The sequence below is a fragment of the Maribellus mangrovi genome (assembly GCF_037646455.1).
Lineage (GTDB): Bacteria > Bacteroidota > Bacteroidia > Bacteroidales > Prolixibacteraceae > Draconibacterium > Draconibacterium mangrovi_A.
Genome location: NZ_JBBIXN010000009.1, coordinates 1 through 84,656, shown reverse-complemented (window position 1 = coordinate 84,656; position 84,656 = coordinate 1). Strand labels below are relative to the sequence as shown.

General features: G+C 42.6%; 53 protein-coding genes and 1 pseudogene. 30 read left to right on the top strand and 24 right to left on the bottom strand.

Annotated elements, in window-relative coordinates; genetic code table 11:
- Positions 1-327 precede the first annotated feature (327 nt).
- The 9 genes from WFY05_RS21715 to uvrA all read left to right on the top strand — a co-directional run bounded on the left by WFY05_RS21715 (position 328) and on the right by uvrA (position 14,858).
- Positions 328-1,554 (top strand): ROK family transcriptional regulator, encoded by a 1,227-nt coding sequence (locus WFY05_RS21715; RefSeq protein WP_340115045.1) that lies wholly within the window; start codon positions 328-330, stop codon positions 1,552-1,554.
- Positions 1,555-1,583: 29 nt separating this feature from the next.
- Entirely contained in the window at positions 1,584-4,886 is a 3,303-nt protein-coding gene (locus tag WFY05_RS21710) for a SusC/RagA family TonB-linked outer membrane protein (protein WP_340115044.1), read from the top strand.
- Between the two features lie 14 nt (positions 4,887-4,900).
- Positions 4,901-6,895, top strand: a complete 1,995-nt coding sequence (locus tag WFY05_RS21705; protein ID WP_340115043.1) for a SusD/RagB family nutrient-binding outer membrane lipoprotein — start codon at positions 4,901-4,903, stop codon at positions 6,893-6,895.
- A 28-nt stretch (positions 6,896-6,923) separates the two neighbouring features.
- Positions 6,924-7,259 (top strand): SdrD B-like domain-containing protein, encoded by a 336-nt coding sequence (locus tag WFY05_RS21700; protein WP_340115042.1) that lies wholly within the window; start codon positions 6,924-6,926, stop codon positions 7,257-7,259.
- A 159-nt stretch (positions 7,260-7,418) separates the two neighbouring features.
- Positions 7,419-8,546, top strand: coding sequence for an alpha/beta fold hydrolase (locus WFY05_RS21695; protein ID WP_340115041.1), 1,128 nt, complete (start codon positions 7,419-7,421; stop codon positions 8,544-8,546).
- A 170-nt stretch (positions 8,547-8,716) separates the two neighbouring features.
- Positions 8,717-9,484 carry a hypothetical protein gene (locus tag WFY05_RS21690; RefSeq protein WP_340115040.1) on the top strand — a complete coding sequence of 256 codons (768 nt, stop codon included), beginning with the start codon at positions 8,717-8,719 and terminating at the stop codon, positions 9,482-9,484.
- Positions 9,485-9,493: 9 nt separating this feature from the next.
- The gene (locus WFY05_RS21685; protein WP_340115039.1) at positions 9,494-10,777 is read left to right on the top strand and encodes an LVIVD repeat-containing protein; all 1,284 of its coding nucleotides are present in this window, start codon (positions 9,494-9,496) and stop codon (positions 10,775-10,777) included.
- 213 nt (positions 10,778-10,990) lie between these two features.
- Positions 10,991-11,905 (top strand): lytic transglycosylase domain-containing protein, encoded by a 915-nt coding sequence (locus tag WFY05_RS21680; RefSeq protein ID WP_340115038.1) that lies wholly within the window; start codon positions 10,991-10,993, stop codon positions 11,903-11,905.
- 85 nt (positions 11,906-11,990) lie between these two features.
- The gene (gene uvrA / locus WFY05_RS21675) at positions 11,991-14,858 is read left to right on the top strand and encodes an excinuclease ABC subunit UvrA (RefSeq protein WP_437127415.1); all 2,868 of its coding nucleotides are present in this window, start codon (positions 11,991-11,993) and stop codon (positions 14,856-14,858) included.
- A gap of 12 nt (positions 14,859-14,870) precedes the next feature.
- On the opposite strand, the gene cfa is transcribed toward uvrA, so the two are convergent.
- From cfa to WFY05_RS21630, 9 genes and pseudogenes are all read right to left on the bottom strand, one after another.
- The gene (gene cfa / locus WFY05_RS21670) at positions 14,871-15,983 is read right to left on the bottom strand and encodes a cyclopropane fatty acyl phospholipid synthase (RefSeq protein ID WP_340115036.1); all 1,113 of its coding nucleotides are present in this window, start codon (positions 15,981-15,983) and stop codon (positions 14,871-14,873) included.
- 140 nt (positions 15,984-16,123) lie between these two features.
- Positions 16,124-17,449 carry a sulfatase family protein gene (locus WFY05_RS21665; protein WP_340115035.1) on the bottom strand — a complete coding sequence of 442 codons (1,326 nt, stop codon included), beginning with the start codon at positions 17,447-17,449 and terminating at the stop codon, positions 16,124-16,126.
- Between the two features lie 148 nt (positions 17,450-17,597).
- Positions 17,598-20,903, bottom strand: coding sequence for an alpha-L-arabinofuranosidase family protein (locus WFY05_RS21660; RefSeq protein WP_340115034.1), 3,306 nt, complete (start codon positions 20,901-20,903; stop codon positions 17,598-17,600).
- Positions 20,904-21,130: 227 nt separating this feature from the next.
- Positions 21,131-22,315 carry an alpha/beta hydrolase-fold protein gene (locus WFY05_RS21655; RefSeq protein WP_340115033.1) on the bottom strand — a complete coding sequence of 395 codons (1,185 nt, stop codon included), beginning with the start codon at positions 22,313-22,315 and terminating at the stop codon, positions 21,131-21,133.
- 385 nt (positions 22,316-22,700) lie between these two features.
- Entirely contained in the window at positions 22,701-24,086 is a 1,386-nt protein-coding gene (locus WFY05_RS21650) for a LamG-like jellyroll fold domain-containing protein (protein WP_340115032.1), read from the bottom strand.
- A 248-nt stretch (positions 24,087-24,334) separates the two neighbouring features.
- Positions 24,335-25,120, bottom strand: a complete 786-nt coding sequence (locus WFY05_RS21645) for a T9SS type A sorting domain-containing protein (RefSeq protein WP_340115031.1) — start codon at positions 25,118-25,120, stop codon at positions 24,335-24,337.
- A gap of 183 nt (positions 25,121-25,303) precedes the next feature.
- A complete protein-coding gene (locus WFY05_RS21640; RefSeq protein WP_340115046.1) occupies positions 25,304-26,542 on the bottom strand; it encodes an APC family permease in 1,239 nt (412 codons plus the stop codon).
- Between the two features lie 132 nt (positions 26,543-26,674).
- Entirely contained in the window at positions 26,675-28,582 is a 1,908-nt protein-coding gene (locus WFY05_RS21635; protein WP_340115030.1) for a CocE/NonD family hydrolase, read from the bottom strand.
- Positions 28,583-28,726: 144 nt separating this feature from the next.
- Positions 28,727-30,241, bottom strand: a pseudogene (locus tag WFY05_RS21630) (cryptochrome/photolyase family protein).
- Positions 30,242-30,385: 144 nt separating this feature from the next.
- On the opposite strand from WFY05_RS21630, the gene WFY05_RS21625 reads away from it, so the two are divergent.
- The 8 genes from WFY05_RS21625 to WFY05_RS21590 all read left to right on the top strand — a co-directional run bounded on the left by WFY05_RS21625 (position 30,386) and on the right by WFY05_RS21590 (position 41,985).
- Positions 30,386-32,050, top strand: coding sequence for a nucleoside kinase (locus WFY05_RS21625; protein ID WP_340115029.1), 1,665 nt, complete (start codon positions 30,386-30,388; stop codon positions 32,048-32,050).
- Positions 32,051-32,409: 359 nt separating this feature from the next.
- Entirely contained in the window at positions 32,410-33,948 is a 1,539-nt protein-coding gene (locus WFY05_RS21620; protein ID WP_340115028.1) for a radical SAM protein, read from the top strand.
- Positions 33,949-34,313: 365 nt separating this feature from the next.
- Positions 34,314-35,387 (top strand): efflux RND transporter periplasmic adaptor subunit, encoded by a 1,074-nt coding sequence (locus tag WFY05_RS21615; protein ID WP_340115027.1) that lies wholly within the window; start codon positions 34,314-34,316, stop codon positions 35,385-35,387.
- A complete protein-coding gene (locus WFY05_RS21610; protein ID WP_340115026.1) occupies positions 35,387-38,437 on the top strand; it encodes an efflux RND transporter permease subunit in 3,051 nt (1,016 codons plus the stop codon). Before WFY05_RS21615 ends, WFY05_RS21610 begins: the two co-directional genes overlap by 1 nt.
- A gap of 41 nt (positions 38,438-38,478) precedes the next feature.
- A complete protein-coding gene (locus WFY05_RS21605) occupies positions 38,479-39,879 on the top strand; it encodes a TolC family protein (RefSeq protein ID WP_340115025.1) in 1,401 nt (466 codons plus the stop codon).
- Between the two features lie 22 nt (positions 39,880-39,901).
- Entirely contained in the window at positions 39,902-40,963 is a 1,062-nt protein-coding gene (locus WFY05_RS21600) for a sensor histidine kinase (RefSeq protein WP_340115023.1), read from the top strand.
- Positions 40,964-40,997: 34 nt separating this feature from the next.
- Positions 40,998-41,768 carry a LytR/AlgR family response regulator transcription factor gene (locus WFY05_RS21595; protein WP_340115022.1) on the top strand — a complete coding sequence of 257 codons (771 nt, stop codon included), beginning with the start codon at positions 40,998-41,000 and terminating at the stop codon, positions 41,766-41,768.
- 40 nt (positions 41,769-41,808) lie between these two features.
- Complete coding sequence (locus tag WFY05_RS21590; RefSeq protein WP_340115020.1) at positions 41,809-41,985, top strand: hypothetical protein; 177 nt, start codon at positions 41,809-41,811, stop codon at positions 41,983-41,985.
- 4 nt (positions 41,986-41,989) lie between these two features.
- On the opposite strand, the gene WFY05_RS21585 is transcribed toward WFY05_RS21590, so the two are convergent.
- The 4 genes from WFY05_RS21585 to WFY05_RS21570 form a co-directional block, all read right to left on the bottom strand.
- Entirely contained in the window at positions 41,990-42,427 is a 438-nt protein-coding gene (locus tag WFY05_RS21585) for a nuclear transport factor 2 family protein (RefSeq protein WP_340115019.1), read from the bottom strand.
- Positions 42,428-42,520: 93 nt separating this feature from the next.
- Positions 42,521-42,937, bottom strand: a complete 417-nt coding sequence (locus WFY05_RS21580; protein ID WP_340115018.1) for a hypothetical protein — start codon at positions 42,935-42,937, stop codon at positions 42,521-42,523.
- A gap of 113 nt (positions 42,938-43,050) precedes the next feature.
- Positions 43,051-43,512, bottom strand: coding sequence for an SgcJ/EcaC family oxidoreductase (locus WFY05_RS21575; RefSeq protein WP_340115017.1), 462 nt, complete (start codon positions 43,510-43,512; stop codon positions 43,051-43,053).
- 78 nt (positions 43,513-43,590) lie between these two features.
- Positions 43,591-44,421 carry a helix-turn-helix domain-containing protein gene (locus tag WFY05_RS21570; protein ID WP_340115016.1) on the bottom strand — a complete coding sequence of 277 codons (831 nt, stop codon included), beginning with the start codon at positions 44,419-44,421 and terminating at the stop codon, positions 43,591-43,593.
- A 227-nt stretch (positions 44,422-44,648) separates the two neighbouring features.
- Here WFY05_RS21570 and pta point away from each other — a divergent pair, with 227 nt between their 5' ends.
- The 3 genes from pta (at position 44,649) to WFY05_RS21555 (ending at position 49,109) form a co-directional block, all read left to right on the top strand.
- Positions 44,649-46,748 (top strand): phosphate acetyltransferase, encoded by a 2,100-nt coding sequence (gene pta / locus WFY05_RS21565; protein ID WP_340115015.1) that lies wholly within the window; start codon positions 44,649-44,651, stop codon positions 46,746-46,748.
- A gap of 63 nt (positions 46,749-46,811) precedes the next feature.
- Positions 46,812-48,008 (top strand): acetate/propionate family kinase, encoded by a 1,197-nt coding sequence (locus tag WFY05_RS21560; protein WP_340115014.1) that lies wholly within the window; start codon positions 46,812-46,814, stop codon positions 48,006-48,008.
- Positions 48,009-48,107: 99 nt separating this feature from the next.
- Positions 48,108-49,109, top strand: coding sequence for an adenosine kinase (locus WFY05_RS21555; RefSeq protein ID WP_340115013.1), 1,002 nt, complete (start codon positions 48,108-48,110; stop codon positions 49,107-49,109).
- Between the two features lie 125 nt (positions 49,110-49,234).
- Here WFY05_RS21555 and WFY05_RS21550 read toward each other — a convergent pair whose 3' ends face one another.
- Positions 49,235-49,849, bottom strand: a complete 615-nt coding sequence (locus WFY05_RS21550) for a deoxynucleoside kinase (protein ID WP_340115012.1) — start codon at positions 49,847-49,849, stop codon at positions 49,235-49,237.
- 37 nt (positions 49,850-49,886) lie between these two features.
- Positions 49,887-51,407 carry a GH3 auxin-responsive promoter family protein gene (locus WFY05_RS21545; protein ID WP_496196619.1) on the bottom strand — a complete coding sequence of 507 codons (1,521 nt, stop codon included), beginning with the start codon at positions 51,405-51,407 and terminating at the stop codon, positions 49,887-49,889.
- Between the two features lie 214 nt (positions 51,408-51,621).
- Here WFY05_RS21545 and WFY05_RS21540 point away from each other — a divergent pair, with 214 nt between their 5' ends.
- Positions 51,622-52,146, top strand: a complete 525-nt coding sequence (locus tag WFY05_RS21540) for a CvpA family protein (RefSeq protein ID WP_340115010.1) — start codon at positions 51,622-51,624, stop codon at positions 52,144-52,146.
- Positions 52,109-53,218 carry a DUF3667 domain-containing protein gene (locus tag WFY05_RS21535; RefSeq protein ID WP_340115009.1) on the top strand — a complete coding sequence of 370 codons (1,110 nt, stop codon included), beginning with the start codon at positions 52,109-52,111 and terminating at the stop codon, positions 53,216-53,218. The genes WFY05_RS21540 and WFY05_RS21535 overlap by 38 nt, the downstream gene beginning before the upstream one ends.
- Positions 53,219-53,223: 5 nt before the next feature.
- On the opposite strand, the gene fmt is transcribed toward WFY05_RS21535, so the two are convergent.
- Both fmt and WFY05_RS21525 read right to left on the bottom strand, forming a co-directional pair.
- Positions 53,224-54,195, bottom strand: a complete 972-nt coding sequence (gene fmt, locus WFY05_RS21530) for a methionyl-tRNA formyltransferase (RefSeq protein ID WP_340115008.1) — start codon at positions 54,193-54,195, stop codon at positions 53,224-53,226.
- The gene (locus tag WFY05_RS21525) at positions 54,192-54,395 is read right to left on the bottom strand and encodes a C1orf53 family protein (protein ID WP_340115007.1); all 204 of its coding nucleotides are present in this window, start codon (positions 54,393-54,395) and stop codon (positions 54,192-54,194) included. Before WFY05_RS21525 ends, fmt begins: the two co-directional genes overlap by 4 nt.
- 175 nt (positions 54,396-54,570) lie before the next feature.
- Here WFY05_RS21525 and WFY05_RS21520 point away from each other — a divergent pair, with 175 nt between their 5' ends.
- Positions 54,571-54,966 (top strand): hypothetical protein, encoded by a 396-nt coding sequence (locus tag WFY05_RS21520; protein ID WP_340115006.1) that lies wholly within the window; start codon positions 54,571-54,573, stop codon positions 54,964-54,966.
- A 56-nt stretch (positions 54,967-55,022) separates the two neighbouring features.
- Positions 55,023-56,345 (top strand): sugar porter family MFS transporter, encoded by a 1,323-nt coding sequence (locus tag WFY05_RS21515; RefSeq protein ID WP_340115005.1) that lies wholly within the window; start codon positions 55,023-55,025, stop codon positions 56,343-56,345.
- Positions 56,346-56,353: 8 nt separating this feature from the next.
- On the opposite strand, the gene WFY05_RS21510 is transcribed toward WFY05_RS21515, so the two are convergent.
- From WFY05_RS21510 to WFY05_RS21485, 6 genes are all read right to left on the bottom strand, one after another.
- On the bottom strand, positions 56,354-56,998 hold the full coding sequence (locus WFY05_RS21510; protein ID WP_340115004.1) for an MOSC domain-containing protein: 645 nt from the start codon (positions 56,996-56,998) through the stop codon (positions 56,354-56,356).
- Positions 56,999-57,051: 53 nt separating this feature from the next.
- Positions 57,052-57,783, bottom strand: a complete 732-nt coding sequence (locus WFY05_RS21505; RefSeq protein WP_340115003.1) for a TerB family tellurite resistance protein — start codon at positions 57,781-57,783, stop codon at positions 57,052-57,054.
- Positions 57,767-58,366, bottom strand: coding sequence for a dephospho-CoA kinase (gene coaE / locus WFY05_RS21500; protein ID WP_340115002.1), 600 nt, complete (start codon positions 58,364-58,366; stop codon positions 57,767-57,769). The genes WFY05_RS21505 and coaE overlap by 17 nt, the downstream gene beginning before the upstream one ends.
- Before the next feature lie 3 nt (positions 58,367-58,369).
- Complete coding sequence (locus WFY05_RS21495) at positions 58,370-59,359, bottom strand: CdaR family protein (RefSeq protein ID WP_340115001.1); 990 nt, start codon at positions 59,357-59,359, stop codon at positions 58,370-58,372.
- A 118-nt stretch (positions 59,360-59,477) separates the two neighbouring features.
- Positions 59,478-60,389 carry a DUF4249 domain-containing protein gene (locus WFY05_RS21490; RefSeq protein ID WP_340115000.1) on the bottom strand — a complete coding sequence of 304 codons (912 nt, stop codon included), beginning with the start codon at positions 60,387-60,389 and terminating at the stop codon, positions 59,478-59,480.
- 4 nt (positions 60,390-60,393) lie between these two features.
- Positions 60,394-62,742 carry a TonB-dependent receptor gene (locus WFY05_RS21485; RefSeq protein WP_340114999.1) on the bottom strand — a complete coding sequence of 783 codons (2,349 nt, stop codon included), beginning with the start codon at positions 62,740-62,742 and terminating at the stop codon, positions 60,394-60,396.
- A 432-nt stretch (positions 62,743-63,174) separates the two neighbouring features.
- Here WFY05_RS21485 and WFY05_RS21480 point away from each other — a divergent pair, with 432 nt between their 5' ends.
- The gene (locus WFY05_RS21480; RefSeq protein WP_340114998.1) at positions 63,175-64,749 is read left to right on the top strand and encodes an arylsulfatase; all 1,575 of its coding nucleotides are present in this window, start codon (positions 63,175-63,177) and stop codon (positions 64,747-64,749) included.
- Positions 64,750-65,071: 322 nt separating this feature from the next.
- Here WFY05_RS21480 and WFY05_RS21475 read toward each other — a convergent pair whose 3' ends face one another.
- A complete protein-coding gene (locus WFY05_RS21475; protein WP_340114997.1) occupies positions 65,072-65,821 on the bottom strand; it encodes a DUF6261 family protein in 750 nt (249 codons plus the stop codon).
- A gap of 650 nt (positions 65,822-66,471) precedes the next feature.
- On the opposite strand from WFY05_RS21475, the gene WFY05_RS21470 reads away from it, so the two are divergent.
- From WFY05_RS21470 to WFY05_RS21450, 5 genes are all read left to right on the top strand, one after another.
- Positions 66,472-67,053: an outer membrane beta-barrel protein gene (locus tag WFY05_RS21470; RefSeq protein ID WP_340114996.1), complete on the top strand. Its 582-nt coding sequence runs from the start codon at positions 66,472-66,474 to the stop codon at positions 67,051-67,053.
- Between the two features lie 107 nt (positions 67,054-67,160).
- Positions 67,161-68,105: a tetratricopeptide repeat protein gene (locus WFY05_RS21465; protein WP_340114995.1), complete on the top strand. Its 945-nt coding sequence runs from the start codon at positions 67,161-67,163 to the stop codon at positions 68,103-68,105.
- Positions 68,106-68,110: 5 nt separating this feature from the next.
- Entirely contained in the window at positions 68,111-68,944 is an 834-nt protein-coding gene (locus WFY05_RS21460; RefSeq protein WP_340114994.1) for a helix-turn-helix transcriptional regulator, read from the top strand.
- 233 nt (positions 68,945-69,177) lie between these two features.
- Positions 69,178-69,876 (top strand): hypothetical protein, encoded by a 699-nt coding sequence (locus tag WFY05_RS21455; RefSeq protein ID WP_340114993.1) that lies wholly within the window; start codon positions 69,178-69,180, stop codon positions 69,874-69,876.
- Between the two features lie 542 nt (positions 69,877-70,418).
- On the top strand, positions 70,419-84,566 hold the full coding sequence (locus WFY05_RS21450; protein ID WP_340114992.1) for a CLIPPER-2 domain-containing protein: 14,148 nt from the start codon (positions 70,419-70,421) through the stop codon (positions 84,564-84,566).
- Positions 84,567-84,656 lie beyond the last annotated feature (90 nt).

Here is an 84,656-nt window from a genome sequence, read left to right as displayed (position 1 = left end):
AAAGCCAAAACTCAACCTGGAAGAAATTGTCGAAGAAAGACGTGTTTGCTCTTTCTCTTAGATCGAACTCACGTTAAGTTAGTAGAAAGTATGCCCACAAGTTTATAAAAAAACTAATCGTAAAAAAATGTCTAAAACTTGTTGAATATATTGTCATTTCAACAATTATTTTGGATTTACTGGTGTTCCAAACGTTTTTAATAAGCAAAAGTTGCTAATTAATTTTTCCTGAATAAAATTCTTTTTAAAAAATTTTAAGAAATACTTGACATTCTCTTAAAAGTTTACGTAAATTGCATCACGAAAACTAACGTAACTGTACTTGCTATGATTCTCATTCAGGATATTGAGCATGTAGAATTAACCGGTAACATCTTAAAAAATTACCGTAGAAAAAAACGAATTCTCAATTTGCTCTATCATAATGATACACTTTCGGCAACCGAGATCGGTAAAAAGATCGGGGTTAGTGTTCCAACTTCAATTTCCTTATTAAAAGAACTCAGTGATGAAGCGCTTGTTGAAACGCGTGGTATAGGTCCTTCAAAAGGAGGAAGGCGACCAACTGTTTTTGGCTTGAAGGGAGATTCCATTTTTGTGGTGTCGTGCGAGTTGGGCCGATATACCGGGAAAGTAGGCGTATATGATGGTTACAACCAATTGGCAGCTCCTGTGGTAAAGTTCCGAACCGATATTGATGACGAGGAACTTATTGAGAAGATTTATAATGAAGTAGCTGCAATTGTGCGTGAAAAACGCATTAATCCCAAGAGTATATATGGTGTAGGAATTGCCATGCCGGGATTGGTCGACGAGACCGAAGGTATCAATCACACGATAAAGGCCGAAAAGCTACAGAATGTTGCCCGGCGGATGCGTACAAAATTTAAGAAGTTGGTGTACGTCAACAACGACGCCAGGATGCAGGCTTACGGCGAGTTTATTTTTGGTGCGGCCAAAGGCCACCAGAATGCCATTGTGGTAAACTGGAACTGGGGACTCGGTCTCGGGATGATCCTCGACGGAAAGTTGTACAGTGGAGCCACCGGTTTTGCAGGTGAGTTTTCGCATGTAAAGTTCGAAGATGACGGTGATTTATGTATTTGCGGAAAAAGAGGCTGCCTGGAAACGGTTTCATCCGTATATGTTTTGATCCGTCGTGCACAGGAAGCCATAAAAAAAGGAACGGTATCGCAGTTAACCGTCAATTTTAAAGGACGTGAAGACGAAATTACCGTCGAAGATATTATTCAGGCTGCGCGCATGGGCGATGAGTTTTCGATTAATCTGTTCGGATCAGTCGGATCAGCAGTGGGAAAAGCGTTGGCCAATGCCATTCAACTATTAAATCCTGACATTATTATTTTGGGAGGAATAGTGTCGGGAGCTAAACAATATGTTCTAAACCCAATTCAACAATCCATTGATACCCATTGTCTGGAAAAGATTTCAGGCGATGTTCAACTGGTTATATCCGAGAATTGGGAACAATCGGGTCTTATGGGTACAACAGCCATGTTGTTTCAGAAACTCTTTAGTAATATGTATAATTAATCTAGTTCAAATCGTTTAAATTAAAATCTATGCGAAAGATTTTTTTGATTTTGGGAATGTGCTTTGTACTACTAGGTAGTGCATACGCACAGAAAACAGTATCGGGGACGGTGACAGGTGATGATGGCCTGGGAATTCCCGGTGTATCAATCTTGGAACAAGGTACCGCCAATGGTACCGTGACCGACATTGATGGAAAATATACCATTTCGGTACAAGACGATGCTGTTCTTATCTTTTCGTTTGTTGGTATGGAAAAAGTAGAAGAGGTTGTAGGAGACCGCTCGACTGTTGACGTACAAATGACAACAAGCACAGTAGGACTTAACGAAGTTGTTGTAACGGCGTTAGGTATTCAAAAGGAAGCAAAAGCATTGGGTTACTCTGTTTCGAAAGTAGACAATGAGAGGATCCTTGCCAGTGGTACTCCTGTAAACGCTCTGCAGTCGCTATATGGTAGTGCAGCAGGGGTTTCGGTAGCATCAACAGCTACAGGTCCTTCCGGAGGTATGAAAATTAACATCCGTAACGCGGTATCTTTTGATGCCAACTCAACCACTCGTCCATTAATCGTGGTTGATGGTGTTCCTATTCATGATGAAAACACGGGAATGAATTACAATACCCGTACAGGTAGGGATAATGGTACCGGTATTAACGACATTAACCCGGACGACATCGCCTCTTTTGAAATTCTTAAAGGTGCAAAAGCTTCTGTACTTTATGGGAGTGAAGGTGCAAACGGTGTTATCCTTATTACCACAAAAAGTGGTTCAAGAAGCGGTGGTTTAGGAATCTCGGCTTCATTTACCACATCGTGGGATAACATTGCTTTTATGCCGGAGCTTCAAGACCAGTATGGTACAGGTAGAAGTCCAAGTACTTCTCAAACTGATGCTCAGGGATTCTACCTTGATGAAAATGGTCAGCGTACACTTGATTACAGCGGTAGTGCATTTGGTCCTAAATTCGACCCCAGTGTTCAATTGAACTGGTGGGATGGATCAACCCGTCCTTGGGTGGCACAGAGTGAATCAATTTACGATCAGTTATTCGAGCAGGGACGTCAGAATACAACCAACATTGCACTAAGCTCCGGTAACGACAAAGGATCGATTCGATTCTCATATACCAACATGCAGTTGGATCCGGTTTACCCAGGTTCTGAATACGATAAAAATACATTCAGTATCAGTACCATGTATAAACTGAATGATTACATTACCGTGAAATATACCGGTAACTACTATGTAACTAAAAACCTGAACTCGGCTTACGCAGGTTCGTTTGATGCACAGGGTGCACGTGCAAGCCTTGGAGCCTATTCAGCTGATATCGATGTTGATTTATTAAATCAATACATGGTAACGGAAGACGGCTATAACTATTTTGCCAATCCGAATCTTACCAACTTTGTATCGACAGGTCGTCAATCAATTGTTGGTACACTTTGGGACTGGACGCAAAACGAATCGAATTTCGATCGTATTCACAACATTCAGTCGCTTACAGTCGATCTGAAACTGAACAACATTTTCAGTGCAACTATTATGGGTGGACTGGATAACACGAACGAAAGAAATGTATATAAAGGAAAACTGCAGGATCCGAGTTTGATCGGACCTAACAGTGGTGCCGTTTTTACCGACCAGGCAAGGATTATTCGTAAAACGTACGGTCAGGGAATGATCAATTTCGATACCGACATCAACGATATTAATCTTTCTGGTTTTGTTGGAGGTGTGATTCGTCAGAATTACCTCGAAATGAAAGGAGCCACACAAATTGGTGGTATGGTTATTCCTAACTTCTTCTCCTTCTCGAACCTGCCTTCTGGCGTTCAGCCGGTTTATATGTACGACAATGGTGAAGATATTCTTTACAGTGTACTCGGATCTGTTCAATTGGCCTGGAGAGACCAGGTATACATTGAAGCGCAGGCCCGTAACGACTGGTCTTCGATCCTTCCACCTGAAAACAACAGCTACTTCTATCCCGGTGTTAGTGCATCGTGGATTGCATCAAGCACGCTTGACCTGCCGGAAGTTGTTGAATTCCTGAAACTGCGAGCTTCGTGGGCCGATGTAGGTCGTCCCGGACCACGCTACTTTAGTAACGTAAACCTTGGAGTATCTGCTTCGGGTGGTGGTTACATTGTGTCTCCTCCAAGCGATCTTCCTCCAATGGATGATGATTTTATCCCGAACCTGAAACCTGAAAGAAAGCGGGAATATGAATTTGGTTTGGAAGGCTACCTGTTCACAAATCAACGACTTGGAGTTGATTTCTCGATCTACCATTCAAATACCTACGACCAGATTATGTCAGTTACAGCGCCTCCGGGACTTGGTGTAAACAACATCAGAATGAATGCCGGTGACGTAGCCAATACAGGTTGGGAACTTGCCCTGAAAACAAAACCTGTTCATGGCAGAGATTTTAAATGGAACCTGGATATGACTTTCGCCGGAAGTAAAACCAAGGTGAAAGAACTTGACGGTAACCTGTCAGCATTGACACTATGGAGCACCAACGGTTTGAATGCCGTTGCCGAAGTTGGTGGCGAATATGGTTTGATTTATCAGCAACAAGGCTGGCAACATTACATCAATCCATCGGATGAAAACGATCCAAACAATGGAAAACGCATTGTTCAGGATAACGGTACGCGCTACAAATATTCATCAACCAGTAGCAAAATGGTTGGAAAATTGTTACCTGATGTAACAGGTGGTTTATTCACTTCATTCCAGTATAAAAACTTCAACCTGAAGGTAAATATGGACTACTCGTTTGGTGCATTCTTTATCTCTGAAGGAGAAACTTATATGATGGCTGCCGGTGTTCTTAAGGAGTCATTGGATTTCAGGGATGCAGAATCAGGAGGTATCGCTTATTATTTAAATGAGTCCGGTCAAAAGGTAGCAGGTAATCATCCTTCGGGAGGCGATACTTATCACGATGGTGTATTGCTCGACGGTGTATTTGCCAATGGAAATCCAAATGATCAGGTAGTGTCGGCCGAAGATTACTATTATCAATCTTACTTCTCGAATGGTTTTTATCCGGAAGACAGATTGTTTAAAAGCGATTATATTGCACTTCGTAACGTAGCTCTTGATTATACCGTACCATATACCATATCGAAGAAAGTTGGATTGAACAATTTGACCCTTTCGGTTTTTGCTAATAACATAGCGTATTTGTACAAAGATGCACCGAATACTTATCCGGAATCATCAAATGGTACCAGTTGGAATAACAGTAACTACGGAACTACTGCATTACCATCGCAGCGTTCAATGGGGTTAGCAATTAAAGTTAAACTATAAAAAAGGAATACACGATGAAAAATATAATTTCTAAATCAATTCTCGCACTTCTGGTTTTACTGGGGTCGTTTGGCTGTCAGGACAAGTTGGAAGAGTTGTACCAGGATCCGGATGGGTTCTCGAAGGCACAGGCCGACAAAGCCGGTGTTAGTGTTATTGCGGGTTATTTTACTTCGCAATGTACACGAGGATTTTTGTTAAGAGGCGAATATGGTGCTTCGTATCACCAAATGCGAAGCGGATCCAGAATCATGGGAACCGGTGTTCAAATCTACTATACAACAAATGCGTATGGATTTTCATACAGCTTAGTAGATGTTGAAAGCGACTGGGGATCGAATGGATTTAACCGTACCGTTTTCAATAAGATCAACAGCGACTGGATTAAACAGGTACTTTGGGCACAGAAAGAGTTCAATAAAACTCCGGAGGAAGAACGTACTACAATGGATGTTTTATTCATGCGTTTACTTCACGTGCTAAAAGCAGTTGGATACCAACGTGCTATCGACCTTTACGATGAAGTTCCTTATTTCGAAACCGGTTCAGCCGGAGCACTGGAAGGCGATAAAGCCAACTACATTGGTCAGGAAGAGATTTATCCGAAGATCATTGAAGAAATGAAGGAAATTGATGATTACCTCGCCGGTCTCGAGCTTACTGATTCTGAACAGGCCATTTTCACACAACAGGATGTGATTTTCCAGGGTGATATCATGCAGTGGAGAAAATATGTTAACTCGTTGCGTGTTCGTTGGGCACTTACGGTTAGTGAAATGGAACCTGGCATGACTCAAACTGTACTCTCTGAAACAAGCGGAAAACCGTTGTTCGACATGTACGACGATGTTGCAGGTTTGGCCGATATTGCAATCGTAGAGCCATATCGTTTGCAAGTTGAATTGGGTATCACCCGTGCATTCCGCGAACGTGCTGACGAATGTCGTGCTCCTAAACTTTTCTTGCATGATGTGATGCATTGTGTTCCTGAAGAAAAGAGCGTTGAAGTAAATGGTGAAATGCTGTATTATTTCGATGGTGATAATTCAGAAGAAGGTTTAATGAACGGTACCGTTGATCCAAGAGTGGCTTACCTGTTCTCGAAAGATGTAATGGGAAGATATGTTGGTGCAGAAACCGGATGGGACGATAACACCGATCCTAACAGTTACTTTAACAAGGCGATGAGAGGATATTATATCAACGATCCGATCATGACCGACATTAACGTAACTTCAATTACATTTGGTGCGCAGGGTAACGAACAAACCATTAACCTGAATGATGAAGCATCAGCAGACCTTTCAAAAAGGGAGGAATTCCTGCTTAATGCATTCCGTACACGTTGTGGACAATACTTAGACAATAACTGGGTTATTGGAACTGATCGTAACATGATTTCTGAATATAACGTACGTCCGCAGTACAACTTCGATATACGGTATCCCACTTTGCATTCTGTTGAAACTGAATTGAATTTGGCAGAGGCAGCTGTAAGAGGATTTGGTACCGTTAATGGAACAGCACGCGAACACTACAAGCGTGCAATCGAAATGTCGTGCGAATACTGGTACCATATCAATGTGGATAACAAGTATTCAAAGCAAACTACACCTTCTTTCCCAAGTAATATGGATGATTCAAGGATTGACAGAGACAGACCGACCATGATGTACGATGCAAGTACTTATGCTGAATTTGAAGCTCAACGTTTTGACGGATTGTCTGATCAGGAAAAAGTGGAAGCTATTTTCTACCAGTTGCAGTTGCACTACAATTTCTTCAACTTTGAAACGCCGTACACTGCTGCCCGTCGTTTGATCAAATATCTTGGCGACAATCCCGGATCACCGTTTGAATTATTCAAGTGGAAAGAAAGAATGACTTACAACCCAAGTATCCAGGCATCCGATCCTGAAAACTGGGCAAAAATCAGTCAGCACAACGATCCGGACCTTCCAATTTGGTTCACAGGACGTACAGAAAAATGGAAAAACGTTTTAGAGTAAAATCTTAACCTTTAATAATTTGAAAAACATGAAAAAGATATTATTCATAACCTTGGTTGTTTTTGCTGCATTTGCCTGCAGTAAAGATGAAGGGACTATCATTGGAATGGCGAGTGCCGACGGTGGTAATGTTTTATCGGGAATTACGGTAAAACTATATGATGAGGATGCCAGTATGCTTACGCAAACAACTACCGATAACGCCGGTAATTTCACTTTCTCCGGCTTAGAATCGGGTAATTATTACGTTGGAGCAACTATTACGGTTAACGGAGAAGTTTGGGATACAGGCAATACTCCGCAAATGGTTTTCGTTAGTGATGACATTGAAAAAGAGGTAACACTTACACTCAATAAGAAGTAGTTATTAGTTTGGTTAGATTAAACCGCTGTTCGCTCGTCAACTGACGGGCGGGTGGCGGTTTTTTTATGGTATAACATTGTTCTTCAGCACAAAGTTGTAAAATTCAGTGCCTTGTACTTGGTAGATGTGAATTTGTAACGTATCTTTTTTTCAAAAACCATGTCAACCATTCTCAAGTACTTTGGACTGATTCTGAAATGGATTTTCATTATTGTGCTGCTGTTATTTGCTATCGCAACATTGTTGGGAAAATCCTATCTGCAAACGCTTTTACTTTTACTTATTGTGTTTGCATTTTTCTGGTGGCCGGCCGCAATTGCAAAAAAATGGAACAAAACAAAAGCTCTGGTTATTCGAATTGCATTTATAATCATTTTGTTGCTGATCAATTTTATTGCCTTTAAACCTGATCCCAAAACCAGTATTTATACCTCGGAAAGCGGAAAAGGTGAACTTTACCGGATTTATGATGAATTGCAAACAAAATGGCCCGACGATACCGAGGATATTTACATCAACATCGAATACGGAAAGGTTCATGTTCTGGCCTGCGGTGAGAAAACAAATCCGCCAATAGTGCTTCTTCATGCTGCGTCGATGGGTGCTCACTCATGGGCCGAAAACCTTCCGCCACTTTTACCTCATTTTCGGATTTATTCCATCGATAATGTCGGCGAAGGAAATAAAAGTGAATTGGCGGATGCCACACGTTATCCCGAAAACGAAAAAGAGATCGCCGATCTTTATGTCCACATTTTAGATGAACTCGGTGTAGAAAGTGCTGCCGTACTCGGAGCTTCAAACGGCGGATTTATTGCGCAGTGTCTGACATATTTCTATCCTCAAAAAGTAGAAAAACTGGCTTTATTTGGTCCGATGGGAATTACTCAATTAAGCGGAGCCAGTTATTTTATGTTGTCGCTAGCCACCATGTATCCTTTCGGATTTATTCGGGACTGGGTTGAAAACTGGGCCTTTGGAGCTGATCAAAACGTTCATCAAAAGTATGGCGAATGGTTCAGTTGCATTCTCACATCAACCATTCCATCGGTTGCCCAGCCAGTGCCAATGACCAATGTGCAAAAACAAAACATGGATTTGCCGGTATTACTTTTTCTGGGTACGAACGATCCCATTGTGGGCAATGCCGACCGGGCTAAAGAACTGGCCGGCGACTATCCAAATATTCAAATTGAAATTCTGGAATCGGGACATCTGATTGCAGTGGAACATGCCAACACCATCAATAATGTACTTGCCGATTTTCTGCTTGGTTTCGAAAATTAGTATTTCATCGAATTTTTAACAGGCTTAAAATCAGACTCATAATTAGCTTCTGAAATTTTATTGTTAAAAAAACAGTCAGGCACGCAACCTACCCATAAAACTTTCCATCTAAAGGACAGTGGAAGAATTAAGCTTCCATGCATTACTACTACAAACTAAAATTCAAACAAATGAAACGATTGTGTCTGTTGTTACTTGGGCTGGTTTTTCTGTTGCCGGCCATTGCTCAATCCGAAAAAGGGTACATTCATTTAAAGAACGGTTCGGTGATTAAAGGAAAATACCTGTATTCTGCCGATGGTGAAAAGCTCAGTGTTGAGTCCGGCGGAAGTCTTTGGATCTTCGATGCCGGCGAAGTGGACAGTATTACCCGGCATCGGAGTGGAAAAGAAACTCAGCTTTCAGAGAATGAAACCTCAAAACTGTTTTACCGTTCCGAGCTGGGTGTTTTGGCCGGAAATTCCGACAACAGCCAATCGGCTCCTTTCAGCATTACCGGTTCGGTTAATTACCAGATAAATGCGCAGTTTTCTGCCGGGCTTGGTCTGGGTGTCGAATTCTTAAAAGAATCGTATATGCCTGTGTTTGCCAACCTGGAATACAAGTTCCGAAAAGCACCGTCGGTACCCTATGTTTTTCTGAAAGCCGGTTACCAGGTGCCGCTCGAAGAATCGAATGCCGTGTATTACGACGTAGTTCCTTTGTGGATGAGTTACTGGCCGTGGCCTGATGTAAGCGGTGATGAACCGCTGGATGTAAAAGGTGGATTTCTGATCAATCCGGGAGTCGGCTATCAGCAGATGTTCTCTTCAAATTTTGGAATGACTTTCGCCGTTGGGTACCAATATCACCGGCTGAATTATGCCGGTCAGGACGACTATGAACTTGACATTGATTACAACAGGGTAACCGTAAAAGTGGGTATCATCTTTAAATAATCTAGAACTATGAAAACAATACAAAAAATACTTATCCTTCTCGTTATTGCACTTGCAGGCTTTTCATGCATGGACGAATATACCGAGGAATTTACAGCCAATAAACCCGTTTATCTTTCTTATGAAGATTTACGAACTTCCGTAAAATACTCCGATGCCCGCGAACTTGTTAATCCGGGGAAGATCTATTTTAAGGATGATTTTATTTTCATTAACGAGGAATTCGAAGGCGTGCACATCATCAACAACGCAAATCCGGAAGATCCGCAAAACGTCGGGTTTATTGATATTCCGGGAAACGTGGATATTGCAATAAAAAACAACACACTTTATGCCGATAGTTATGTCGATTTGGTGGCTATTGATATCAGCGATATCAATAATCCGGTGGAGTTGAATCGTGCCGAAGATGTATTTGCTTATACCTTGCCTCCTTATGACGAAAATCACCGGGTGGCCGATATCGATGAGGAAAAGGGTGTAGTTACCGGCTGGGAGATCACTCGGGTACGGCAGGAAATGGAGTACCATTATTATCCAGTTTACCGATGGGGATATTACGAAGATTTGGCCATGTCGGATGCAGCGATGAGCAATGGCGGATCGGCCCAGGGATCGACCTATGGGACTGGCGGTTCAATGGCACGCTTTGGTTTGTACGACGATTACTTGTATGCAGTAGATCAGGTCAATCTAAACATATTCGAGATAAAAACAGATACACAACTCGATAATATCGGGAAACAAAATGTGGGATGGAACGTGGAGACCATGTTCATCTACGACGATCATATGTTTTTAGGAACGCAAAGCGGTATGCGGGTGTTTAGCCTCGAGGTGGCTACTGTCCCTTCGTATGTCAGCGATTTCTGGCACGTTACCAGTTGCGATCCTGTTGTAGTAGCCGATGGTTATGCCTATGTAACCCTGCGCGGCGGAACCTCGTGCGGCAGCACGGTTAATCGCCTCGATGTACTCCAACTCTCTGACAATTATGTGGACAATACACTGGTTGCTTCATATCCGCTAAATGGTCCTTACGGCCTTGGGATCGATGATGATATTCTGTTTATCTGCGATGGCGATGCCGGGCTCAAAGTTTACGACGTGACCGACAAAACACAGATCGATAATCATATGATAGCAGTTTTTCCGGGAATCAATACCTACGATGTGATTCCTGTAAATGGTTTCCTGTTTATGATTGGCGACGACGGTTTTTACCTCTACGATTATTCCGATCTGCAAAACATCCGTAAGATTGGAGAAATACCGGTGTTCAGAGAAGATTAAACAATGTTCAATAGTAGTCATACTCTTACTTTTGGTAAGAGTGTGACTTTCTTATTTCTACTTACAAATTCCTGCAGATTTAATCAATATTAAAATAAATGCAGGCTCGGCAAACAGTCGGGCCTTTTTCATTGTTAACCTACTGTAAAAATGTATTTTTGCTGATTATTTCAGAATAAGCATTTTTTAAAATTGAAATTAAATCGTACGAAGATGAAAGGCAGAAAGGGTTGGAGAGTATTAATGACGATACTTGCAGTATTTAATGTGGGTGCACTAATTCTGATTTTGGGCGCAGCGAGTCCTGATGGACCAAAGAAAGATAAGGTGGAAGTGCCGCGTTACAAAAGTGTGGAACTGCCCGCGAAAGTCAGTTTCGCAGGCGAGTCGATGCCGCTCGACCGCTTTTATGTGAAGGAAGCTCTCGATCGTGAACTGCTTTCCAATGCTTATTTTCATTCGCAAACCATTCGTTACATCAAAATGGCACCCCGGTATTTTGCCATCATCGAACCTATTTTGAAAGAGCACGGGATTCCTGATGATTTTAAGTACCTGGCTGTTGCCGAAAGTGGATTAAATCCGCGCGCCATTTCACCGGCCAGAGCTGTTGGTTTCTGGCAACTAATGGAAGGTACGGCCAAAGATTACGGTCTGGAGATCAACAGCGAAGTGGACGAGCGCTACCACATTGAAAAGGCTACGCATGTGGCTTGCGAATACATTAAAGATGCTCATGTAAAGTTTGGAAACTGGACCATGGTGGCAGCAGCTTATAATCGTGGAATGAATGGCGTTCAACGTCAAATGAACCGGCAGGAAGAGGAAGATTATTACGACCTGCTCATTACCACCGAAACCGCCCGCTACGTCTACCGTATCGTGGCATTGAAACTGATCCTGGAAAATCCCGAGAAATACAACTTTTACATTTCTGAGGATGAAAAGTATCCGACCATTCCAACCAGGGAAGTTGAGATTACCGGATCAGTGGATAATTTTGCTGATTACGCCGATGAACTGGGATTGAGCTATAAGCTTTTTAAAGATTTTAATCCGTGGTTGCGCGAAAATAAATTGACCTATTCGGGCCGAAAAAGATACTGGGTGCAAGTCCCGGAATTATAGATTGTTATATGAACCGTCATGCTGAACATGTTTCAGCATCTAATGTAGATTCCGAAACAAGTTCGGAATGACGCAGCTGATATTAATGGCAAAAAAAGCAAATACAAATATCGACGAACAACTGGAACTGGAGTCGGAAGAAAAGATTGTGGTTCACGGTGCGCGTGTTCATAATCTGAAGAACATCGATGTTGAGATTCCGCGAAACAAACTCACTGTTATTACAGGTTTGAGTGGCAGCGGAAAATCTTCATTGGCTTTTGATACTATTTATGCTGAAGGGCAACGGCGCTACATCGAAACTTTTTCGGCGTATGCGCGCTCATTCCTTGGCAACATGGAACGCCCCGACGTAGATAAAATCACCGGGTTGAGTCCTGTTATCTCCATTGAGCAAAAAGTAACGACACGAAATCCTCGATCCACTGTTGGTACCGTGACTGAAATATACGACTTCCTGCGTTTGTTGTATGCACGCGCCGGCGAAGCGTATTCGTACAACACCGGCGAAAAAATGGTGAAATACACCGAAGAAAAGATCATTCAGCTCATCAAATCCGATTTTGCAGGGAAGCGAATCAATATTCTGGCGCCCGTTGTTAAAGGGCGAAAAGGACATTACCGCGAGTTGTTTGAATCGATTTTAAGGAAGGGCTTTCTCACTGCCCGGGTTGATGGTGAGCTCACCGAGTTGCGGCATAATTTTAAAGTCGATCGTTACAAGAATCACTTTATTGAAATACTGATCGATAAACTTGTGGTGGATGAGGCTGATGACAAACGCCTGAAAGAAAGCATTCAAACAGCCATGAAGCACGGCCACGGAATTCTGATGATCCTCGATCACGATACACAGCAAGCCAAATATTACAGCCGGCTGTTGATGTGCCCGACTACCGGAATTTCGTATAACGAACCGGCACCGCATAATTTTTCATTCAATTCGCCACAGGGAGCCTGCCCAAAATGCAATGGGCTGGGCCGTATCACCGAGATCGATATGGATAAGGTGATCCCTGACAGAAACCTGAGTATTGGCAAAGGTGCAATCGCACCATTGGGGCCGTATAAGAATTCGCTTATTTTCTGGCAGATTGAGGCACTGGGCGAGAAATACGATTTCGACCTGAAAACGCCTGTTAAGGACATTTCTGACGAAGGAATCGATGCGGTACTTTTTGGAAGTAACGAACGCATTCAGCTTAAAAATACACCGCTGGGTAACAGCATGAATTACATGATGAGCTACGACGGTGTGATCAAATACATCGATAACCAGCGCGAAGAAAGTACTTCGAAAAAGGCACAAAAATGGGCGAATCAGTTTGTCAAGAAAATTGAATGCCCCGAGTGCCATGGTCAGCGACTGAAAAAGGAATCCTTGCATTTTAAGGTCGACGGGAAAAACATTTCCGAACTCTCAAAAATGGACCTGGATGAACTGGGTGAATGGCTTGAAGGTCTCGAAGAAAGAATCAGTGAACGACAGCGAAAAATTGGTACGGAGGTGATCAAAGAGATACGCGACCGGCTCGGATTTATGCTGGGCGTTGGACTGAATTACCTGGCTCTCGACCGTACGGCACAAAGTCTTTCAGGAGGAGAATCGCAGCGTATCCGGCTGGCCACGCAAATTGGTTCGCAACTGGTAAATGTACTTTACATTCTCGACGAGCCTAGCATCGGCCTTCATCACCGAGATAATCTAAAGCTGATTCAGGCCCTTGAGCAGCTTCGCGATTCAGGAAATTCAGTGATTGTTGTGGAGCATGATAAAGATACCATGCTGCATGCCGATCACCTGATCGACATGGGACCGCACGCCGGACGCCACGGGGGAGAAGTGGTATACGAAGGAGCACCAAAGGAAGTGCTTAAAGCCAAAACCCTGACATCGGACTACCTGAACGAAAATCGGGCAATTGAGGTGCCTAAAGTGCGCAGGAACGGAAATTCCGATTTGTTAAAAATAAAGGGTTGTGCCGGTAATAATTTGCAGGATGTGGATGTTGAAATCCCGCTTGGAAAATTCATTTGTGTTACCGGCGTTTCAGGCAGTGGAAAATCGACATTGATCAATGAAACTTTGCAGCCGATTCTAAGTCAGCATTTCTATAAAAGTGTGAAAGATCCGCTGCCGTATAAAAAGGTGGAAGGACTGAAACACATCGATAAAGTGATCCGAGTGGATCAGTCGCCGATTGGTCGCACACCGCGCTCGAACCCGGTGACATATACCAATGTGTTTGGCGATATCCGCAACCTGTTTGCGCAGTTGCCCGAAGCAAAAGTAAGGGGCTACAAACCGGGGCGCTTTTCGTTCAATGTTAAAGGAGGTCGCTGCGAAGAATGCCAGGGTGGGGGACTTAAGCTCATCGAAATGAACTTTCTGCCCGATGTGTATGTGCATTGCGATAAATGCGATGGCAAACGATATAATCGCGAAACGCTGGAAGTGCGTTATAAAGGAAAATCCATCAGCGATGTGCTGGACATGACCATTAACCAGGGTGTTGAGTTTTTTGAAAATATCCCGTCGATTGCGGTCAAACTGCAAACGCTTAAAGAAGTGGGACTGGGTTACATTACGCTTGGGCAGTCATCCACAACTTTGTCGGGCGGCGAATCGCAGCGTGTGAAACTGGCTTCGGAACTGGCCAAACGCGACACCGGGAAAACCTTGTATATTCTGGATGAACCAACCACCGGCCTGCATTTCGAAGACATTCGTGTGCTGCTCGAGGTGCTGAATAAACTGGTGGAGAAGGGAAATACTGTCATCGTGATCGAGCACAACCTCGATGTGATAAAAGTAGCCGACCACATTATCGATTTGGGGCCCGAAGGAGGAAAACACGGCGGTAAAATTCTTTGCACCGGAACACCCGAGGAAGTGGCGCTCAATAAGAAATCTTATACTGCTACGTTCCTGAAGGAGGAGTTGGGGATTTAGTTTTGGATTGTTTTAAGCTAACCGGTACTGCTTGTAGTCTCCTACTTTATTAGGCTTTGTAAAGACATATTGCCACAAATCAATCATGTTCGCATGAAAAGCACCTTTACAACTTAGAAGGTAGTAATCCATCATGCGCTTAAACATTTCCGGATCGTCGAATAGATTCTTAATCGTATGCCAATTTCTGTTCAGATTCTTACTCCAGTGCATTAATGTGGTTTCATAATAACTTCCAAAAGCTTCGAAATCCCTGATTTCAAAAAGACTTTTTACCGATTTCTCAATTTGTTTTTTCGAAGGGAGTACACCGTGTGGAAAGATGTATTTATCCAACCATGGATCTCCCTTATTAACAGAATATTTTCCACCTATGGTATGCGTTAAGAAAATTCCATTATCATGGAGCAGATCATTAACTTGTCTCATAAAACTTCTAAAGTTTTTGGGGCCAACTGCTTCAAGGAAGCCTACATTGTAGATTTTATCGAATTTTCCCTTTACATCCCTGTAATCAGCACGAATGAATTTGACTTTTTTACCGGCGTTATTTTCATTCGCATATTTAATCATCTCCGTAGAATCTGAGACTCCAGTAACTTCCACATTAAACATTTCAGAAAGAATTCTGGCAGTACCACCCCATCCGCAACCGATATCAAGCACCTTTTCTCCCGGATGTAAATCGAGTTTGTGACCAACAATTTTTATTTTATTGAGTTGAGCTTGTTTTAAATCGTTAGTATGCTTGAAGTAAGCACACGAATAAATCATATTCGGATCAAGAAATGATTTAAACAATTGGTTGCCGGCGTTATAATGTGTTTCTGAAAGCAGAGGTGCGTTTTTTCGGTCCTGCAAATTGAAAACCACAGATTTTGCCCACAATATGGCCTTTGTAAAGGCTCCGAATAAATTGTTTTTATGTGTTTCTGCTTTAATCAGCTTTGCAATAAGAACATCGAGATGAGGTGAATCCCATTTCTTTTTCATATAAGATTCACCCAGTCCCAGGGAACCTTTGGTGATCATGTTTTTATAGGTTGAACTATCATGTATAACGATATCACTGCCAATGGCTATATCACTTCTTTCACAAAGCCTTTTGATAATTTGTTTCCACATAATTGCAACTTTTAAAAGCTGGATTCCAGAGTTCTATTAAAGTTACGTTTTTTCTGTGAATTGGCCGGACTATGGTTATGCGGTTATCAGCCTGACCATGAATTGATTGTTTTTTGTAATCAGCCGATTATAGTCATTTCTTACTCATTCCAATAACCAAAATGCTTTTTCATTTCAGTTTCCAACTGAATTTTAATCTGAAGCGCTTCGGCATCGAGTGAATTGATGTTTATTGGATGCTTTTCAAGTTTATCCGTTGTGAGATGATAGAAGTTACTGTCGCGGTATAATTTATAATCCAGCGACCGTACAAATTGATTCCGGTATTGATTCACATTTTTACCCCACTGAGGATCGTAATGCACAAAGGCAGTTTCGCGCGGTTCATATTTGTCACCAACCAGTAAGGGATAAAAACTTTTTCCATCGTTTTCTTTGGCTTCGGTTCCTGCTAGTTCCGTGAGGGTGGGGAAGAAGTCGCTGAACTCGATTAGTTCTTCAAAAACACGGCTCTTTTTTATTTGCTCCGGCCAGTGTACGATTAGAGGTACATGTGTGCCGGCATCGATTGTATTGCCTTTGCCACCTTGAATGGAAAAACCTTCAACCATCCGCGAATGAATGGTTTTGTGGGTGCCGTTATCACCTGTGAAAATTACCACCGTGTTTTCATCCAGGTTCAGCTCTTTCAGCTTACCTGTGATTTTCCCGACAATTTTATCGGTGTAAGCCACCATGTCTTTAAAATAAGCGGTGTCGTTTTTATACCTTTTTTCCCGGTTGGCCCAGTCTTTTGAATCAGGCGTTGGCACAAAAGGATCGTGTACCATTACCATCGGGTAATACACAAAGAAAGGTTGATCTTTTTTCCGTTCGATAAAATTAAGTACAAAGTCGGCAAATATATCCGGGCCATATTGGTCCGCGTTTCTATCCAGTACTTTTCCGTTTTGTTCGATCAAAGGATCGGCATAACGTTCGCCTTCATTTCTACCTTTTGTAAGTTGCCAAAGGCAATATTCTTCAAACCCGAATTTATTGGGCCGGGTGTTGTCGTTCCAGTCTTCCATCTTGTCTTTATAAGCCAGCCCGTTCAGTTGCCATTTCCCGGCGATACAGGTGGCGTAGCCTGCATCTTGCATCACATTCCCGAAGGTATATTCAGAAAGGTTCAGATGCCCGAAATAATCATAGTTTCTATAGTTGTATTTTCCGGTCATGATTTTCACACGTGAAGGTGTACACAACGGCTGCGAAACACAGTTTTGGAACCGGATGCCCTGCGAAGCCAGTTGGTCGATCTGAGGTGTTGAATAGGAGGCTGAACCATAAGCCCCGATACATTCGTAACCCATATCATCGGCCATGATCAATATCACATTGGGCTGTTTTTTGTCCGTGTTCGATGTGCAGGAAAACAGAGTAGGAACAAATGCCAGAAGAAATATTTTAAAAATGATTTTCATGAAATTCATTCTTTATTTTCTGCTTACCCAACTTTAATTTCGTGTTTATCGAATTAAGATGAAAGCTGAGATAATCATGTTCAACAGACATTAAATCCAGAGGACTTCTTCTTAAAGTTAGTAAAGAATCCCCTGACTAAGAAATGCATTACTGAACTAAAATTACTTTGCCCGCAGTTTTTGTATTCTCGCTTAAAACTGAAATAATGTAAGTTCCCGGGGGTAAATTACCTCTGTCAATTGTCAAACGATCTCCACTCACATTTTCAATTGTTTTTTGAACCTGTCCATTTAAATTCATCACGGTAACAGTATGTAATTTGCTGCCATCTCTAAATCTGATATTGATATTATCCGCTGTTGGGTTTGGAGCAACTTCGATCAATTTCTTTTTATCCTTAATGTCTTCGTCTATCAAAATATCTGATGCCGACAATGCTATATCATCAGCACTAAAACGCATCAAACTAAAGGAATAAGCAGGCATTTGATACACAAAATTATCGGAAACTGTTATTGTACTTTTTACCGGTGCAATTACATTTGGATTCTCCATTGAATTTCGGGCTCCCGAAGCACCAGTCAGCACTGTTAAATCAGCAGTGGCGGTAAAAGGGAATGTATTATCAAAATTAATGGTGGCATCAAGCGCTGTATTCGACGAGTTAACTACCTTCAAAATGTACTCATTTGTTTCGTTGTCGCGCACAAGCGAAGCTGTTGCCGGTCCATCCGGAGGCGCGAGTTCAAATATTAATTCGTCATCAATATAAAATTCGCTAAGCGATTCAGTAATCTTTATTTTTATAGTATACCACTGATTATTATTAATACTACCCGGTTTTGTCATTATCTGGCTTTTAGAGCCTCCTCTGGCCACTTCGATGGCATGTTGGGTATTGTTCCACCCACCAATGTTAAACCAGTAGTAGTTGCCGCTACTCTTATAAGCAAAAGGAATTAAAAAACCTTCAGAGCCTCCGGTTTTCATAACTTTAAGCTGTATGGTATACACCGTTGTATCAATTGTTGTAGAAGCGATACTCAGGGCAGGTCGGTTTGAGCTGGATTGTACGTATGTTCCGTTTGATGACGAAAATGTTCCATCTATCACACTCCAGTCATCCGAACCGGAGCTGAAGTCTTCATCCAGCCACACCTTATCTCCGCTGGTGACTGTGATATCATCAAAAACGGCCCGTGTATCCCAGGTTCCCACACCAATTTTTCCATCGTAGCTTGCCACTCCTTCAAACGACGGGCTATAACTTACGTAGCTGTTAAAATATTCGTCGCCTGTATTCTGGCCATACATTTGCTGAACATAGTAGTTCGTGGTTTTCGCAACCGAAGTATTATCGAACAGGATCATATCGGGATGCCAGTGATAAATAATATCCTCCTGGTAATTTAACAGGGGGGCATAGCAGGTAAACTCAATAACATCGGCATTGCGTTCTACCCCTGTCAAATAGGCTGCTTCACTAATGGCATTGTACAATCTGTCGTCTTGCGATGCATATTCGCCAATAAAAACTTTTGGGCCATTTCTGTCAAAATTATCGTAGCGATGGTTGTTTTCTAAAAACCACTGTGGAGAATTGTAATAATGCTCATCAACAGCGAATACTTCCTGTTCTCTGCTAAATTGCCAAAGGCTGTTGTAACCCGATCCTCCGGAACCTGGTCCTGAAGTTCCGATGATCTTTATTTCGGGACAATATTTTGATAAGGTATCCTGAAACATTTTAAATCGCGTACGGAATTCAGGGATATCATCTTCTTCGTTTCCTAAACAAATGTATTCAAGATTAAAAGGTTCCGGGTGTCCCATTTCAGCTCTTACGCTGCCCCATTCTGTCGATACATCGCCGTTTGCAAATTCAACCAGGTCAACAGCATCCTGAATCCACGGGCCCATTTTTTCAATCGGTTCTACTTCCCTGTCTCTAAACTGGCATGAGATACCAACCGGCAATACCGGCAGTGGTTTGGCTCCAATATCTTCGCAGTATAAAAAATACTCGTAAAAACCTAAACCATAAGTTTGATGGTAGTTCCACAGGTTCCAGTTCGGATTTCGTTCTGCCACATCTCCAACCGTCTCTTTCCAGCGGTATGCATTCTCAAGACCACTTCCGTGAGAAACACAACCTCCGGGAAATCGTAAGAAACTTGGATTTAAATCAGCAATTGTCTGTGCCAGGTCTTTTCGTAATCCGTTATCACGGTTTTTAAAAGTTTCCTCCGGAAAAAGTGAAATCATATCGGCATGAACAATACCGGGTTGATCGAACAACAAACTAAGGTAAGCTTGCTTTGATGTAACACCGGGAGTTAGTTCGAGCTCAAACTTTTGCCAATCGGTAGTAATACTTTCTATGGTATCGGCGGCTAACAAAGTGCCGTTCGCATCACGCAGGCTAACTTTAACAATTCCTGCATATCCGGCTTCGCATTTTAGATAAGTTGAAAATTTATAATTTTTACCGTTTTCAACTGCCATGTCAAAATATCCGGTATTCACAACACCGGCATATCCCTGTTCGGCAGGAAAAACCTCATCCTCATCCCGGGGAGTGTCGATTTCAAACAATAACTCATCATCCATATAAAACCGGCACACAGTTTTGGTTACCTCTAATTTAAAAGTATACCAAACATCGTTGCTAATCGATCCGTATTTGCTGGCAACCGAACTTTTTGTGCCGGAAGTACATTTTTCTATGGCATGTTGCGAATTTCCCCAGCCACCAATATTGACCCAATAATAATTGTCATCATCCAGGTAAGCAAAAGGGAATAAAAATCCTTCATCACCACCTGTTTTCATTGCTTTTACCGTGTAGGTATAAACCGATGTATCAATTTCTGTTAAAGCAACACTCCATGCAGGTGTACTTCTACTCGATTGAATGTAAGTTTCATTCGAAACTGTGAAATTACCTCCACGGACATCCCAGTTCGATGCATCGCTAAAACTTTCATCAATCCAGACACGATTGCCACTTACAACCTTTACATCATCAAAAACCACTTGTGTGGCCCACGAACCAACACCGATTTTCCCTTTAAAAGGATAACTTACAGTGTTGTCAGAAGAATTAAGGGTATCGGAAATAACTAGTTTCAGGTAGTTGGTATTATTGGCATTCAGAGGATTATCGTTAATAACGCTGTAAGAAGAAAACCTATTTTCGCTGTGGGCAAGCGACCAGTGAGCCAGTGGCCCTTCCGAAGTATATCCAGGAACAGCAAAATATTCAAAAGATCGGTTTTGCACCATTTCGGCATATAATCCACCATCGGCGCCGTAATTGATATCTTCAAAAAAAGCACCGAATAAGTTTTGACTCATTTCTGTACTTTTATCTAGTTTATTTTTTATTGTAACCTGGCTATGTGCACTAATGCCTGTAAAAAACACAATAAGCAGGATAAGATTCTTTTTCATAATAATTTAGGTTAATTTGCAAACGCAATAAATATATCACAAAAATTATTTTTTAGTAATTTAACTCCAAAATTTCCTGATAATAATTGATATTGATAATATTCAGGTGATTACACATGGATTTCTGCCAAGAGCATTCACTGTTTAATTTATCCAGGAGCTAAACAAATAAAATTTTAACTCCCGGTTATTACCATGAAATGGGGTTGAAAGCGGTAACTCTCCGGTTAGTTTTCATGCAAGGTCTTCAACAGGCTTTTAATTTCTGCATTTTCGGGATCAAGTTTGAGTGCCTTTTTATAATGCTGAATCGCTTCATCGTTTCTTCCTGCTAACATACAGGCTTGTGCCAGGTATTCGAAAGCACGCGAAGATTGCGGATACAGGGTGGTGTTGTGGCTAAAAAATTCAATCGACTTATCGTAATCATTCAAATCGAAAAGAAAGTATTTACCAAACATTTCGATTAAGCGCTCGCTCGGCTTAAATGCAATACCGTATTTTTTCGACTGTTTTTCGTAAAAGGAGTCAATAAGCGAGAGATCAAGATTGAAATCAGGATCATCAAGAATATAAAAACCATCGAACGCAAAAGTCAGTCCCTTGTAAAAACTTGGATAGGGAACCGTTAAATGGTTGTTGATTTCGAAGTATTCGTGCTTCACATTTGGTATTTGTTTTTGTTTAAGCACCTTAAAAAACGCATACTGCGAAAGGCGAAAAGGGCTTTTGTCCGGTTTGTTGTATGGTGCATTATGTGCCGATGAAACGTACAGTCGGTGGTTTAGGTCGGCGGCGGTATAATTGGAATTTTTAAGCAGGTGCTCGCACAAATTGCTGTCCCAGGTTAAAGCCGGATCCATGGCGAAAAAAGTGTTGAACAATTCGTTCCGCGTTAAATAGGCATAAACACTTAGTAGCCCGCCCAGCGAATGACCCGAAAAAATCCGGTAAGGGCCGGTTCGGTAATTGCCTTCAATTTCAGGAATAAGTTCTTTTTCGATAAAGTCGAGCAGTTTTTCACCGCCTCCGCTTACTTTTGCTGCATTGCTTTCAAAACCATTAAGGTCGAGCGTACTGTGAGTGGGAGTTAGATCGTGGTTACGATCTTTATGAAAAATGGATACTACAATGAGTTCGGGGATCAGGTACTGAGAACTCATAAAGTCGGTGGTACCTGAAGCGAGCGCAAAATGTTCATTGCCATCGGTAATGTACAAAACAGGGTAACGCTGATTGCTGTTATTGTAATTTACAGGCAGATGGACCCAATATTCTTTGTCAGCCCCAATAATCTCAGAATGGATGATGTGTTTTTCGTCACTTGTAATTTTGTGGGGTGCCTGGGCAGCCACATTTCGGGTTAAGAACATTGCTATTAAAATAGGCAGAAAGAGCGGTAAGTTTTTCATTTTAGGTTCGATTGCAGTTTTTGTTCACTAAAATTAGCGAAGTTTTACTAAATACCCTGTAAGGCCGGGCCAGTTATTATTGTGATTTACAAAGGCACTGAAGTGCCACCAATATTTCAAATTTAAACTGTTATTCAACGATCGCCCGATACAGTTCTTCTTAAAAGTCTTCGTTAGTCATTTGCCTTGCCAACTCTTCAGAACGCTGTTTGTAGTCCAGATTTTGGATTATTTTGGTAATCACGAAGATAAAAATAATAATATCGACCATGGTAGTCTACGATAGAAACGTCGACAAGCTGCTTAGAAACAGGATATTAGCATTCTATTCCGATGGATTAGATGAATTTACCAAGATTGCAGACTGACTCAGAAGGTCATACATTCATTCACTCGATTCAATTTGCAATTTTAAGGCATTGATTGCCACCATTGTACATTTTTGCATGAGCATTGCCCTATTAAATGCATTTGGATTTGTTTCGAATAGGTGAGCATTTGTAAACAGATTATGATGTGAGTTGAGTAAAAATGAATAGACATTTTCACCTTCATTATTCAAAATGAAAATGTTCATTCCATATACTTTCAAAGTATCAGGTTGTTGGGATGCAAAAAGAACTTCCATTACAACGTTGTAGTTTGCATCACTTTCCAGATCGCTGATTCCGGCTGCCAGGTTTTTCATATCACCATTAAAAAAATCAAACTGATTATTACCTGTTAATTCCCCGGGATCAAGTTCAACTTCACTAGGTCTTACATTCAATTCAAGGTCATTTCTTAGAGGTTCATAAAAAATTGTTTTATACGGAGCTGACCAAATTTTGGTATCAATAATTCGAACAATGGTTGGGTAGACCATAAATTTCGCCTTTTTATAATTCTTGATAAAGTTCTCTGCCAGTTCACTTTCGGGTCGAAATCCGGGATTCTGATCTGGAAGTTTTGCAAGAACCTCAAAGTATGTTTTCTTAGTTCTTTTGGGATCTTGGTGGTAGTTATTTGCTGAACTGGAGATGGTGGCAGAATCCAGAATTCCTTCGTAAATATTAAACTCATCGATGGCTCCATTCCAGGTTGGATCTGCCGTAAATCCCGACTTACATAAATAGGCCAGTTCATTGCTCAGACTGAGAATAACGTTAAATGGACGGCTGTAATTTGGTCGTACACCTCTTAATACACCATCGATGTATAACTTAAGCAAGTGGTTGTCAAAGGTAGTCACCAAATGATGAAAGTGATCGTCAACTAAGGCCCAGTCACCAATAGCTGTATGCGAAATAAAGGGAGTGCTGATATTCGTACATGAAATGGAAGTAAGGCTTTGCCCATTATTATCGACCGACTGGAACAAATAATCGGCCCCAAATGCGCCTGTGTTTCTGCCAAAGTAAGAGATCATAGTAAAAGGAGGATTTCCTCTTGGAGCAATAATAAAAGCTTCCAGTGAAATTGAAGAGTATTGATTGATTAAAATCTCGTACGACGGAAGTTCAATATACTGTCCTTGTTTGTAAGTTAAAAATAGTCCATCGATAATTTGACCACCTCCTTTTATAACACCGTCTGCCTCTCCAACTACATCGGCGGCCGTACCATCATCAAAAGTATACGAATGTTTTAGTACAGGTTTCTGTGCCTCGACTTGAAAAGAGGTAAAAAGAAGTATTCCGAAAATGAAAAAGAGCCAAACACAGGTTGAATTGAATTTAGTGCATGTAAAAACGAAAATTCCTGATCGCGTAAATGGATTTTTGGTTTTCATAGTTGTGGAATTTAGATTGAACCTAGATTTCCGGAATATTATGTGATACTTATGGAATTCTGCTTCATCTGAAAGAGTAGTTTAGGGTGATGTACGATTTTTCCCGGTAAAGGTTAATATAAATCAGTTGAAATGTGCCTGGTCGATTAGAAAGGTAAGTTCAAAAATCTGTTAAACAGAAATATACAAGCTAAGTTGTCCGGAATGATAGGCCACGGGTAAAGAGGATTAAAAGCTAAAAAATCTATTTATTCCTTCTCGACAATGAGTTTATAATTGAAAAACTTTTTGTCGGATTTAATACTGAGCAGATACATGTTGGCAGGTAATCCTGAGAGATCAAGCGCTTTCTGGCCCGGCAAAACCGTCTCTACCTGTTCTCTGTAAAAAGTTTTTCCTGCCAGATCGAAAACTGTCAACTCAACATTTTTTAGTTCCTGTTGAAATTTCAGTTGGACATTACCTCCCGAAGGATTAGGAAATACACCTATTCCGTTCTTGTCTTCGAGCGAAGTAACCAGTGTTGCAGTTGGTTGCCAATTGACACTGACAGATGAATAATTGGAGTTTCCGGCGGGATTCGACTGTTGGACACTTTCCCCTTTTGTAAAGGAGAATCCGGTCGTTTTATGTTGTGCGGTCTTATCCCGGCCCCAACCCATTTCTATATAGACGGTATAGTCTCCGTCGGGTACCACCTCGTGAGAAACATTGGTTCCGTCCCATTCTATGGATAAAGTGTCATAGGTCGATAAGGTTGCTCCGGTAACTGCGTCTACAAGGTTTTTGCCTGATATCGCTGTCCAGGACGTGAGGTGATCGTCATCATGTCCATATTTGGCATTGGTTTTCACAAATACTGAAGGATTTGCATTGTTCTGAATCCAAATTGCAGCTACGTGTTTATTTCCCCAAGTGCCTGAAGGGGCATTGGTGAGGCACGAAAAACGAAGTGTTCCGGTGGTTTGCGCGCTAGCCGGGAAGATCCATCCCACAAGTAGCAGACTAAATATGCATGTTTTTAAAGTTTTCATGACTTGGATTTTGTAGTGAACATTAAATTCCATACTAGAATTATAAGCACAATTAGAACAGCCGAAAGCATATTTAGTTCAGGATTCTTCACCTCCTAATCTGCCTTAGTTTATTGTTCTTCATCCACCTCAGTCTCTACCCTTTATAAATATCAAAAGGGGTTCTAGCCCTTAAACTGGTTCTCACCGAATCTTTTTTAAGAGGTAAGGCCGCAAGATGAAAATGGCGGCGGTAACCACCAGCAATCCCGCAATAACAAATGGTATTTGATGCATTTGCTCGATAATATCTGCCGCAATGGCTAGTCCGCAGCCAATTGCTCCCACCAGGCTAATCCATTTGAAACTTACTTTTTGCTGAAAAGCAATCAGGTTGACAGTTCCAAAAGCAAACAGGAAAATAATGCTTGCTGCATCGACCAGACTGCCCAGGCTTCCAAGAATGGCGAGCAATGAAGCTAGTCCTGCGATAGACAGCAAAGCATAATACGGGATATCGGCTTTGTTTTCTTTGACGAAGAGGTGGGGCAGGTCTTTTTTCTCGGCCACGCTTTCCATTAACCTGGCAGTGGAGAACAGGGTCGCGTTGATAGCTGAACCCGTAGAGAAAGCCGCTGCAATTGTGACTACGATCAGTCCGAAAGTGCCCAGTGCTTTTTTGCCTGCAATGGAAAGGGCCACTTCTTTTTGTTCGATCAGGGTTTCGGCGCCTACCAGCATAGTGGTTCCAAAAGTAACCAGCAGGTATATGACGATAACCGCAATCACAGCCCATAAGGTAGCACCCGGCAGTGTTTTGTTGGGCTTTTTCAGGTCGTCGTAGTCGTAGGAGAGCAGCTGAAATCCTTCGTAGGCCATAAAAATGGTGGCGGCACCAATAATGGCCGCGTGCCAGGGTTTCGGACTGATTCCGCTGGTCATTTGCTCCGGCGCCCAGCTAATTATGCCAATAAGGGCAAGTCCCAAAAGGACGAGCAGCTTTCCGTAAACCGTTATAATCTCTACACGAGCTGCATTACCTACGCCCTTTAAATTAACCAACGTGAGGATGGCAATAACAGCAAAAGCCAGGACGCGCGGAAGCCAGCTTCCCAGGTCGAAGACATGCGCCACATAATGTCCGAAGGTGAAGGCATACACGGAAAGCGTTAGGATGTAACCCAGGATGAGCACCCATGACAGGCTCCCTGCCATTCCTTCGTGACTGATCTTTCGCAGGTAGGTGAATACACCGCCACCCTCATTGTATTTAAGCGCCAGCTGACTGTAACTGTGGGCCGAAATCAAAGCGATAGCGCCAGCAATTACAAAGCTCAGCCAGGCCCATTGTCCGGCCGATTCGATGATGACGCCGAGCACAGAAAAAATTCCACCACCGACCATGCCACCCACGGCCATCGACCAGGTAGCATTAAAATTCATTTTTTTGTTAGGCATTTCTTGCGGTTTTGTCTCAGTTAGTTTTTTATGTTGGATCGATTGTAATTCTTCGGGAACACTCAGAAAATGAGAAACGTTATTGTTGGTTTAATGCAAAAATAGTTATTCTTCAGCCTATTCCTGAGAATCAATGACATCAAGAATAATGCGTGAGGGATTATTTGGGCCGTGATGTATTCTGTTGGTGGCCAACTCCCATTCTGTTTCATCATAATTATTTCCACCGGTGTTCAAATTTCTTTCAAATCGGGGGAAGTTGCTACTCGAGATTTCAAGCCTGATTCTGTGTCCTTTTTTAAAAGCATTACTGGTAATTAATGGGCCAATCTCAACCTTATAGACTTGTCCTTCTTTCATAAATGTTGGTTCAGTGTATCCTTGTCGCCAACGAACCCGTTGGATACTTTCTGCAACGTTGAATGCTTTCCCGTTCGGATGTACATCTACCAATTTAGCTGTTAGATCGGTGTCTTCAACATCACTCGACAAATAGATGATGACCTTGGCAAAACCTGTTACCTGGATGTCCTTTTCCAATACAGGGGTTGAGAAAACCAAAACATCTTCCCGCAATTCTATTCCTGACTGATCGAACGATCCGGATCTCATTTCGGGTATCATTCCCCAGTCATTGTCGCCAAGAGAAGGAACCGGATTTTCAGGATCATAAATAAATTCATCAAAAGTATTTTTTTCTGGTGATTTTTTTTGAAGGACCCCATCACCGTATTTGGTATTGGCCCGGGATTTTGAATTCAAATAGAAGGTCAGTTCTTTGGCTTTTTCAGGAGGCCATTCGTTATAATTTTCCCACTTATTCTTTCCCATCGTGAAAACAGTAACTTTAGGCCGGTCAACAACATCGTTCTGAACATCTTTAAGCCAGTAATCAAACCACTTAACATAAAGGTTGTAGTAATCGAACCAGGCATCACCCAAAAACCTGTCGCCATAAAAATAATGCTCATTTTCGGCAGTTTGCTGACAATGGTTAGTGGCTGAAATGATCAGAAATTGATTATCTGCAGTTTCTTTGTCGTAAGCGTTCGATTGCATATAATGATATAGTTCTATCGAACTTGGGCCAAATGAAATATCATAAAAAGCATCAATGTGCAAAGCCGGAACACCGAAGGAATCACGTTCAGTTGCAAATTCAGTTTTTTTCCATCGGGGATCATTCGGAAGTTGCTGAATAAATTGTTTGTAATCGCTTTTTAAACCACCCAGTTCATCAACCTGATCAACAAGTGGGAGGTGCCTCAAGGCTTTTGCCCAGTTAACATCAGGTTTCTCTGCCCACAAGGGATAAAATTTACTCAAACGCAAACGATCCTCGCGCGAAAGATCACCTTTAAAAACGGGGAATTCGTTAAATCCATACTGATAATACCATCGTACCCAGGGCATTTGAACAACACCACCTCGGTACAACATACCTTGTGGAGAATATTCTCCAAACTCGCCGATACCGGCTCCAGCACATATAGGAATCATAGCAGCATGACCTGGATGATCCATGGTGGATAAGCCCAACTGGTGCTCTGCGGAGGAAGAACATCCCCAAGTTCCAACTTTACCGTTACTCCATGGCTGGTTAACTATCCATTCAATTACATCGTATCCATCTTTTTTGGCTCCTGCTAAAAAAGTGTAGTCTCCTTCAGACCAATAACGGCCTCTTTCGTTGTTGAGCATAACGACATAGCCGTTCCTCAGAAATATGGCTATTTCATTGGCAAACCATCTGAACTCACTGTTGGGAATAAAATAGGGTGAACGGATTAAAACTGTAGGAAGATTTTCACGTGGGATATCCTTTGGGAAATATATTCGCCCATTTAAATCCACTCCATCTCTCATCGGAATCTCAACCATCTCAATTTTGTCGACAATTTGGTTATAGGCGAGGGCTTCGTTGTATGTTAGTTCGCAGCCTTTACATTGAGCATAACCATTATGTGTAGCTATATTCAGAAGCAGTATTAGCAGATAAAAATAAAGTTGTTTGGTATGATTCATTAATTTTAACGGATACATAAATATTCTTCTTTTTTACATTTTAATATAACAAGAAAATGGCGTAAGCACAATTTATCACAGATAAATCCGGAAGTTGCGGATTTAAAAAACTTAGAATATCTTTTCATTATGGGGCTTGAACCCTTAATTCTCTCCGTCTAACTTATTGAGAAACTCTTTTGCATTTTGCAGGTGTGTAATTCGCTTTTCTTCGGACATTCGATTATAGGTATGGTACATCATCGACAGGCGCGGATTGCTCTTGAAAAAATCCCGGTGTTGATCTATAAAACGCCAGAACAGCCCGTCCCAGACTGCTTCCCAGTCGCCTCCGCTGTAATCGCTCATTTTTCGGATATAATTCGAGCCGCCGATATAAGGTTTGGTAGCAAACAGACCGCCGTCGGCAAACTGACTCATGCCATACACGTTGGGCACCATCACCCAGTCGTAGGCATCGATAAACAGCTCCATAAACCAACGGTACACCTCGTCGGGATCGAATTCGCAAAGCAGCATAAAATTACCGAGGATCATCAGCCGTTCGATGTGATGGCAATAGCCGGTTTTCAAAACCTCACGAATGGTTTGATCGACGGGATCGATACCTGTAGTGGCGCTGTAAAAACTTTGCGGTATTTTTCGGTCGAAACCCCAGAAATTAAGTGTGCGCGAACGACTTCCTCTGCTTTCGTACATACCTCGGATAAATTCGCGCCAGCCCATGATCTGCCTCACAAATCCTTCTGTCGAATTAATTGGGATGTTTTCTTTTTCGGCAAAGGCAAGGCTCTGCTCCAATAACTTTCCGGGTAAAAGCAACCCCACATTTAACAGTGGTGAGAGCACACTGTGGTGCAGAAAGGGTTCATTGCGTACAATGGCATCTTCGTAGGCTCCGAAATCGTAGAAACGGTATTCAAGAAATTGTTGGAACCACGTTTGTGCCGATTTAAAATCCATGGGGTATAACGGATTTTTACTCAACTCTCCAGGGTTGTTGTTAAAATTTTTTTCTACGTATTGAACGGCTTCTTCCCACAGGGGCGAGGATAAGGGAAAATGAATGGCCGGCGGCGTTTTTTCCCTGGGATATTTTTTTCGGTTTTCGGTGTCAGAGGTCCATTTACCACCTGCAGGATTACCGCTTTCATCGAGCAAAACCTTGCGTTTTTTTCGTTGCTACTTATAAAAAGTGGTTTGAAAATACGATGTTTTCTCCGGCCTGAAAAATGCAGCATTGTCTTTACGCGTGTTAAGGAACAGCGGACTTTCATAAACATTTAACGCCATTTCTTTTTTTCGGATCCGTCGTTCAAGCCAGTCGTCTATCGGATCGATTACATGGAATCCATTTACGCCTCCTTTTTTCAGTTTTTTGACCAAAATCCGCACATCAGATAAATCTCTGGTTGAATCAATATAATTCACTTTGATCCCTTTCCCTTCAAGATAATTCTTGTAAAAACGCATGGTCGCACGGTGAAATGCGAGTTTCTGCTTGTGAAAGGCATATTGCCGGAAGAACAGGTATTCTTCAACCATGTATATCTCGTGGCCATTTTCCAAAAGTGGACTTTCGAAAAAAAGCTGGTGCGGAAAAACCAGGTTAACCGTGTTTTCAGTGCCTTTATTTTTAAATGAGCTCTTTGAAGTCATCGTTGCTTTTTGAAACAATTCTATCTCAATTTTGCTCAACGAATGTTTATTTTGTGCTGCGCCTGCTCCCTTTTATCCCTAACTTGATAACTTCTTGTCAACTTGCAACTTTTACTTACATTTAATCCTGAAAACAGACAAAACATGAAGGAAGTAGAAATATTTTGCAAGAATACAGGTTCTTACCACAGTTTCCCAATGGGCACTTCGTTGCTCGAAATCAGTAGTAGTCTGAATATTAAAGACGATCATTCTGTATGTGGAGCTATCGTAAATAATCAGGTAAAGGAACTCACATTCTGCGTGGTAAAACCAAAGCAAATCGAGTTTATCGATGTGTCAAATACCGATGGGATCCGCCTTTATATCCGAAGTTTGATTTTTTTGTTATATGCCGCCATAAAAGAAGTTTTTCCGCATGTCGACTTCAGGGTTCAGAATGGAATCTCGAATGGTTATTTTTGCGAGTTGAATGGATTAGAGCGTGAGATCAGCGAATCGGATGTCTTCTCGATTAAACAGGAAATGCAGTCGATGATCGATGCTGACCTGCCATTTGTGAAAAAAGATCTGCTGACCCCCGAGGCAGTTGATTTGTTAATGAAACAGGGGCTGGTGGAAAAAGCACAGTTGATCGAGCAGCAGGGACAGCTTTATACACACCTTTATTTTTTGAACGACCTTGCCGATTACCTCTTTGGGCATTTGCTACCATCTACCGGATACATTCGCAATTTTGGTTTGATCCCTTATTACGATGGATTGTTGTTGATCGTTCCGCGAAGAAAGAACTTTTTAAAACTCCGAAAAGTAAGTTATCACGATAAGCTGTTCGAGATTTTTCAGGAACAGAAAGATTGGGCCGGAATCATCGATGTTTCCACGGTGGGGAGTTTAAACGATCGCACACTCAATGGCAGAGGAGGGGAAGTGATCAAAATATCGGAGGCCTTGCATGAGAAAAAGATCGCCGAAATTGCCAATATGATTTCCTCGCGTAATGGCGATGTTAAGGTGGTTCTTATTGCAGGGCCATCGGCATCGGGTAAGACAACTTTTAGCAAACGACTGGGCGTGCAACTGGCCGTAAACGGTTTGCGCCCACACCATGTTTCGCTCGACGATTATTTTGTGGATCGTGAACATACACCGCGCGACGAACATGGCGAGTACGATTTTGAAGCCCTCGAGGCCATAGATATTGCGTTTTTTAACCGGCAAATGATTGATGTTTTCGAAGGGAAAAGGGTGAGCTTGCCCCGTTTTGATTTTCGCCAGGGGAAAAGAACGAACAACGGCGATACGCTGCAACTTACTCCCGGCGATATTCTTATCGTTGAAGGCATCCATGGCATGAATCCCGATTTACTGACCCGGATTGAAGAACGAAACACCTTTAAAATATTTATCTCGGCACTTACACAAATTTCGATGGATGAACACACCCACATTTCTACCGCCGATAACCGTTTGTTGCGCCGTACCATCCGCGATGCCAAATACCGTGGTTATCACGCGGCTGATACCATAAAACGATGGCCATCGGTGCGAAAAGGCGAAGAACGCAATATTTTTCCCTACCAGGAAAATGCAGATGTGATGTTTAATTCGGCCACACTTTATGAGTTGGGTGTACTAAAAAAATATGCCGAGCCACTCTTAAAAATGGTACTCGAAAATCAGAAGGAATATTCTGAAGCTACACGTTTGCTTGAATTTCTATCGTATTTCAAACAAATTAACGACGACGAAATTCCTCCTACATCATTACTGCGCGAGTTCCTGGGCGGTAGTAGCTTTGTGTATTAGTAAGCTTGGATCTTAGGAATACTTTTTAGTTACTTTTTCACAATTCCAGTTCTGTCCCAATAAGTTTGAAGTAAACTGTATTTGCACAGGTTTAAATTGGATAATAAAACTTAGTAGTTCTTATTTGCTGTTTTTCAGCGTGTTGTGTTTGGTGTATTTTATTCGTAACTTTCATTGTTTCAAAACCGAATATAAAACTTTACAGTACCTAAAATCGTATTATGTTTTGATCCTGATATCAGGGAAGCACCAATCAATTAGAAAATTTTTGAAAACAGTAGTGAGTGATCCTCATTATTGAGTTTCTTTGGTAACCATTATTTCCTAAAATAGTCGTTCTAAAATTGAAAAACTTCAACATGAAGAAATTAAGCATCAGTATTATTGATCTTATTCATAATAGTAACTCACATTCGCTGTATCGGAAAATAATGTTTCCCAATTACATCAGCATCATGCCACAGATAATTGGTGTCTGGTGTCGTCAACTCGGTCATGTTGTACACTATTCATTTTATACAGGAACACAGCCAATCAAACAACTTTGGGATGAAAAGAGCGATATTGTTTTTATAAGTTCGTTTACTTTTACCGCACAGTATGCCTACGCGCTAAGTAATTTTTTCAGAAGCAAAGGAAAGGTAACTGTACTTGGAGGTCCTCATGCACGTTGTTATCCGGAGGATGCATGTAAATATTTCGATTATGTTTTAGGCTTAGTGGACCGAGAACTGCTAAAAGACTTGTTGCATGGCTACGAACCCCAAAAAGAAATGGGCGTTCACCTTTCTGCAAAAACACAGCCCAAATCTATTCCCGGAGCCAGAGACAGGTGGGAGTTTATTGAAACAGCCCACAAAAAACAACGCCTAATCAAATTTGTGCAAATGATTGCCAGCCTGGGATGTCCTTATAGTTGCGATTTTTGCATCGATTCAAAAATTCCATATCAGTTGCTCGATTTAGATGTTTTAAAGGACGATCTTCGTTTTTTGACTACAAGAATTAAACGTCCGAAAGTAAGTTGGTACGATCCAAATTTTGGGGTACGTTTTGATACCATTATGGAAAGCATAGAACAGGCCGTTAAACCGGGTAGTATCGATTTCGTGGCTGAATGTAATTTATCAACTTTATCGGAACAAAATGTGCGCAGATTGCACGAAAATAGTTTTCAAATGGTGATGCCCGGAATTGAATCCTGGTTCGAATATGGTAACAAATCGAAAACAGGCAACAGCACAGGATTAGAAAAAGTGCAACAAGTTGCACATCATGTAAATGCGATTCAGAAATATATTCCCCACGTACAAACCAATTTTTTACTCGGACTTGATTCCGAAATTGGCGATGAGCCATTTCAATTAACGCGGAAGTTTGTCGATTTGGCCCCTGTAGCTTATCCGTCATTTGCACTGCTTTCGGTTTACGGTAAAGCTGCCGCTGAAAATGTTAAGTATGAAAATGAGAACAGGATTATTCCTTTCCCATTTCATTTTATGATGTCGGTCCATACCCTCAATATTGTGCCTAAGAATTATTCGTGGGAAGAGTTTTATCGACAATACATCGACTTGCTGAAACATTGTTTTTCTCCATCCACCATTCAAAACAGGTTTAAAAGTAACACAGAACCCAATTCGAAATGGTTGATCCTTTTACTGTCGCTCTCTATTGGTGGGCGGGGAAAGATCAAACTCCTTGAATCGTTATTTGACCGTTTGAAAAAGGATAATGAGTTTCAGGCTTTTGTAAGGAAAGATTCAAATAAGATTCCCCGCTTTATGACCGAGAAAATTAAAAATGACCTCGGAGAATTATGGGATTGGCTGCCCGATAAAACTTTTCAGTACGAAACCAACGTGCATAAAAACCAATCATTGGAAGTATTAGAGTAACCGTATTTAAAGTACTTATGACTCAGTACTAAGCATACTCGTATTGTTCCCATTAAAAACCTTAGGTGAATTTAGAAACGAGACGTATTCAATTCGCTATACTGTTTGTTAATTGTGATAGTCAGAACATCAGAATAATAATGATTTAGCGGGAATTTGGGTTTTCGATTCATTTACGCGCCATAAAAGCAATATCAACTCTACACTTTTTTCAAACTTTTCGGAAAATTCCATATGTGTTCTGAAAATGTTTTCACTTCACGTTCGAAATCTGTCACTTCGCGCAATTTTATTCATACGGTAAATAAGACCCTTCTACTTTTGGTTGCAATTTGAAAAATTGGAAACAATCAAAAAATTATACAATGAGATTTAGAAACATTATTCTCGTATTTACCGTTGCGGCTTTAGCCCTTTCGGGCTGCAAAAACTCAACGGGCGAAGCGGCTCAGGCCAAAACAATTAAAAACGTAAAAGTAGAAACAGCCAGCAATGCTGCGGTTCAGAATTCGATGACCCTGAATGGAAAGATCAAGGAGAAAAGCCTTACTTCCATTTCTTTCCGCGTTGGAGGGCCACTGAAAAAACTGAATGTAAAACCCGGAGATTATGTGCGAGCCGGACAATTGATCGCTGAGATGGACAAACGCGATTACGAACTGCAGGTTGAAACCACCAAAGCACAGTTCGAACAAGTAGAAGGTGAATACAAACGCTATAAGCAACTGATCGATCAAAACAAAATTCCCGAAAACACTTTCGAGAAGATCAAGTCGGGCTATCTGATGGCTAAAACCGCTTACGAGAATGCACAAAATCAATTGCGAGATACGGAGTTAAAAGCTCCTTTTTCGGGTTATATCTACGAGAAATTTGTAGAGAATTTTCAAACTGTTGGTGCCGGAACTCCGATAGTATCGATCATCGATAATTCGCACCTCGAGGTTGTTGTCTCTGTTTCGGAGAGCCAGCTTAACCGCGTAAAAAGCGACAAGAAAAGTTACCTGAATGTTGCCAACGCCGGAATCAGTAAAATGCCGGTAAAACTGTTGAGTGTAAGCGGAAAAGCTATGAACGATGGTTTGTACGAGGTAAAATTCTCGTTCGAAAATAAAGACAATTCGAAAGTAGCTCCGGGCATGACAGCCGAAGTGACCATTTACAGCCAAGCCGAAAAAAATCGATTATCGGTACCACAAACAGCAATTTTCCACGAAAAAACCAGTACTTACGTATGGGTGTACAATCCCTCGACAAGCAAGGTTGAAAAACGCGAAGTTAGAATTTCGCTCGACGGAACAAAAGGTCGCGTGAACCTCGTGTCGGGCATCCAAAACGGAGAGAAGATTGTCACGGCCGGCGTGCATTACCTTGTCGACGGGCAAAAGGTAAAACCACTTCCTGAACCTTCGGTAACTAATGTTGGAGGGCTGCTGTAATGCTTGAAAAGCTTCTGAATCAAAAAGCCATGATCTCAACCATACTTTTTGCAGTATTGGTTGGTGGTATCATTGCCTACAATAACATCGGGAAGCTCGAAGATGCCGAGATCCCGATCAAGGCAGCAACGGTTGTAACGGTTTACCCGGGAGCAACAGCTCACGAGGTGGAACTGGAAGTAACCGACATGCTCGAGAAAGCAATTCAAAAACTGGAGAACGTAGATAAGATTCAATCCGTTTCAAGTCCGGGTTTATCACTGATCACGGTTTATATACAGCCGACCGTTAAAACACCGCAACTTCCTCAGTTGTGGGATCACCTGCGCAGAAAGGTGAACGATGCAAAAGGTGCTTTGCCCTCCGGAGCGAGGGAGCCAATTGTTAATGACGATTTTGCTGATGTTTACGGGATTCTCTATGCCGTTACAGCCGAAGGCTTTTCGCATGAAGAACTGGTAAAATATACCGAATACATCGAGCGCGAATTACTGGCAGTGAACGGTGTGCGTCGTTCGCAGATCTTTGGAGAACACACACAAACCATAGATGTGGTTTTCTCGCCCGAAAAACTTGCCGGATTGAGTGTAAATCCCATGTACATTGCTGCGGCCATTCAAAACGAAACGGCCATTATTAATCCGGGATCGGTAGTTGCCGGCAAAGAATCGATACGTGTTGGAGTGGGACAGAAAATCACCACCATCAAAGAAATTGAAAACCTGTTGATCCAGGTTCCCGGAGGCGGAAGTTTCCGCTTGGGTGATATTGCCACGATTGAACGTTCGTATCTCGAGCCGCAGCATGAAGCGCTTTATTACGACAACAAAGAAGGACTGACCCTTGGCTTGTCGAACGAAAGTGGCATCAACGTAGTGAAACTGGGGGCACGACTGGATGCCAAACTGGCCGATCTTCAAAAAGAAATTCCGGCCGGTATCGAAATCAACCAGGTGTACTATCAACCCGATCGGGTGGATGATGCTGTAAAAGATTTTATGCTCAACCTGTTGATGTCGGTAGGTATCGTAATCGTTGTTCTGATGTTTGCCATGGGCCTGCGTTCAGGTTTGCTCATCTCCAGCGGGTTGGTGTTCACCATCATGGGCACATTGATCGTCATGCTCGCAATCGGACTGCCATTGCATCGGGTAACTTTGGCTGCTATTATTCTTGCCATGGGTATGTTGGTGGACAATGCCATTGTGGTGGCCGATGGTATTTTGGTCGATCTGAAATCGGGCATGGATCGCAGTAAGGCTTTTGTGAATACCGCTAAAAAGACAGCACTTCCGTTGTTGGGAGCAACAGCCGTTGCTATTTTGGCCTTTTTGCCCTTGCGGATGTCACCCAATGAGGCCGGTGAATTCCTGTCGTCGTTGTTTACTGTGCTTATCATTTCCTTATCGCTCAGTTGGGTATTTGCCATGATCCAGACGCCATTCAACGCGAAATATTTTTACCGTAAAACCCGTCCTAAAGGAGAACATGCGCAAACATACGATACTGGATTCTATAAAATATTTGGCGGATTTCTGAAATGGGCATTACGCAATAAATATGCCTTTGCAATTGCTTCCTTTGCTGTTCTATTTTTCGCTTTCTGGTCGTTCCGTTTTGTGAAGGTCGACTTTATGTCGAAGATTGAATACGATCAGTTTTTCATCGAGTATTACATGCCGCAGGGAGCCGATATTAAAGCGGTGGAAAACGATGTTCAGGAAATTCAAAATCATATTTTGGAATTGGACGGAGTTCATTCGATAACCGCTTCGGTTGGCCGACCTCCTGCCCGTTACCTCCTTATGCGTCACATGGCTACCGGAGGATCAAATTACGGCGATCTGATTATTGAAACCAACAGCACGGACCAGGTACCGCAACTCATTCCTGAAATTGAAGAGTATCTGAATCAGAATTATCCTGATGCATTTTTCAGAGTGATGGAATATGGAGCTGCTTTTGCCGATGCTGATATAGAAGCCCAGTTTACTGGTCCTGATCCGGCGGTGCTGAAAGACCTGGCCAATCAGGCTAAAAAGATTTTCCTGGAAGAGCCGGCAGCCATTAATGTTACCGACAACTGGAAAAATCAAACTAAAAAGATTGTTCCTGAATATTCGGTTGAAAGGGCACAACCGCTCGGTTTAACCCGCTCGGATATGGGGAATTCGATTTTGGTGGCCACCAACGGAATGCCAATCGGTGCCATTTACAAAGGTGACCGCATGCTCCCGATCGTGTTACGCACCGATAATAATGTTGGAGATAATTTAGAGCAGTTAATGAATATTCCGGTTTGGGGACAGCGCAGCCAGGCCAGTGTGCCGCTGTCGCAAATAGCTGATACATTGAAAGTGACCTGGGATTACGAACTGATCCATCGACTGGACAACGAACGAACGATAAAGGCACAATGTGACGCTGCAGATGGATACACAGCCGCAGAGGTGCAGGCCAAATTCCAGGATAAAGTGGAAGCCATAAAACTCCCCGACGGTTATAAAATGAAGTGGGAAGGCGCTACGGCCCGTTCAGGTGAGGCCAACAGTGCGCTGTTCATGTTCCTACCGCTGGCTATCGGTTTAATGGCCATCATTATTATCGGTTTGTTCAATAACCTGAAACAACCCATCATCATCTTCCTGATCGTACCTTTTGCATTCATCGGTATTGTTTTGGGATTGGTGAGTACAGGTACCTTCCTCACTTTCGCAGGTATTATCGGAGCTCTTGGTTTGATCGGTATGATGATCAAAAATGCGGTGGTACTGCTTGATGAGATCAACAGAAACATTCGCGAAGGAAAAGATCGTTTGCAAGCTACTTTCGATGCAGCGCTTTCGCGTTTACGCCCAGTAATGATGGCGTCGCTGACAACCATCCTGGGTATGGCGCCGCTGATCACCGATTCGATGTTCAATTCTACAGCGATAGTAATCATGTTTGGTTTGGCAGTTGGATCGATCATTACGCTGGTTGTAGTTCCGGTATTGTACACTGTACTGTATCGTGTTGATGGAAGCCGGCTAAAAGCAGCAAAAGAATAAGCGGCTCGCAGAATGAAGATGACAATATTAAGATGATGAAAATGAAAAAGACAATTAATAATATAAAAAAGTTGGTGTTGCTTTTTGTGTTGGTAGCAGCAGGGAGTACTGTCTTTGCCCAAAAAGTGATGACACTTGAAGAATGCCGTCAGCAGGCGGTCGAGTTCAATAAAGAATTGAAAAATGCGACTTTGCAAAATAAAGAGGCACAGGTGAATCAACAGGTGGCCCGCACGGCTTATTTGCCTTCAGTGGGATTTAGTTCCTCGCTGATGCACCGTCCGAATATGGATCCGATCAATATGCCCGGTTATTTCTTGCCTACCGCCGATAGCGAAGAAGATGCCATGAATGGAAATTTTTCGGGTACCAGCGATGTATGGAATCCCGGAATAAATATCGATTTGAAAAGTCTGACCTTGTTAACCACTGGCTTTGAAGTGAATCAACCCATTTATGTGGGCGGAAAGATCAGGTATTCGAATCAGCAGGCCGATGCCGGTGTTGAAATTGCCGATCTGGCCCTAAACGTGAAATATTCTGATGTAATTGAACAGACTGACAAAGCTTTCTGGCAGGTAGCTACGGTTGAAGAAAACATTAAAATTGCAGAAGATTACATTAAAATGCTCGCCGAACTCGAAGACCAGATGAACGCCATGTACGAGGTAGGTTTGCAACCTGCAAGTGAGAAATTGCGTGTAACTGTTCAGAAAAACGAGGCAGAGTTGAATTTGATGACCGCCAGGAACGGACTGAAAGTGGCCAAAATGTATTTGAATCAAATTTTGGGGCAGCCGCTCGAAATCGATATTCAGATCGATCACAAGGCAAATACTAATGTGCAGATGTTCAACCTCGATGATGGATTGTACCAAGCCGGCAACAGACGTAACGAGCTCAAAATTATGGAAAAACAAAAAGAACTTTCGGAACTCGATGCTAAAATAACACGTGCCGATTACCTGCCAAGTGTTGGTGTCAGTGCGCAATACAACAGTTATTTGGTAAGAGATCTGTATGAAAAAGTTGATTTTCAACCCATGTTAGCTGCTCAGGTTTCCATCCCGATTTTTCATTGGGGACAAGGGAAAAAGAAGATGCAGGCAGCACAGCTTAAAGTTCAGCAGGCCGAAACAGATTTGCAACATACAAATGATTTGATTAATCTTGAGGTGATGCAGGTTAAGGTTCAGGTGGAAGAAGCTTATGAAAGAGTGACGTTAGCACAGAAAAGTGTAACAGAAGCTGAGGAAAGCCTCGAGGAAACCAAGGCGAGTTTTGAAGTGGGACTTAATACGACCACTGACATGTTGAATTCGCAGGCCAAATGGCAGGAAGCGAAGGCAAAATTAATACAGGCAGTTGCCAATTTCGAAGTACTTAAAACCCGTTGGAAAAGCGTAACCGGAAATTTGTACATGCCTGAAATTCAAGAATAGCATGTTGGTTTAAATGATTTGTTTGCAATTACATAGCAAGAAAAAGCAGACCTGGGCGCTTCGTTTGCCGAGTTACGAGCCTGTAAGTGTAATCGGCCGTATCGTGATCATAAGTTTGATCGCTGTCTTGATTCTCCGTCTTATTGCCCACGTAGCGGTGGTGCCGCCGGAGATCGGTAAAGCCATTCCTTTTGCCATTTACGTAGTGGTGATACTCGCTTTTAATGCTGCTATGGAATTGCAGATCGTGCTGGATAATGTGCTCGAAAAATTTCTGCCCGTTCCCACAAAAATGGGATTACGACTGGCTCTTCAGATCGGTGTTGGTATTCTGTTTCTCCTGTTGGCTCATCGGGTGATCATGTATTTTGTCGCCCCGAAATTAACTCTGGAAGAGTCAAGGCCGGGAGTAATTCTGGGCATGGCTGCAGGGCTCATTTTTGTTCAAATGGCGGCTAATTCATTAACACTGGCACGGTTTACGCAAAAGTGGTTGAATTCACAGGAAGTGATCGCGGAGATGAAACGCGAGAAGCTCGAGATGGATTATAACTCACTGCAGGATCAGCTTAATCCACATTTCCTGTTCAACAATCTGAGCGTGTTGAAATCGCTGATCATTTACGATCCGGATGTAGCTGTCGAATTCACCGAGAATTTTACCGATGTTTATCGCTATGTGTTGCAGAGCCGAAACAAACGATTAGTGAAACTATCCGAGGAATTCGAATTTATGAAAGCCTACTATGCTTTGCATAAGGAACGATTGGGCGATGGACTTGTGGTTGAGGTGAATATTGACGAGGAGGTATTGGATAAAGAAATAGCGCCGCTTACCGGGCAGTTGCTTATCGAAAATGCAGTGAAACACAACATAACAAGCAGGGAAACGCCGTTAAAGATAACCGTGGAAATAGAAAACGACTACCTGGTCGTATCAAATAATATGAACCTTAGAAAGACTTCATATTCAACAAAAACGGGATTACGAAACCTGGTGAAACGTTACGAAATGCTCACCGAAAAAGAGATTGTAGTTCAATACGATGATGAACATTTTGAGGTAAAAATACCTTTGTTATAGGTCAGGAATGGCAATTAGTTTAATAACCGACAGTATGAAAGTTATTATTGTTGAAGACGAATTACACAACTACCGCCTGCTGAGAGGAATGGTGGAAAAGCTTCGACCTCAATGGGAGATTCCGGAAGGATTGGAAAGCGTAAAAAGCACAGTGGAGTGGTTTCGGAACAATCCCTCACCCGATCTGATCTTCATGGATATCCAGTTGACCGACGGGATCAGTTTTTCGATTTTTGATGAAGTGCAGGTCGACAGCATGGTAATATTTACTACAGCCTACGATGAATATGCCTTGCGTGCTTTCCAGGTAAACAGCATCGATTATTTGTTAAAACCCATAAAACAGGATAAACTGGAACAGGCCATCGAAAAATTTGAGAACCTGTTGAAACCACAAACAAATCAAAAAGAAAGTCAACCCGATTATAAAGAACTCCTTCAGGCCATAACGCAGGGCGAACGGAAATACCGGAAACGGTTTCTCATATCGGGGGCTACAGCATATTTTAAGCTCGATATTGACGACATTGCCTGGTTTTATACTGAAAACCGGGTAACTACGGCAGTTACTTTTAAAGGGAATGAACACATCATTGATCTGACCATTGAAAAACTGGAAGAACAACTGGATCCTGAAATTTTTTTTCGAACCAACAGAAGTACCATTGTACACATTAATGCGATTCGTAAGTTTGAAAATTATTTTGGCGGGAAACTGATATTACGGCTTATTCATCCCTTTGATGAACCAATAACGATCAGTCGTTTAAAAGCTGCTGAATTTAAAGATTGGGTAGGGAATTAATAAAACAGAATTTACAAAAATACCGAAACGGACATTTATAATGAAGCAAAGAAAAGAACTATTCGAAGAAGCAAAATCACTGATCCTTGAATCTAATCCACATAAAGAAAGCATACTTTACCACAATATTTACTCGCTGAAAGTCAGCGGATTTTATCCATTCTCATCGAAGCAGGATGTTATGGGGCTGGTAAATTTTTTAAATACTATTGACTGAAATTTTACTTCCGAACCGTAGAATGTAAAAAGTTCATTTTCCATTCACCGTCGATTTTTTTGAAAGTTGCACTTTCTATCCAGTCATAGCTAAATTTAGTGGTATCATTCATGGTCCCATCCATATGGTTGAAATAAAACATGTTACCGTTTTCTATGTCAATATTTATATTGAAGTTGTCAAATTTGTAGGTTGCCGTGAAAGGAGGCATTGTTTTTAGAAAATTATAAATGCTATCGTTGTTCCAAACCTTCCCATCTTCAAAAAGCACAAAATCGCTTGTGGTAACCGCGTTCATTTCATCTAAATCGATGTTTTTTATCCCGTCGAAATAACTCATGAGAACTTGTTGTAGCTGATCCGGGTTATCCAGTTTCTTTTCTTGCTTGCAGCTAACTAAAAATCCGGCGATAACTAGTACTAATAAAATTTTTGTTTTCATAATTGTAAATTTTATGAGTGATTATTTTGTAATTGTTTTCGCTTGAAAAGTCAGTGTACGTTTTGGTGCTATAATTTGGCTGTTATTTATTTGCTATTCAGCCCGAACATATTTTTCCTGCCGGTAGTTATTTTTGTCAAATGACCAATCGTCTTTTATAGGAAAAGTTTGATACAATGTGTCTCCTTTTATTTCAAGTAACACCTTAACCGCTTGCCCTTCGTTTGCTCCGCCAACCATGTGAATAAAATTCTCGGTGTAGTGCGTTCCATCTATTGTATATGTGGCGCTGCCGTAGTTATACCTGTCTTCTCCGTTCACGTGAAATTTTCCAACAAAAAGAACATGATTTTTTGTCCAGGTTTTGAACTGTTCTCCATTGAGGTAATTTGATTCACCATTATTTACAACCTGGTAGGAAACCATTCTCCAGGTCCCCTGAAATTTTTTTGCCGGTGGCTGAAATGCCATTAGACATAATACAACTAAGATTGAAGCTAATTTTTTCATGATGTGTGGTTTTTTTGAGTTAGTAATAAATTTATTTGGATAAATACTTTGCTTTATACCCTTTTCATGGCTGAGGGTTACAGTAATCATTCATTATTTTATTTCGGAAGATTTCAGTTATGATAATGCGCTATCTTCCAATCACCGTTTCGTTTTACCAGCAGAATGGTGAGTGCATAGGGCTTTTCAATTTCGGCGCCGTTCTTTAGTGTAACTTTTGTGGCTTTTGAAGTGGTAATAACCGCATGCTCTTTATCAATCACAAAGATATTTTCTCCGGTAGTTTTAATGCTTTGCTTTTCCATCATCGACATGTGCGCATGAATGGTATCGCGCACGGCATCGAAAGAGTTAAGCATTTTACCTTGCGATGCAACTGCCAATTCGTCGGTGTGGAGAAACATGCGGGTATAAGCTTCTTCGTTTGCTGCTGAAACTGCAGCATCCATGTTTTTCATAAATTGTCGGATTTCATTTTTTACCAGATCTTTTTCTTTGTCTGATAATTCAACGGTTTTAGCTGAGGAAACTGAAAAAAGCATTGCTGTTAAAAGGAATAAACTGAAACGTTTCATGGTGGACATTTTTCCAAATATGATTCAGAAATTTATTTAACATTCAGAAAAAAAAATTGTAAAAATGCGACAGGGTAACTATGAAAGCTTCAGGAAATTGCGATTATCGCAATGTTCCTGGGGCTGAACGTCTCTTTTAAGGGCGCCGGGAGGGAAACCACATATTTTTTCGATGTCCTTGATAAAATGAGATTGATCGTAGTAACCTGACAAATAGCTGATTCGCGTTAATGAGAAATTCTGTTGGTTTTGGATTAATTCAAGAGCGTGGTTCAAACGTGTGATCTGCAGAAACTCTTTTGGCGACAAACCAATGTAGTTCCTGAATTTACGCTCCAACGAACGGGTTGAAATATTAAATTGCCTGCTGATTTCAGCGGTACTAAGAATCCCATTCTCTTTTTTGATAAGTTCCAGGATGTAATTAAGCAGTGTGTTGGGACTTCTCCCGCATTTTACATACGAAAGCAGGAAAGATTCAACTTTTGCTTTTTTCAGATGAATGTCATCGCTTTCTTTTAGCGAGAGCCATATTTCTTCAGCAAAACTTCTGAAAATAGTCTTACCGTCGATGGCGTACCCGAACAACTCTGAGTTGCTCAAACCAAAAAGATTCTGAATCCCGTTGGGGCGGAAAACGATTACGAAACCACCAGAAACATCATTTCCAAGTCTGGCAAAAGCTTCCTGCTCGTAAGGATGTAATCCTGCAAAATAAACCTTTGGATCGTCCAGCACGTAATGATTGTTTGAATACAGCTTACATTTTTTGAAATTGAAATAGAGTTCCTCGCTCGTATTGGGAACACATTTAAATGTTCCCTCGGCATCAGTGATCACATTTTTGTAGTATTCTATATAAGGATCATAAATGGGAGAAGGAGTTAATATTTCAACTTTATAGCTCAATTTTTTATTTGATGTATAATGAGGATTATAAATTTAGTGAAGAATCACTAAAATCGGAAACGAAAGAAAACTAATTTATAAGACATACGTATCTTTATTTCAGTGCTTTATTAATAATTTCTTCAGTTTAGGTTGATTTAAAGTTTCAAGGTACACCGAACCATTCAACTTTACTATTTTTGCAGCGTTTTTTAAAAAGTCAACGGTTCAGTAAAAAAGAAAATCAGATGATTAAGAAAGGTATTTATGTTACAAACACCGAGAAACGCTCAGGCCGCTCGGCGGTGGCTTTGGGCATTATGAAGATGTTGCTGGCGCGTTCGGAAAAAGTTGGTTATTTCCGGCCGATAATCAGCGACAGCCCGCACGGTGTACACAATAACCACATTGCAACAATGTTGTCGCATTTCGAGCTTGACATCGAGTACAAGGAAACTTATGGTTTTACCATGTCGCAGGTAGTAAAATACAAAAACATGGGGCACGAAAGTCGCCTGATCGATAAGATCATTGAAAAATACAAGCAGCTCGAAAGTAAATACGACGTGGTGCTGGTCGAAGGTTCAGACTTCACGGGAAAGGGAATTTCTTTTGATGTGGACCTGAATACGGAGATTGCCAAAAACCTCGCCATTCCAACGGTGATCGTTTGTTCGGCAGACAGTAAGGATTTGATGGAAGCGGTTGACAACCTTGACCTGGTGGTACGAGCTTTTGCCGAAAAAGATGTTCCGGTACAGGCTGCCATATTGAACCGTGTTCCTGAAGAAAAGCGTGAAGAGGCACGTAGCATTCTCGAAGGGGTAATTCTTCCGGGAACTAATATTGAGGTCATTCCTGAAATTTCAAAACTGAGTAGTCCGACCGTACATGACATCTACGAGGGGATCGGCGGTAAAATTCTGCTGGGTGAAAACCTGATGGGAAAACAGGTGGACCGTTTTGCGGTTGGAGCGATGCAGTTGCGCAACTTCCTTGAGCGTATGACCGAAAATGCACTGGTGATCACTCCCGGCGATCGTTCCGATATATTAATGGGTACAATGCAGGCCAATGCTTCGGCCAATTATCCTACAGTTTCGGGCATTGTTCTTACCGGTGGTCTTGAGCCTGAACCTCCGATTATGAAACTGATCGATGGTTTGCCGGTTGCGGTACCGATGATTTTGGTAGACGATGTGACTTTTGTGGCAGCCAGTAAAATAGCGGCCATTAAACCAAGTATCCGACCGCACGATATTCGCAAGATCGAACTGGCCATTGCCACTTTTGAAGAATACGTGAATACCGATTCGTTACTTGATAAATTCAGCAGTTTCCAGAGCAATCTGATGACACCACGCATGTTCCAGTACAACCTGGTATCGAAGGCAAAATCAGATAAAAAACATATTGTTTTGCCCGAAGGAATCGACCCGCGTATCCTTACTGCAGCCGTGCATTTGGTGGAGCAGAACGTGGTTAATGTTACACTTCTGGGTAACCGTGAGGAAGTATTGGCTCATGCCGAAAAAATCGGACTGACCATCAACGAGGACGAGATCAATATCATTGATCCGGTAACTTCTGAACATTACGAAGATTACTGGCGCACTTATTACGAATTACGAAAACACAAAAATATTCCTGAAGAAATGGCACAGGATGCCATGGCCGATGTATCGTATTTTGGAACCATGATGGTTTATAAAGGACATGCCGATGGTATGGTTTCAGGTGCTGCCCACACAACAGCGCACACCATTATCCCGGCATTACAGTTTGTAAAAACACGTCCGGGAGTATCAACGGTTTCATCGTGCTTCTTTATGTGCCTCGACGATCATGTATCGGTAATGGGAGACTGTGCAGTTAACGTAAATCCGAACGAAGAGCAGTTGGCAGAAATTGCCATTTCTTCGGCCGATTCGGCAAAGGCTTTCGGAATAGAACCTAAAGTGGCCATGTTGTCTTACTCTTCGGGTACATCGGGTAGCGGCGCAGAGGTTGACAAAGTGCGTGGTGCCACCGAAAAAGCCAAGACACTGCGTCCCGATCTGAAAATTGAGGGACCGATCCAGTACGATGCTGCTGTCGATCCAAGTGTGGGAAAAAGTAAGATGCCCGATTCGGAAGTGGCAGGGCAGGCATCTGTTCTTATTTTCCCCGATTTGAATACGGGTAATAACACGTACAAAGCCATTCAGCGAGAAACCGGCGCCCTGGCTATCGGACCGATGTTGCAGGGCCTGAATAAACCGGTTAACGACCTTAGTCGTGGTTGTACGGTCGAGGACATTTTCAACACCGTAGTTATTACCGCCATTCAGGCACAGGAAGGATTTTAGAGTTCAGTGTTCAAAGGATAGGGGGTCAGAGTTTGAATTCAAAGTTAAAAGAAGAAAACATAAATGAATATTTTAGTAATTAATGCCGGTAGTTCATCCATCAAGTACCAATTGATTGATATGAACACCGAGAAACCACTGGCGAGTGGTATTGTTGAACGCATCGGGTTGGAAGAAGGTTTGGTAAAATATAAAACCTTTGTAAATGGCGACAAAAAGGAGTTAAAAGAATCGTTTCCTATCCCGGATCATGCAGTTGGACTGAAACGCGTTGCCGAACTGCTTACTGATGAGAAAGTAGGCGTAGTAAGCGATCCCTCAGAAATTCAGGCAGTAGGCCACCGTTTGGTTCACGGTGGAGAAACCTTTACGAAAACCGTGGAAGTGACCGAAGAAGTGAAGGCAAAAGTTAAAGAGTTATTTCCACTGGCACCGCTTCACAATCCCGCAAATCTGATCGGGGTAGAAGTGGCCGAGAAAGTTTTTCCAAATGCCAAGCAGGTAGGTGTATTCGATACGGCTTTTCATCAGAGTATTCCGGAGCAGGCTTACCGCTATGCCATTCCCGAAAAATACTATAAAGAAATGGGCATCCGCAAATATGGATTCCATGGAACATCGCATAAATTTATTTCGGAGAAAGCGATTGAATACCTCGGTAACAAGGAAGCAAAAATTGTGACCATTCACCTTGGTAACGGCGCATCGATGGCAGCTGTTAAAGGTGGAAAATGTCTGGATACGTCCATGGGGCTTGGTCCTTTGTGCGGACTGATCATGGGAACCCGCTCCGGAGATATCGATCCGGCGATTATTTTTTACCTGGCCGAACAAAAGGGATATTCAGTAGAAAAAATCTCGGAAATCCTGAATAAAGAAAGCGGGATGAAAGGTTTGACCGGTTTGACCGACATGCGCGATGTGGAAAAGCTGGTGGAGGAAGGTGACCAACACACCAAACTGGCACTTGAAATGTACGCTTACCGCATTAAACAATATGTTGGCAACTATGCCGCGGTGATGAATGGCGTGGATGCCCTTGTATTTACAGCCGGTATTGGAGAAAATAAAACATCAATTCGTCGATTGGTTTGCGAAAATATGGACTATCTGGGAATTACCTGGGATGCCGAAAAGGATGCGAACCGCTCGGGCGATGTTCATGAAATTAATGCCGAAGGCGCAAAAGTAAAAGTACTTATCATTCCAACCAATGAAGAGCTTGAGATTGCCAGGCAAACATTGGAACTGATAAAATAAAAAATACAACTTTTTCAATTAAAGCGACCGGTTTTCCGTGTCGCTTTTTTTAGGCTTCGGCTAAAATGATGATATTTGTCGTTCAATAAAAAAGAGAATATGACAACTAAGAATATTTCCACTGTTTTGGGCGTAGGAAATGCGCTCATAGATGTAATATCTGTTTTGGAAAGTGATATCCTGCTCGAAAATTTTGGTTTGCCACGGGGCAGTATGACCCTCGTGGATGCCGGTCGTTCGAAGCAGATATATGAGGCCACTTATTCCGATAAAAGTGAACTGACAACAGGCGGTTCAGTAGCAAATACGATGCGCTCGATGGCCAGCCTGGGCTGCCGTGGTGGTTATATGGGAAAAGTTGGAAAGGATGAACTGGGCGAATTGTTCAGAAATGATTTCGAAAAGCGTGGGCTTACTGCTCATTTGCACTATAGCGATACCGTTGACACAGGTCGTGTAATGGGGCTGGTCAGTCAGGATTCGGAACGTACAATGGCTACTTATCTTGGTGCTGCTGCCGAAATGATACCGGAAGAATTTCAATCTGAAGTGCTGGCCAACTATAATTATTTGTATGTAGAAGGATATCTGGTTTTTAATCACGAACTTATAACAGCCGGGGTTGAACTGGCAAAAAAGAACGGATTAAAAGTGGCCCTCGATCTGTCGAGTTTTAATGTGGTGGAAGCGAATCTCGAATTCCTGAAGGACATTGTGAAGAATCACGTGGATATTGTTTTTGCCAACGAGGAGGAAGCCAAATCGTTTACTGGTCTCGAACCGAAGGAAGCTTTGCATGAAATTGCAAAGGATTGTGAGCTAGCCGTTGTAAAACTCGGGAAAGAAGGTTCGCTGATAAAATACAATGGTGAAGTTACACGCGTTGGATCCATTTCTGCCAAAGCACTTGATACAACCGGTGCCGGAGATGCCTATGCCGCCGGATTTTTCTATGGCCTGACAAACGGTTACAATATGGAAACCTGCGGAAAAATAGCAGCATTAATTTCGGGAAAAGTAGTTGAAGTGATGGGTCCGAATCTTCCTGATGCTATTTGGGATGAGGTAAAAGCTGAGATCGAAAAAATTGTCGGTGAATAGAGTTCACAGCTCCGCATTCAGAGTAGAAAAAAAGGCGATATTAAATCGCCTAAAATTTCAATATCCTTATAATAATTTTACTGATCTTTTATTCGCCAAAAATGACAGTGACTGTTGACCAGTGACTAAAACAATCCGTGAATTTGAGCATCGATTTTGTCGATCACGTAACTCAGGTCTTCGGGACTGTCGGTGAAATCGAGATCATCGACATTAATCACCAGTAGTTTTCCCATTTTGTAGCTGTTGACCCAGCCCTCATAACGCTCGTTCAACTGTTTCAGGTAATCTAAACGGATGGAATTTTCATACTCCCGGCCGCGTTTCTGGATCTGGTTTACCAGGTTTGGAATGCTGCTGCGCAGGTAAATCAGTAAATCCGGTGGTTCAATCAGACTCACCATCAGATCGAACAGCGTTTTGTAGTTTTTAAAATCACGCGTACTCATCAATCCCATGCTGTGCAGGTTGGGTGCAAAAATCTCTGCATCCTCGTAAATTGTACGGTCTTGTATAATGGTCTTACCCGATTTGCGTATATCAATAATTTGCTGAAAACGAGAGTTCAGGAAATAAATCTGCAAGTTGAATGACCAGCGTTGCATGTCGTTGTAGAAATCATTCAGGTATGGATTCTCATCTACGTCTTCGTAGTGAGGTGTCCATTTGTAGTGTTTTGAAAGTAATTCTGTAAGCGTAGTTTTTCCCGCCCCTATATTTCCGGCTATTGCTATGTGCATCGTGAATTTTTATTTGAGAATCTAAAGTATAAAAAAATTAGCTTTTATCGGGCAACATGTTCATAAGTTCGTCGAGATACTGGCGGTTATTTGCCAGTCGTGGAATTTTATTCTGACCGCCGATCTTACCCCGTTGTTTCATCCATTTGTAGAAGGTACCTTTAGGCGCCACCACTACATGCGGCATTTCAAGCGTTAGGTTTTTATGGCGTTTGGCTTCGTAATCCGAATTCAGTGTTTTTAAAGTATTATCTAAAGTGCTGATAAAATGATTCAGATCCTCGGGAGGCTGATCAAATTCGATGATCCACTGGTGAGCACCGCGCTGCTTTTCACCCATAAACACAGGGCCGGCAGTATATTCGTTAACTATTGCCCCGGTGTGTTGACATGCCACATTCATCGCATTTTCGGCAATGTCGATGATCACTTCTTCGCCAAAGGCATTGATAAAGTGCTTGGTTCGCCCGGTCACCTTAATTTTGAAAGGATATTTACAGGTAAATTTAATGGTGTCGCCAATTATGTATCGCCACAATCCTGCACTGGTCGAGATGACAAGCGCATAATTTTCATCCAGTTCAACCTCTTCCAGACCAAGTACTGTAGGATTTTCCTTGCCGAAATCCGACATAGGAATAAACTCGTAAAATATACCATAATCCAGCATCAGTAACATATCGTTGCTGTGTTCATTATCCTGAATACCAAAAAAGCCTTCAGAGGCATTGTAGGTTTCCAGGTAATGCATTTGCGCCGACGGGATGAGTTTCCTGTATTGTTCGCGGTAAGGCTCGAAATTTACGCCGCCGTGTGCAAATACCTCAAGGTTGGGCCAAACTTCCAGTAAGTTTTTCTTTCCGGTTTTTTCGAGCACTTTGTTAAACAATACCAGGTACCACGACGGAACTCCGGCAAAACCGGTCACATTTTCTTCGAGTGCAGTCGCTATTATTTGTTCTATCTTTTCCTCAAATTCTTCAATAAGGGCTATTTCTGTAGTCGGCGTACGAAACAGATCGCTCCAAAAGGGAACGTTCTCCAGCATAATCGCCGACAGATCGCCGTAATACGAATCTTTGTTAAAATTGTTGATCTGATGGCTGCCGCCAAGGGTGAGTACTTTCCCTTTCAACATTTTCGTTTCAGGGTGGGTGATAATGTACTGCATAAAAATATCTTTCGGCCCTCGCAGGTGACATTCCTCCAGTGCCTCGCGGGTAACCGGAATAAATTTGCTTTTATCGCTGGTGGTTCCCGACGATTTGGCAAACCATTTGGTTTCGCCCGGCCACAATACATCGCGCTCGCCTTTGCGCAGGCGATCGACATAAGGTTTTATGTCGTTATAATCCTGCAGCGGAATATGCTGCTGAAATTCGAGCAAGGAGGTAATCGATGCAAAGTCGTGTGCTTTGCCCCAAACCGTATCTTTTGCACTTTGAATCAGGTAAAACAGGGTTTCGTTTTGAATTTCGATGGGGTATTTCCGATAATATTGAATTTCATCGCTGCGCCGGGTGGTTACCCATCGAACTACTGAATTAATAAGCGGCATTCGTTTTACAATTTGGTTCGAAGCCAAAATTATGAATTTTGTTGAAATAGATGCAAAAAATAAATAGGGGTATTTCGGCGTTTGACGATTAAAAACATCGGCTCGCCGATTGTGCGGTTTTGATCCTGTCGACTATTTTATATTTTTATATGCGTTATTGTAAACTAACCATAACTGGAAGGTTGTCCTTACTAAAACCTATTACAATCAGATTATGAATTACATCGATATCATTTTGCTTATTCTGATCATTCTTGCAGCAATAAGTGGTTTTAAAAAAGGACTCGTTGCCGAAGTTGCTTCTCTGGCCGCCTTGATTCTCGGTATTTGGGGAGCCATCGAGTTCTCTTACATCACCTCCGATTTTTTAGTTGAAAATTTCAATCTTCAGACCGAATACCTCAACATTATTTCTTTTGTGGTCACTTTTGTGGTTATTGTTATTCTCGTGCATATTGTTGGAAATGTTGTAAATAAAATGCTTGAAACCGTAATGCTGGGCTTTGTGAATAAACTGGCGGGACTGGTTTTTGGAGTCTTGAAAGCGGTATTGATTCTAAGTATTATACTTGTGGTTTTTGATAAAATCGATGAAGATGTGCATATTCTTCAGGAAAAGACCAAAGCAAACTCGAGGATGTACGAACCGATACGTTCGTTTGCTCCATCGATTTTCCCGTTTATCGAGAACTGGACCTTAAATGGCGACAACAACAAAAGAGATACGCATGTGGTCTAAACTCAAAAAACGCATCAACCTGAAGAAACAGAATCGGCCGGCTGAAGATGTTAACTGTAAAAACTGCGGTACCAACTTTACCGGACATTATTGCCCCAATTGCGGGCAGGCCGTAAAAGATTACGACAAACCGATAAGTTTTATTTTTTACAATTTCCTGGGCGATTTTTTTGCGTTCGACACACGTTTCTTTCGCACCTTGTGGGCACTGGTTTCACGACCGGGTTTTCTTTCGAAAGAATATTTTGAGGGACGAAGAGTACGCTATGCTCCTCCCTTCAGAATATACATTTTCGTGAGTTTTATTCTCTTCTTACTGCTTCAAAATTTCACGAACCGCGGCTTAACAACCGTGCTCGATTCAGAACTCGACGGTGACAAAATTGGCCTCGATTCAACGTCAGTCGCAATGTCAGATTCCCTAATTCATCAAATGGGGAAAGAGATCGATCCGGATCAAAAAGCGGTGATCGATTCGCTGGTGGCGCCTTACGTGGTGCAGGATTCAACAGGTGATGAGAACCTGAATTTGAAAATTGATATGGAAACATTTCGTGATTCAAGGGACTTACGTCATCTTTTAAATAAATATGCCGTTACGCTGGAAGAGAAACTGGAGGTAGAGACCGATCCGGAGAGAAGAACTGAACTGCGTGAATACATCCGTTACTGCCGTTCGCCCGAAACCGCGATGGCGCAAATTCTGGAATACATTTCGTGGGCCTTTTTTCTTCTGTTACCGCTCTTTGCCGTTTTGTTGAAACTGATTTACATTCGTCGCCGGCAAAATTACATGCGCCATCTTGTTTTTTCCATCCATATCCATTCGTTCGTATTTCTGGTAATGATGACGATTGTGGCTTTGTACATGAGTTTTAGCGCGAATCTGAATTGGATTACCGCCATTCTGTTCTTCTCGATACCGGTGTACTTTATTATTGCGATGAAGAAATTTTACGGGCAAAATATTGGCAAGGTCATTCTAAAATTCCTCGCCGTTTCCTTTATGTACAATATTGTGTTCTGGATTGTTGTGATCGCGGCCTCGCTAAACGCTATTAATCTTATTTAGAAGAATTAATCAAATTTGTATTGGTCGATGTGCTGAAAACCACGAAGAAAATCGTTGGCCTTCATGCGTTTTTTTCCGGCAATCTGCAGATCGGTGATCTGAAGCCAACCGTTACCACAAGCCACTTTTATGTTATTTTTACCATCCGATTCAATGGTTCCCGGTGCTTTTTGTTTCCCATCGGCATGAACGGCAAAAAATACTTTTGTTGAAATCTGTTTGCCTGTTTCCTTATTTATAAGTGTGCTCCATGCGGCGGGGTAGGGCGACAGACCGCGAATCAGATTGCGCACGGTTTCCAAATCTTCCGACCAGTCGATTTTACAATCTTCTTTATAGATTTTCGGTGCATGTTTAATTCCCGATTCATCAAGCATTTCTTCTTGCGGAACGGGCCTGTAATTTCCGCTTGCCAGGGCATCTACGGTTTCAATAACCAGATCGGCACCTATTTCCATAAGGCTGTCGTGGATACTGCCAACGGTGTCATTTTCCCAGATGTCGATTTCTTTTTTGAACAGAATTTTTCCGGTATCGATTTTATGATCGAGTAAAAATGTAGTCACACCGGTTTTTGTTTCGCCATTGATTATCGCCCAGTTCAGGGGGGCAGCTCCACGATATTGCGGGAGCAACGAACCATGCAGATTAAAAGTACCCAAACGTGGCATGGCCCAGACGACTTCGGGCAACATTCGGAAGGCAACAACAACCTGCAGATCGGCTTTCAGTCCCTTTAGCTCGGCCAAAAACTCCTGGTTTTTCAATTTTTCAGGTTGAAGGACTTTTAGCTTATTGGCAAGGGCATATTTTTTTACCGCCGATTCAGCCAGCTTTTTACCACGTCCGGCCGGACGATCAGGAGCCGTTATTACACCAACCACATTGTATTTGTTCTCAACCAGCTTTTGCAAGCTGGCCACCGCAAAATCGGGCGTGCCCATAAATACTATCCGTAAGTCTTTTCCTTGTGTCATCTGTTCTTTCTTAAGTTGGTATTTCCTTTTTGTGCCTTTGGCCAATACGGGCAGTGCCGGCATCCGTTGGCGCAGCAATAGCCACGCTTGGTCAGGTATTTTTCGGTCATCACGCGGTAGCCGTTCTCCATGTAAAAATCCTCACCCTCTATCAATTCATCTTCGAACTTGTCGCTAAAGAGATCGTCGAAATACCCCATTTATCAATTTTTGTGCAAAGCTAAGGATTATTGTGTAATGCATTGTTGCTTTACAACGAGAATGCTTTAATCGATAATGTTGGAGGCTGTATTTTACTTGCTCTAATATTAAGAACTAAGCAAAAAAATTACAATGAATTACTAAATTTAGTGATTCAACTTCAGCAAAATCAAAATGAGCATAGAACGTGACTATTTGATGCGGCAATTGATGCAACTGTTCCAGGTGCTGCGGAAGATATTTGGACTTCGGGAAGAAGGTGATATAGAGGAAGCCCGGGCACAGGTAAGGTACTTTTACCGCATTTTAAAGATTAATGAAGATATTCAAAGACTGAGCATCGAAGAATTGCTGACATTGTTGCTGGAAGAGAAGAAATTCACCAACGAGCAGATTGAAGTTTTTGCTTTTGTTTTGAAAGAACAGGGTGAGATGGCGGACGAGGAAGCACTCCGACTGGATTATTTCCGGAAAGCGTGGTTCTTATTGGATAAAGTAGACAAAGAGAGCATTTCATTTTCGATGGAACGGCAAATGAAACTTCAGGAATTAAAATCGTGGCTGAACTGATGGCGAAAACCGTTGAATGTTTTTATCTTTAGAAACAGACTGACCAATACTGACTTATGAAAACTTCAAAAATATTTTTCTTTTCTATTGTTGTTGCGCTCGCCGGATTTTTGTTCGGATTCGATACCGTTGTTATTTCCGGCGCCGATCAGCAATTACAGGCTTTCTGGCAAAGCTCCGATCTTTTCCACGGATTAGTGGTCATGTCAACAGCACTTTGGGGAACGGTTGTAGGAGCCATCTTTGGTTCGATACCTACCAACCGACTGGGACGAAAAAAGACACTGGTGAGTATCGGTGCCTTGTTTTTTATTTCGGCGCTTGGCTCAGCTGTAGCTACCGATCCCTATATTTTTGCAGCTTTACGTTTTGTTGGCGGTCTTGGCATTGGCGTTTCAACGGTTGTTGCCCCGTCGTATGTGTCCGAAATTGCACCGCCAAATCAGCGCGGAAAACTGGTAGCCTTGTACCAGTTCAATATTGTTTTTGGAATCCTGATCGCCTATGTGTCCAATTTTTTGTTAAAAGATGTAGGTGAAAATGCCTGGCGCTGGATGCTTGGTGTTGAAGCCATACCGGCTTTTATTTATTCGTTGCTGGTATTAAAAGTTCCTGAAAGTCCGCGCTGGTTGCTGGAATACAAAAACGACAAAGTAGCTGCCACAAATATTCTGAAAAGTATATTCAACGACGAAGAAGTTGAAAATGAAATTGCAGCCATTGAAAGGGAGAAATCAAAAGAGGTGGTGAATGAGAATATTTACATGAAGAAATTCAGGATCCCGCTGATGCTGGCGTTTTTTATTGCCTTTTTTAATCAGCTTTCGGGAATAAATGCTTTCCTGTATTATGCCCCCCGGATTTTTGAGCTGGCCGGGCTCGAGAAGTCAGCTTCGTTTTTAAGTTCCATCGGTATCGGATTGATCAATCTTGTGTTTACGCTCATCGGCATTTCGATGATCGACAGATTTGGACGAAAAACACTGATGTATATTTGTTCGTTTGGCTACATCCTTTCGTTGTCGCTGGTTACTGCAGCTTTTGCTTTAAAATGGCAAGGACTGCTCGTGCCTCTGTTCTTCTTTATTTTTATTGCGGCACATGCAGTGGGGCAGGGTGCTGTTATCTGGGTATTTATTTCCGAAATTTTCCCCACCAAATTGCGGGCAGCTGGACAGGCATTTGGAGCGTCGGTTCACTGGATACTGGCAGCTGCTATTCCGGCACTGATCCCGTTTTTGTTTGGGCAGATCGGTCCGTCGCTGGTTTATGCCTTTTTCGGAATAATGATGGTGGGACAATTGCTTTGGGTAATTTTTAAAATGCCTGAAACCAAAGGCCAGACTCTGGAAAGCCTGGCGGAACAACTTTCAAAATAAAAGGAAATTTAATCGTCTAAATCGTGGCCCCAGCGTTTCAGCAGGTCTTTTTTGCAAGAAGCGGCGATAAACGGATCATTGATGGCGCGTGCCACATCAGGATCAAATTCTTCGGCATAAATCCAACGGTAAACCTCCTGAATGGAAGGCGAATCATTTCGGCCGTTCAGTTCCATTTTTTGTCCGACCCGTACTTTACCACTTTTTAAGACCCGAACATAAACACCTGAAAAACCTGAGTCAACAAATTTGCGAACGATGGCTTTATCGTGAAACCTGAATTCCAGTTTGTAACACGGTTGCCGGGGTTGTGTTGCCTGAACAACCGCATCACCGATCTTAAACATATCACCGATATTTATTTGCGCTTCCTGTAAACCCTCAACCGTCAGGTTTTCGCCAAACATTCCAAAGGGCATTTCCAGGTCGGGATAGAGATTTTGCCAGTATTGATAATGATCGGCTGAATACAGATAGCACGCTTTGTCAGTTCCGCCATGATAGCGACGGTCGATGACATGATCGTTAACTACATTTTCCTGCCCCAGGAAAATGCCTTCTTCCACCGGAAACTTAAAAATACCCGTTTTCACGTCTTTTCCGCGATGCCGCAATATTCTTGGTTCTCCTATGTTGGTGGAAATTATTTTCATCTGATGCTATTCTTTAATTCAGTCCTCCGTCCTTCAATCCTTCAATCGTTGTTTTAAGCCACGTCCCGTTCTTTCTTGATGTTTTCGTAAGCCCGGTTTACCTTTTGGAACTTTTCTTTTGCAGCATTCTGAACGTCCTCGCCCAGCGTACTTACTTTATCCGGATGGTATTTCATGGCCATTCGTCGATATGCTTTTTTCACTTCCTCATCAGAAGCTGAACGATCGATCTCCAAAATCTTGTAATCGCCGTCGGTATTCGGAATAAACATGGCCTGGATCGATTCGAAATCCTTTGGGCTAATTCCCATCTGACTGCAAATCTGCGAGATCAACTGGTGTTCTTCAGTGGCTACTTTTCCATCGGCCTGCGCAATGCCAAACAGAAAATGAACCAGTTGCAAACGGGCCGAGTAATTCATATTGGCCTGAATCTGCCGACACACTTCATTCACCGGAATAGTTTGTTTTAAAAGGTCTCGCAGCATTTTTATGGCTTCCTGCGCCGAATCTTCCCCGAAATTATGAACCAGGAATTTCTTTACATATTCCAGTTCTGACTTTAGTACTTTTCCATCGGCCTTCATTACGGCTGCGGCCAAAACCAATAAGCTCATTACATAGCCACCGGTTGTTGTGCGCGATGAATAACCGCTTGTTCCGCGTTTAACGGCTTCCTGTCCGCCATCGAACATCGAGCCAACCATAAAACCTACTATTGCTCCTATGGGGCCTCCAAAAGCCCAACCCAGGCCGCCACCTATCCATTTACCAAATTTTGCCATTTTCTCTTAATTGTTTATCAATCTTTATTATGCCCGGAAGAATAAGATCCGAGTCTGCATTTTTTATTTCTACTGTCGCCAATTTTCGTTTTTCCGAATCGGGCCACTGTTTATTCATTCGTTCGCGAACCTCTTGTTCTGTCGACCGGTCGCGCTTTCGTACGCGTGCAATGCGTTCCTCTTCGGGGGCCGAAACCAGGATGGTAAAATCCATCATCTTATAAAAACCACTTTCGAAAAGAATAGCGGCCTCGTGAATTACATACGGTGCTGTTTGTTCTTTTGTCCAATTTAAAAAATCGTCCCGAACCACCGGATGGATCAGTGCATTTACCTTTTGCAACTGAATGTCGTTGTTAAAAATGTAAGCGGCAAGTTTTTTTCGGTCAAGTGTTGCATCGCGGCTATAGATGTCGGAACCAAACAGATCAATGAGCCCTTCCCGGATTTTTATATCCGTATTTATCAGTTCTTTGGCTACCAGGTCGGCCTCGAAAACCGGAATGCCCAACCACCTGAAAACCTTGCAAACGGTTGATTTGCCACTTCCAATTCCTCCGGTGATACCAACGGTAATAGCCATTCTTTAGTTCTTTTCAATCAGGTATTCAACTGCTTCGGGCGACTTCCGAGCCACCTGTATATACGATGATTTTTTTTCGATGATTACCTCAAGCCGATTTGCATTTTCGATGATGCTAGAATAGTCGACAAAGGCATTCAGTTTGTTTGATCTGAGGTCATCGAATTCGCTTAAACCTACCAAACAGGTAACATTTACTTCCGATGGAAAAAGTTTCACACTTACGCTATCCGGTTTATTTCTGATTAAAATGGGAATGCGCAGTAACTTCTCGGTATACTTTTCCACCTCTATTTGAAAATGTACTTTATTCGGATCAACATTTGTTTTTTTGGGATGAACAATATCCAGATTCCCTTCAATGGTTTCATCGAGGTTATTGTAACTTTTAGCTACTGTATTCAGGCTGAAAATGGTGTCGATAATTGCCGACGGCCCGGTTATTTTTACTTTTGCCGGACTTACCGAAACCGGACTTTTCAGATTAAACTGGGTTTTAAAATTTAAGTTGATGTTGGCCTTTACGGCCACCGTTTTTGTTCTCAGGCTGTCAAGCACAATCGGTATGAATTCGGGTTGTACGTCGAGGATCGAAATTTCATTGCTGACCTGGCTTCTTATTCTTCGCATCAGTGCAGAAGAAGGAACCCGGTAAGTTCCGTTTTGGTTTTCGATATTTCGGGTGATGTTGTTTAAAGGTAAAACGATCGGTGAAAATGAAAGCCCCAGCTTATGACGCAGCAAGGTAAAGCCGTGAGCATTTACTTTTAGCTCGAATTTCGACGGCGGCTCATTGGCCAGAAACTGCCGGTTGGGGGGATTCACATATTTTACGGGATAAGAAATTGTAGTGGAGTAATTTTTACTCAGTGCATTCAGAAACCAGAGTCCAGTGGCTATCATTAAACAAATCAAAAACACAACCACTCGCTTGTCGTTTTTAAGACGCTCGATTTTGAAGAACTCCGGTATTTTGTTTATGGTTTTGTTCATTCCACTGCGAAAAGCACAAATTTAACCAAATATGCCAATAAGTAAACCGACAAAAGCCGGGAAGTTTTTATTCCCGGCTTCTTGTATGTTTTGATTTAATATTCTGTGAATGCGAAAGCTAATTATAAGCGTGTTTAAGCGGTGCAAAATTATCGTCGCCAATGATCACTTCGTTACCGGGTGATACATCGCGTGCCGAGAAAATGCCAAGTACGCGCTTACCGTCACTCGAAGTGAGATTACTTGGAACATTTGCAGGTGGCACACTGAACGGGCTTCCGGCAAACGCCTGGTTCACCATCCCGATGTAAAAATCGTAAACAGGTTCTGTAATCGAAAGTTGTTCCACATAAATAGTGTCGCCCATACGTAAGATCTGGTCTTCGTCGTCTTCGTAAAAATCGGTGAAGATCTCAAAATCATATATGTAGTTTCCATCGACCAGCTCGTCACTGGCAAATGTCAGATTCTCACTTTCATACAACAAATGATTGTTAATGTAAATGTCCCATTTGTAGTAGTCGCCTTCGCCGGGTGTTTCCTGCGAACTGATAAAAACGGCAAGGAATTCGAAATCGCCCCGTGCCGAGAGATTCACTTTTACCGAGTCGAGTGTTTCCACTTTTTTCATGTAATCGCTGGCTGTGATCTGCACGTCGTCTGAAGTAGTGATCCGGAGGTAATAACTATTTCCGGGTTCCGCGTTATACACTTCGTTCTCAGGAAGAATATATACTCCACTGTTGTTCATCTCACTCAAAACAACACTGTTAGAGTAATCCTCATTTTGCGAAATCTCAACAACCGCATCATTTACCGGTGGATTTTCACGGCTGTCATCCACCTGAAGTGTCTTTTGTAATTTCACATAAACATTATTGGTCGGTCGGTTTTCGAGGTATGCCTCTACCGAAATCAGATCGATATTATCTTCGTTGATGTCGATCTCAACTACATCTTCGCATGAATAAAGAATCCCTGAAAGTAATGCAGCAAGAATCAGTATTTTAATTGTATATAATCGTTTCATCGCCTTAAAATTTAAAGTTGTAGGTAATTGATGGAATTGGCGCCCCGATGATGGATATCCTGACAAATTCAGTTTGATTCAGGTTGTCTTCATTGGCCCGCGGTGTTATCGAGTAAGCATTCCGGCGTCCGTAAACATTGTATATCGAGAAGTTTATCGACTGTTTAAAACGTCGTTGTTCGTTCTTTTTAAAATCGTAGGTTACTGAGAGATCAAGGCGATGATAATCAGGAATCCGGTAACTGTTACGTGCAGAATATTCGTAGATCTGGTTGCCCTGAACATAGTATTTCGATACCGGGTAGGAGGTAGGTGTTCCGGTGGCCAGGATAAAATTAGCGGCAAAATTCCAGCGCTTGTTCAATTCGTAATTGGCCACTACCGACAGGTCGTGGGTACGGTCGTACGACGATGGATAGGGATCTCCGTTGTTGATTCCTTCTACCGTTCGTGTAGTTTTCGACCAGGTATAACCCACCCAGCCGGTAAGTTGTCCCTGTGCCTTTTTAGCCAGCAGCTCTACACCTTTCGATTCGCCGCTGCCATGCAACAGTTCAGTTTCAATAGCATTGTTCAGGAACAGCTCCGCACCTTCTTTATAATCCAGTACGTTTTTCATGTCTTTGTAATACAATTCAACCGAAGTTTCCCACATATCGCGAGCAAAATTCCGGAAGTAACCAACTGCAACCTGGTCAACAATTAAAGGCTCAATGTAACTGCTGGTCGGCAGCCAGATGTCGAGTGGCGACGGCGATTGCGTATTGGTGATCAGGTGCAGGTTTTGTACCATTCTGTTGTACGAAGCCTTGGCCGAGCTGTTATCATCGAGCGTAAATTTCAATCCCAAACGTGGTTCAAGATGAATGATGGCATCACCAACTTTATCTCCCTTTCCGTATTCAACGGTTTCCGTGATCTCATCTTTTTGAGGTTGATCAGGATTCTCATAGAAATTTACTTCACCCGGACCAATTTGCTGAAAATGGCTCAGCCTTAATCCGTATTGCATCGAGAAACGATCGGAAATAATCTGTTCGTTACTCAGGTAAACAGCATTTTCAAGGGCATTGTATTCAGCCAGTTGCATATCCGAGAACATCGAATTATCGCCTTTGGTCACTACCTTTCCCGGACAGAAATTATGATGGATCACATTCACTCCGTATTTAATCGTATTATTGGGATTAAAGAAGAACGTGAAATCGACTTTGGCATTATAATCACGAATGCGCGACGACCAGTCGAAGTTATCGGCATTTTCACCCGGAACTCCAAGGTTATAATCGTAGTTGGAATAAATGGCCGAAACGTTCATGAACAGCTTGTCGCCGAAAATGTGGTTCCAGCGTGCTGTTGCTGTGGTATTTCCCCAGCGCATGTAAAGCGATTCGCCCAGTTCAAAGGCATCGTCGCCCATGTAGCCCGAAAGAAAGATCCGGTTTTTATCATTGATCACCAGGTTCGATTTTCCGTTCAAGTCGTAAAAATACAGCTTGTTATCGGCCAGTTCGTCGATACCGACTGCTTTTCCCAGTACATCGTAGTAAGTTCGTCGTCCGGCCAAAATAAAACTCCATTTATCTTTTATGATAGGGCCTTCCAGTGTCAGGCGGCTCGACAGGTTTCCGATTCCGCCGTCAAAACCAAAACGCTTGGAATTACCGTCTTTCTGGCGGATGTCGATCACCGACGAGGCTTTCCCTCCAAACTGTGCCGGGATACCGCTTTTGTACACCTGTATATCGTTGATGGCATTGGAGTTAAACACCGAGAAAAATCCCATCAGGTGCGAGGCATTGTAGACCGGTGCTTCATCCAGGATCATCAGGTTTTCGTCGGGGCCGCCGCCGCGAACATATAAGCCCGAGCTGGCTTCTCCGCCGCTTTGAATGCCAGGCAGCAACTGGATGGTTTTAATAATGTCGACCTCACCCATAAACGCCGGCAGTTTCTGAATGGTTTTCACCGGCAGCTTGGTCATGCCCATCTGGATGCGTTCCACATTGGCATCAGCAGCTTCGGCTTTTACAATCACTTCTTCGATCTGTTGCGAATTGTCGGTAAGTGAAAAACTTTGTGTAAGGTTCTCGTTTGCTTTCACAATTTCCTGCAAGGTAAGATAACCGATATAGGAAATGTGCATTTCGTAGTTTCCTTCGGGAATGGTCAACGAATAAAATCCGTAGGCATTACTCGCTGTTCCCTGTTTCAACTCCGGGATGTAGATAGTGGCACCAATCAGGGCCTCACCGTTGGAGGCATCCGTTATGTAACCACTGAGTGTTACGTCCTGCGCCCTCGCCAGAGTTGAGAGAAAAAGGAGGAGCAGGACAATGTTCTGTTTTAACATTTTAGGCTTTTGTTTTCTGTTAATAATTGTTTATTGTTTCTTGGCTGCACGAATTTATAACGTTCTATTCTCAATCATTGTTTGTTTCCGACAAAAGCACTTATTTCATCGGTAAACAAACTTATACCGTTCAAAATGAATTCGTTTTACACTTTTACAGACAGGTAAAAAGTTTAAGTGTTGCTTTTTAGGTATTAACTTTTTGTTACAAGCAGCAGAATGCCCAAATTTTTAGGGGAAAAATCACCGGTTGCATATTAAAACTGTAACCAAACATCATCGACTATGTAATAAAAATATTTGTCAAACTGATTTACGTTGAGTTTAAACAAAAAAGAGTCAATTCATGTTTTACAGAGAAATGATTAGTTGCTGAAATGATGTACGCAACTATACATAAAATTCAAATTACACAATAACTAATATGCAATTATGAAACACAGAAACATTAGAAGCCTTCTGCTATTGGCTTTAATCTTTACATTTTCTTTTGGGACTTTTGCCCAGGACAAACCCAACATTCTTGTCATTATGGTTGATGACGTAGCTCCCAATTCATTAAGTTGTTACAGTTTGGGATTACAATATCCAACACCGAACATCGACCGGATAGCAAAAGAAGGAGTGCTTTTTACTGATCACTATTCGCAACCCAGTTGTACAGCTGGACGTGCAGCATTTATAACCGGACAAAAACCGGTACGTACAGGATTGACTACCGTTGGTCAGCCCGGAAATCCACTTGGTATTAAAAAGGAAGATCCAACACTGGCCGAGTTATTAAAACCGCTTGGCTATATGACTGCTCAGTATGGTAAAAACCACCTGGGCGACCGTAACGAACATTTGCCAACCGTGCATGGTTTCGACGAATTTTTTGGAAACCTTTATCACCTGAATGTTTCGGAAGAAGAAGAGCAGGCTGACTACCCGAAAAGCAAAGAATTCTATGAAAAATATGGTCCGCGTGGTATAATCGAATCGTATGCATCCGATACTTATGACGATACTGTAGATCCTCGTTTTGGTGTTATTGGTAAGCAAAAAGTTACCGATATTGGTAAACTCACCAGCAAACGCATGGAAACCTTCGACGAAGAACTGGTTGCCAAAACAAAAGACTTTATGAAGCGTGCGCAGGATGACGACAAGCCCTTCTTTATCTGGCATGCCACAAGCCGCATGCACGTGTATACACACCTGAAAGAAGAATCGCGTAACCTGGCTACACCGATCAGTACCGATATGGACTTGTTTGGTTCGGGATTGATGGAACACGACGGACATGTTGGTGAAATTCTGGACTACCTCGACGAGCTGGGAATTGCCGATAATACAATCGTAATTTATACCACCGATAACGGTCCGGAGCAAAGTACCTGGCCCGATGCCGGTGTAACCATGTTCCGAGGTGAAAAAATGACAACCTACGAAGGAGGTGTTCGTGCTCCGTTTATGGTTCGCTGGCCGGAAAATATACCTGCAGGATTAATTCGTAACGGTATTTCAGCTCACGAAGATGTGGTACCTACCATTATGGCAGCCGTTGGCGAGCCTGAGATTAAAGACGAACTGAAAGAAGGAAAAACAATTGGCGACATGACCTACAAAGTGTATATCGACGGATTTAACAACCTCGATTACTGGGAAGGAAAAACCGATGAGTCGGCCCGTAACTATTTCTTCTACTACTACGAATCGGGTTTAACTGCTATGCGTGTAGGACCGTGGAAAATGCACTTTGCCACCAAGGAGCGTTATTTCGACGATATGGTTGTACACACCATGCCGCAGTTATTTAACCTGCGAAAAGATCCCTTCGAGAAATATGACGACATTTATGGTTTCGAGCTGATCATGCACAAATCGTGGGTATTCCAGCCGGCGATCGGAATGTTGACAGAACATCTGACAAGCTTTAAGGACTTTCCACCGCGACAGGCAGCTGCTTCGCTTGATATCAATAAAGCGATTGATGCGATTTTGAAATCGGATACACGACAATAATGATTTTCATTCCGAATAAAATATCAAGGGCATCCAAAACGGATGCCCTTGTTTATTCGAAATAGCGCTTTCAAAATCACATTTTACTACAGACCCCGCTAGCGCCGATTTTCAATCGGTGTGTCCCGCAGGGATGCCTTCGTCGCAAATCGGTAGAACTGAAATTAACAAACTGTCAGCCGCTGGCTGAGGTACGGATTACAAATCCGCACCAGCGATGGATATGTAGTGTTTCTTTGGTTCAAAAAAAAGCATTCCGCCCAAACGGGCAGAATGCCAATTAACCTTTTAAACTAACAATATTTATGATCGAAAATAGCTTTTAATTGACTTCAGCAGCGGGAAGTTCTTCTTCATTACTGTTCCTTCTTCCTTCACGCGAAGCCAGAGTGTTCTCTAATGTTTCTATTTTTTGGTTGAGTTCTTTAACAAAGTTTTCAATCTCGGGAGTCTGCATATTTAGGCTCACCATTGCGTTTACCCGCTCAACCATTAGCTCATACAGCGGATCGATTTCAATGCGAACTGCTTTTGCATTGCCACTGTTTTTATTGGCCAATTCGGTGTCGCGTTCGTTTTGTTTGGCCTTGAATGCCACATTCAGACTGTTTAAGCGGTTAACCCATTCTCCAAGACCGCAGGTAGCAAGAAAAGCGTTATTTTCTTCCTGTTCCAAATCTCCAAGTAAATTCGAAAGGGCTGCTGTTTCTTCATTATAGCTTATTCGGCGGACATCGCCATAAAGATCGAATACCCGCCTAAGTCGTTTGGCAGCTTCCACTTCTTCCGTTATCGTGCACAACAATGTAGCATCGATACGCATATCAATGGCACGCCAGACCTTGTCACGATCGTTATCAATGTTTTGTAATTCTTCGGTTAGGACACTTCCCTTATCTACACGCAATTCATCGTCGAGTTTGACAAGTGCAGTGTCAAAGTCAGCAAATTCGGCCTCAGAGTGTATCGCTTGCGGGCCGAGCGCTTCGAGCAAACTTTTAAAGTCGCTCATAAATTGAAAATATTCTCCGTTGCGGAGTTTGTACAATATTAATTTTACAATTTTTACCATGATTATTGGTTTAAAGGATTAATAGATATGTTTAAAAGGTTATTTAATTTTTGTTCACTGAAAGCGTTTGGATGTTCGTGTGTATGTTTTGTTCAATAAAATTAGAGCAATTGCTTACTCATGTCAATGCCCTTCATTATGTTTCTCAGCATTTTGTCACTTTCATTCTGTTGTGCCGCAAATTAATCAATTGAATTATTCGTTTGTCGTTGTTGTGTAAAAAGCCAGCCACAATATTTTTTATTTGCTGCATTGCTGCCACATCCACGCCACAATTGTTTCTCCTTTTATAAAGTTGTACAGTAATCTCACTACGACATTTTTTTCTTCCTGCAGAAGAGCACAAGGCGTGCTACGCTAATTTATTGCGTGCCGCAGCGCTGCAACATGCCAGCAAAATAGTTTGCTGGCCAATTACATGACTGTACGAAGCCATAAATCAACTAGTTGCAGAGTTTCTAATTGGTCTGGTTTTCGAAAAGTCTTGCAATAATCGGCTTTTGAAGTTTACCGGGAAACACGCTAAAATAGTCGTTGTTCACTTTTTGTCTACCTGAGTTTTTAAACACTCGGGTTCAATCAATTGTAATTGATGCGATAAGTTTTTCAAAAACTAAAAACGTTTACATTAGAAACTAACATTAAAACAAATGAAAAAATTAACTCTTTTAACAGCACTTTTGGTAATTGGATTTACAAGTGTATTTTCCCAGGTTGAACTTAAAGGTCTCGTGGGCATGAATTTCGCCACTTTCCATGGTACTGAAGCTGATATTACAGCAAAAGCAGGCTACCAGTTTGGTGGCGGTGTTTTAATGGGTAACAAATTTTACGTGGAGCCGGGTATCCAATTTGTACGTAACTCACGCGTCATTTCTGCAGCGACCACTTCAGACGAAATTACATTTAGCCAAAACATGGTGAAAATTCCGGTTTATGCTGGTTACCATTTATTGGGTGCCGAAGACCAGCCTTTTGCATTGCGTGTTTTTGCCGGACCGGCAGTTTCCATTCCGGGGAAGGTTAAAGATGGGGGTGAATTCTTCGACAAAGACAATGTCAACAGCGCCATTTGGGCGGTCGACGGTGGTGTCGGTCTGGATATCTTCTTCCTCTTTATCGAAGCCAATTACGAATATTCGTTCAACGACTATTTCTCTGATGCTTTTGATGGCGACAATGGAAAACATGGAGCGTTCATTATAAACGCCGGTGTGCATATCGATTTCTAACAAACACAGAATAATTATTGCTAAAGCTCCTGTTGGTCATTCAGCAGGGGCTTTTTTTGATTCATCCCTTCTTTCACTTATCTTTCCATGATAATAGTTAACGCTTTATGAACCTGAAATCAATCCTGTTATTGATTCTTGCTTTTATGGTGAATTTGAATGTTGTTGCACAGGTAAATGTCGACAGCCTGAAAACTCGCTATTACGCTGATTCAGGTAGCGCCGAAGAAAAAGCAGAAATAGCAGCCAAAATAGCCGATGCACTCGTTTACAACCAACCCGATTCGGCAAATCTCTATGCAAATTCGGGTCTCGAAATAGCCAAAAAACACAATTTTGCCGATGGCATATTTCATAATAATTATGTTCTTGGTCGGATAGAGCTTAACCGGGAAAACCTGGACGGTGCTGCACATTACTTTACAAATGCTGTTGCCATTTCAAATCAACTCGAGAATATTTCGCTGGGGTTAAATGCCTTTCAAATGCTGGCTTATGTGTACGACATGCAAAACCAGTACCTGAATGCCTACAAGGTATACCGCGATGGAATTAAGTTAGCCGAAGAAATTAACGATAGCGTGAAACTGTATTCGCTCTACAATAATTTTGGTTCGCATTTACAACATCTCGGCGATTTTGAGGAGAGTAAACTTATGTTTTTAAAAACATTGGAAGTGGCGGCAGCGCTGCAACCGGAGCAGTTAAGATTTTCGCCGGCCAGCGCGTACAGTAATCTTTCCGTCATTTACATGGACAGTGGTGATCTGGATAGCGCTTTGTACTTTTTAAACCAGGCATGGACTTACCCCGGATCACGGGCAGATGCCTATGGCGAGCAAACTATGGCCACGAACTACACCGATATTTATTTAAGCCGGAATAAACCCGACAGTGTTCGGAAATACCTTGCCATCCAAAAGAACGACCTCGAAAAGATGGAAGGTTCTTTTCCCGGATCACTCGATTTTCAGTATGCGAAATCTACAGCCAACTGGGTGAAAGCCAATTTAAGAATGGCGAACTGCAACAGGCTGAATATAGTTTACTGAAAGCCTTGCAGTATTGCGAGCAATTGGATGAATACGATGTTAAAACAGAGGTTTTAAAGTTGCTGACATCGGTCAATGAGCGCCTGGGGAATACTAAGGCGGCGCTTCAGTACTCAAAAGACTATGCACTATCGCTCGATAGTCTACGAGAACGATCGTCGGGTGCCGAAATATTAAAAATAAAGGCAAAACACGAACTGGATACCGAATTGCTGCAAACCAGGAACGAACTGGAATTGGTGCAGCTGGAAAAAGAAAGGCGTGAGCTGATAATTGCAGTTATTGGGATTGTAGCCCTTGCCATTATTTTAACCATGTTGTTGTTATACCTCTTGCAAAGAACCCGGCATAAGCGGCTGAAATCGGAACAGGAATTACATCGTGTTGAAAAAGAAAAGGTGGCTGAAGAACTGGAGTTCAGAAAGAAAGAAATGACCGCGAACGGAATGTACCTGGCCCAGAAAAATAACCTGATACTTCTGGTGAATCAAAGATTAAAGGAGTTATTACCTGTGCTACCTAAAGAAAATGCACGGGAGATTAAAAATATTATTTCTGAACTGGATAATAAAACACACGATAACTCCTGGGAAGAATTCGAAAAACGCTTTAAGGAAGTACATACCGATTTTTACGAGCGCCTCAGTAAAGCCTATCCAAAATTAACAGCGGGCGATTTGCGTTTATGTGGATTTCTGCGGCTAAATATGTCAAATAAGGAAATAGCTGCCATTACTTACCAGAATGTGGAAAGCTTAAAAACAGCCCGTTATCGTTTACGAAAAAAACTGGGGCTTTCGCGGGAAGTTAACCTGATCCACTTTTTAACAAAATTTTGAATGCCTCCCTTACCCAAAGCTGATCTGGTGACTTGAGTTGAAGGCTGATCTGGTGACTTTCCCCGATAGCTATCGGGACACTTGATCAGTAAGATGGCGGCCCCGGCTTATTCACCTGTTGACTCAAAGTCATCAGGTGAACTTTCCAAGGCTGATCTGGTCACTTGAGTTGACCTGATCAGTAAAACATTTAAGAAAATTTCGTAATTTAAACTTCCCAAAATTATACTGTTATGCAATTCGAACCCAACCACATGTACCATGTTTTCAATCGCGGAAATAACTCGCAACAAATTTTCTTCTCAAAAGACAATTATCTTTTCTTTTTGCAGAAAATTAAAAAATACATTTTGCCTTTTGCCGATGTGGTGGCATGGTGTCTTATGCCGAATCATTTTCATTTAATGATTTATGTGAATAATGTTGAAATTCCAATTTCCGAACCTGATCTGGTGACTCCCAGTCACCTGATCAGTAAACCAGAGGCCTCCCCTTATTCACCAGGTGAACTTCCTGAGGCTGACCTGGCGACTCCCAGTCACCTGGTCAGTAGTACCACCAGCAAGAAGACCAGATCCATCAACCAATCTGTAGCCATTCTTTTACGTTCCTACACCCGTGCTTTGCAAAAGCAAGAACATTTTACAGGCAGTCTTTTCCAGCATCGAACAAAAGCTCTTTGCCTGACCGAGATTGAAGGTCCTGAACCCACATGGTTTCCAACAGCTTTTGGTACAGAAATAAATATTGTTGATCCTGAAAAGGAATATCCGCAGGTTTGTTTCAACTACATCCACCAAAATCCTGTCGATGCGGGTTTGGTAATTGATTCAGCCAATTGGGAGTTTTCATCTTATCAGGATTATGCAGGTATCAGAAAAGGTACTTTGGTAAATAAAAGTTTAGCCGTAGACTTGGGATTGCATATCTAATGCTGATCACCTTCCACAGCTGATCTGGTGACTATAGTTCACCTGATCAGTAAAACTGGCAGCCCTTGCTTATTCACCAGGTGACTTGGAGTCACTAGGTGAACCTTCCGAAGCTGATCTGGTCACTTGAGTTGACCTGATCAGTAAAACTGGCAGCCCTTGCTTATTCACCAGGTGACTTGGAGTCACCAGGTGAACCTTCCGAAGCTGATCTGGTGACTTTCCCCGATAGCTATCGGGGCACCTGCTCAATAAGATAGTGATCAGTAAGATTGATATTGTACACTTTTTGTTACCTCGGGGTTTTAGTATTTCAATAACTTAATGTATTTAATTGGTATTCTAATATGTTAAATCTTCGATTTCGTTAAGATTTATAGCAACTTTCCAAAACCACTTTTAGTTGTATTTGTTTCATATTTTGTATTTTAAACAAGCTTAATTAACAACCGTAACTAAAGATCGTATTGATCGAATGTAATTATACCATTCGACACCATTAGACGAACTACTCAATTTAAAAACAAAAAACACCAAATAGCATGCAAAACTCTACCTGCAAAACCAACTCTTCTAAAGTATTCCGAATTTCCGGACTTTTTGTTTTACTGCTTTTTATTACAGGGTTTAGCCAGACTTTGAATGCCCAAAACCGAATAATTGTAAACCCCTCATTTGAAACGGGGGCTGGGATTCCACACAACGGCGTTGCTTATCTTGAATCGCAGGTTGGCGATAATCCACAGATTGATGGCTGGTACTCAACACATCCAATTTTTAACGGAGCAGAAGGAGCAATTGAACACTGGCAAAGCGGATTTAACAGTGTACCGGCACAGGAAGGTGGGTATTTTGTAGAGTTAAACGTTTCTCAATCATCAAGGCTTTATCAAATAGTTTTCCTGGTAAATGGCGAAACCATCGATTGGGAATACTACCACAGGCAACGGGATGCAAATGCAACAGAGACAGTGCAATATTCAATTTACAGCGAAGATGGAAGCTCGAAATTATACACCATCGATACTCACACTGCAAGCAGTACCAGCAGTTGGGATCACCGCACCGGTACATATACATTTACGGGTACAACCGGCGTCTACCAGATTGGTTTTGAATCAACAACAGCTGGAGGTTCCGGGAATTTTCTGGATAATGTAACTATCGGGCTAAAAGCGTTGACCGAGTTTTCGCATAGCACAGTAACCATCAACGAGTCACAGGCAGCAAGTTTCGACCCCCATTTTATCATAAATGGGGCAGTAAAAAGTGTATCCAGTGTTACTTTTACTGTTATTTCAAGTGATGCCGATGAAGGAATTGATTACAATTTTCCAACAAAAACAATAAGTGTTCCTGTAAAAGACTATGGAATTGCGGATTCCATTTCTTTGGGATTTTCGCTGGTTGACGATTCAAAAGGAAGAGGAGACCGTACTATTCAGATCAATCTAAGCTCAGCCAGCGGCGACGTGGACGACCTCGATGCCAATGGTGATGGGTTTAAAAATACGCTTACTATTCATGTTATCGACGATGATCCTTCTCCCGGCGATGTACCAAAAGCAGAACTGTGGCTCGATGCCTCTGATCCCGATGCCGATGGCAATCCAGGAAATAATCCGGCCGACAACACCGATGTTACTACCTGGGCCGATAAATCGGGAAATGACAACGATGTTACCACTGCCGGTATTTCTCAGGGAGGCGTTAATCCTCCTTCATACCTTAACGACCAGTTTAATGGTCAGGCAGCGCTGCGTTTTGATAAAGTAAACAGCGAAGCACTTGGAAAGATTCTGGATACAGACTATGTGGGAGATTTTACGATTTTTATGGTTTTACAGGGGCAAACTGCTACACCGGCTGATTTTGATGCCTTTTTCTCTTCCTGGAATGTTCCCGGAAATGCCAACAGTTTTCAGATTGATTACCTTGCAAGTTCTCAAAATTTTCAGGTGCGAACCACTCATGGAAATGTAGCATTCGGACCTGTTAACCAGGAACTGGACCTCTTTACGGTCAGAATGGAAAATACGACCTTGGGAACTTATTCTGATGGAGTGCTTCAAAATCAATCAGATTTTGGGAGTGGTAATACTCTCGGGTTTAACGCTTACCGCATAGGAGCTAACCGCAATGCAGATCGATTTTACGATTCCAAAATTGCTGAGGTAATTATTTACCCGCGGGCACTTACAGCCTGTGAAATGGAACAGGTAAACGATTATCTTGGGGCAAAATACGGCCGCGATTATTACGATATTGCCGGTAATTTCAACAATGCAACCTTTCCAAACGATGCTACCGGGATAAGTGCGTTTACATCAGCCTGTTCCGGATTGAAGCAAATTAATACCGCAACTTCAAATATTTTAACCATCGATAATCCCAGTTCGAACGATACACAGGGCGAATTCCTAATCTTTGCGCACGATGGAGAAGCACTGGCTGAAACCACCACAAATGTTCCACTTAATCTGGGTGGATCGCAGCGGATCGGAAGATCGTGGATTGCCGACCGCAACGGTGATGTGGGAACGGTGGATCTGCATTTCGATTTAAGTGGTATCACGGTAAGCGGAACACAGGCCGCCGATATGCTGCTGATTGTTGACAATGACGGCGATGGTGATTTTACCACCGGAAACATCAGTGAAATTCCGGTGACGGATTTCTCAGGCAATGTGGCTACCATTACAGGTACGAATCTTCCTGATGGTGCGGTGTTTAGCCTGATCACCTTTAACAACGAAGATTTTGATAACGATGGTGTGCCCAATAGCCGGGACGACGACGACGACAACGATGGTATCCTCGATAGAGATGAGGGTTACGGCAGTGTAATACCTCAAAATCCGGTATCCACTGTTTCTTACAGTACTTCACAAACACCTGCCAATGGGCCGAGCATCACTACGCCGTCAACGGGTTATACTATAACCAGCAACAATTCGCCGGGTAAATTTGCTTTTACCGCCACGGCTCCGGGTGAAAGCGGTTCAGGTTCGGGAACCGGTACTGTCAGCCGGGTGACCATCGATGTGGATTTTGCGCCACAAGAGGTGGTCAGTAACGTACAGGTTTCAGTATCTGTAGGTTCATTCGACGATGGACTTTTCCTGGAGGTAGATGGTGTGAACATTGTGAATTTTGATCAAAGCGATTGGAACAACAGTACTTTCAATGCCAAATTTGGCGGCGGTTCGACCTGGACACCCTGGAATGGAACGGGTAATCCGGCATTGGAACTGGACCTGATCAACCAAACTGTTGCTTTGATGGTGGATGTTACTGATGGTAGCAGTCCAGCGCGACAGGATGCGCTGGCCTTTATTTCTGGTTCGAAACCTAATCCGGTGCCGGCAGTTGATTTCGATGCCGGTGTGACCATCGGTTCTGCTTTTCAAAATAACAGTGGCCCAGGTGCAATCAGTGCCCAGACACTTACTTTTAGTGCCGATGTAACAACACATCAGCTGTCAGGTTCAGGAACGTGGGATTTCCAGAATCTCGATAGTGACAAAGACGGTTGTTTTGATGTAAAAGAAGCCGGATTTACCGATCCCGATGGGGATGGAATACTGGGAACCTCTCCGGTAACAGTTGATGTCAACGGAAGAGTGACTTCCGGGGTGGATGGTTACACTACGCCACGCGATGGCGATAACAACGGTACAAAAGATTTTCAGGAAGTCGGTGCTGGTTATACGGTGAGTACACAACCGGCCGATACTGTAACAGTTTCTGTATTCGACGCTGGCCAATTGTTTGTGGTAGCTTCAGGGAGCCCGGCAAATTATCAGTGGCAGCTGAGCACCGACGGCGGTGCAACTTTTAATGATATTGCTGATGGTGCCAATTATTCAGGGGCACAGAACGATACACTGCAACTGCTCGATGTCCCGATTACTTTTAACGGCAATAAATACCGGGTGAAGTTGAGCAATGCAGCCTTTGCCTGCGACACAGCGACATCAACTGTTTCCGTCCTTCAGGTGAAGAGCCAGCCGGGCGGAGTACCGGGCACAAATCTTTGGCTAAAGGCCGATGCCGGAACTACACCAACCAGTGGCACTTTAACAGCCTGGCAAGATCATACAGGAAGTCAGACCACCACAATCAGTGGAGATCCTCAACTTAGTGACAACGGTGTGAATTTTAATCCCACGGTAGCCTTTGATGGTACTGACGATGCCATACAATCACCTTATTCCGCTTCGCTCAATACAGCAACATTTACCATTAATACAGTTTTTAAAGTAACTGGTGGCTCAGGATACCGTGCAGTTGTATCCAGCAAAAACGCTGCTTTCGAGGGATATGTTCTGTATGTGCACGACTCAAACATCGAGTTTTGGGTTGGCCAGGGTGGTTCTTCCTGGACTCAATTAAATGGTGGTGCTGTTCCGCTCAATCAGTATGTGCAGGTTACGGCAAAATACGATGGAACAAATGCTTTTCTTAAAGTGAATGGTGTCGAGGTGGCCACATCTGCTGCCACCTATCAGCAGCAATCCAATTTTACTTTTAGAGTAGGAATGGGACAAGGGAACACCGATGACTTATCTTTCCCCTTTATAGGTGAAATTCCGGAAATTATTTACTATCCTTCAGCACTATCGGTTGACGATCAGAAAAAAGTGGAGTCGTATTTGGATTTAAAATATGGCATCAGCATGGGAAATAATAGAAATGCAGCCCTTTACGTCAATTCTGGCGGTCAGTCCATCTACATCGGTACTACCTATAAATATGATATTTTTGGTGTCGGGAAAGATGATGGCAGTGGTTTGGAGCAAAGTTCATCAAACAGTATGAACACTGGCAGCGGAAACGGAACAGGGCAGTCAGGAAAATGCAATATCCAGATTGCGGGCGCAGCCTCTTTAGACGATGGTGATTTTTTAATCATCGGAAACGATGGCGGCGCATTAAGCGAACAGACTACCGGACTACCAACGAGTTTAAGCGGATATCTAAGATTGGGCCGGCAGTGGAAAGTAAAACGCACCGGCGATCTTACCAATAATTTTATTTTCGACCTTAACGGCTTATCACTTATCGGAAGCGCTTCATCCGATTTTAAACTTATTGTTGATGTAGATGGCGACGGTGATTTTACCACCGGAACCGTGACTGAATACAATGGGATATACGTTAATAACACTTTAACTTTCCTGGCACTGGATCTGCCTGACGGTTCTGTATTTACCCTTGTCACCGGCCTGGGCAATCCTGACTGGACATTTACTAAAGAAACTACATCGACCAGTTATTCCCAGGTTAATGAAGCACTTATTTACAAATTGACTTTATCCAACACCGGGAATGTTGATATTTCAAATATTCAGCTTGACGATCCCGGATCGCTTAATCCGATAATATTTCCAAATACAAACGAAGACGCCAACAGTGATGGATTATTAAATCCCGGTGAAGTTTGGACAGCTGTTTATCCACACCCGGTAACACAGGCCGACCTGGATGCCGGAAGTTATACAAACATTGCAACGGCTTCAGGTTCTTCGGCAGTCGGTCCGCCACCAACATTGTCGGATACGGTTACAGTGAATGCCATACAGGAACCGCAAATCCTGCTCGAGATATCGGCCGACACACTGGTTTATGGAGCAGTTGGTGAATCGATCACCTTTAAGCTAAAAGCCAGTAATACAGGCAATGTATCACTCGATAGTGTTTCGCTCGATTACATCATTAATCCTATTTCCTGGGAAGTTGGAACCATGCTACCGTTGGCTTCTGATAGTATTGAAGTCAGTTACTCGATAAAACAGGAAGACCTGGATCGAGGCTTTATTACCTATGGAACAACCATATATGGAGTGGGTCCAAACGGAGCAAGGGTTTCTTATTACGACGAGATCTTCTTAACTGCTGATCAGCGTCCTTCTTTTGACATTCTGAAAACTACATTGGTTCCTGATTTCAGGTCGGTTGGAGATATACAATTTGAGATTGTTTCGACCAACACCGGAAACGTTACACTTGGTCAGGTGGCTTTGATTGATTCACTGGTTAATCTGACAAAGTCCTTGCCTGATATGGCTCCGAATGATGTGCATACTGATACAGTCACTTACTCGGTTACCCAGGCCGACCTCGATGCAAGAGAAGTCACCAATATTGCGACCATTTATGGAAGACTGGGCAATAATGGACTGGAAGTGACCGACAAGGATACAGTTACGATTGGTGGAGTGCCTTTGCCAGCCATTAAACTGGTAAAAACAGCTGATGCTACCAGTTACAATAAGGTGGGGCATACCATTACCTATACATTTACGGCTAAAAATACAGGGAATGTTACGCTTTCGAATGTGATGCTGGATGATCCGCTGACGGGAACATCGGCAGAAAATCTTGGAACAATAGCTCCGGGAGATTCAGCTAAATTTACTGCAGATTACAATATCACCCAGGCAGATATTGATGCCGGATCGCTGACAAATATTGCAACGCTTAGTGGTACCGATCCTGTATCAACAGTTGTTTCGGCAATGGATACTCTAACCATTAATGCCATTCAGAGCCCTGAGATTATATTGGAAAAAGCCGCAATTGAACAAAATTTTGATGCATCGGGAGATGTAATCAATTATGTACTGGAAGTAAAGAATCCGGGAAATGTAACGCTGACAGATGTTCATGTTTTGGATCCGCTTGCAGGAATTGATACCATATTAACAACGCCTGTTCTTCCAAGTTCTTATGTATTCCTGGGTGGAATGCATTCAGTTGACCAATTGGAAATTGATGCCGGGTATATTACTAATGTGGCAACCGTGACTGCTTTGGATCCCAACAGTCAGTCACTGTCTGATACGGCAAGTGTTACGGTTACAGCCAATCAGAATCCATCAATCGATCTGAGTAAAACAGCTGACACTCTTAGTTACGGGCAGGCAGGAGATGTTATTCATTACGAGGTCAGTATAGAAAATACAGGAAATGTTACACTCACCAATGTTCAGGTGAACGATCCGCTGGCCGGTATTAGCGCCAGTTATCTAAGTATTTCACCCGGATACGTTGATGTTTTAACAGGTTCCTACACTATTACACAGACGGATATTGATACCGGATATGTAATGAATGCCGCTGAGGTTGTTGGTGAGGGTGCCGGAGCAACTGTTCAGGCCGGCGACCAGGTTAAAGTGTTTGCGCTTCAAGCTCCAAACATTGAATTAACCAAAACAGTAGATTCCACGGTGTTCTTCCTGGCAGGCGATACGGCCGAGTACAAATTTGAAATTGAGAATACCGGGAATGTGACACTAACCAATATTCAGTTGGATGACCCGCGAATACCTTATCAAGCCAATATTGTGCAACTTCTTCCGGGTGAATCCTGGACCGACTCGGTGAAATACGAGCTCACCCAGACCGATGTGGATGCCCAGATTGTTAAGAATACTGCTACGGTTTCGGCTACTTCACCCGATGGTACCCCGGTGGATGCTAGCGACGATGCATATATTACCATTGATGGGGTTGGCGCACTCGAGGTAATAAAAATCACAGAAACGAAACAGTACAGCACACCGGGCGATTCAGTAAAATTTGCTTTAGGAATATTCAACATCGGAAACGTTACGCTTGAGAATGTGGTAATGACTGACTCGCTGACCGGCCAAACCTGGAATATCGGAACCATGGATCCATTTACCTATTTAGTCTACGAAGTGGGCTACGAGGCAACACAGGCTGATATTGATTTTGGGACCATCCGGAATGTAGCTTCTGCCACCGGAAATACTACCTTGGGTGATCCGGTTTCAGCATTGGATGAGGCCATTTCAAAAGCAGTGACAAGCAGTGCCATTGATATCGCTAAGAAAGCAAAAGTCAAAACCTTTGATAGTGTTGGCGATGTAATCAGTTATACAATCACAGTCAGCAATGCAGGGAATACAACCTTAAGCAATGTAGTGCTTACCGATACACTGACCGGCCTGACACAACCCCTAGGAACAATGGCTCCGGGTGACATTCAAACTGTAAGCACAAGTTATACAATTAAACAGGCTGATATGGACCGGGGTGTGTTGTACAATACTGCAACAGTAATTGCAAACAATCCGAAGGGAGCAAGTATTGAAAATCAGGATACAGAGAAAGTCAGTGCTTTGCAATCGCCTTCCATCGGTATCACCAAAACCGTAAGCGATACTACTTACGATGCCACAAGCGATGTTCTGACATATAACCTGACCGTTGAGAATACCGGTAATGTTACCTTAAGCGATGTGCAGGTGGTTGATTTTTTAATTTCTTTGGATACGACCCTGTCAAGTCTGGCTCCGGGAGTCCAAACTTCTTTTACGGGAAGTTACAACATTACACAAAACGATATCGATGCAGGGCAGGTCGATAATGGTGCGATAGCCTCCGGCATTTCACCAAAGAAAGTTAATGTATACGATATTGCGAATCTCACAGTTTTTGCGGTACAGAATCCAAAGCTAACCTTGTCCAAAACCAGCCAAAAGACCAGTGTAAGCCTGGTTGGAGAGATCCTCGATTATACTTTGCAAGTTGAAAATACAGGGAATGTAACCCTGATCGGTGTGCAGGTGGAGGATCCACTTACGGGCACTTCAGTAAATTTGGGAACTTTGGCTCCGCAGGCAATGCAAAATATCCAGACGAAGTACACGGTTCAGCAAACTGATCTCGATAATGGACAAATAACGAATGTCGCTACGGCCTTTGGATCTGATCCGGGGCTTGTAAAAATTAGTTCGACGGATAGCGCTACAGTTACAGCGGTACAAAATCCGCTAATGAAGCTGACAAAAACAGCTGCTCAGACCAATTATAAAGCCTTAGGTGATAAAATAGATTATACAATTACACTCGAAAATACGGGTAATGTAACGCTTAATAATCCTGAGATTACTGATCCGCTTACCGGAGCGAATCAGACCTGGCCCAGTGTGCCTCCAAAAGGGGTTAAAACCGTAAATGCTTCTTATTTTATTACACAGGCCGATCTCGATGCTGGCTTCGTTACAAATGTAGCCGATGCTAGCGCCAATGCGCCTGATTTAACTACACTTAACAAATCCGACAGTGTAACCGTGGTGGCGCTTCAGGCTCCATCCATCAAATTTGATAAAACGGTTACACCTACTTTGGTTGAAAATGCAGGCGATTCGGTGGAATATACTTTTGTGATAAGGAACAATGGAAATGTAACCTTGACTGACCTGAACTTAACAGATGCAAAAATTCCGGTGGATCTCGATTTTCCGATTATATCTCCGGGAGGAGTTTGGACAGTTTCGCTGGATTACGAGGTAACCCAACAGGATATCGATGGGCTGATAATTCCGAATACGGCCTATGTGTCGGCAGATGGACCGAATTCAACCGTAACAGATAAAGACCATGCATTGGTTGCTGTAAAAGATAATGGTGCGATCGAGGTGGTAAAGACCACGAGCGACTCCATTTATGCAGCTCCCGGCGATCGTTTGCGTTACACCGTTGATGTAAGCAATATCGGAAATATTACCCTAGCTGATGTTGTAATTACCGATTCGCTGACTAATAACACATGGACCATCGATACACTGGCACCGGGAGCTTCGCAACAGTTCCTGTCAGTTTACAATGTGGTGCAGGATGATATCGACCGAGGCACGGTGGTCAACCTGGCCAAGGTGACGGCAAAAGAAGCTACACCACTTGGGCGAGTAGTTGAGTGGGAAGATGATGTAACTTCCGCAGCTGCACGGAATGCTTCCTTTGAGTTGAATAAGTCAGCAACGGTGAATACCTATTCAAAAGCAGGGGAGGTTATCCGCTACAACCTCGAAGTTAAGAACACAGGTAACGTAACGTTGGAGAATATAACCGTAACGGATACCTTGACAGGTACCAGTCAGATCATTGCTTCTCTGGCTCCAAATACCAGCCAGACGATACCGGTGGATTATACTATCACGCAGGCCGATGTTGACCGCGATTCGGTGGTAAACACAGCTACAATTACCGGCGATGAAGTAGTGCTCACGAAATCTGCTACGCTAAAAAGCGGTGCACAGGCAATGGCCGGAACGCTTGCGGATGATGATACCTATGTAATTTATGCGATACAGACACCTGGAATCGACATTCAGAAGACAGCTGATAAATCAAACTACAGTTCGTCGGGAGAAGTAATTGACTATACCCTTGAAGTAAGCAACACCGGTAACGTGACACTTCATGATGTGACGGTTACAGATACACTTACTAATACAAACTGGAACATAGGAGTGATGGCACCTGGCGATATCATGACTTATAATGGACTTTATGCGATTAAGCAAAAAGACATGGACACCGGATCGTTGCACAACGAAGCAAAAGTGACGGCTGTAACTCCTCAGAATACAACCTTAATTGCAATCGATTCCCTGAGAATAAATGCCGACCAGTTCCCGGCCATAATTCTCTCTAAAGCTTCCGACATCAATACTTTTAGTAATGTAGGTGATGTTATCACCTATACACTCGAAGTGATTAACCAGGGGAATGTAACGCTTGAAAATGTAACGGTTGTTGATCCGTTGACAGGAACAAATACCAATCTTGGAACGATTGCTCCAAGGTCAAGCCGACTGGTGGTTGCTCCGTATGTCACTACACAGGCTGATCTTGACGCAGGTGTGGTTCAAAATACAGCTACCGTTAGCGGAACCGATCCGAAAGGAAGTAATGTAAACGCGATGGATGTTCAGCTGGTTCTGGCATTGCAGGCTCCTGCACTGAATTTTGAAAAAACTGCCAGTCCGACGCTGGTGGTGCAGGCAGGTGATCCGATTACTTATACATTCACGGCAACGAATACCGGTAATACCACATTAAGTAATTTGACATTGATCGATGCCAGAATACAATTTAGGAAACAAAAAGCCAGCTTAGATCCCGGTGAAACCTGGACTGAGACTGTAGTTTATACTACCACGCAGCAAGATATTGACGGGTTGATCATTAGTAACGATGCACAAATAAACGCTACTACTCCAAATGGCCTGATCATACAACAAGATGACCAGGCACTGGTTGCTATTTTTGGTAAGGGTGGTGTTGAAATTGTGAAAACTACATTTGATCCATTATACAGTTTACCGGGTGATACCTTACACTACGAGATGCTGGTAACTAATATTGGTAATCTTTCACTTTCCAATGTTGTAGTGAACGATGCACTAACCGGTGATAACTGGAGTTTGGGTGCTATGGCTCCCGGGGCAGATAGCCTTTTAACAAGCACTTATGTGGTTACTCAGGCCGACATTGACAGTGGTCAGGTACTGAACACAGCCCATGTTTCCGGGACTACGCCTATAGGTAACACAGTAGAAAGCACTGATGGAATACTCTCTGTTGCGATGCGTGCTGCAGGATTAAGTGTTGCCAAATATGCTTCAAGTCAAACTTATTCAATGGTTGGAGAAACAATAACCTACACCATGGAGGTGGAGAATGGAGGAAATGTAACACTTAATAATGTAGTGGTTAACGATCCTTTGACAGGAACATCGCAGACCTATGCAACAATGGCACCGGGAGATGGTCAGACGATTACTGCAGATTACGCGATAACGCAGGATGACCTCGACAAGGGATCGATTCTGAATACAGTTAATGTGCTTGCCGATAATTCTGCCGGTCCTCCAATATCAAGCAATGCCAGCTGTGTAATTGTTGCCGATCAGCAGCCGGGAATCGAGATATCCAAAGTTGCAGACCGCTCTGATTACAGTGCTGTAGGCGATGTAGTGAACTTCACCCTTACAGTAAATAACACGGGTAATGTAAGGTTGACCAATGTTAATCTGAATGATCCGCTAACCGGATTATCACTGGTTATCGATACCATTCAGGCTGACGATTCAGTTGTAGTTAATACATCTTATTCGATTGTTCAGAAGGATCTGGATGCCGGAACATTGACAAATATTGCTTCTGTTCTTGGAACTTCTCCTCGAAAATTTAGTGTGAATGATGAGACCAGTTTAACACTTTCAGCTGTGCAAATGCCAGAGATTGAAATGGAGAAAGTGGCCAGTCGTACCAATTACGATACGGCAGGTGATTTGATCAATTATACACTCACGGTTCGCAACACCGGTAATGTTATCCTGAATAACGTTCAAATCAGCGATCCGTTGACGGGAACGAACAAACTATTGCCGATACTCGCTCCGGGAGCTCAGAATGTTTCCAATGCAGCGTATTTTATTCAGCAATCGGATATCGACAATGGCTCACTGATAAACATTGCAAATGTTGTAGCTGCTGATCCTTCGGGCACCCAGGTGAGCGATGCTGATACGGTAACTCTGGCAGCGATTCCAAAACCGTTTATTGATGTAACTAAAACTGCTGATGTAAGTGATTTTGATGCGGTAGGCGATGTGATTACCTATAATGTCTCGGTTAGAAATACAGGTAACGAAACGCTGAATAATCTTCAGTTGGAAGATCCGTTGACAGGCCTGAGTGAGTTTGTCGATACACTGAGGGTTGCTCAGACTGTGAGTTTCCCGGCCAGTTATACGATTACACAAGCTGACCTTAACAGCAGCCAGGTGGTTAACGTGGCTACTGCCATTGCTTCCGATCCGGCGAACAATACGGTTGCCGACAGCGATACCCTGACGGTGATGGCTGTTCAGAATCCGCAATTGAGTATAAGCATGACCGCTTCACCAACACAGTACAGTGCCCTGGGAGATCTGATCAACTATGATCAGAAGGTTAGAAATACGGGTAATGTGACATTGGATAGTGTGATGGTTGCCGATCCATTAACCGGTCAACTTGACCTGATCGGAACGATGGCACCGGGAGATTCAGCATCTCTCTCAACATCTTATGCGATTGCTCAAATCGATTTGGATGCCGGTACGCTGGTGAATACAGCCACCGTTACCGGTGATGGACCATCAGGTACATCTGCCATGGCCTCTGCCAGTTTTACAATAAATGGACAGCAAACCCGTGGAATCAGCCTGGAGAAAACAGCAGAAGCTCCTTACTACAGAGCCTACGGAGAGGCGATCTATTACACGTTTACCATCAGAAATCTTGGAAACGTAACCTTGACGAATGTTGTGTTAAAAGATCCACTGCTTGGATTCACTAAAACTTATCCAACATTGAATACCAGCCTAACTGAAACCGTCAGAAAGTACTATTGTGTGGATCATTCGGATTTGAAGCGTGGTTATATAACAAACATCGCTGAATTGTCATACAATGATCCAACATTAGGTAAAGTGACGGTTAAAGACACAGCAACGGTAACGCTGATTGGAAAAGCAGATGTGACTTTTGAAAAAACGGTTAAAAACGAGTATTTCGAAGAAATTGGAGATACTATCCAATACAGTTTAAGGATAACCAATACCGGAGAAGTTTCTGCTTACCGAATCAAGGTAATGGATCCTCTGACGGGACTCGACGTCAATATTGCATCTTTAGACCCGGCAATGAGTAAAACCATCAGCACAGATTACATCGTGACACAAACAGATGTTGATGGTCATAGTATCCTGAATAAGGCCAAAATTATCGCTTATGATCCTCTGAATCGACAGCTAATTAGGGAGGACTCGGTTTTTGTTTATCTCAAAGACACCATTCCGACAACGGTGCTCTGTAAGGATACCGCTGTTGTATTGGATGATCAGGGCCTTGCAATGATAAGTGCTGAGATGATCGATAACGGATCTTCTGATAACAATAGTGGATGGCAAATGACGCTCAGTCAAACTGATTTTACATGTGCTGATGTTGGAGTCAATGAGATTGTACTATATGTTACCGACGCCGGTGGAAATGTAGATTCGTGTACTGCCACAGTCACGGTATACGACCGACAGACGCCGCAACTCTGGTGCATCGGAGATACAGTTCTGCAAGCAGAAGCGGATGCATGTGGTTATCCGATCGATTCAACAGAGTTTGATCCAAAGGCAACCGACAATTGCGATGTCAATATATGGAACACTCTGAATAATGACACGACACTGGCCGGAGAATTGCTTCCGGTGGGAGAACATGAAATTATGTGGTATGCAGAAGATGCCGGAGGAAAGGTAGATTCATGCATGTTTAAGGTAACGGTGGTCGATAAGGTGGCACCACTGCTTGTTTGCCCGGCAGATACAACGATAGGAATTGCATCCGACTTGGATTCCGCGTGGATCGGTCTGGAGATACCGGTAGTTATGGACAACTGCGATGAGTTCGACCTTGTGAATGACTACACGGGAACCAATGATGCCAGTGGTATGTATCCGGTAGGTGCCACTACTGTAACCTACACGGTAAGCGATACCAGCGGTAACACCGAAACCTGTAGTTTTGTGGTTATTCTAGAGAACAATCCGGTAGGTATTGATGATCAGGATAAAGCCGACTTTAAAGTAAATCTTTATCCAAACCCGACCAAAGGTTTGGTAAATGTTGAAATTGAAGCACCGCGAATGGAAGATGTTGAAATTATTGTTCGAAGCGTTAACGGACAGGAAGTCTTCAGAAAGACTTACCTGGCTACCGATCAAGTGAACTTCGATCTGTCGGATCATGTTAGTGGAATGTACCTCATACAGATCGAAACAGGCGAATACCACGTGGTTAAAAAACTGATTCTAGATCGGAAATAGAAGAAAGTTAAAAAACGTGAGTTCGATCTAAGAGAAAGAGCAAACACGTCTTTCTTCGACAATTTCTTCCAGGTTGAGTTTTGGCTTTTT

Excerpts from the sequence above, each read along its gene's own strand:
- WFY05_RS21710 (WP_340115044.1), top strand. The coding sequence starts at position 1,584 with ATGCGAAAGATTTTTTTGATTTTGGGAATGTGCTTTGTACTACTAGGT.
- cfa (WP_340115036.1), bottom strand. The coding sequence starts at position 15,983 with ATGTGGAAACAAATTATCAAAAGGCTTTGTGAAAGAAGTGATATAGCC.
- WFY05_RS21470 (WP_340114996.1), top strand. The coding sequence starts at position 66,472 with ATGAAAAAATTAACTCTTTTAACAGCACTTTTGGTAATTGGATTTACA.
- WFY05_RS21450 (WP_340114992.1), top strand. The coding sequence starts at position 70,419 with ATGCAAAACTCTACCTGCAAAACCAACTCTTCTAAAGTATTCCGAATT.
- WFY05_RS21705 (WP_340115043.1), top strand. The coding sequence starts at position 4,901 with ATGAAAAATATAATTTCTAAATCAATTCTCGCACTTCTGGTTTTACTG.
- WFY05_RS21455 (WP_340114993.1), top strand. The coding sequence starts at position 69,178 with ATGCAATTCGAACCCAACCACATGTACCATGTTTTCAATCGCGGAAAT.
- WFY05_RS21620 (WP_340115028.1), top strand. The coding sequence starts at position 32,410 with ATGAAGAAATTAAGCATCAGTATTATTGATCTTATTCATAATAGTAAC.
- WFY05_RS21695 (WP_340115041.1), top strand. The coding sequence starts at position 7,419 with ATGTCAACCATTCTCAAGTACTTTGGACTGATTCTGAAATGGATTTTC.
- WFY05_RS21535 (WP_340115009.1), top strand. The coding sequence starts at position 52,109 with ATGGCGACAACAACAAAAGAGATACGCATGTGGTCTAAACTCAAAAAA.
- WFY05_RS21650 (WP_340115032.1), bottom strand. The coding sequence starts at position 24,086 with ATGAAAACCAAAAATCCATTTACGCGATCAGGAATTTTCGTTTTTACA.
- WFY05_RS21495 (WP_340115001.1), bottom strand. The coding sequence starts at position 59,359 with ATGAACAAAACCATAAACAAAATACCGGAGTTCTTCAAAATCGAGCGT.
- WFY05_RS21590 (WP_340115020.1), top strand. The coding sequence starts at position 41,809 with ATGAAGCAAAGAAAAGAACTATTCGAAGAAGCAAAATCACTGATCCTT.
- WFY05_RS21700 (WP_340115042.1), top strand. The coding sequence starts at position 6,924 with ATGAAAAAGATATTATTCATAACCTTGGTTGTTTTTGCTGCATTTGCC.
- WFY05_RS21550 (WP_340115012.1), bottom strand. The coding sequence starts at position 49,849 with ATGCACATAGCAATAGCCGGAAATATAGGGGCGGGAAAAACTACGCTT.
- WFY05_RS21515 (WP_340115005.1), top strand. The coding sequence starts at position 55,023 with ATGAAAACTTCAAAAATATTTTTCTTTTCTATTGTTGTTGCGCTCGCC.
- WFY05_RS21585 (WP_340115019.1), bottom strand. The coding sequence starts at position 42,427 with ATGAAAACAAAAATTTTATTAGTACTAGTTATCGCCGGATTTTTAGTT.
- WFY05_RS21525 (WP_340115007.1), bottom strand. The coding sequence starts at position 54,395 with ATGGGGTATTTCGACGATCTCTTTAGCGACAAGTTCGAAGATGAATTG.
- WFY05_RS21635 (WP_340115030.1), bottom strand. The coding sequence starts at position 28,582 with ATGAATCATACCAAACAACTTTATTTTTATCTGCTAATACTGCTTCTG.
- WFY05_RS21520 (WP_340115006.1), top strand. The coding sequence starts at position 54,571 with ATGAGCATAGAACGTGACTATTTGATGCGGCAATTGATGCAACTGTTC.
- WFY05_RS21555 (WP_340115013.1), top strand. The coding sequence starts at position 48,108 with ATGACAACTAAGAATATTTCCACTGTTTTGGGCGTAGGAAATGCGCTC.
- coaE (WP_340115002.1), bottom strand. The coding sequence starts at position 58,366 with ATGGCTATTACCGTTGGTATCACCGGAGGAATTGGAAGTGGCAAATCA.
- WFY05_RS21580 (WP_340115018.1), bottom strand. The coding sequence starts at position 42,937 with ATGAAAAAATTAGCTTCAATCTTAGTTGTATTATGTCTAATGGCATTT.
- WFY05_RS21680 (WP_340115038.1), top strand. The coding sequence starts at position 10,991 with ATGAAAGGCAGAAAGGGTTGGAGAGTATTAATGACGATACTTGCAGTA.
- WFY05_RS21540 (WP_340115010.1), top strand. The coding sequence starts at position 51,622 with ATGAATTACATCGATATCATTTTGCTTATTCTGATCATTCTTGCAGCA.
- WFY05_RS21560 (WP_340115014.1), top strand. The coding sequence starts at position 46,812 with ATGAATATTTTAGTAATTAATGCCGGTAGTTCATCCATCAAGTACCAA.
- WFY05_RS21610 (WP_340115026.1), top strand. The coding sequence starts at position 35,387 with ATGCTTGAAAAGCTTCTGAATCAAAAAGCCATGATCTCAACCATACTT.
- pta (WP_340115015.1), top strand. The coding sequence starts at position 44,649 with ATGATTAAGAAAGGTATTTATGTTACAAACACCGAGAAACGCTCAGGC.
- WFY05_RS21595 (WP_340115022.1), top strand. The coding sequence starts at position 40,998 with ATGAAAGTTATTATTGTTGAAGACGAATTACACAACTACCGCCTGCTG.
- WFY05_RS21645 (WP_340115031.1), bottom strand. The coding sequence starts at position 25,120 with ATGAAAACTTTAAAAACATGCATATTTAGTCTGCTACTTGTGGGATGG.
- uvrA (WP_437127415.1), top strand. The coding sequence starts at position 11,991 with ATGGCAAAAAAAGCAAATACAAATATCGACGAACAACTGGAACTGGAG.
- WFY05_RS21490 (WP_340115000.1), bottom strand. The coding sequence starts at position 60,389 with ATGAAACGATTATATACAATTAAAATACTGATTCTTGCTGCATTACTT.
- WFY05_RS21605 (WP_340115025.1), top strand. The coding sequence starts at position 38,479 with ATGAAAAAGACAATTAATAATATAAAAAAGTTGGTGTTGCTTTTTGTG.
- WFY05_RS21575 (WP_340115017.1), bottom strand. The coding sequence starts at position 43,512 with ATGAAACGTTTCAGTTTATTCCTTTTAACAGCAATGCTTTTTTCAGTT.
- WFY05_RS21665 (WP_340115035.1), bottom strand. The coding sequence starts at position 17,449 with ATGAAAATCATTTTTAAAATATTTCTTCTGGCATTTGTTCCTACTCTG.
- fmt (WP_340115008.1), bottom strand. The coding sequence starts at position 54,195 with ATGACACAAGGAAAAGACTTACGGATAGTATTTATGGGCACGCCCGAT.
- WFY05_RS21640 (WP_340115046.1), bottom strand. The coding sequence starts at position 26,542 with ATGAATTTTAATGCTACCTGGTCGATGGCCGTGGGTGGCATGGTCGGT.
- WFY05_RS21685 (WP_340115039.1), top strand. The coding sequence starts at position 9,494 with ATGAAAACAATACAAAAAATACTTATCCTTCTCGTTATTGCACTTGCA.
- WFY05_RS21655 (WP_340115033.1), bottom strand. The coding sequence starts at position 22,315 with ATGAAAAACTTACCGCTCTTTCTGCCTATTTTAATAGCAATGTTCTTA.
- WFY05_RS21480 (WP_340114998.1), top strand. The coding sequence starts at position 63,175 with ATGAAACACAGAAACATTAGAAGCCTTCTGCTATTGGCTTTAATCTTT.
- WFY05_RS21510 (WP_340115004.1), bottom strand. The coding sequence starts at position 56,998 with ATGAAAATAATTTCCACCAACATAGGAGAACCAAGAATATTGCGGCAT.
- WFY05_RS21715 (WP_340115045.1), top strand. The coding sequence starts at position 328 with ATGATTCTCATTCAGGATATTGAGCATGTAGAATTAACCGGTAACATC.
- WFY05_RS21615 (WP_340115027.1), top strand. The coding sequence starts at position 34,314 with ATGAGATTTAGAAACATTATTCTCGTATTTACCGTTGCGGCTTTAGCC.
- WFY05_RS21625 (WP_340115029.1), top strand. The coding sequence starts at position 30,386 with ATGAAGGAAGTAGAAATATTTTGCAAGAATACAGGTTCTTACCACAGT.
- WFY05_RS21485 (WP_340114999.1), bottom strand. The coding sequence starts at position 62,742 with ATGTTAAAACAGAACATTGTCCTGCTCCTCCTTTTTCTCTCAACTCTG.
- WFY05_RS21475 (WP_340114997.1), bottom strand. The coding sequence starts at position 65,821 with ATGGTAAAAATTGTAAAATTAATATTGTACAAACTCCGCAACGGAGAA.
- WFY05_RS21505 (WP_340115003.1), bottom strand. The coding sequence starts at position 57,783 with ATGGCAAAATTTGGTAAATGGATAGGTGGCGGCCTGGGTTGGGCTTTT.
- WFY05_RS21545 (WP_496196619.1), bottom strand. The coding sequence starts at position 51,407 with ATGCCGCTTATTAATTCAGTAGTTCGATGGGTAACCACCCGGCGCAGC.
- WFY05_RS21465 (WP_340114995.1), top strand. The coding sequence starts at position 67,161 with ATGAACCTGAAATCAATCCTGTTATTGATTCTTGCTTTTATGGTGAAT.
- WFY05_RS21660 (WP_340115034.1), bottom strand. The coding sequence starts at position 20,903 with ATGAAAAAGAATCTTATCCTGCTTATTGTGTTTTTTACAGGCATTAGT.
- WFY05_RS21690 (WP_340115040.1), top strand. The coding sequence starts at position 8,717 with ATGAAACGATTGTGTCTGTTGTTACTTGGGCTGGTTTTTCTGTTGCCG.